This is a genomic window from Sphingomonas sp. Leaf4, assembly GCF_920939515.1.
GTDB lineage: Bacteria > Pseudomonadota > Alphaproteobacteria > Sphingomonadales > Sphingomonadaceae > Sphingomonas.
Map to the genome: position 1 here is coordinate 170,199 of NZ_CAKLBB010000001.1, position 115,343 is coordinate 285,541.

96 protein-coding genes, 1 tRNA gene, 2 pseudogenes and 1 other annotated feature (2 of these 100 cut by a window edge) are annotated in these 115,343 nt (G+C 69.2%); of the genes and pseudogenes, 56 read left to right on the plus strand and 43 right to left on the minus strand.

Features of this window, described 5'->3' with window-relative positions; translation table 11 throughout:
* The 5 genes in view from LRA89_RS00735 to LRA89_RS00755 are tightly spaced (at most 57 nt apart) and all read left to right on the plus strand, a layout consistent with a single transcriptional unit that may run on beyond the window.
* Positions 1-268, plus strand: the final stretch of a protein-coding gene (locus LRA89_RS00735; RefSeq protein ID WP_230635601.1) for an alpha/beta fold hydrolase. Its footprint begins 440 nt before the window's first position; 268 of the gene's 708 nt are visible here — the last part of the coding sequence; the start codon falls outside the window, past its left edge; the stop codon is at positions 266-268.
* Positions 265-1,026 (plus strand): tetratricopeptide repeat protein, encoded by a 762-nt coding sequence (locus LRA89_RS00740; RefSeq protein ID WP_443024915.1) that lies wholly within the window; start codon positions 265-267, stop codon positions 1,024-1,026. The genes LRA89_RS00735 and LRA89_RS00740 overlap by 4 nt, the downstream gene beginning before the upstream one ends.
* 57 nt (positions 1,027-1,083) lie before the next feature.
* On the plus strand, positions 1,084-1,503 hold the full coding sequence (locus tag LRA89_RS00745) for a VOC family protein (RefSeq protein WP_230635603.1): 420 nt from the start codon (positions 1,084-1,086) through the stop codon (positions 1,501-1,503).
* A complete protein-coding gene (gloB, locus tag LRA89_RS00750; RefSeq protein WP_443024916.1) occupies positions 1,503-2,222 on the plus strand; it encodes a hydroxyacylglutathione hydrolase in 720 nt (239 codons plus the stop codon). Before LRA89_RS00745 ends, gloB begins: the two co-directional genes overlap by 1 nt.
* A 25-nt stretch (positions 2,223-2,247) precedes the next feature.
* Positions 2,248-2,646, plus strand: a complete 399-nt coding sequence (locus tag LRA89_RS00755) for a hypothetical protein (protein WP_230635605.1) — start codon at positions 2,248-2,250, stop codon at positions 2,644-2,646.
* A 389-nt stretch (positions 2,647-3,035) separates the two neighbouring features.
* Here the strand turns inward: LRA89_RS00755 and hslU are convergent, their stop codons facing one another.
* The 11 genes from hslU to LRA89_RS00810 all read right to left on the minus strand — a co-directional run bounded on the left by hslU (position 3,036) and on the right by LRA89_RS00810 (position 16,249).
* Positions 3,036-4,334, minus strand: a complete 1,299-nt coding sequence (gene hslU / locus LRA89_RS00760) for an ATP-dependent protease ATPase subunit HslU (protein WP_230635607.1) — start codon at positions 4,332-4,334, stop codon at positions 3,036-3,038.
* 12 nt (positions 4,335-4,346) lie between these two features.
* Entirely contained in the window at positions 4,347-4,898 is a 552-nt protein-coding gene (hslV, locus tag LRA89_RS00765; protein WP_055757729.1) for an ATP-dependent protease subunit HslV, read from the minus strand.
* A gap of 67 nt (positions 4,899-4,965) precedes the next feature.
* Complete coding sequence (locus LRA89_RS00770) at positions 4,966-5,373, minus strand: holin family protein (protein ID WP_230635609.1); 408 nt, start codon at positions 5,371-5,373, stop codon at positions 4,966-4,968.
* A gap of 42 nt (positions 5,374-5,415) precedes the next feature.
* Entirely contained in the window at positions 5,416-5,955 is a 540-nt protein-coding gene (locus LRA89_RS00775; RefSeq protein ID WP_230635611.1) for a glycoside hydrolase family 108 protein, read from the minus strand.
* A 196-nt stretch (positions 5,956-6,151) separates the two neighbouring features.
* On the minus strand, positions 6,152-8,077 hold the full coding sequence (locus tag LRA89_RS00780; protein ID WP_230635613.1) for a CocE/NonD family hydrolase: 1,926 nt from the start codon (positions 8,075-8,077) through the stop codon (positions 6,152-6,154).
* 156 nt (positions 8,078-8,233) lie between these two features.
* The gene (gene ftsH / locus LRA89_RS00785) at positions 8,234-10,198 is read right to left on the minus strand and encodes an ATP-dependent zinc metalloprotease FtsH (protein WP_055757738.1); all 1,965 of its coding nucleotides are present in this window, start codon (positions 10,196-10,198) and stop codon (positions 8,234-8,236) included.
* Positions 10,199-10,267: 69 nt separating this feature from the next.
* A complete protein-coding gene (gene tilS, locus LRA89_RS00790; RefSeq protein ID WP_443024921.1) occupies positions 10,268-11,365 on the minus strand; it encodes a tRNA lysidine(34) synthetase TilS in 1,098 nt (365 codons plus the stop codon).
* Positions 11,358-12,368: a tetratricopeptide repeat protein gene (locus tag LRA89_RS00795; RefSeq protein WP_230635615.1), complete on the minus strand. Its 1,011-nt coding sequence runs from the start codon at positions 12,366-12,368 to the stop codon at positions 11,358-11,360. The genes tilS and LRA89_RS00795 overlap by 8 nt, the downstream gene beginning before the upstream one ends.
* A 59-nt stretch (positions 12,369-12,427) precedes the next feature.
* A complete protein-coding gene (locus LRA89_RS00800) occupies positions 12,428-13,255 on the minus strand; it encodes a helix-turn-helix domain-containing protein (protein WP_230635617.1) in 828 nt (275 codons plus the stop codon).
* Positions 13,256-13,358: 103 nt separating this feature from the next.
* Complete coding sequence (gene ptsP / locus LRA89_RS00805) at positions 13,359-15,635, minus strand: phosphoenolpyruvate--protein phosphotransferase (RefSeq protein WP_230635619.1); 2,277 nt, start codon at positions 15,633-15,635, stop codon at positions 13,359-13,361.
* Between the two features lie 53 nt (positions 15,636-15,688).
* Positions 15,689-16,249 carry a helix-turn-helix domain-containing protein gene (locus LRA89_RS00810; RefSeq protein ID WP_230635621.1) on the minus strand — a complete coding sequence of 187 codons (561 nt, stop codon included), beginning with the start codon at positions 16,247-16,249 and terminating at the stop codon, positions 15,689-15,691.
* 93 nt (positions 16,250-16,342) lie between these two features.
* Between LRA89_RS00810 and LRA89_RS00815 the strand changes: the two genes are divergently transcribed.
* Positions 16,343-16,798: a DUF6456 domain-containing protein gene (locus LRA89_RS00815; RefSeq protein WP_230635623.1), complete on the plus strand. Its 456-nt coding sequence runs from the start codon at positions 16,343-16,345 to the stop codon at positions 16,796-16,798.
* Here LRA89_RS00815 and LRA89_RS00820 read toward each other — a convergent pair.
* Positions 16,731-19,196, minus strand: a complete 2,466-nt coding sequence (locus LRA89_RS00820) for a DUF2339 domain-containing protein (RefSeq protein WP_230635625.1) — start codon at positions 19,194-19,196, stop codon at positions 16,731-16,733. The genes LRA89_RS00815 and LRA89_RS00820 overlap by 68 nt on opposite strands.
* A gap of 122 nt (positions 19,197-19,318) precedes the next feature.
* Here LRA89_RS00820 and dapF point away from each other — a divergent pair, with 122 nt between their 5' ends.
* Complete coding sequence (gene dapF / locus LRA89_RS00825; RefSeq protein ID WP_230635627.1) at positions 19,319-20,272, plus strand: diaminopimelate epimerase; 954 nt, start codon at positions 19,319-19,321, stop codon at positions 20,270-20,272.
* Between the two features lie 21 nt (positions 20,273-20,293).
* Here dapF and LRA89_RS00830 read toward each other — a convergent pair whose 3' ends face one another.
* A complete protein-coding gene (locus LRA89_RS00830; RefSeq protein WP_230635629.1) occupies positions 20,294-20,611 on the minus strand; it encodes an MbcA/ParS/Xre antitoxin family protein in 318 nt (105 codons plus the stop codon).
* Entirely contained in the window at positions 20,608-20,778 is a 171-nt protein-coding gene (locus LRA89_RS00835) for a hypothetical protein (RefSeq protein WP_164490766.1), read from the minus strand. Before LRA89_RS00835 ends, LRA89_RS00830 begins: the two co-directional genes overlap by 4 nt.
* Before the next feature lie 257 nt (positions 20,779-21,035).
* On the opposite strand from LRA89_RS00835, the gene LRA89_RS00840 reads away from it, so the two are divergent.
* The 5 genes from LRA89_RS00840 to LRA89_RS00860 all read left to right on the plus strand — a co-directional run bounded on the left by LRA89_RS00840 (position 21,036) and on the right by LRA89_RS00860 (position 24,800).
* Complete coding sequence (locus LRA89_RS00840) at positions 21,036-21,524, plus strand: hypothetical protein (protein ID WP_230635631.1); 489 nt, start codon at positions 21,036-21,038, stop codon at positions 21,522-21,524.
* Positions 21,521-22,828, plus strand: coding sequence for a DNA-packaging protein (locus LRA89_RS00845; protein WP_230635633.1), 1,308 nt, complete (start codon positions 21,521-21,523; stop codon positions 22,826-22,828). The genes LRA89_RS00840 and LRA89_RS00845 overlap by 4 nt, the downstream gene beginning before the upstream one ends.
* Before the next feature lie 262 nt (positions 22,829-23,090).
* Entirely contained in the window at positions 23,091-23,279 is a 189-nt protein-coding gene (locus LRA89_RS00850; RefSeq protein ID WP_156349068.1) for a hypothetical protein, read from the plus strand.
* Entirely contained in the window at positions 23,272-23,451 is a 180-nt protein-coding gene (locus LRA89_RS00855) for a hypothetical protein (protein ID WP_230635635.1), read from the plus strand. Before LRA89_RS00850 ends, LRA89_RS00855 begins: the two co-directional genes overlap by 8 nt.
* A 218-nt stretch (positions 23,452-23,669) precedes the next feature.
* The gene (locus tag LRA89_RS00860) at positions 23,670-24,800 is read left to right on the plus strand and encodes a phage portal protein (RefSeq protein WP_230635637.1); all 1,131 of its coding nucleotides are present in this window, start codon (positions 23,670-23,672) and stop codon (positions 24,798-24,800) included.
* A gap of 103 nt (positions 24,801-24,903) precedes the next feature.
* Here LRA89_RS00860 and LRA89_RS00865 read toward each other — a convergent pair whose 3' ends face one another.
* The gene (locus LRA89_RS00865) at positions 24,904-25,044 is read right to left on the minus strand and encodes a hypothetical protein (RefSeq protein ID WP_230635639.1); all 141 of its coding nucleotides are present in this window, start codon (positions 25,042-25,044) and stop codon (positions 24,904-24,906) included.
* A gap of 38 nt (positions 25,045-25,082) precedes the next feature.
* Here LRA89_RS00865 and LRA89_RS00870 point away from each other — a divergent pair, with 38 nt between their 5' ends.
* The 17 genes and pseudogenes from LRA89_RS00870 to LRA89_RS00945 all read left to right on the plus strand — a co-directional run bounded on the left by LRA89_RS00870 (position 25,083) and on the right by LRA89_RS00945 (position 37,081).
* Positions 25,083-25,391 (plus strand): DUF6127 family protein, encoded by a 309-nt coding sequence (locus LRA89_RS00870; RefSeq protein ID WP_056498651.1) that lies wholly within the window; start codon positions 25,083-25,085, stop codon positions 25,389-25,391.
* Positions 25,379-25,756 carry an HK97 family phage prohead protease gene (locus LRA89_RS00875; protein ID WP_230635641.1) on the plus strand — a complete coding sequence of 126 codons (378 nt, stop codon included), beginning with the start codon at positions 25,379-25,381 and terminating at the stop codon, positions 25,754-25,756. The genes LRA89_RS00870 and LRA89_RS00875 overlap by 13 nt, the downstream gene beginning before the upstream one ends.
* Positions 25,757-25,826: 70 nt before the next feature.
* Complete coding sequence (locus LRA89_RS00880) at positions 25,827-26,858, plus strand: phage major capsid protein (protein ID WP_230635643.1); 1,032 nt, start codon at positions 25,827-25,829, stop codon at positions 26,856-26,858.
* A gap of 129 nt (positions 26,859-26,987) precedes the next feature.
* Positions 26,988-27,479 (plus strand): hypothetical protein, encoded by a 492-nt coding sequence (locus LRA89_RS00885; protein WP_230635645.1) that lies wholly within the window; start codon positions 26,988-26,990, stop codon positions 27,477-27,479.
* Complete coding sequence (locus LRA89_RS00890; RefSeq protein ID WP_156349070.1) at positions 27,476-27,679, plus strand: hypothetical protein; 204 nt, start codon at positions 27,476-27,478, stop codon at positions 27,677-27,679. The genes LRA89_RS00885 and LRA89_RS00890 overlap by 4 nt, the downstream gene beginning before the upstream one ends.
* The gene (locus tag LRA89_RS00895; protein WP_230635647.1) at positions 27,676-28,059 is read left to right on the plus strand and encodes a DUF3168 domain-containing protein; all 384 of its coding nucleotides are present in this window, start codon (positions 27,676-27,678) and stop codon (positions 28,057-28,059) included. The genes LRA89_RS00890 and LRA89_RS00895 overlap by 4 nt, the downstream gene beginning before the upstream one ends.
* A 206-nt stretch (positions 28,060-28,265) precedes the next feature.
* Entirely contained in the window at positions 28,266-28,673 is a 408-nt protein-coding gene (locus LRA89_RS00900) for a phage tail tube protein (RefSeq protein ID WP_230635649.1), read from the plus strand.
* Positions 28,670-28,981, plus strand: a complete 312-nt coding sequence (locus LRA89_RS00905; protein WP_230635651.1) for a GTA-gp10 family protein — start codon at positions 28,670-28,672, stop codon at positions 28,979-28,981. The genes LRA89_RS00900 and LRA89_RS00905 overlap by 4 nt, the downstream gene beginning before the upstream one ends.
* Positions 28,978-29,169: a phage tail assembly chaperone gene (locus LRA89_RS00910; protein WP_230635653.1), complete on the plus strand. Its 192-nt coding sequence runs from the start codon at positions 28,978-28,980 to the stop codon at positions 29,167-29,169. Before LRA89_RS00905 ends, LRA89_RS00910 begins: the two co-directional genes overlap by 4 nt.
* Positions 29,162-29,710 (plus strand): tail tape measure protein, encoded by a 549-nt coding sequence (locus LRA89_RS00915; RefSeq protein WP_230635655.1) that lies wholly within the window; start codon positions 29,162-29,164, stop codon positions 29,708-29,710. The genes LRA89_RS00910 and LRA89_RS00915 overlap by 8 nt, the downstream gene beginning before the upstream one ends.
* A 1-nt stretch (position 29,711) precedes the next feature.
* A pseudogene (locus LRA89_RS00920) lies at positions 29,712-31,337 on the plus strand (non-contractile tail sheath protein); the annotation flags it as partial.
* Between the two features lie 6 nt (positions 31,338-31,343).
* Positions 31,344-31,988, plus strand: a pseudogene (locus LRA89_RS20590) (DUF2163 domain-containing protein); the annotation flags it as partial.
* Positions 31,985-32,365 (plus strand): peptidoglycan endopeptidase, encoded by a 381-nt coding sequence (locus tag LRA89_RS00925; protein WP_230635659.1) that lies wholly within the window; start codon positions 31,985-31,987, stop codon positions 32,363-32,365. The pseudogene LRA89_RS20590 and the gene LRA89_RS00925, both read left to right, overlap by 4 nt.
* The gene (locus LRA89_RS00930; protein ID WP_230635661.1) at positions 32,365-34,461 is read left to right on the plus strand and encodes a GTA baseplate fiber-binding domain-containing protein; all 2,097 of its coding nucleotides are present in this window, start codon (positions 32,365-32,367) and stop codon (positions 34,459-34,461) included. The genes LRA89_RS00925 and LRA89_RS00930 overlap by 1 nt, the downstream gene beginning before the upstream one ends.
* Positions 34,461-34,961, plus strand: coding sequence for a DUF2793 domain-containing protein (locus tag LRA89_RS00935; protein ID WP_230635663.1), 501 nt, complete (start codon positions 34,461-34,463; stop codon positions 34,959-34,961). The genes LRA89_RS00930 and LRA89_RS00935 overlap by 1 nt, the downstream gene beginning before the upstream one ends.
* 107 nt (positions 34,962-35,068) lie before the next feature.
* Positions 35,069-36,187: an OmpA family protein gene (locus LRA89_RS00940; protein ID WP_230635665.1), complete on the plus strand. Its 1,119-nt coding sequence runs from the start codon at positions 35,069-35,071 to the stop codon at positions 36,185-36,187.
* Between the two features lie 93 nt (positions 36,188-36,280).
* On the plus strand, positions 36,281-37,081 hold the full coding sequence (locus tag LRA89_RS00945) for an APH(3')-I family aminoglycoside O-phosphotransferase (RefSeq protein WP_230635667.1): 801 nt from the start codon (positions 36,281-36,283) through the stop codon (positions 37,079-37,081).
* Positions 37,082-37,200: 119 nt separating this feature from the next.
* On the opposite strand, the gene ygfZ is transcribed toward LRA89_RS00945, so the two are convergent.
* A complete protein-coding gene (gene ygfZ / locus LRA89_RS00950) occupies positions 37,201-37,935 on the minus strand; it encodes a CAF17-like 4Fe-4S cluster assembly/insertion protein YgfZ (protein WP_230635669.1) in 735 nt (244 codons plus the stop codon).
* 48 nt (positions 37,936-37,983) lie between these two features.
* On the opposite strand from ygfZ, the gene LRA89_RS00955 reads away from it, so the two are divergent.
* Positions 37,984-39,309, plus strand: a complete 1,326-nt coding sequence (locus LRA89_RS00955) for a dihydroorotase (RefSeq protein WP_055757800.1) — start codon at positions 37,984-37,986, stop codon at positions 39,307-39,309.
* Between the two features lie 119 nt (positions 39,310-39,428).
* Here the strand turns inward: LRA89_RS00955 and LRA89_RS00960 are convergent, their stop codons facing one another.
* Positions 39,429-40,142, minus strand: coding sequence for a DUF1134 domain-containing protein (locus LRA89_RS00960; protein ID WP_056498677.1), 714 nt, complete (start codon positions 40,140-40,142; stop codon positions 39,429-39,431).
* Between the two features lie 168 nt (positions 40,143-40,310).
* On the opposite strand from LRA89_RS00960, the gene LRA89_RS00965 reads away from it, so the two are divergent.
* A tRNA-Ser gene (locus LRA89_RS00965) sits at positions 40,311-40,403 on the plus strand.
* A gap of 205 nt (positions 40,404-40,608) precedes the next feature.
* Positions 40,609-43,611 (plus strand): PAS domain-containing protein, encoded by a 3,003-nt coding sequence (locus LRA89_RS00970; RefSeq protein WP_230635671.1) that lies wholly within the window; start codon positions 40,609-40,611, stop codon positions 43,609-43,611.
* Positions 43,612-43,722: 111 nt separating this feature from the next.
* Here the strand turns inward: LRA89_RS00970 and LRA89_RS00975 are convergent, their stop codons facing one another.
* From LRA89_RS00975 to LRA89_RS00985, 3 genes are all read right to left on the minus strand, one after another.
* The gene (locus LRA89_RS00975; protein WP_230635673.1) at positions 43,723-45,273 is read right to left on the minus strand and encodes an MFS transporter; all 1,551 of its coding nucleotides are present in this window, start codon (positions 45,271-45,273) and stop codon (positions 43,723-43,725) included.
* Between the two features lie 242 nt (positions 45,274-45,515).
* Positions 45,516-46,892, minus strand: a complete 1,377-nt coding sequence (locus LRA89_RS00980; protein WP_230635675.1) for a glycoside hydrolase family 28 protein — start codon at positions 46,890-46,892, stop codon at positions 45,516-45,518.
* A gap of 22 nt (positions 46,893-46,914) precedes the next feature.
* Entirely contained in the window at positions 46,915-47,784 is an 870-nt protein-coding gene (locus LRA89_RS00985) for a fumarylacetoacetate hydrolase family protein (protein WP_230635677.1), read from the minus strand.
* Between the two features lie 119 nt (positions 47,785-47,903).
* On the opposite strand from LRA89_RS00985, the gene LRA89_RS00990 reads away from it, so the two are divergent.
* The gene (locus LRA89_RS00990) at positions 47,904-50,534 is read left to right on the plus strand and encodes a glycoside hydrolase family 2 TIM barrel-domain containing protein (RefSeq protein ID WP_230635679.1); all 2,631 of its coding nucleotides are present in this window, start codon (positions 47,904-47,906) and stop codon (positions 50,532-50,534) included.
* 29 nt (positions 50,535-50,563) lie between these two features.
* On the opposite strand, the gene LRA89_RS00995 is transcribed toward LRA89_RS00990, so the two are convergent.
* The 5 genes from LRA89_RS00995 to LRA89_RS01015 are packed head-to-tail and all read right to left on the minus strand — an operon-like array spanning position 50,564 to position 54,291.
* On the minus strand, positions 50,564-50,920 hold the full coding sequence (locus tag LRA89_RS00995) for an L-rhamnose mutarotase (RefSeq protein WP_230635681.1): 357 nt from the start codon (positions 50,918-50,920) through the stop codon (positions 50,564-50,566).
* Complete coding sequence (locus tag LRA89_RS01000) at positions 50,917-51,645, minus strand: SDR family oxidoreductase (protein ID WP_230635683.1); 729 nt, start codon at positions 51,643-51,645, stop codon at positions 50,917-50,919. Before LRA89_RS01000 ends, LRA89_RS00995 begins: the two co-directional genes overlap by 4 nt.
* 16 nt (positions 51,646-51,661) lie before the next feature.
* The gene (locus tag LRA89_RS01005; RefSeq protein WP_230635685.1) at positions 51,662-52,669 is read right to left on the minus strand and encodes an aldo/keto reductase; all 1,008 of its coding nucleotides are present in this window, start codon (positions 52,667-52,669) and stop codon (positions 51,662-51,664) included.
* Between the two features lie 44 nt (positions 52,670-52,713).
* A complete protein-coding gene (locus tag LRA89_RS01010) occupies positions 52,714-53,541 on the minus strand; it encodes an amidohydrolase family protein (RefSeq protein WP_230635687.1) in 828 nt (275 codons plus the stop codon).
* Positions 53,542-53,550: 9 nt separating this feature from the next.
* On the minus strand, positions 53,551-54,291 hold the full coding sequence (locus tag LRA89_RS01015; RefSeq protein ID WP_055757829.1) for a FadR/GntR family transcriptional regulator: 741 nt from the start codon (positions 54,289-54,291) through the stop codon (positions 53,551-53,553).
* 150 nt (positions 54,292-54,441) lie between these two features.
* Here LRA89_RS01015 and LRA89_RS01020 point away from each other — a divergent pair, with 150 nt between their 5' ends.
* The 3 genes from LRA89_RS01020 to LRA89_RS01030 all read left to right on the plus strand — a co-directional run bounded on the left by LRA89_RS01020 (position 54,442) and on the right by LRA89_RS01030 (position 59,695).
* Complete coding sequence (locus LRA89_RS01020; protein ID WP_230635689.1) at positions 54,442-55,596, plus strand: mandelate racemase/muconate lactonizing enzyme family protein; 1,155 nt, start codon at positions 54,442-54,444, stop codon at positions 55,594-55,596.
* Positions 55,593-56,864, plus strand: coding sequence for an MFS transporter (locus LRA89_RS01025; protein WP_230635691.1), 1,272 nt, complete (start codon positions 55,593-55,595; stop codon positions 56,862-56,864). Before LRA89_RS01020 ends, LRA89_RS01025 begins: the two co-directional genes overlap by 4 nt.
* A gap of 80 nt (positions 56,865-56,944) precedes the next feature.
* Positions 56,945-59,695, plus strand: coding sequence for a TonB-dependent receptor (locus tag LRA89_RS01030; protein ID WP_230635693.1), 2,751 nt, complete (start codon positions 56,945-56,947; stop codon positions 59,693-59,695).
* Positions 59,696-59,739: 44 nt separating this feature from the next.
* Here the strand turns inward: LRA89_RS01030 and LRA89_RS01035 are convergent, their stop codons facing one another.
* Positions 59,740-61,371: a rhamnogalacturonidase gene (locus tag LRA89_RS01035; protein WP_230635695.1), complete on the minus strand. Its 1,632-nt coding sequence runs from the start codon at positions 61,369-61,371 to the stop codon at positions 59,740-59,742.
* 101 nt (positions 61,372-61,472) lie between these two features.
* Between LRA89_RS01035 and LRA89_RS01040 the strand changes: the two genes are divergently transcribed.
* Positions 61,473-63,491: a right-handed parallel beta-helix repeat-containing protein gene (locus LRA89_RS01040; RefSeq protein ID WP_230635697.1), complete on the plus strand. Its 2,019-nt coding sequence runs from the start codon at positions 61,473-61,475 to the stop codon at positions 63,489-63,491.
* Positions 63,492-63,566: 75 nt separating this feature from the next.
* Here the strand turns inward: LRA89_RS01040 and LRA89_RS01045 are convergent, their stop codons facing one another.
* The 8 genes from LRA89_RS01045 to LRA89_RS01080 form a co-directional block, all read right to left on the minus strand.
* Entirely contained in the window at positions 63,567-64,367 is an 801-nt protein-coding gene (locus LRA89_RS01045) for a kinase (protein ID WP_230635699.1), read from the minus strand.
* 161 nt (positions 64,368-64,528) lie between these two features.
* The gene (locus LRA89_RS01050; protein ID WP_230635701.1) at positions 64,529-65,299 is read right to left on the minus strand and encodes an enoyl-CoA hydratase/isomerase family protein; all 771 of its coding nucleotides are present in this window, start codon (positions 65,297-65,299) and stop codon (positions 64,529-64,531) included.
* Complete coding sequence (locus LRA89_RS01055; protein ID WP_230635703.1) at positions 65,296-66,390, minus strand: extracellular solute-binding protein; 1,095 nt, start codon at positions 66,388-66,390, stop codon at positions 65,296-65,298. The genes LRA89_RS01050 and LRA89_RS01055 overlap by 4 nt, the downstream gene beginning before the upstream one ends.
* A complete protein-coding gene (locus tag LRA89_RS01060; RefSeq protein WP_230635705.1) occupies positions 66,387-67,577 on the minus strand; it encodes a CaiB/BaiF CoA transferase family protein in 1,191 nt (396 codons plus the stop codon). Before LRA89_RS01060 ends, LRA89_RS01055 begins: the two co-directional genes overlap by 4 nt.
* Before the next feature lie 12 nt (positions 67,578-67,589).
* Positions 67,590-68,336 (minus strand): SDR family NAD(P)-dependent oxidoreductase, encoded by a 747-nt coding sequence (locus tag LRA89_RS01065; RefSeq protein ID WP_230635707.1) that lies wholly within the window; start codon positions 68,334-68,336, stop codon positions 67,590-67,592.
* Positions 68,333-69,514, minus strand: coding sequence for an aldose 1-epimerase family protein (locus LRA89_RS01070; RefSeq protein ID WP_230635709.1), 1,182 nt, complete (start codon positions 69,512-69,514; stop codon positions 68,333-68,335). Before LRA89_RS01070 ends, LRA89_RS01065 begins: the two co-directional genes overlap by 4 nt.
* Before the next feature lie 55 nt (positions 69,515-69,569).
* Positions 69,570-72,683, minus strand: coding sequence for an alpha-L-rhamnosidase (locus LRA89_RS01075; protein ID WP_230635711.1), 3,114 nt, complete (start codon positions 72,681-72,683; stop codon positions 69,570-69,572).
* Between the two features lie 28 nt (positions 72,684-72,711).
* Entirely contained in the window at positions 72,712-73,692 is a 981-nt protein-coding gene (locus tag LRA89_RS01080; protein WP_230635713.1) for a sugar phosphate isomerase/epimerase family protein, read from the minus strand.
* Positions 73,693-73,765: 73 nt separating this feature from the next.
* On the opposite strand from LRA89_RS01080, the gene LRA89_RS01085 reads away from it, so the two are divergent.
* The 3 genes from LRA89_RS01085 to LRA89_RS01095 are packed head-to-tail and all read left to right on the plus strand — an operon-like array spanning position 73,766 to position 77,051.
* Positions 73,766-74,629, plus strand: a complete 864-nt coding sequence (locus LRA89_RS01085) for a transketolase (RefSeq protein WP_230635715.1) — start codon at positions 73,766-73,768, stop codon at positions 74,627-74,629.
* A complete protein-coding gene (locus LRA89_RS01090; RefSeq protein WP_230635717.1) occupies positions 74,626-75,588 on the plus strand; it encodes a transketolase family protein in 963 nt (320 codons plus the stop codon). The genes LRA89_RS01085 and LRA89_RS01090 overlap by 4 nt, the downstream gene beginning before the upstream one ends.
* A complete protein-coding gene (locus LRA89_RS01095) occupies positions 75,585-77,051 on the plus strand; it encodes an FGGY family carbohydrate kinase (RefSeq protein ID WP_230635719.1) in 1,467 nt (488 codons plus the stop codon). Before LRA89_RS01090 ends, LRA89_RS01095 begins: the two co-directional genes overlap by 4 nt.
* Positions 77,052-77,094: 43 nt before the next feature.
* Here the strand turns inward: LRA89_RS01095 and LRA89_RS01100 are convergent, their stop codons facing one another.
* Entirely contained in the window at positions 77,095-78,399 is a 1,305-nt protein-coding gene (locus LRA89_RS01100) for an MFS transporter (protein ID WP_230635721.1), read from the minus strand.
* A 71-nt stretch (positions 78,400-78,470) separates the two neighbouring features.
* On the opposite strand from LRA89_RS01100, the gene LRA89_RS01105 reads away from it, so the two are divergent.
* The 5 genes from LRA89_RS01105 to LRA89_RS01125 all read left to right on the plus strand — a co-directional run bounded on the left by LRA89_RS01105 (position 78,471) and on the right by LRA89_RS01125 (position 86,271).
* Entirely contained in the window at positions 78,471-80,051 is a 1,581-nt protein-coding gene (locus LRA89_RS01105) for a DUF5060 domain-containing protein (RefSeq protein ID WP_230635723.1), read from the plus strand.
* A gap of 64 nt (positions 80,052-80,115) precedes the next feature.
* Positions 80,116-83,694, plus strand: a complete 3,579-nt coding sequence (locus LRA89_RS01110) for a hydantoinase B/oxoprolinase family protein (protein ID WP_230635725.1) — start codon at positions 80,116-80,118, stop codon at positions 83,692-83,694.
* Positions 83,694-84,347, plus strand: a complete 654-nt coding sequence (locus tag LRA89_RS01115; protein ID WP_230635727.1) for a DUF969 domain-containing protein — start codon at positions 83,694-83,696, stop codon at positions 84,345-84,347. The genes LRA89_RS01110 and LRA89_RS01115 overlap by 1 nt, the downstream gene beginning before the upstream one ends.
* A complete protein-coding gene (locus LRA89_RS01120; RefSeq protein WP_230635729.1) occupies positions 84,344-85,243 on the plus strand; it encodes a DUF979 domain-containing protein in 900 nt (299 codons plus the stop codon). Before LRA89_RS01115 ends, LRA89_RS01120 begins: the two co-directional genes overlap by 4 nt.
* Positions 85,240-86,271 (plus strand): DUF2891 domain-containing protein, encoded by a 1,032-nt coding sequence (locus LRA89_RS01125; protein ID WP_230635731.1) that lies wholly within the window; start codon positions 85,240-85,242, stop codon positions 86,269-86,271. Before LRA89_RS01120 ends, LRA89_RS01125 begins: the two co-directional genes overlap by 4 nt.
* A gap of 19 nt (positions 86,272-86,290) precedes the next feature.
* Here LRA89_RS01125 and LRA89_RS01130 read toward each other — a convergent pair whose 3' ends face one another.
* Positions 86,291-86,782: a group I truncated hemoglobin gene (locus LRA89_RS01130; RefSeq protein WP_230635733.1), complete on the minus strand. Its 492-nt coding sequence runs from the start codon at positions 86,780-86,782 to the stop codon at positions 86,291-86,293.
* Between the two features lie 124 nt (positions 86,783-86,906).
* Positions 86,907-87,740 carry a DUF3034 family protein gene (locus LRA89_RS01135; protein WP_230635735.1) on the minus strand — a complete coding sequence of 278 codons (834 nt, stop codon included), beginning with the start codon at positions 87,738-87,740 and terminating at the stop codon, positions 86,907-86,909.
* A gap of 146 nt (positions 87,741-87,886) precedes the next feature.
* Here LRA89_RS01135 and LRA89_RS01140 point away from each other — a divergent pair, with 146 nt between their 5' ends.
* From LRA89_RS01140 to LRA89_RS01170, 5 genes are all read left to right on the plus strand, one after another.
* Entirely contained in the window at positions 87,887-88,492 is a 606-nt protein-coding gene (locus LRA89_RS01140; RefSeq protein WP_056498727.1) for a cupredoxin domain-containing protein, read from the plus strand.
* Positions 88,493-88,497: 5 nt separating this feature from the next.
* Positions 88,498-90,807, plus strand: a complete 2,310-nt coding sequence (locus LRA89_RS20540) for a putative bifunctional diguanylate cyclase/phosphodiesterase (RefSeq protein ID WP_329958500.1) — start codon at positions 88,498-88,500, stop codon at positions 90,805-90,807.
* A 126-nt stretch (positions 90,808-90,933) separates the two neighbouring features.
* The gene (locus tag LRA89_RS01160) at positions 90,934-94,032 is read left to right on the plus strand and encodes a hybrid sensor histidine kinase/response regulator (RefSeq protein ID WP_230635737.1); all 3,099 of its coding nucleotides are present in this window, start codon (positions 90,934-90,936) and stop codon (positions 94,030-94,032) included.
* 79 nt (positions 94,033-94,111) lie between these two features.
* Positions 94,112-94,876, plus strand: a complete 765-nt coding sequence (locus LRA89_RS01165; protein ID WP_230635739.1) for an SDR family oxidoreductase — start codon at positions 94,112-94,114, stop codon at positions 94,874-94,876.
* Entirely contained in the window at positions 94,873-95,790 is a 918-nt protein-coding gene (locus tag LRA89_RS01170; RefSeq protein WP_230635741.1) for a glycosidase, read from the plus strand. Before LRA89_RS01165 ends, LRA89_RS01170 begins: the two co-directional genes overlap by 4 nt.
* 13 nt (positions 95,791-95,803) lie before the next feature.
* Here the strand turns inward: LRA89_RS01170 and LRA89_RS01175 are convergent, their stop codons facing one another.
* Positions 95,804-97,288, minus strand: a complete 1,485-nt coding sequence (locus tag LRA89_RS01175) for a SulP family inorganic anion transporter (protein WP_230635743.1) — start codon at positions 97,286-97,288, stop codon at positions 95,804-95,806.
* 64 nt (positions 97,289-97,352) lie between these two features.
* Positions 97,353-97,408, minus strand: a sequence feature (sul1 is cis-regulatory element that is thought to sense ions involved in sulfur or methionine metabolism; They are found in Alphaproteobacteria).
* 177 nt (positions 97,409-97,585) lie between these two features.
* Positions 97,586-100,627, minus strand: coding sequence for a sugar-binding domain-containing protein (locus tag LRA89_RS01180; RefSeq protein WP_230635745.1), 3,042 nt, complete (start codon positions 100,625-100,627; stop codon positions 97,586-97,588).
* 197 nt (positions 100,628-100,824) lie between these two features.
* Here LRA89_RS01180 and LRA89_RS01185 point away from each other — a divergent pair, with 197 nt between their 5' ends.
* From LRA89_RS01185 to LRA89_RS01205, 5 genes are read left to right on the plus strand one after another with little or no spacing between them, the layout of a single operon-like run.
* Positions 100,825-103,101, plus strand: a complete 2,277-nt coding sequence (locus tag LRA89_RS01185; protein ID WP_230635747.1) for a VIT domain-containing protein — start codon at positions 100,825-100,827, stop codon at positions 103,099-103,101.
* Entirely contained in the window at positions 103,062-103,853 is a 792-nt protein-coding gene (locus LRA89_RS01190) for an exosortase/archaeosortase family protein (RefSeq protein WP_230635749.1), read from the plus strand. The genes LRA89_RS01185 and LRA89_RS01190 overlap by 40 nt, the downstream gene beginning before the upstream one ends.
* Complete coding sequence (locus tag LRA89_RS01195) at positions 103,844-104,350, plus strand: hypothetical protein (protein ID WP_230635751.1); 507 nt, start codon at positions 103,844-103,846, stop codon at positions 104,348-104,350. The genes LRA89_RS01190 and LRA89_RS01195 overlap by 10 nt, the downstream gene beginning before the upstream one ends.
* 34 nt (positions 104,351-104,384) lie before the next feature.
* A complete protein-coding gene (locus LRA89_RS01200; RefSeq protein ID WP_230635753.1) occupies positions 104,385-105,086 on the plus strand; it encodes a response regulator transcription factor in 702 nt (233 codons plus the stop codon).
* On the plus strand, positions 105,077-106,630 hold the full coding sequence (locus tag LRA89_RS01205) for a sensor histidine kinase (protein WP_230635755.1): 1,554 nt from the start codon (positions 105,077-105,079) through the stop codon (positions 106,628-106,630). The genes LRA89_RS01200 and LRA89_RS01205 overlap by 10 nt, the downstream gene beginning before the upstream one ends.
* Here the strand turns inward: LRA89_RS01205 and LRA89_RS01210 are convergent.
* Complete coding sequence (locus LRA89_RS01210; protein ID WP_230635757.1) at positions 106,600-107,352, minus strand: Crp/Fnr family transcriptional regulator; 753 nt, start codon at positions 107,350-107,352, stop codon at positions 106,600-106,602. The genes LRA89_RS01205 and LRA89_RS01210 overlap by 31 nt on opposite strands.
* Positions 107,353-107,444: 92 nt before the next feature.
* On the minus strand, positions 107,445-108,617 hold the full coding sequence (locus LRA89_RS01215) for an acyltransferase family protein (protein ID WP_230635758.1): 1,173 nt from the start codon (positions 108,615-108,617) through the stop codon (positions 107,445-107,447).
* A 71-nt stretch (positions 108,618-108,688) separates the two neighbouring features.
* On the opposite strand from LRA89_RS01215, the gene LRA89_RS01220 reads away from it, so the two are divergent.
* On the plus strand, positions 108,689-111,223 hold the full coding sequence (locus tag LRA89_RS01220; RefSeq protein ID WP_230635760.1) for a family 20 glycosylhydrolase: 2,535 nt from the start codon (positions 108,689-108,691) through the stop codon (positions 111,221-111,223).
* 114 nt (positions 111,224-111,337) lie between these two features.
* Here LRA89_RS01220 and LRA89_RS01225 read toward each other — a convergent pair whose 3' ends face one another.
* Together LRA89_RS01225 and LRA89_RS01230 are read right to left on the minus strand one after the other, a co-directional pair.
* Positions 111,338-114,730, minus strand: coding sequence for a glycosyl hydrolase 2 galactose-binding domain-containing protein (locus tag LRA89_RS01225; RefSeq protein WP_230635762.1), 3,393 nt, complete (start codon positions 114,728-114,730; stop codon positions 111,338-111,340).
* Positions 114,727-115,343: the end of a sugar porter family MFS transporter gene (locus tag LRA89_RS01230; RefSeq protein WP_230635764.1), read on the minus strand. The gene runs 688 nt beyond the window's last position; only the last 617 of its 1,305 coding nucleotides appear in the window; its start codon lies beyond the right edge, outside the window — the gene reads right to left on this strand; the stop codon is at positions 114,727-114,729. The genes LRA89_RS01225 and LRA89_RS01230 overlap by 4 nt, the downstream gene beginning before the upstream one ends.

Sequence of the window (115,343 nt, forward strand, 5' to 3'; positions counted from 1 at the left end):
TGCCGATACGCCCACCGTCTTTACCCGCGCCTTCTGGTCGTCGGGCGAGGCCAATCGGGTGATGCATGGCGAACTGCCGATCGATGGCCCGGTACGACTGGTGCAGGGGCAGCGCGATGCCGATGTGCCATGGGAGCGGACGGTGCATCTCGCCAGCCGGCTGCGTTCAGCGAATGTGCAGACCTGGCTCGTCAAGGATGGCGACCACCGCCTGTCGCGCGAATCGGACATCGCGCTGATCCTGCGCGCCATCGAGGATGTGCTTTGACCCTGCTGCTTGCCGCCCTGATCGTCGCCCAGATCACCACCGCCGCCGGACCGCCGCGCCCGGCCGCGCCGACGCCCGAGGCGCGCTATGACGCCTGCGTCGATGCCGCGACCGGCAACCCGGAGGAGGGCGAGCGGATCGCCGGGCAATGGCGGCTGGTCGGCGGTGGCTTCCTTGCGCGCCAGTGTCTCGGCATGAGCTATGCCTCGCGGCAGCGCTGGAGCGCGGCGGCCGAAGCGTTCGAGCAGGCGGCGAAGGAGGCGGAGGTCGCCAAGGACCCGCGCGCCGCCAATTATTGGGCGCAGGCGGGCAATGCCCGGCTGGCCGACAATGATACGATGGCGGCGGGCCGCGCGCTCGACGCGGCGCTGGCGACCGGCACGTTGACCGGGCTGGCGCGCGGCGAGGCGCAGCTCGACCGGGCCAGGGTGCGGGTCGCGGCGGGGGATATGGCCGGGGCGCGGGCCGATCTCGACCGGGCGTTGAAGGACGCGCCGGCCGATCCGCTGGCGTGGCTGCTCTCGGCGACGCTGGCGCGGCGGACGAACGACCTGCCGCGCGCGCGGACCGACATCGCCGAGGCGGTGCGCCGGTCGGGCGACGATCCGTCGGTCCAGTTGGAGGCGGGCAATATTGCCGGCCTGTCGGGCGATACCAAGGCGGCACGCGCGGCGTTCGAGGCGGTGGCGCGGCTGGCGCCGGGCAGTCCGCAGGCGAAGGCGGCCGATGCCGCGCTGGATACGCTGCCATCGGCGTGAGTTGCGGGGGCGGTTGATCGTGCCGATATGCGGACGCGACCTGCAACGGAGCCGTCCATGACCCGTTATCTCCACACCATGATCCGCGTGACTGACCCGGACGCGACCATCGCCTTCTTCGACCTGCTGGGCTTGCAGGAAATACGCCGCACGACGAGCGAGAAGGGCCGCTTCACGCTGATCTTTCTCGCCGCGCCGGGGCAGGAGGGCGTCGCGGAGGTCGAGCTGACGCATAACTGGGACGCGGAGGACTATGCCGGCGGGCGCAACTTCGGGCATCTGGCGTTCCGCGTCGACGATATCTACGCCACCTGCCGGCGGCTGGCCGAGGCTGGCGTCACGATCAACCGCCCGCCGCGTGACGGGCACATGGCGTTCGTGAAGACGCCCGACGGCATCTCGATCGAGCTGTTGCAGGATGGGGCGCTGCCGCCCGCCGAGCCATGGGCGTCGATGCCGAACACGGGGACGTGGTGATGGAGATCGTCGCGGTCCCCGTCCTTTCCGACAATTACGCATGGCTGGTCCATGACGATGCGAGCGGTGCTACGGTGGCGATCGATCCGGGCGAGGCGCAGCCGCTGATCGATGCGGCGGCGGCGCGGGGGTGGACGATCACCGCGATCTGGAACACGCACTGGCACGCCGATCATGTCGGCGGCAATGCCGCGCTGAAGGCGGCGACGGGCGCGCGGATCACCGGGCCGGAGGCGGAGCGGGCGAAGATCGCCGACATGGACGACGGCGTCGGCGAAGGCGCGATGCTGTTCGTCGGGGATCATCAGGCGCAGGTGTGGGCGGTGCCCGGCCATACCGCGGGGCATGTCGCATTCCACTTCGCCGATGACGGCGTGATCTTCACCGGCGACACACTGTTCGCGATGGGATGCGGCCGGTTGTTCGAGGGGGCGGCGGCCGAGATGTTCTGCAACATGGCGCGCTATGCCGACCTGCCCGCCGACACGCGGGTGTATTGCGGCCACGAATATACGCTGTCGAACGCGCGCTATGCCGCGCAGGCCGAGCCGGATAATGCCGCGATCCTCGAGCGGCTGGCGGCGGTGCAGGCGATGCGCGAGCGGGGCGAGGCGACGGTGCCGACGACGATCGGCGCCGAACGGGCGACCAACCCGTTCCTGCGCGCGGAAACGGTCGGGGAACTGGCCCGGCACCGATCGGCCAAGGATGCGTTTTGATTCCAGCGGGTTCAGGAGAAGCGGCATGAAGCGATTGGCATGGACGGCGGCGGCGTTGATGCTGGGGGCGTGCGCGACCCCGCAGCAACAGGCGGAAACCCAGGCGCGCGGCGACCGGCTGCTCGCCAAGGCGCTGGCGGGGCGGACGCCCGGCGCGGCGCAGAACTGTATCCCGACCGGCTTCATCGACGGGCCGCAGGTGATCGGCGACTCGCTCGTCTATCGCCAGAGCGGCAAGCGGCTGTGGCGGACGCAGGTCCGCGACCGGTGCCCGTTCCTGCGCGACGACCAGATCGTCGTGTCGATCCTGTACGGTACGCAAGTGTGTCGCAACGACCGTTTCCGGCTGATCGACCGGGGATCGCAGATTCCGTCGGGCGACTGTACCTTCGGTATGTTCGTGCCCTACGACAAGGCGAGCTGAGCCGGATCGACAGTCAGCAAAACGCCTTCCTGATCTGCTCCCCTCCCTGACAAGGGAGGGGCCGGGGGGTGGGTTGGCCCGAGAGAAAACGTAAGCGCTCCACAACCAGCCTACCCACCCCCAACCCAGTTTCGGGTGAACAGTGCCCCGCACTGTTCAGGTCATGCTGGGAGCATGACCGACCCGAAACTCTTGTCAGGGAGGGGAGGTGCATGAGTCACCGTATGGCTGAATGTCGATCGGTCCCAAGGTCCGCTCCCCCTTCAACCAAACGTCACCCCAGCGAAGGCTGGGGTCTCAAGCGGCTCTTGTCGCGCACTGTCACCGGGAGATCCCAGCCTTCGCTGGGATGACGGTTCGTTCGAGGGTGGATCGGACCGTCGACAGCCTTACAACACGTAGCGGCTGAGGTCGGTGTTGCGCGCGATGCTCGCCAGTTGCTTGTCGACATAGGTGGCGTCGATCGTCACCGCGTCGCCCTTGCGGTCCTCGGCATCGAAGCTGATTTCCTCCAGCAGCTTTTCCATCACCGTCTGCAAGCGGCGCGCGCCGATATTCTCGATCTCGGCATTCACCTCCGCCGCGATGCGGGCGACGGCGGCGATGCCGTCGTCGGTAAAGGTCACGTCGACCGATTCGGTCGCCAGCAGCGCGCGATATTGCGCGGGCAGCGATGCCTTGGTGTCCGACAGGATCGCGATGAAATCGGCCTCGTTCAACCCCTTCAGCTCGACCCGGATCGGCAGCCGCCCCTGAAGTTCGGGCAGCAGGTCGCTGGGCTTGGCCACATGGAACGCGCCCGATGCGATGAAGAGGACATGGTCGGTCTTCATCGGGCCGTATTTGGTGGCGACGGTCGTCCCCTCGATCAGCGGCAGCAGGTCGCGCTGCACGCCTTCGCGGCTGATCGATCCGCCGCCGCGTCCGTCGCTGACCGCGATCTTGTCGATCTCGTCGAGGAACACGATGCCGTTCGCCTCGGCATCGGCCAGCGCGACGCGGCTGACCTCGTCCTGGTCGAGCCGCTTGTCGGCCTCTTCCTCGACCAGCTTGTCCCATGCGGCGCGCACGGTCAGCTTGCGGCGCTTCTGCTGGCCCTGGCCGAACGCCTTGCCCATCATCGCCGACAGGTCGATCATCTGCGGCGCAGCACCGGGCACCTCGAACGGCATCTGCGGTTGGGCGTCGAGTTCGATCTCGACCTCCTTGTCGTCCATATGCCCGTCGCGGAAGCGCTGGCGGAACGCCTCGCGGGTCGCCTCGCTCGCGCCCTTGCCGGTCAGCGCGTCGAGCAGGCGGGCCATCGCCGCTTCCTCGGCCTTGTCCTTCACCGCCACGCGGCGGCGTTCGCGCTCCAGCCGGATTGCTTCCTCGACCAGATCGCGCGCGATCTGTTCGACGTCGCGACCGACATAGCCGACCTCGGTGAACTTGGTCGCTTCCACCTTCACGAACGGCGCGTCGGCCAGCTTGGCGAGGCGACGGCTGATCTCGGTCTTGCCGCAGCCGGTGGGTCCGATCATCAGGATGTTCTTCGGGGACACCTCGTCGCGCAGGTCGGGCGAGAGCTGCTGGCGACGCCAGCGGTTGCGCAGCGCCACGGCGACCGCGCGCTTGGCATCATGCTGTCCGATGATGTGCGCGTCGAGCGCGGCGACGATCGCCTTGGGGGTAAGCTGGTCGTTCATGGGCTGTCCGGTTCAGTTGGCGCTGTCGAGCGCTTCGAGAGTCACGCGGTCGTTGGTGTAGACGCACAGTTCGGCGGCGATCGCGAGCGCCTTGCGCGCCACCTTCTCCGCATCGCCTTCATAGTCGGACAGCGCGCGGGCGGCGGCCAGGGCGAAGTTCCCGCCCGAGCCGATCGCGGCGATACCCGCTTCGGGTTCGAGCACGTCGCCGTTGCCCGTCACCACCAGCGTCACATCCTTGTCGGCGACGATCAGCATCGCTTCGAGGTTGCGCAGGAACTTGTCGGTCCGCCAGTCCTTGGCCAGTTCCACCGCGGCGCGCAGCAACTGGCCCTGATGGCGCTCCAGCTTGGCCTCCAGCCGTTCGAACAGGGTAAAGGCATCGGCGGTCGCCCCGGCGAAACCGGCGATAACCTTGCCGTCGCCCAGCGGGCGGACCTTCCTTGCATTGGGTTTCATGACCGTCTGTCCGGCCGAAACCTGCCCATCCCCCGCGATCACCACACGACCGCCGCGACGCACGGATACAATCGTGGTGCCGTGCCACACCGTCTCTTTGCTCATGAGGCGCGATATGGGGAGGGGGGGCGGCTTCGCCAAGTTCCCCCCTCCTGCGGAGGTCAGCGGGCGATCATTTCTCCACGCCCTTGGCTTTCCCCCATGCCCGCGCGGCGGTGTAGCCGAGATAGCCGGTGCCGAAGAGCGCGTAGAGTTCCTCCGGGATGCCGCGCAGATAGGCGGTCATGCCGCGCGCGACCGACTCCGCCAGATGCGGCTCGATCGCGGCGAGCAGACCCATCGGGATCGACCACAGCAGCAGCGCGTACATCACATAGAGGAAGCCCGGCCGCGCGCGGGCGGTCCAGCGGTCGGTCGACTGCGCCTCCGCCACGATCGCCTGAAGCTGGGCGCGGGTCGCATCCAGATCGCGCGTGGATTCGAGGCGAAGGAGTTCGAGCTTGGCGGCGTTGCGCGCCTGTGGGTCGGGGATCAGCTTGTCGAGCAGGCTGGCGATCGGCGCGATCAGGGTCGGCAGCATCATGGGCTCCTGTGAGTTCAAAGTTTACAAAGTTTACACTTGTCAGCCTATGCGCTGGGCCAGCCAGCCGTAGAGAAAGGATTCGTTGGCGGGCCGCGTTTCGGCGAGGCGGAGATAGCGTTCGCCCTGCAAGGCGTTGATCGCCTTGACCAGCACCGCTTCGGCCGCCGGGCCACGGCTGGCCAGCATCGCGTCGAGCGCGGCGAGCGTGCGCGTGCCGATCGTGCTGTCGAGCGTCACGTCCGCCCAGTCGCGCGCACCCCGGTTGAGCGCGTTCAGCGTGCGTTGCAGGAAGCCCGCCGCGACCGTCGGCCCCATGTTGACGCCGGTATCGAACAATTCGGCGGCGAGCAGCGGCGCACGTCTGGCCACCTGGTCGAAGCCGGGTGCGAGCCAGTAGCGGCGGCGGTAGAGCTGGACCGCCTGCGCGCGGGGGAAATGGCGCATGTCGCCGGCATAGCCTTCGGCGCGGGCGATGCGCTCGGTGATCCCATAGCGGGTCGCACCGCCGCGATCGGCGGGATGGTCGCTATAGCCACCCTCGCGGTCGATCACCTCGTCGATCAGTCGGTCGATGGTCATGGTCGTTCTCCTCGTTGAGTGGAGAACGTATCAGGAACGAATGGCTGTAGGACAGAAGGGTTTGGGGGGTCCCGAACGGTCGTCGCGCACGCTTCGTCCCCCCGGAACCAGTCCGGGGTGACGGCGGGGGCGGGGCGAGCGGTGCGGCCATCGCAACCCGACCCGCCCCCGACGGCTTCCGTTCAGGAAGCGAAGGTCAGTTGGTCGGCACCACCGGCAGCCACACCGCGCTCGGCGTCGCGCCGCCGCGTTCGATCGTCACCGTCGCCTTTTTGTACGCCGATTTCGGTGCGGTGAAGATGTTGGGGACATAGGTCTGCGGGTTGCGATCATAGAGCGGGAACAGCGACGACTGCACCTGCACCATGATGCGGTGCCCCGGCTGGAACACATGGTTCACCGTCGGCAGGCGGAAGCGGTAGCGCTGCGTCTTGTTCGCCGGGATCGCCGAGGGCTTGGCGACATCGTTGCGGTAGCGGCCACGGAAGATGTCGAGCGCGATCGGCAGTTGATAGCCGCCCTTGGCCGGTTCGCCCGGCACCACATCGGGGTACACGTCGATCACCTTCACCACGAAATCGCCGTCGGTGCCGGTGGTCTTCGCGAACAGATCGGCGATCGGCGCACCCGCGACCTTTACGGCCTGCGTCAACACCGGCGTCTGATAGGTCATCACGTCGGTGCGGCCGTCGACATGGCGCTGGTCGCTGACCAGCCATGCCTTCCACCGGCCATCGTCGAAGTTCACCGGCCGTGACAGGTGCGGGACGGGCTTGGCCGGATCGGAGACATAGCTGTCACCGCCCGCCGGTGCGGGGGCAAAGCCGAGATCGCCATCGGCACCCAGATAGATCGGCTTCATCGGCGCGGCGCAGCCCGTGTCACAGGCGAGCGGCCACTGCGCCAGTTCGTCCCAGTGATTCTCGCCGGTGTTGTAGATCAGCGCCTGCGGCGGGGTGAACGCCGGGCGGCCGTTGCGCAGATACTGGTCGAAGAACGGGAACAGATACTTCTCGCGCCATTGCAGCGCGGTGTCGCCGTTGAACTTCAGATCGCCCAGCGACGACCCGTCATAGTTCGCGCCGCTGTGCCGCCACGGTCCCATGACGAGGAAGTTGTTGCCACCCTTGCCCCTGGCCTTCAGCGCTTCCCATGCGGTGATCGCGCCGTACATGTCCTCCTGATCCCACAGCCCCTGTTCCCACATCGTCGGCACGTTCGACGGATTGGCGGCGAGCAGCTTGTCGAGCGCCTGTCCCTGCCAATAGGCGTCATAGGCCGGATGGGCGACGAAGCGCTGCCAGAAGGGCAGTTGCGCATAGCCCGACGCCTTTGCCCAGTCGTTGGCCGATCCGACGCGGCGGAACTGGTCGTAATCGTCATAGGTCGTCGACGGTGGCGATTCGCCCGGTCCCTTGTATCCCGTCTGGCTGCCGATCCAGCCGATGTTCGCCAGGCGGAACGCGCCGTAGTGGAACCAGTCGTCGCCCATCCAGCCATCGATCATCGGGCTTTCGGGCGCGGCGACCTTCAGGGCGGGATGCGGGTTCAGCAACGCCATGACGACGGTGAACCCCTCGTAGGACGACCCCAGCATGCCGACGCGGCCGTTGCTCTCGGGCAGGTTCGCCTTGTTCACCAGCCAGTCGATCGTGTCATAGGCGTCGGTGACGTGATCGGTCGTCGTCGGGTTGAGGGCCCCACGCACCGGACGGGTGACGACATATTCGCCCTCCGAGCCGTATTTGCCGCGAATGTCCTGGAACACGCGGATATAGCCGGCGCGGGTGAACACCTCGTCGCCCTGCGGCAGCGCGGCGACATAATCGGTGCTGTCGCTGCGCGCGACCCGGCCCGAGGCGTTGTAGGGCGTGCGGGTGAGAAGGATCGGCGCGTTCGCCGCGCCCTTCGGAATCATGATGACGGTGTGCAGCTTCACCCCGTCGCGCATCGGGATCATCACCTCGCGACGGACGTAATTGTACTTGTCGGTCGGCGGCGTGAATTTCGCCGGGATGTCGCCATTGGGCGGCCAGATGTCGGGGCCGGGCGCGGTCTGCGCGGTGAGTGCGGGCGCGGCCAGCGCGAGGGTGCAGGCGAGGAGGAGGGGGCGTAGACGCATCGGGACAGGCTCCACGGGTCGCCAGGTTCGGCGATGGGATGATGTTACATCGTCCGGCGGGGCGGGGTGGTTGTCAAGCGCCGGTCAAGCAATACGACAGCGGCGCCGTACCCCCGAGGAGTACGACGCCGCCGTTCGAGCCGAAGCAGTGAGGGCTTATGCCCCCTGAGGCGTCGGCGATCCGAAGGGGCCGCGCGGGCGGCGGGTCTTGGGGATCGACGTGCCGCCGGCCGACAGCGGGGTGGTGGGCGTGCCGATGTCGCGGTCGATGGTTTCGCCCGCGATCAGGCGCTTGATCTCGTCGCCCGAGAGGGTTTCGTATTCGAGCAGCGCGCCCGCCAGCAGGTGGAGCTGGTCGACATGGTCGGTCAGCAACTGGCGTGCGCGCGACAGGCCGCCTTCGACGATGCGCTTGATCTCGCTGTCGATCAGTTCGGCGGTCTTGTTCGACATGCGCGACGGGGCCGATGCCGAATAGCCGAGGAAGCTCTCCCCCTGCGGTTCGCCATATTCGACCGGGCCGACCGCGTCGGACATGCCCCAGCGCGTCACCATGTCGCGCGCGAGGCCGGTCGCCTGCTGGATGTCGCCCGAGGCGCCCGACGATACCTTGTCATAGCCGAAGATGATCTCCTCGGCGATGCGGCCGCCCATCGCGACCGACAGGTTCGCGTACATCTTGTCGCGGTGATAGCTGTACGAATCGCGTTCGGGCAGGCGCATCACCATGCCGAGCGCACGGCCGCGCGGGATGATCGTCGCCTTGTGGATCGGGTCCGACGCGGGTTCGTGCAGCGAGACGATGGCATGGCCGGCTTCGTGATAGGCGGTCATCCGCTTTTCATCGTCGGTCATCACCATCGAGCGCCGCTCGGCCCCCATCATGACCTTGTCCTTCGCCTCCTCGAACTCCTGGTTCGCGACGAGGCGCTTGCCCTTGCGCGCCGCCGTCAGCGCCGCTTCGTTGACGAGGTTGGCAAGGTCCGCGCCCGAGAAGCCGGGCGTACCGCGCGCGATGACGCGCGGGTCGACGTCGGGGGCCAGCGGCACCTTCTTCATATGGACCTGAAGGATCTTGATCCGGCCTTCGATGTCGGGGCGCGGCACCACGACCTGCCGGTCGAAGCGGCCCGGACGCAGCAGCGCGGGGTCGAGCACGTCGGGACGGTTGGTCGCCGCGACGATGATGATGCCCTCGTTCGCCTCGAACCCGTCCATCTCGACCAGCAACTGGTTCAGCGTCTGTTCGCGCTCGTCGTTGCCATTGCCCAGACCCGCGCCGCGATGACGGCCGACCGCGTCGATTTCGTCGATGAACACGATGCAGGGGGCCGACTTCTTGGCCTGTTCGAACATGTCGCGCACGCGGCTGGCACCGACGCCGACGAACATCTCGACGAAGTCCGAGCCGGAGATGGTGAAGAACGGCACACCGGCCTCGCCCGCGATTGCGCGGGCGAGCAGCGTCTTGCCGGTGCCGGGCGAACCCACCAGCAGTGCGCCCTTCGGAATCTTGCCGCCCAGCCGGGCGAACTTGGTCGGGTCCTTGAGGAAGTCGACGATTTCGGTCAGCTCGGCGCGTGCCTCGTCGATGCCGGCGACATCGTCGAACGTGACCTTGCCTTCCTTCTGGGTGAGCATGCGCGCGCGCGACTTGCCGAAGCCCATCGCGCCGCCGCCGCCGCCGCCCTTCTGCATCTGGCGCAGGACGAAGAAGGCGATGCCGAGGAACAGCAGGAACGGCAGCGACTGGTACAGCATGACGAGCCAGATGTTCGGACCCTCTTCGGGGCGCGCGTTCATCGTGACGTTCTTGGTCCGCAGCCGTTCGATCAGATTGGGATCGTTCAGCGCGTTGGTGCGGAACTTCTCGTCATTGGTGTAGATGCCGGTGATCGTGTTCGGCGCAATGTTGACCTCGCGCACCGAACCCTCGTCAACCTTGTCGAGGAAGGTCGAATAGGGAACGACCTGTCCCTGGGTCTGCGCCGATCGCCCGTCGAAGAGCGTCACGAACATGGCGAGCGAGACGAGGATGCCGACCCAGATCAGCAGGCTCTTCATCCACGGATTGCCGCCACCGCCACCGTCGGGGCCGTTCTGCTTGTCGTTATCGTTCATGCCGAAGTGATACCTCTCAGTGCCACCAAGATAGGCTGCCGCAAGTTAATGGCAATGGAACAAAGCCGATCAGACTGATCGTCGCGGCGGAGCGGGGCGGAAGTGCCAGTGCGGCCCCCGGACGGCCGCGAAAACGCCAGCCTGCGTCGCTGGTTTGTGCGCGGTCAGCGCATCGAGCAACGGCTCGATATTGGCCGAATCGGACCAGCGACCCTCGCAGGCGGCATGGGCGCGAACCGCGCCGATCGCGCGACGGGCGAGGCGGCGGCACAGTTCGCGCGGCAGGTCGGCGGGATCGAGGCGGACTTCGCCCGGATCGGCGGGCAAGCGGCGGGTGCGCCAGAGCCAGTCGACGGTCTGTCCGAGCGCGGCATCGACCTCGCGGCAATGCGCGGCGGCGGCGGCGAGGGCGGTCGGGTCGAGATGGCCTTGCGCCAGCAGCGCGCGGGCGGCGGTGCGGTCGTGGCGGGGATCGATGTTCGACGGATCGTCGACGAACGGCAGCGCGGCGGCGATGGTGCGCAGCTCGGCGCGGCGCCAGCCGAGCAGCGGACGCACGATGGGGAGGCGGATTGGACGATCGTACCCCCGCGCAGGCGGGGGGCCAGGGCGTATCGCGCTTACGTCCGGTCTGTCGGACTCTAGACCCCCGCCCGCGCGGGGGTACGGCCGGGGTGGAGCCATGGCTGCCCAGCGATCGGGCGCGAAGTCCCAGCGCGGGCGGATGCCGGCGAGGCCGGCGGGGCCGGAGCCACGCGCGGCGCGCATCAGGAAGGTTTCGGCCTGATCGTCGGCATGGTGCGCGGTGGCGAGCGCGCATGCCCCGGCGGTCAGCGCCCAGTCCCCGAGCAGCGCATAGCGGACGTGGCGTGCCTGTGCCTGGATGCTGGCCCCGGCGGGCGGGGTCGCGGGGGCGAGGGTGGCGTGTGCGATGCCCTGCGTCCGGCACCAGTCGGCGACCATCGCCGCCTCGTCCGCCGCCGCCGCGCGCAGCCGGTGGTCGACGGTCGCGGCGATGACGCTGGCCGGAAAGGCGGCCGCCGCGAGTCGGAGCAGCGCCATCGAATCGGGGCCACCCGATACGGCGATGGCCAGCGGCCGGTCAGGGACAGGCGCGGCGGCGAGCGCGATCAGATCGCGTGCGAACCGCCTGGCCGGATCAGGCAGCGCATTTGGCAGCCGCGCGACCCTTCACGACATCGGCCTTCATCTGCGGCGAGATTTTGTCGCCATAGACCTCGCCCAGCTCGCCATAGACGTCGCAGGCTTCCTTGGTCTTTTTCAGCTTGATGAGCGCGTCGGCCAGATAGAACAGGCTGTCGGGTGCGCGTTCGCCATCGGGCATCTTCTTGTAATTGTCGTAGAAGGCGATCGAGGCGAGCGAGGGTTTGCCGTCGTCGAGATACGACCGGCCGATCAGGTTCTGGGCATAGCTGGCGCGGCGGTGCTGCGGATATTTGTCGACCACCGGTTTCAGCGCGGCAATGGCTTCGGGATACAGCTTCGCGCTCCACAGGCGGAAGCCGTAGAGATAGCCGTCCTCCGCCGCGTCGCCCGAGGCGGGCTTTTCGATTGCCGCGATGCGGCCCGCGCGGGCGGGATCGGTGGTGGTCGCCGCCGGCGCGGGGGGCGGCGTGGTCGTCGGGCGCGGCGTGGCCGGGCGGGTGCCGCCGAGCGTCCCGCCGCCGTTGCCCGACCCGCGCACGACCGGCGGGCTGACGCTGGTATCGCCCGCTGCCGCGATCGCACCGGGGGTGGCCGGGGTCACGGTCGCGCCGTTGCTTTCCAGCGCGGTGAGCCGCTGGTCGGTCGTCCGGCGATAGGCGATGAACTGTTCTTCCAACTGGCGCTGCTTGTACTGCGCCTGTTCGATCTGGTTGGTGAGCGTCTGCTGCTGCGATTCGAGCGCGCTCAGCCGCGCCTCCAGCGTGGCGAGGGGGCCGCTGGTCGGGGTGCCGGGGATGTCGAGCGTTTGCGTCGGCGCGGTGATCTGCGGTTCGACCTGGTTGGGCGCGCCGCCGGGGAACACCTTGCGCTGCACCGCGCGCATCTCGCGCTCCAGCTTGTTGACGCGGCCGTCGAGCTGGGTCTGCTGCGCGACGGCGGGCACGCTCAGCACGAGCGCGAGGAACGGCAGGGCGGCAAGCGCGCGCATGGGAGCCGTGCGCATGGGAACAGGGCGTTGATGCTTCATTGCTTTATCCTGTGGCCTCCACCCTGTCGCCACGCTTAACCCGCCGGTGCCGGGGTCGGCGTGGCGGTGCCGCGTGCGCGCAGCGCATCGGCGCTGACTCCGACGGTGATCGCGCGTTCGGCGGTGCCGAGCGGCGCGATGTTCGACCCGTTGAGCGTGACCGTCAACAGATCGGGACGGCCGGTGCGGATCTGCGGGTTCTTCGCGGTCATCGGCACGTCGTAGCGCTCGCCCGGCTTGAGTTCGCGGTTGGTGATCGTGCCGCCATCGTCGAACACGCGAATCCACACCGACCCGGTCGCGGTGAGCGCCACCTGCCCACCGCTGCCCGCCGGCACGGCGGCGGGGGCCGCGCCACCGGCGGCGGGCGCGGCGCCCGGCGTCGGGGTGGGGGGCAGCATGCCGAGATCGGCGGCGACGGTCGCGGCGGGCGCGGTGACGGGATCGTCCTTGCGCAGCAGCGAGGTGCCGAAATAGACCCCGACGATCAGCAGCAGCACGATCGCCACCGCCGCGCCGATCGCGGTCGCCCCCATCGAGGGGCCGCGCCGCTCGCCGATCGGTTCGAGGTCCTGCAGGGGTTCGGGCCGCTGATAGCTGATCGCCAGTTCGGCCCGCAGCGCGCGCGCCACCTCCGTCTCGTCCACGCCGACCGCGCGGGCATAGGACCGGCCGAAGCCCATCGCATAGGTGATCGACGGCAATGCCTGGAACTTGCCGTCCTCGACCGCTTCGAGGTGGCGCAGCGGAATGCGGGTGCGCTGTGCGATGTCGGACAGGGTCAGCCCCTGCGCCTCCCGCGCCTGGCGCAGCATCATGCCCGCCGTTCGCGGCGTGCCGGTGGTGCCCTCGCCGTCCGTCATCGATACTCCTTCCACGGCGGACTGTCCGCCTTTCGACCTGTCACGCGGTTTCGGATAGGCGGCGGCGGGTGTCAACGCCGCAGCGCGGCAAACCGCCGTGCGATCAGTTCAATTCGACACCGTTCGCCCGCGCCCATTCCTCCAGCGGCTCCCGCAGCGAGCGCGAGGGGGTGGCCAGCAGCGATTCGACCTGCGCCATCGCCGCCGTACGATCGAGCGAGCGGATCATCGCCTTGACCGGGCCGACCGCCGCCGGGGTGATCGACAGCCGGTCGATACCGATCGCGATCAGCGCCATGGCTTCGAGCGGCCGTCCGCCCATCTCGCCACACACCGCCACCGGCTTGCCCGCCGCATGCGCCTCGCGCGTCACCCGGCGCAGGAAGCGCAGGATGGCGGGCGACAACCAGTCGTAGCGCACCGCGAGCCGGGGATCGGCGCGATCGGCGGCGAACAGGAACTGCGTCAGGTCGTTGGTGCCGATCGACAGGAAGTCGAGGTTCGGCCACAGGAAATCGAGCACGTCGGCCAGCGCCGGCACCTCCAGCATCGCGCCATAGCGGATGTCGGTCGGCGGCGTGCGGCCGCGTTCGCGCAGCCAGTCGCGCTGCGCCTCGAAGATGGTGCGGGCTTCCTCGAACTCCCAGGGTTCGGACACCATCGGGAACATGACGTTGAGCGTACGACCCGACGCCGCCTCGATCAATGCGCGCGCCTGCGCCTTCATCAATCCTTCGCGGGCGAGCGCGAGCCGCAGCGCGCGCCAGCCCATCGCCGGGTTCTCCTCGACATGGCCATCGGCGTGGTCGAGATAGGGCAGCGCCTTGTCGCCGCCGATGTCGACGGTGCGGAACACGACCGGGCGGTCGCCCGCGACCTCCAGCACGTCGCGGTAGAGCCGCTGCTGGCGTTCGCGCTGCGGCAGGGTGGCCGACACGAGGAACTGGAATTCGGTGCGGAACAGGCCGATGCCGTCCGCGCCGGTCAGGTCGAGCGCCGCCACGTCGTCGCGAAGCCCTGCGTTCACCATCATCGTGATGCGGTGGCCGTCCTTCGTGACCGGCGGTTCGCCCTTCATCGCGGCGAAGGCGGCGCGGCGCTTCTGCGTCAGCGCCAGCCGCGCCTCGAACGCTTCCTCCATCGCCGGGGTCGGGCGGATGACGAGCAAATCCTCGACCGAGTTGAGCAGCAGCCGGTCGCCCTCGGCGATCAGCCGCTTGATGTCGCGCACGCGCCCCAGCACCGGCACGCCCATCGCCCGCGCGACGATGACGACATGCGCGGTGAGCGACCCCTCCTCCAGCACGACGCCCTTCAGCCGGCGGCGGTCGTATTCGAGCAGTTCGGCGGGACCCAGGTTGCGCGCGAGCAGGATGGTGTCCTGCCGCAGGCCCATCTGCGCGGCGGTGCCCAGTTGTCCCGAGACGATGCGCAGCAACCGGTTGGACAGGTCCTCGAGGTCGTGCATCCGGTCGGCGAGCAGCGGGTCCTTGATCTCGCGCATCCGCATGCGGGTGCGTTGCTGGACGCGCTCGATCGCCGCCTCGGCGGTCAGGCCGCTGTCGATCGCCTCGTTGATGCGCCGCGCCCAGCCTTCGTCATAGGCGAACATCTTGTAGGTCGCGAGGACCTCGTCATGTTCGCCGCCGACGCCGAATTCGGCCTGGTTCGACATGCGTTCGATCTGGTCGCGCATCTTGTCGAACGCGGCATAGACGCGGTGGCGCTCGGCTTCGGTATCCTCGGCGACGGTGTGTTCGATGACGATGCGCGGCTGGTGGAACACCGCGACGCCCGATGCCATGCCCTCGACCAGCTTGAACCCGTCGACCCGCATCGCGCCGGTCGCCTGCGGGCGGGTGGGGGTGCCGCCGGTCGGGTCGATCAGGTCGGCGTTGGCGATCAGTTCGGACAGGACCATCGCGACGGTCTGCAGCGCTTCGATCTCGACATCGGCATAACGGCGCGGATCGGCATGCTGCACCGCCAGCACGCCGACGGCACGTTCGCGGCGGATGATCGGCACGCCGGCGAAGCTGTGATATTTGTCCTCGCCCGTCTCCGGCCGGTAGGCGAAGTCGGGGTGGGTCGCGGCTTCGGCCAGATTGAGCGTCTCGACATTGGCGACGATGGTGCCGACGAGGCCCTCGCCGGTCGCCAGTTTGGTGACGTGGACCGCTTCCTGCGCCAGCCCCACGGTGGCGAAGAGTTCGAGCAGCCCCTCGCGCAGCAGGTAGATCGAGCAGACCTCGCTATCGAGCGCTTCGGCGATGATGCGGACGACCGAGTTGAGTTTGGCCTGCGCCGGACTTCGCGACGCCATCACGTCGTGAAGGTTCGTCAGGATTTCGCGGGCGGAGGCGGCGGCCGAAACGGGCATGGCGCATGCGCTACCACGGCCGTGCCACAGCGTCACGACGCTTCACCCAAAAATCACAGCTTTCGCACCAGTTGCTCGGCGACCGCCAGCCATGGCGTGACGGCCAGAACATGGAGCGCGCCGGTGCCGATCGGCAGGACGGTCAGCCGGTCGGGGTCGAGGCCGAGCAGCCGGCCGAACAGGAAGCTGCCCGCCGGCATCGGCACCAGCACGTCGCGGCCCAGCGCCTGCGCGAAGGCCGGCGGGGCGAGGCGGCGGCACCATAGCGTATCGCCGCTGCGATAGTCGCCCATCGCCTGATCGACGACGACCGCCACCAGATCGCCGTCGGGGCGCGGCGGCACGACGCTGGCCTGCCTGCGCGGCGCGGTGACGCCGGCGGCGTCCATAATCGCGGCGACGACGATGTCGGCGCGGTCAGGCAGGCGGACGAGATCGGCCGCCTCCACCTCCAGCGCCAGCGCGATGCGGTTGAGCCAGCCGACCGAGACGGTGCGGGTGCCCGTCTCCAGCCGGCCGATCGTCTGCGCGGTGGTGGGCGGCACGCAGCGTGCGGCGACCTCTTCCAGCGTCAGCCGCCGCGCACGGCGGACCTCGCGGATCGCGGTTATCATGGCGGTGTCTCTCCAACCTATCTGGTTTGTAGCGCTGTCCTACAGCTTGCGCGTCGTGGCAAGGGTTCGCGGCAACGACGAAGGAGCGGGTCTATGCGGGAGTTGGTCGAGCGGCGGCTGGAGGCGGGACGGGTGACGGACATGCCGGGCGGGCGGCGGGTGCAGGTGAATTTGCGCGAATCGCCGCTCGATTGGCTGAAAGCGCGCGGGCTGGTCGATACGCGGCAATATGATGCGGGGGAGCGGCTGCGCGAGGCGTATGAGGCGGCGTCGCTCGGCCCCCGGGTGACGATGCGCTGGGACGGCGCGCCGCGTGGGGCCAAGGGGGTGCCGGCCGATCCGTCGGGCGGGCAGTTGGCGGCGAAGGCGCGGTTCGATGCGGCGATCGCGGCGGTCGGGCCGGGGCTGTCGGACATCTTGTGGCGGACGGTGTGCGCGGGCGAGGGGTTGCCGGCGGCGGAAAAGGCGCTGGGCTGGCCGATCAGATCGGGGCGGCTGGTGCTGACGCTGGCGCTGGACCGGCTGGCGGCGCATTATCGGCTGGGGTGAGGAAGCGGCGATAGCCCCAACCGATCGCGATCAGCGCGAGGCCCAATCCCAAGAACGAAACGATCCGCCAGATGCCGCCGAGTGCGGCGGCATCGATCAGAAAGACCTTGAGGGTGGTGAGGGTGAGCAATGTCAGGCCGAAGCGGCGCAGCTCGCGCCGGTCGCGCGCCACCCCCTGCCACAGCCACAGGATGGCGAGGGCGAGCATCGCCGCCGAATAGCCCCAATTCTCGCCTGACGTCACCGGGCCGGTCAGCAGCGTGCCATGCGTCGCCTGACGGATGGTGGCGAGGACCGCCAGCAGGGTGAGCGCGGCGGCGGCGAGGTGACGCTGCGGCAGGCCGGGGAGCCGCCATAGTATCAGCGCGACCAGACCGAGGTGGAGCGTGGCGGCGTTGAGCAGCGGAAGCGGGCCGACTTCCTGTTCGATCCAGGCCGGGTTGAGGCCGATCAGGTCGAACCAGACCAGCCGGGCGAGCGCCACCGCGACGAGTGCGCGCGCCAGCGCCGGGATGCGGTGCCACAGCAGCCAGCCGGCGACCAGCGCGAGGTCGGTGATCGCGGCGCGCTCGACGAAGCCGAGGCTGACGAAGCGGGGCAGGGTGGCGATGGCGAGCGGCTGTTTGAGCAGGACATAGCCGCCGAGGATCGCGATGGCCGTGGCGGCGGTGAGGATCGGCACGGCGACCGGACCGAATAGGCCGCGCCGCCAGCGGGCGAGGCCGAGCAGCGCGAGCGCGGGGAGCAGCGCTTGTGTCAGTGCGTCGGCGGCTGACGGCAGGGTGGTGTAGGGCAGCGCTTCGTACAGGATCGCCAGCGCGACGGTGTGGCCGATCGCGGTCAGCGTCGGCGCGATCAGCGCGAGCAGCGCCAGCGCGGGGAGCGCCGCCAGCCGGGCGAGCGCGCCACGATCCTGCGGCAGCGCCGCCGCCAGCAGCGCGAGTGCGGCGAGCGGCGCGAGCGTGGCGAAGGCGGGCGGCACGAGATTGGCGAGCGCGAGCGCGAGGCCGAGCGCGGCGGTGGCGATGCCGCCGACCAGCCCGAGGTCGCCGGTATCCCGCCGGTCGCGGTGCCGCTGCCCGAGCAGCGCGCCGGCCGCGCCGAGCAGGCCCCATGCGGCGGCCCAGCCGATCGGCGGCAGCAGGCCGGGGTCGACCAGTTGCGCGGCGAGCAGCGGACCGATGCCGCCGACCAGCGCGATCATCACCCATTGCGCCGAGCGGCGCGACAGCGCGCCCCCGCTCAGGGCGAACAGCAGGATCGCGACGGGCAGCGCGACCGGGGTGGTCGTACTGCCCGCCGCCAGCCCGGCGGCGACCAGTAGCGTGACGAGGATCGCGGCAGCCAGCCCGGCGGGGAGCAGCGCGCCGTCGCGGAAAGAGAGGAACAGCGCGGCGGCGGCGAGGACGAGGTAGAAGCCCCACGCCAGCGCCGAAAAATCGAGCGCAGGGGCGAGCGCCAGCAACTGGACCAGCGCGACCACTACCGGCGCGGCGCGCAGCAGGCGGTGGGTGACGCCGGTGCGCGGTGCCGCCAGCGCGCCGCCGATGCCCAGCGCGACGACGAACAGCCCCAGCGCGGCGAGATCGCTGGTCGGGAGCAGCGCGATCAGCAGCGCCGACCAGCCGAAGCCGGTGACGAGCGTGGTGACGGCGAGCCATGCCCAGCCGCGCACGCTGGCGAGGCCGAGCAGCGCGGCGACGAACAGGCCGAGATAGACGAGCAGCGGGCCAATCCCCGCCGCGTCATAGCCCGCGACCAGCGGCGCGGCGAACCCGCCGATCAGCGCCATGACGGCGGTCGGCGGGCCGTGGCGCAGGGCAAGGAACAGGCCGAGCGCGGTGACGCCGAGCATCACGACGAAGCCGGTCAGCGGACTGACGAGATGATAGAGCGCGGCGGCGAGATAGAGCGTGGCATAGGCCGAGGCGATGCCCGCGCCGGCCAGCACCTGCCCGACACGCGGATCGCCGCGGGTGGCGGGCAGGCGGCGGGCACCTTCCGCCCCGGCCAGCAGCAGCAGCGCGAAGCCGGCGGCGAACAGGGTACGGACGGTGGGGGTCAGCCAGCCCGCCTCGATCGACAGGCGGACGAGGAAGATGCCGGCGACGACCAGCGCGAGGCCGCCGATCCACACCGGCAACCGCGCGCCGACCAGCGTTTCGAGATCGATCGACGGACGGGGGCGTTTGGGACGCGGCGGCGGCGCGGGCCACTCGATGTGCGGTTCGGGGCGGGCGGCGGGGGCGGGGCGCGGCAGCGGCTCGGGCAGGACGACGGGCGCGGGGGCGAGGCCGAGCTTCGCTTCGAGCAGGGCGACGCGGCGCGATAGGCGTAGCAGCGCCACACCGAGAACGGCCACCAGCACGAGCAGCAGCAGGGACAGCAGTTCGCTCACAATCCGGCGATAGTGGCACAGCGCGGCGCGCCATGTCGCCCATATTTACGCTTTCGGCTCTTTCGCTGCGGCGGGGCAGGCGCGATATGGCGCGCAACCTCCTTGTTCGGGATTGCGGCCACATGCGTTTCTCCTTCGTCCACACCCATGGGTCGGGCAACGACTTCCCGCTGATCGATGCGCGCGGGATCGCGCTCGACGATACGCAATGGGCGCGGGTGGCGCGGGCGCTGGCCGACCGGTCGGGCGATGTCGGCGGGGATGGGCTTTTATTGCTAACCCATTCAGATAATTCGCATATTTTTGGTATGCGGATGTTCAATCCCGATGGGTCGGAGGCGGAGACGTGTCTGAACGGACTGCGCTGTACCGCGCGGCTGGGGTTTGCGTTGACGGGGACACGCGAGGGGCGGGTGCGGTTGAAGCAGAGCGATGCCGGGGCGCGGATCGTGGCCGACATTGCGCCGGGCGTCGCGACGATCGAGACGCGCGCCGGGCCGGTGTCGCTGAACCCAGGCGAGGTTGGGCTGGTGACGCAGCAGACCGCGCCGTTCGTCGACGCGCCGATTCCGGGGCTGCCGAGCGCGCGGAGCTTCACGGCGGTGGCGATGCCCAATCCGCACCTCGTCACCTTCGTCGAGGCGGTCGATGAGGACGAACTGGTCCGGCTGGGCGACTGGTGCGAGGCGGCGCCGGCGTTGATCCCGGCGCGGGCCAATGTCAGCTTCGTCGAGCTGCGCGAGGTGGGGCATGCGCCCGCGTTGTTCGTGCGGACCTATGAGCGCGGCGTCGGGCTGACCGACAGTTGCGGAAGCGCGATGGCGGCGTCGACCCATGCCGCCGCGCGGACCGGGCGGATCGGCTGGGGGGTCGATACGGCGGTTTTCAATGCCGGCGGCATGGTGCGCGCGCGCGCCGATGCCGACGGCATGGTGACGATCGCCGGCAATGCCACGGTGACATGGGAAGGGGCGATCGAGGTCGATCCCGACACCGGTATCGCCGGGCCGCTCACGATCACCCGCCAGCATGACGACGAAGTCGCGGCGTGGAGCGCGATGCTGGCGGGGCTGTAACGCGGCCCCGCCGGATAGTCGTTACGCGGCGACCCGTGCCTGCATTGCCGCTTCGACGGCGGCGAGGCCGTCGGGGCTGGCGATGGCGAGGTCGAGCGGGCGGCCGCCGAGCGTCTCGTCATGCGCGTTGAGGAAGGCCATCGCCGCGTCGCGGCCGCCGAAATGGTGGAAGGCGCTGGTCGCGACCTGACCCTGCCGTGTTGCCTGATCCGGGGTCAGGCGCACGGTGGTGTAGGCGCGGCGAAACTGTTTCGAGCGCGGCTTGGCCGTATCGACGGCGGGCTGCTCGGGGGCGGCCGATTCGGGAGCGGCCGATTCAGGCGTGGTCGACCCGGTCATGCGCTCACCATCCGTCCCGAGGCGCCGAGCAGCGCGCGCATCACCGATATGCGATGTTCGTAGCCGCGCACCATACCGCGATGCGAATGGGCGGCTTCGGGCGAGGCGGCACGGGTCGCGCGCATCTGCGCGACCTGGTGCGAATGTAGCAAATCATTGAGGTCCATCAGCGACGCTCCGGCAGCGTAAGCGGAAGCGCGTGCGTCTCCCGGCCGCTGGCGCCTACGGGACCGACTTGCCAGCGATGGACCGTATATGGGGTCGCCGGCCGCCGGATACCATGCCGCCAGCGAAACGAACCAGATGGGATAATCCTGCTTGACATCGCAACGCTGATATGGCACAAAACAGGAACATCGGGAATTGCGGGTCGGGGCCGGGCACGGGGGTGCTGCCGGCCCCGACGCGCGTCTGGGGGGCGGACATGGCGGACGAACGATTGACCGGGGCCAACCGGCGGCCGGTGCAGCGGCAGCGGGTGGGGCATGGCTGGACGCAGGTGCGGCGCGAGGCGTTTCTGGATCATGTCAGCGCCACCTGCAACGTGCGCGCGGCGTGCGAGGCGGTGGGGCTGTCGCAGGCGAGCCTCTATTCGCTGCGGCGGCGCGACCCGGCGTTCGCCGACCAGTGGCGCATGGCGCTGCTCGCCGGATACGACCGGCTGGAGGGGGAATTGCTCCACCGCGCGCTCAACCCGCTGGACGAGGTGGCGGTGGGCGATCCCGATCGGGTGATCGCCGGGCCGGTGACGTTCGATCAGGCGCTGGCCCTGCTCGACCGGCATCGCCGGATGTTGAAGAACGAGAATCTGGGGCAGCGCGACACGCAATATCGCGCGACGCAGGCCGAAACCGACGCGATGCTCAAGAAGCGGTTGCGCAGCCTGCGCCAGAAGTTCGAGGGGCGGACGTGAGCGGGGTCGACGCCGAACTCGCGCTGCTGTCGCGGATGGACGACGCCGCGCTCGACCGTTTCCTGCTCAGGCTGCATCCCAGCCAGCGGCGCGAGCTGGCGACGCGCTGGGGGTTGTATGCCCATCGCGGCCAGTCGCTGGCCGATACCGACTGGAGCGTGTGGCTGATCCAGGCGGGGCGCGGGTTCGGCAAGACGCGGGCGGGGGCGGAATGGGTCTGCACCCGCGCGGTCGAGGACGGGGCGTTGCGCATCGCGCTGGTCGGGGCGACGCGGCATGACGTGGAGAGCGTGATGGTGCGCGGCGAGGCGGGGCTGATGGCGGTCGGGCGGCATTACGGCAATGTCCGCTGGTGGCCGTCGCGCGGGGTCGTCGAGTTCGGATCGGGGGCGGAGGCGCAGGTCTTTTCCGCCGAGACGCCCGATGCGCTGCGCGGCCCGTCGCATCACATCGCGTGGTGCGACGAGCTGACCAAATGGCGCAAGCCCGAGGCGACGTGGGACAATCTGATGCTGGGCCTGAGACTCGGCGAGCGGCCGCAGACGCTGGTGACGACGACGCCGAGGGCGATCCCGCTGCTCAAGCGCATCCGGCGGATGAAGAAGGTGGTGGTCACGACCGGGCGGACGCACGACAACGCGCATCTGCCGGCGTTCTTCATGGAGCAGATCGAGGCGAGCTATGCCGGCACGCGGATGGGCCGGCAGGAGATGGACGGCGAACTGATCGACGAGGCCGAGGGCGCGTTGTGGAGCCGCGAGCTGCTCGACCGGCAGCGGGTGGCGGACGCGCCGCCGGTCGCGCGGGTGGTGGTGGGGGTCGATCCGCCCGCCGGGATCGGCCGCGATGCGTGCGGGATCGTCGCGGCGATGCTGGGCACCGACGGGCGCGCCTATGTGCTGGAGGACGCGAGCGTGGTGGGAGCCAGCCCCGAGGGCTGGGCGCGCGCGGTGGCGGCGTGTGCGGCACGGCACGGCGCCGACCGGGTGGTGGCGGAGTCCAACCAGGGCGGGGCGATGGTCGAAAGCGTGCTGCGCGCCGCCGACACGGTGCTGCCGGTGATGCTGGTCCATGCGTCGCGCGGCAAGGTGGCGCGGGCCGAGCCGGTGATGGCGCTGTACGAGCTGGGCAAGGCGTTCCACGTCGGCATGTTCCCCGCGCTGGAGGACGAGCTGTGCGGGCTGGTGCGCGGTGGCGGGTATGCGGGGCCGGGGCGTTCGCCCGACCGGGCCGACGCGCTGGTGTGGGCGCTGTGGGAGCTGATGCTGGCGGCGAAGGGGATGGCGAGCGTTAGGGTGTTGTGAGGGGGGAGCGTCACCGATTCTCCCGTCATTCCCGCGAAGGCGGGAATCCATTGACGCCGACGGTGCGGGTAAGCCGGAACGTTGGCGCATATGGGTCCCCGCCTGCGCCGGGACGACGAGGGGGTGGCGGGCGAAATTGGGTCCGTTTCGGTGGAACCGGGTAGCCGGCGGGTCGATGATCGGTGAAATGTCGTTGTGGACGGGATCGGCGGATATGCGGCCTGTCCCGCATCCTCATGACACACGGCCAAGGACATGGGGCATGAACCAGTATCGATCGCCACCTGTGGCAAAATCGCTGTTGAATGGGATGGCGCAGATCATCGCCGTGCCGGGAATGGGTCGGACGTGGCGTGCGATCGACGCCGGGAGTGCCTCCTCCGATTGGCGTGCGATCGGCGATGATCTGCGCCGGTCGATGCAACGGACAAGCATTCGTGCGGATGGTTGACGTTACGGACCGGGTGGCGGTGCGCATATCCCGCGACCAGCAGATCGAATTGATGCGGGGTGCCGAGGCCCGGCTCATGGCGCGCTTTGCCGCGTGGATGCAGGTTAAGGAAATCCGGCAGTTCGGATGTCGGCCAGCAACCGGACAGGGCGACCAGCCGCGACAGGAATAAACCCGGAGCTGGATAGTCCGCGATGGTCATGCTGGTGCGCTCGCGCGAGCCTGTGGCTCCCCGACCCCTCTATAAACCTGCGCTAGCCAGCAAAGCTGGCAAGCTTCGGTATCCCTCTCCCCTTGTCAGGGGAGAGGGCAGGGATGGTCCGACGATGGACTGGTTGGCTTCACGAGGCCCCGCCGATGCGGGGCCTTTTTCGTTTCGGGAGACAGGGCATGAAATGGTTCGGACGCAGGTCCGGGCGCGACGGGTCGCGTCCGGTGCTGGCGCGCGGGGGCGCGGGGGCGGTCGCGTGGCGTGAGGGGGCGGGGCCGGCGGCGGGGCAGTGGCCGCAGGATTATGCGGGGCAGCTTCGCGAGGGCTATATCGGCAATGCGGTCGCGCAGCGCGCGGTGCGGACGGTCGCCGAGGGGCTGGCCGCCGCACCGATCGGGGGGACGCCGGCGGCGGTGGCGCTGGTCGGCGCACGATCGGCGGGGCAGGAGTTTCTGGAGACGGCGGCGGCGCATCTGCTGCTGCACGGCAACGCCTATGTCCAGGTGATCGAGGACGGGGCGGGGGGTGTCGGCGAACTCTATGCGCTGCGGCCCGAGCGGGTGTCGGTGGAGGCGGATGGGAGCGGGTGGCCGGTCGCGTATCGCTACCGGGTGGGGGAGCGGGTGACGCGGATCGCGGCGGAGGATGGCGCGGGGCGGCCGGCGCTGATCCACATCCGCGCGTTCCATCCCGCCGACGATCATTATGGCCTCGGATGCCTGAGCGCGGCGGCGGGCGCGGTGGCGGTCCACAATGCGGCGGCGAGGTGGAACAAGGCGTTGCTCGACAATGCCGCGCGGCCCTCAGGGGCGTTGGTGCATGATCCGGGCGATGGCGGCGTGCTGTCGGCGGATCAATATGCCCGGCTGCGCGCCGAGATCGACGACAGTTTCGCCGGTGCGCCGAACGCCGGGCGGCCGATGCTGCTCGACGGCGGGCTGAAGTGGCAGGCGATGAGCCTGTCGCCCGCCGACATGGATTTCGTGGGGTTGAAGGCACAGGCGGCGCGCGAGATCGCGCTGGCGTTCGGCGTGCCGCCGATGCTGCTCGGGCTGCCGGGCGACAATGCCTATGCCAATTACCGCGAGGCGAACCGCGCGCTGTGGCGGCAGGCGATCGTGCCGATGGGCGAGCGCATTTTGGGCGCGGTGGCGCAGGGGCTTTCGCCGTGGCTGGGCGAGGTGAGCCTGGCGATCGATCTCAACCGGGTGCCGGTGCTGGCCGAGGAGCGCGAGCGGTTGTGGCGGCAGGTCGCGGCGGCGAATTTCCTGAGCGATGCCGAGAAGCGCGGGATGCTGGGGTTCGATTGAGCAGCCGGATGGCGGATGGGGTGTGAGGGAGCGGGCCGGCACCTCCCCTCCCTTATCAGGGAGGGGAGCAGGTTCAAGGCACTTCGTTGACTGTCGATCCGGCCTAGCGGCAGCGCAAAGTGCTGCGGTCGAGGGTCATTCCGCGTTCGGCGCAGCGGTCGGCCTTCAGGATCGGCAGCGCGAACACGAAGGCGAGGAGGGCTGCGGCGAAGGCGGCGGCGATGATGCGCAGGCGGGGTTTCACCGCGTCTGGCTAGGGCGAGGGCCACGGGGAGGCAAGCGATGGACGACGAGATGGTGCTGGCGCGGCTGATGGGACAGGCGGCGGAGGATGGCGCCGACCTGCTGACGCTGCGCGGGCTGGCGGAGGCGGCGGGTGAACTGGGGGCCACGCGGGCGATGGCGCGGATCGGGCTGTCCGATGCCGGCGCGGCGGGCGATGTGAAGGAACTGCGCGACCTGCTGGCGGCATGGCGCGATGCCAGGCGCTCGGCGGTGCGCGCGGCGTTCGGCTGGGTGGTGCGGATGGCGCTGGCGCTGGTGCTGGTGGGGATCGCGGTCGAGACGGACTGGCCGCGATGGGGGCGGTGAGGTTCGCCGGCTATGCGGCGGTCTTTCACCATGCCGACCGCGGCGGCGACGTGCTGCTGCCCGGCGCGCTGGTGGCGCGCGGGCGGGTGCCGCTGCTGTGGCAGCATCGTGGGCAGCCGGTCGGTGCGGTCGAATGGATCGGCGAGGATGCGCGCGGGGTGAGGATCGTCGCGCGCATCGCGGCGGACGAACCGGCGCGGCTGGTGAAGGCCGGGGCGATCACGGGGCTGTCGTTCGGCTATCGCGCGCTGCGGGTGCGGCAGGGGGTGCGGCGGGTGATCGCGCGGGCCGAGCTGGTCGAGATCAGCCTCGTTGCGCAGCCGATGCAGCCGCTGGCGCGCATCCATGCCGTCGAGGACGGGTGAGTTTCGGCCGGGCATCAATTTTCTGGACGGGCGTCGCGGTTGCGGCGCCCTTTTTCATGGGGACGGGCAGATGACGATCGAGGGAATGACGAGCGGGTTTTCGGGCGTGGCGGCACCGGGCAACCGGCCGCTGCTGAGCGGGGCGAACGTGAGCAGCGGTTTCGCCGCGTTCGTGCGGGCCGGGACGACGGTCGAGACGAAGGCGTTGTCGAGCGCCAGCGACGCGGCGGGGGGCCATGCGGTGCCCGAGGCGATCGACGAGCTGATCGAATCGACGCTGAAGTCGGCCAGCCCGATCCGTAGCATCGCGCAGGTGGTGCAGGTGGGAGGTGCGGGATACCGCAAGCTGGTGACGAACGGCGGCACGCCGTCGGGCTGGGCGGCCGAGACGGCGGCGCGGCCGGAGACGGCGACGCCGACCTTCAACGAGATCGTGCCGCCGATGGGCGAGCTGTACGCCAATCCGGCGGCGAGCCAGGCGATGCTCGACGATGCGGCGTTCGATGTCGAGGGCTGGCTGGCCGGCGAGATCGCGAGCGAGTTTGCCCGCGCCGAGGGGCAGGCGTTCGTCAGCGGCAATGGGGTCGCGCGGCCCAAGGGGTTCCTGAGCTATCCGACCAGCGCGGTGGGCGATGCGACGCGGGCGTTCGGGACGATGCAGTATCTGGCGAGCGGGGCCGCCGCCGATTTCGGGACCGAGCCCGAGAACCGGCTGATCGACCTCGTCCACCTGCTGCGGCGGCCGTACCGACAGGGGGCGTGCTGGGTGATGAACGCGCAGACGGCGGCGCGCATCCGCAAGTTCAAGACGGCGGACGGCGCGTTCCTGTGGGTGCCGGGGTTGATCGAGGGGCGGCCCGACACGCTGCTGGGCTATCCGGTCGTCGAGGCGGAGGACATGCCCGACATCGCAGCCGGCAACCTCGCGATCGCGTTCGGCAACTTCAAGGCGGGCTATCTGATCGCCGAGCGGGCCGAGACGCAGGTGCTGCGCGATCCGTATTCCAACAAGCCGTTCGTCCATTTCTACGCGACCCGGCGGGTCGGCGGCGCGGTCATCAATTCGGAGGCGATCAAGCTGATGAAGTTCGCGGTGTCGTGATGTGAGGGCGGTGCCGGCCCGCTCCCCCTCCCCGCCACCCACTTGAGTATCCTGAATGGGTGGCGGGGAGGGGGAGCGGGCCGGCACCGCCACCATCCGCGTGAGCGGATCGAACAACAGGAGACGGACATGACGGCACCTTTGCCGGCGGCGGTGGTCGCCGAGGTGCGCGAGGCGGCGCGCGGGTATCTGCGCATCGTGGCGCGCGACGAGGATGGGGTGATCGAGGGAGCGGCCGCCGCCGCGCTGGCGCTGGCCGAGGGGTTCACCGGACAGGCGCTGATCGCGCGCGAGCATGTCGCGGCGATGGCGGCGGCGGGCGAGTGGCGCGCGCTGCCGGTGCAGCCGGTGCGATCGATCACCGGCGGCGGCGCGGTGGCGGCGGTGGACATCGATGCGACCGGCACCGGATGGGTGCGGATGAGCGAGGCGGGCGAGGTGCGCTTCGTGGCGGGGTTGGCGGAGGACTGGGCGGGGTTGCCGGCGGCGGTGGCGCAGGGGGTGGTGTTGCTGGCCGCGCATCTGATCGAGGCGCGCGGGCGCGATCTGGCCCCGCCGGCGGCGGTGGGGGCGCTGTGGCGGCCGTGGCGGCGGATGCGGATCGGGAGCGCGCGGCGATGAGGGCGCTCGCCGAACGGGGGCGCGTAGCCGGTGCGGCGCGGGCGGCGGCGGTGCGCGAGCGGGTGGCGGCGCGCGCTGGAGCGGTGGCGGGGGTCGAAGTGGCGGTAGAGGGGGATGCGGTGGTGCTGTCGGGGCGGGGGCTGGCGCGGCGGTCGATCACCGATCCGGCGTTCGCGCAGGTGGCGGAGTGGGGGCGATGATCGCCGCCACGTTGATGCAGGCGATGCTGGTGGCGCGGGTGCGCGCGGCGATCCCCGAGGTGGCGGTGTTCGACGCGGCGCCGGTGCGCGGGCACCGGCCCTATGTGCTGATCGATACGCCGGCGCTGGGCGACTGGGGCACCAAGGATGCCGCCGGGCGCGAGGGGCGGGTGGTGGTGCAGGCATTCGATACCGGCGAGCGGCCCGAACGGCTGCGCGACCTGGCGGCGCGGGTGGAGGCGGCGGTGCTGAGCGCGCCGGCCGAGCTGGCGGGGTGGCGGGTGGCGTCGCTGGTGTTCCTGCGCGGCCGGATCGCGCGCGAGGGGGAGGGGCGCTGGGTGGCGGTTGCCGAGTTTCGGGTGCGGATGCTGGCGGTGTGACGGGGGGCGTTCGATCCGTCCATCCGAACACGTCGCCCCAGCGAAGGCTGGGGCCTCTCGCGGCTCTTGTCGCACGTCATCACCGGGAGATCCCAGCCTTCGCTGGGATGACGTTTGTGGCGGTGCGGGACGGTGGATCCCGGCCTTCGCCGGGATGACGAAGTGGGTGGGGCAGGCGGGGGCCTGCCGGTTTTCAGGAGAATGACATGGCGGTGGAGAAGGGAAGCGCGTTCCTGCTCAAAGTCGGGAACGGGGCGTTGCCGGTCGTCTATACGACGGTGGCGGGGATGCGGACGACGCAGTTGAGCATCAATGGCGAGGCGGTGGCGGTGACGTCCAAGGATTCGGGCGGGTGGCGCGACTTGCTGGCGGGCGCGGGGGTGCGGTCGGTCAGCGTGTCGGCGGCCGGGGTGTTCACCGGGGCTTCGGCCGAGGTGCGTATCCGGGGCAGCGCGCTTGTCGGGCGGATCGACGATTACCGCCTGACCTTCGAGGGTGGCGAGATGATGACCGGGCGGTTCCTCGTCACCCGGCTGGACTATGCCGGCGATTACAATGGCGAGCGCAGCTATACGCTGGCGCTCGAATCCTCGGGCGCGGTGGTGGCGGCATGAACATGGCCGCCAATCCGGTGCGCGGCGAGGCGTCGTTGCGCGTGTGCGGCGAGACGCTGGTGCTGCGGCCGAGCTTCGCCGCGCTGGTCGCCGCCGAGGCGGAGGTGGGGTCGCTGCTGGCGCTGGTCGAGCGGGCGGCGGCGGGGCGGATCGGCATCGCCGAGCTGGTCGCGCTGCTGTGGCATTGCCTGCGCGATCCGCCGCCGGTCGACCGCAATGCCTTTGCCGAGGGGGTGACGGCGGCGGGCATCGCGGCGGCGACCCCGGCGCTCAAAGTGCTGATCGGGCAGATACTGGGCGGGCGATGAGCTTCGCCGAGGGCGCGGCGCGGGCCGCCGGGCTGGCGGGGGTGGCGTTCGGCTGGTCGCCCGACGCCTTCTGGGCCGCGACTCCCGCCGAATTGGCGGCGCTGGTGCGGGCGGTGGCCGGCGATGCGCCGACGCCATGCGACCGCGATACCATCGCCAGGCTGAAGGAGCGTTTTCCCGATGGATGAGGAAATCGAACGGCTGATCGTGCGCGTGCGCGCTGATACCGCGGGCTTCGCCGCCGATGTGGCGGCGATGCAGGGCAATCTGGACGGACCGTTGTCGGCCGGGATCGACCGGGCGGGACGCGCGATCGAAACGACGTTGGCGCGGGCGATCCGTACCGGCAAGCTGGGGTTCGACGACCTGCGCGACGTGGCGCTGAAGGTGCTGGGCGAGATCGCCGCCGCCGCCGTGCTGGGGGCGGGGACGCCGGGCGGGGGTGCGGGCGGGCTGATCGGGCTGCTCGGCCAGTTGATCGGCGGTGCGCCGGGGCGGGCGACCGGCGGGCCGGTCAGTCCGCAGCGCCCCTATTGGGTCGGCGAGCGTGGCCCCGAACTGTTCGTGCCGACCAGCAGCGGGCAGGTGATGCCGGCGGCAGCGGGCGAGGGGCGCGCGGTGCGGGTGGCGATCACGATAAGCGGCACGCCGGGACAGGAGGCGCAGGCGCTGCGCCAGTCGGGGCGGCAGGTCGCGCGCGCGGTGCGCGCCGCGCTGATGGAGGCGTGAGATGGGCCATTGGCTGGCGAGCGAACGCAGCGGGCAGGAAGCGGGGGTGCTGACGCGGTTCGATGCGGCGTACTGGACGGTCGATTTTCCCCGGCCGATGATGGCGTCGGTGGTGACGACCGCGGCGGATGCGCTGCGGGTCGATTGCGTGTTCTATCGGCGGGATGATCTGGCCGGGCTGATCTGGGCGGCGGAGGACAAGCACGATCATCCGTTGCTGCGCTATGCGACCGATCGCGATTTTCGTGGGTGCCGCCTGTCGTTCCGGTGGCGGTCGGGCGGGGTGCGGGCGCTCGACGCCGTTCACGGCCCGGTGCTGACGATCGAGGGGCGCGATGCGGCCGGCGCGGCGCGGGCATGGTATGTGCGGTTGTGGAACTATGCGGTCGGCGACCCGGAGGATGCGGTGGTCGCCATCGACTTCGCGGACGTCGACGGCGGGTTCCTGCTGCCGGGCGAGGCCGATCCGGTCTGGGCGGGCGATGTCGACCGGATGTTCGTGTCGCTGGTGCCGCCGGGCTATGACGCGGGCGACGCGCCGCTGGCGGCACCGGCCGAAGGGTGGGTCGAGCTGTCGGCGATCCGCTGCGACGGGCCGGGGTCGGTGCTGACGGTCGGCGATGTGGTGGTGCCCGAACATGGGCTGGGCATCTGTAGCGGCTATGACGACAGCTATCACCTGACGCCGGCGCGGTTGCTGCACAATGCGCTGCGGCTGGGGTATCGCGGCGACATCGTCCATTATGTGGGCATGAGCCATTATTTCCGGCTCGAGCGCGCGGGCGGCGGGTTGTTCGTGTCGCTGGCCGGCGGGGTGCTGAACGCGGCGTGCGCGGCGTGGCATCGTGACTTTGCGATGCGGGCACGGGCGCTGGGGTACGGCGTCATCTGGTCGCTCAGCTACGAACTGTTCGACGCGCATTGCTGGGGCGACTGGAAGCAGCGCGCGAGCGACGGGTCGCCCGCGCTGACCGGGTGGGTGCCGCCGTCGACGCTGCTGTCGCCGGCGCATCCGGGGGCGATGGCGTATTTGCAGGCGGTGGCGCGGGCGTTCGTCGGTATCGCGGTGGTGGCGGGGTTGGTGCCGAAGTTTCAGGTGGGCGAGCCGTGGTGGTGGGTGACGCCCGGCCATCGCATTTGCCTGTACGATGCGGCGGCGAAGGTCGCGCTGGGCGGCGATCCGGTGGTGATCGACGATGTGCGCGGGGACCTGGATGCCGCCCGGCGCGAGCTGCTCGACCGGGCGGGGGCGCTGCTGGCGGCGTCGACCGCCGCGCTGGGGCAGGCGGCGCGCGCGGCGGGGGCGGTGCAGGTGCTGCTGCTCGCCTATCTGCCGACCATTCTCGATCCCGCCGCGCCACAGGTGAAGCGCGCGAACCTGCCGGTGGGGTGGGCGCGGCCGGCGTTCGATGTGCTGCAACTGGAGGATTACGACTGGGCGACGACCGGCAATGTCGGGGCGAGCGTGCGCGCGGTCGCGGCGGCGGAGACGCGGCTCGGCTATCCGGTGGGCGAACAGCAATATTTTGCCGGGTTCGTGCTGCGGGGCGAGGACCGGGGGCAATGGACGGCGATCGTGGCGGCGGCGCAGCGGGCAAGGACGCGCGGGGTGGCGGCGGTGTTCCTGCCGTCGGCGATCGTGCGCGACGATACGGCGGGCGCCCCGGCGCTGGAGGTGGGCGGGGCGCTGAGCCACCGGGCGGTGGCGGAGCGCGACTTGCTCGCCGGGCGCTATGACGGGGCGCGGATCAGCGTGTTCGCGTGGGACTGGAGCGCGGACGTGGCGACGCCGGTCGCCGGGGGGCGGATCGGCAGCGTGGCGACGGCGCGGGGCGGCTTCACCGCCGAATTGCTGGGGGTGGAGGTGGCGCTCGACCGGGCGGTGGTCGAGACGACGTCGCCGGGATGTCGCGCGACGCTGGGCGATGCGCGGTGCCGGGTACCGATGGCGGAGCGACGCAGGGTGGTGCGGGTGAGCGCGCAGGCGGGCAACCGGCTGGTGCTGGCGGGCGGCGGGGTGGGCTGTGCCGGCGGGCGGCTGCGCTGGATCGGCGGGGCGAACGGCGGGCTGGCCGAGCGGATCGTCGCCGGAGATGCGACCGGCGTGGTGCTGGCGCGGGTGCCGGCGTTCGAGGGGGCGGGCGCGCTGGTCGAGGTGGGCGAGGGGTGCGACGGGACGCTCGCGACCTGTCGCGACCGGTTCGGCAATGTCGCCAATTTCCGGGGGGAGCCGCATCTGCCCGGCATCGACCTGCTGACGCGTTATCCCGGCGCATGAGCGCGGTGGTGGCACGGGCGCGCGCGGCGATCGGCGCGCGGTTCCGGGTGCAGGGACGGTCGATCGAGGACGGGTTCGATTGTGTCGGGCTGGTCGGCTGGGCGACCGGGCGGGCGGTGCCGCAGGGTTATCCGGCGCGGTGCGGCGATGCCGGGCGGGCGGGGGATGCGCTGGCGGCGGCGGGGTTCGTCGCGGTCGGTGTGGCGCGCCCCGGCGACGTGCTGCTGCTGGCGAGCGCGCCGGGGCAGTTGCATCTGGCGATCGTGAGCGGGCCTGGGATCATCCATGCCGATGGCGTGGCGCGCCGCGTGGTCGAGCGACCGGGCGCGCCGCCGTGGCCGGTGGTCGGGGTGTGGCGAATGGAGGAGGCGGGCTGATGGCGAGTGTGGTGCTGACGACGCTGGGCGGGGCGGTCGGCGGGCCGGTCGGCCGGGCGCTGGGGGCGGTGGCCGGGCGGACGATCGACGACGCGCTGTTCGGTGGCAAGCGGCGCGAGGGGCCGCGGCTGACCGAACTCAGGGTGCAGACGTCGAGCTATGGCAGCGCGATCCCGAAGCTGTTCGGGACGATGCGGGTGGCGGGCACGGTGATCTGGGCGACCGACCTGCGCGAATCGGCGGCGACGACCGGCGGGCGGACGACGCAGTACAGCTATTCGGCGTCGTTCGCCGTCGCGTTGTCGGCGCGTTCGATCCGGGGGGTGGGGCGCATCTGGGCCGAGGGCAAGCTGCTGCGCGGGGCGGCGAGCGACTGGAAGAGCCGCACCGGGTTTCGCTGGTATCCGGGCGACGAGGCACAGATGCCCGATCCGCTGATCGCGAGCGTCGTGGGGGTGGACAGCGCGCCGGCCTATCGCGGCATCGCCTATGCGGTGTTCGAGGAGTTGGCGCTGGCCGATTTCGGCAATCGCATCCCTTCGCTGACGTTCGAGGTGATCGCCGATGCCGCGCCGGTGGCGGTCGGCACGATCGCGGGCGTGTTGAGCGACGGGGTGATCGGCGGGCAGGCGGGGCCGGTGCTGGGCGGGTTCGCCGCCGAGGGGGCGAGCGTCGGCGATGCGGTGGCGGCGCTGATCGATCCGATCGGCGGCTGGTATGCGGCCGGGGGCGGCGGGCTGGACCTGTGTTTCGGGGTGGGGCCGGCGCGGACGGTGTCGCCGGGGGCGGGTGCGCCCCGCCGGCGGCGGGCCCCGGTCGAGCCGCGCGATGTCGTGGTCGCCTATCACGACAGTGCGCGCGATTATCAGACCGGGGTGCAGCAGGTGCGAACGCCGGGCGCGCGGGCGACCGAGCGGATCGCCCTGCCCGCTGCGATGCAGGCCGGTGATGCGGCGGCGCTGGCGGGGATGGTCGCGGCGCGGCTGGCCAGCGGGGGCGAGGGGCGCACGCTGATGCTCGGCTGGGACGCGATCGACCTGCGGCCGGGCGAGCGGGTGACGATCGCCGGCGAGGACGGGCGGTGGCGCGTCCGCCGTGTCGCGATCGAGGCGGACGGCATAACCGCCGATCTGGTGCCGATCCCGTTCGCCGCGCCGGGGCCGGTGGCGGCGGACGGCGCGCCGGTGCTGGCCGCCGACGTGCTGCCGGGCGACACCCGGTTGCGGCTGATCGAGGTGCCGGGCGCGGGCGATACGCTGCAGGTGATGGCGGTCGCGGCGGGGACGGCACCCGGCTGGCGGCGGGCGACGTTGCTGGCCGGCGACGATGCGACCGGGTGGCGCGAGATCGGCATGACGGCGGCGGCGGGGACGATCGGCACGGTGCCGGGCGTGCTGGGACCGGGCACGGCGGCGATCGAGGACCGGACGAGCGAGATCGACATCGTGCTGCTCCATGATGCGATGACGCTGGCCGATGCCGATGCGGCGGCGCTGGACCAGGGGGCCAATGCCGCATTGATCGGTGACGAGATCGTCCAGTTCGGCCGGGCGCGGCGCATGGGTGCGGCACGCTGGCGATTGTCGCTGCTGTGGCGCGGGCGGCAGGGGAGCGACTGGGCGATGGGGAGCCATGGTCCGGGCGAGGGCTTCGTGCTGCTCGATCCGGCGACGCTGCGCGCGATCGACGATCCGCCGCCGAGGGTCGGGCGGGCGATCCGCGCGATGGCGAGCGGGATCGCCCCCGACGACGTGGCCAAGACGGCGATCATGCCCGACGGCCGCGCGCTGGTGCCGCCGGCACCGGTGCATGGCCGGATCGACCGGATGGGTAGCGCGCTGGTCGTCCGCTGGGTCCGGCGGGCACGGGGTCCGGCGGGGTGGCGCGACTCGATCGACCTGCCGCTGGGCGAGGAACGTGAAGCCTATCTTGTGACGATCGCGCACGCCGATGGCCGTGGCGAGACGATCGAGGTCGCTATGCCCGCCGTCACCCTGCCGGTGCCGGACGCGGCGGCGCAAATCGCGGTGCGCCAGATCGGTACGCATGGCGCGTCGCGACCGATGATCCTTCCCTTTCTGCCGGAGACACCATGATGACCGACCGGACCGCACGGCTTGCGCTGCCGCTGTTGCACAGTTCGCAGGCGCAAAAGGAAATGACGCATAACGAGGCGCTGACGTGCATCGACCTGCTGTTGCACGGCGGTATCGAGGGGGTCGGCGAAGACACGCCCCCGGCCACCGCGCAGCCCGGACAATGCTGGATCGTGGGCGATGCGCCGGTCGGCGCGTGGGCGGGGAGCGCGCGCCACATCGCGGGGATGACGGCGGGCGGCTGGCGCTTCGTTGCCCCACGCGAGGGCATGGCCTTGTGGTGGGCCGGTGGCGAAACGACCGTGGTGTTCCGCGGGGCGCAGTGGCGGATCGGCGAGCTTCATGCCCGGCGGCTGATGGTCGAGGGAACCGCCGTGGTGGGGGCGCAGCGGCCGGCGATTCCGGGGGCAAATGGCGGAAACGTGCGGGATGTCGAGGCCCGCGCCACCCTCGATACGGTACTGACGGCACTCCGCGATCACGGCCTGATTGGCCGGTGAAATCGTGTCGTTTGTGCAACACCGCGATTTTTGTGCGCTTGCGCGGCAACCAACGCTTCGGTACTTGGTTTGCGCTGTCCGTAGGACAACTGTGAAAGGGGACTAGAATGCGGAAGCTTGCCGTCACATTGGCGCTCGCGACCACTGCGCTCGCAACTCCCGCCCTCGCCCGCGACAACGCGTGGTATGTGGGTGTGGAAGGCGGCGCAATGATCGTCGAAGACATCGATTACGATCTTACTGCTCCGGCTGGTGGCGTTACCACCATCGACAGCGACTATGGCTATGACGTTGGCGGCCAGGTCGGTTACGACTTCGGTGCGCTCCGCGTCGAAGCCGAAGTCAGCTATCGCAGCGCGACCGTCGACGAGATCCGGACCACCGGTTCGGTCGCAACCGGCCCGACGACTGCGGTGCCTGCCGGCACCTACAGCGGCGGTGGCCGCACCTCGGCGCTGTCGTTCATGGCGAATGCCATGCTCGACTTCGGTGACGATGACGCGATCAGCGGCTTCGTCGGCGGTGGTGCCGGTGTCGCGCGCGTCAAGGCGCACGACTATCGCGTCTCGAACCGCTTCTCGGCGCTCGACGATTCGGACACGGTCTTCGCATGGCAGGCGATTGCGGGCATCCGCGCGCCGCTGAGCGAGAACGTCGACGTTTCGCTGAAGTATCGTTTCTTCAACGCCGAAGACGTTCGCATCGTGAACGTTCGTGGCGTCGGTTACGACGGTCGTTTCCGGTCGCACAGCCTGCTGGGTGGCCTGACCTTCAACTTCGGCGCGCCGACCCCGCCGCCGCCGCCGCCGCCGGTTGAGCCGACCCCGGTTCCGCCGCCGCCGCCCGTCGACGTTGCACCGACCCCGATCGTCACCTGCACGCCGGGACCGTACATCGTGTTCTTCGAATGGGATAAGTCGGACGTCACGCCGGAAGCGGCTGGCATTCTCGACAACGCCATCTCGAACTACCAGTCGTGCGGCAACGCGAACGTCATGCTTGCCGGCCACGCCGACAAGTCGGGTTCGGCTTCGTACAACGTCGGCCTTTCGCAGCGTCGTGCGGACTCGGTCCGTGCGTACATGGAAGGCCGTGGCGTCTCGGGCGGCGTGATCTCGACCGAAGCGTTCGGCGAAGGCCGTCCGCGTGTTGAAACCGCCGATGGCGTCCGCGAACTGCAGAACCGTCGCGTGGAAATCACCTACGGTCCGGGTTCGGGCATGTAATTCTACTTTCCTTCGGGAAAATAGCGTTCGCAACGAGGGAGGTCGGGCAACCGGCCTCCCTTTTCGTTTGTGTCGGATGTAGCGGAATGGCCGATGGATCGCGAAATCCCCTGCGCACCGGTGGACGTGCCGCCCGGTATCGCCGAAGCGGTGGCGGGATATGGCTGGGCGCGCGATCTGGTCGGGGAATCGGGCGGGGCGGTGTATCGGCTGCACGGTCGGCCGGGGGCGGCTGACCTGTTCCTGAAACACGGCACCGGACCGGTCGCCGACGACATTGCCGACGAGATGATCCGGCTGCGCTGGCTGGCCGGACGGATGCCGGTGCCGGGCGTGGTCCGCTTCGTCGCGGCGGACAATGCGGCGTGGCTGCTGACGACGGCGCTGGCGGGTGAAACGGCGTATCAGGCGTTGTCGCGCCGGCCGGGCGTGGCGCTGGTCGACGCGCTGGTGGCGTTCCTGCGGCGGCTGCATGCGATCCCGGTCGTGTCCTGCCCGTTCGCGAGCGACCATAAGCGGCGGATGGCGGCGGCGCGGGCGCGGATCGACGCGGGCCAGGTCGACGAGGAGGATTTCGACGACGAGCGGCTCGGCTGGTCGGCGGCGCAGGTGTGGACGGCGATGCGGGCGCTGTTGCCACTTACGCTCGATGCGGTGGTGACGCATGGCGATTTCTCGCTCGACAATCTGCTGGTGCAGGGCGGTGTGGTCGTCGGCTGCATCGACGTGGCGCGGGCCGGGGTGGCGGATCGCTATCAGGACCTTGCGATCCTGTCCAACTGCCTCGGCGAGTTCGGACCCGGTCTACAGGAGCAGATGTTCGCGGCCTATGGCATCGCCGAGCCGGACACCGACCGGCTGACGTTCCATCTATTGCTCGACGAACTGTTTTAGGGCCGATCGACCTTCCTTCGCGCGTCGCCACCCCGGAACGAGTCCGGGGTGACGAAAGGGGCGGCCGTTTCGACCGGAAATGACGAAGATTGGCCGGAAATGCGAAATGCCGATCGGCGCTAGGCCGGATCGCCGGCCAAGGCGACCGCCAGCCATGCCGGGCGGAGCGTATCGCCAAGATCGTCGACCCGGCGATGTTCGACTGCCAGCCCGAGGTCGGCGTGGAGCAGGCGGGTGCGCGGACCGGCGGTGTCGGCCGGCACCACCACCAGCCGGCGGTTGACCGTCGAGCGATAGTGCATCCGCGCGGTATTTTCCTGCCCGACATAGCAGCCCTTGGTGAAGCTGACCCCGTTCAGTTCGGCGGCGTTGCACTCCAGCCAGAGCGTCTGGCCATCGCCCAGCTCGGCGCGGCCCTCGGCGATGCCGAGGCGCAGGCGGTGTTCGCGCCAGCCGGTGGCCGCTTCGCCGGGCGGTGCCAGCCAGCGGCGGCCAAGCTCCGGCAGGCGGGGATCGGGCAGTCCTTGCGTTCCCTCCGCCGACCAGTGAACGCCGGTATCTTCCCGCGCGATCGTGACGGCGCGGCGCAGGCGATAGAGGGTGAGGCGTTTGACGATCGCGCCGATCGCATCGACCTCGCCATCGATCAGTACGTCGCTGCCGTCTGCCCACAGGATGAAATCGAACAGCGCCTTGCCCTGCGGCGTCAGCAATGCCGCCCATAACGGCCGGTCGGGCGCGAGCAGGGCGAGATCGTGCGTGACGAGCCCTTGCAGGAAATCGCGTGCGTCGGTGCCGCCGATGCGCAGCACGGCGCGATCGGCAAGCCAGGTTCCGGGGGTGGTCAGCGTCATGGGGACGAGGTAGGAGGCCCCACCCCCCAGCGACAAGAGGCGGCAGCGTTGGCGACCTTCGATACCAAGCTCACCGGTGGCACGGTCCACCTTCCCGGCGGCCCGGCGCGGGTCGACATCGGCATCACCGACGGACGGATCGCCGGCATCGGCGTGGCCGGCGACGCGGGCGAGACGATCGACTGCACCGGGCTCGACATCCTGCCCGGCGTGATCGACACGCAGGTGCATTTCCGTGAGCCGGGGCTGGTCCACAAGGAGGACTTGGCCACCGGATCGGTCGCGGCGGTGATGGGCGGCGTGACCGCGGTGTTCGAAATGCCGAACACCAAGCCGAACACCGACAATGCGGAAGCGATCAACGACAAGCTGGCCCGCGCGCAGGGCCGGATGTGGTGCGATCACGCCTTCTACGTCGGGGCGACCGCGCGCAACGCCGATCATCTGGCCGAACTGGAGCGCCTGCCCGGCACCGCCGGGGTCAAGATCTTCATGGGATCGTCGACCGGCGATCTGCTGGTGTCCGAGGATGCCGACTTGCTGCGCGTGCTGCGCCATGGCCGGCGGCGCGTGGCGATCCATGCCGAGGACGAGACGCGGATGATCGCGCGCGAGGGCGAGCGGGTGAGCGGCGATCCGTCGTCGCATCCGGTGTGGCGCGACGACGAAAGCGCGCTGATCGCGACGCGGCGTATCCTGCGGTTGGCGCGTGAGGCGGGGCGGCGGGTTCATGTCCTGCACGTCACCACCCCGGCCGAGCTGGAGCTGCTCGGCGCGAACAAGGACATCGCCTCGTGCGAGGTCACGCCGCAGCATCTGACGCTGGCCGGCGAGGAGGCCTATCCGCGGCTTGGTACCTATGCGCAGATGAACCCGCCGATCCGCTCGGGCGCGCATCGCGACGGGCTGTGGCACTGGCTGACCCAGGGCGTGCCCGACGTGATCGGATCGGACCATGCGCCGCATACCGTCGAGGAAAAGGCCAAGCGCTATCCGGCATCGCCCAGCGGCATGCCCGGCGTGCAGACGCTGCTGCCGCTGCTGCTCAACCATGTGGCGGAGGGGCGGCTGACGATGCCGCGGTTGATCGACCTGACCAGTGCCGGCGCGCAGCGTATCTTCGGGCTGGTGGGCAAGGGGCGGATCGCGTTCGGTTATGACGCCGATCTGACCGTCGTCGATCTGAAGTCGCGCTGGACGGTCGAGGAATCATGGCTGGCGTCGCGATCGGGCTGGTCGCCGTTCACCGGCGATACGCTGACCGGGCGGCCGGTGGGCACGATCGTGCGCGGGCGGACCGCGATGTGGGAAGCGCAACTGGTCGGCGAGGCGCAGGGGCAGCCGGTGCGGTTCGAGTCGACTGCGTTCGGGTGATGGCGTGCGGCGCTGGGTGGGGGACCTACCCAGCGCCGCGGGCGAAGCCCGCGTCGTCGACCGGGCTTTGCCCGCCGGCCGGGCTGGCGCGAGTCAGGCAGGGGCCTGCCGCGCTGCGCTTAGAACGGTAGCCACCGTTGTTTTTCGCTGAACCGCATATAGCCGACGTTCGCGCCCAGCCGCCAGCCGACGCCCAGCCGCACCGGGATCATCACGATGTCGCCGCGCCGCAGATAGCTGGCCGAAAAACCGCCGACGAAATAGGCGCGCCCCTCGGCGGCGGGGAAACGGCGATAGAGTTCCTGCGAGTCGTACAGGTTGTAGACCAGCACGAAGACCTTGGTCGCATCGCCGCCGACGTCGAAGCCGACCGACGGCCCGGTCCAGTAGACGGTGCGCTGCCCCTCTACCTTGTGGTTCATCACGCCCGACCCATAGCGCAGGCCGACGACGAACGCGCCCGCCGCCTCGCGCCCGGCGATATAGGCGTTGGGCTTGCCCTGATCCTTCAGGATATTCTCGATGATCCCGGCCAGCCCCTCGGCACCGCGCCCGAACACACCCTCGGCCGCGCCGATCAGGTCGTCGCGTTCGAACGTGTCGCCCGCAGCACTGGTCGCGGTGCTGCTCGGCGGAGTGGTGGCGGGCGGCTCGGCCTGCTGCACCGGCTCGGGCGTATAGGCGGGCGGCACGTCACGCGGTTGCGTCGGCGGGACGGGAGCGGGGGCGAGATCGCCGTCGATCGCATCGTTCGGGTCGACCGTGCGCACCTGCGCCTGCGCCGGTGCCGCCAGCACCATGAGCGGCAACAGCCACCCGATCACCCGTTGCATCTGTCCATTCTCCCCACGCGGAACCCGATGCCGCACGATAGGCCGCCTCGCCCTTGCCCCGCAATGAACGCGCGGCCGGCGGTGTGCGAATTACGAGCAACGTTGTGGTTGATCGCCGGGCATTCCCTCGTTATAGGCCCGCACTCCAAGGCTTGGCATAGCCCCTTGGGAGACGTGGGTGAGTGGCTGAAACCAGCGGTTTGCTAAACCGCCGTAGGGGGATTACTCCTACCGAGGGTTCGAATCCCTCCGTCTCCGCCAGTATTTCAGTGCAAGGCATTGAAACGAAATCAAGAATCCTGGCGAGAATATCGGCTCCGCTACCGGGCCGATTTCGGAAGATCCGTTTCGCTGGTCACAGAATCCGGTACTCGATCACCTGATTGAGCAGCATCCACCAGCCGGACCCTCACGGATACCCTCAGCGCGATACGACCGTGCCCGGCGTTCCTGCCGCCGGGATGTCGTGTCGACATGCCTGCTGGATTATAGTGGTATGTCCCTTGAAAGCGGGTATTTTGACGCCGCCGGTCCATGGTCGAGTGCCCGGGTCATCGAGGTACGAAATATCCCTACGGCAATATCAGACGATGCCGCCGCCGTGAGCCGGCTCGGGACGATCGACAAGATCCTGGAAGCTGCCTGCCGATTGACGGGGATGCGTTTCGCAGCGGTTGCGCGCGTTACCGCCGACCGATGGGTCGCCTGTGCGGTTCACGACGAGATCGCCTTCGGGCTGGAGCCGGGGGGTGAACTGGACGTCCGGTCCACGCTTTGTCACGAGGTCGGTGCGTGCGGACGCACCATAGCGATCGATCATGTGGCGAACGATCCGGTATATCGTGACCATCATACGCCGGAGCGATACGGTTTCCAGAGCTACATCTCGACGCCGATCCTGCGCCGCGGGGCGTTCTTCGGGACGTTGTGCGCGCTGGACCCGGCACCGGCCAGTCCACGCGATCCGGCCATCTGCGCGACGTTCGAGCTGTTCGCGGAACTGATCGGCCGCGATCTGGAAACCCAGGCATCGCTCGAACGTGGTGCCGGGCTGGTGGCTCTCGCCGATCGGTTTCGTGTCATCGACGATCCGGCCGAGATGCTGTTTGCGGCTGCCGAAGTCCTCGGTCGTATCCTCGATGTCGACCGATCTGGGTATGCCGACGTGGACGACGTCGCCGAGACCGCCATCGTCGAGCGCGACTGGACGGCACCGGGTGTCGTGAGCCTTGCCGGGGTCCATCGTTTTCGCCACTTCGGCAGCTTCATAGACGAGTTGAAGCGTGGCGAGCCGGTCGTCATCGCCGATGCCGACGTCGATACACGCACGGTCGAAACGGCGCGGGCATTGAACCAGGTCGGCGCGCGCGCGATGGTCAATCTTCCCGTCGTCGAGCATGGACGACTGGTCGCGATCCTGTTGCTGAATTGCGCGGTGCCACGCCAGTGGTTGCCCGAAGAGCTCGCCTTCATCCGTGACGTGGCGGACCGGACTCGATTTGCCGTCGCGCGACGGCGCGCCGAACGCGAACTGGCGCGTCTGACCGAATCCCTCGAAGCCCGGGTCGTCGAGCGGACCGCAGAGCGCGACCGGATGTGGGACACATCGCCCGATCTGATGCTCGTCATCGATTTCAACGGCGTTTTCCGGCGGGTAAACCCGGCCTGGACGGCGGTGCTGGGCTATCGCGAACAGGAACTGATCGGGCATCACGTCAACGAGTTCGTCGTGCCGGACGATCATGCCGACACGGTCGACGCCTATGAGATGGCCGCTGCGGGCGGGCGGCCCGTGGTGCTGAACCGATACCGGCATCGGGACGGAACGATCCGGTGGATTTCGTGGACCGCGGCACCGGCAGGGAAGATGACCTATGCCACGGGGCGCGACGTCACCGCCGAGCGCAAGCGTGCGGTCGAAGTGCGGCGCTATCGCGAGATCGTCGAGGCGACCGCTGCGCCGATCTGCGCGTTCGACGTGGACTATCGGCTGATCGCCTTCAACAAGGCGCACAATGATGAGTTTCGGCGCGTCAACGGCTTCGACACGAAGATCGGCGACGTGTTTCCCGACCTGTTCGCGGCGGACCAATGTGACGTCATGCGTGACCTGATGACCCGCGCCTTGTCGGGGGAGAGCTTCACGGTCGTCGAGGCCTTTGGCCGACCGGAGCTTGGATTGCCGTGCTGGGAAATAAGCTACACGCCGCTTCGTGACGAAAGCGGACGGGTCGTCGGCGCATTTCACCAGGCCACCGATATTTCGGAAAGGCTGTTGGCGGAGGCCGAACTCGATCGTGCGCAGGAGGCGCTGCCACAGAGCCAGAAACTCGAAAGCATGGGCCAGCTTACCGGGGGCGTGGCGCACGACATCAACAATCTGCTCACGCCGATCATGGGGAGCCTCGACCTGCTGCACCGACGCGGCGTCGGCACCGAGCGCGAGCAGCGGATGATCGACGGTGCCCTGCAGTCGGCCGAGCGCGCCCGGTTGCTGGTGCAGCGTCTGCTGGCTTTCGCCCGGCGTCAGCCGCTGCAGGCGGTGGCGGTCGATGTCGCGGCACTGGTGATCGGCATGGCGCACCTGATCGAAGCCACGTCCGGGCCGCGCGTACGGGTCGTGCTGGACCTCGCTTCCGACCTGCCATCTGCCAGGGCCGATCCCAACCAGCTCGAACTGGCCATTCTCAATCTCGCCGTCAACGCCCGCGATGCCATGGCCGGGGGCGGGACATTGACGATCGCCGCACGGTCCGAGCCGATCGGGCCGGCGTCCCGTCCGATACTCGGGGCCGGCGACTATGTCCGCCTGACCGTCAGCGATACCGGGTCCGGGATGGACGACGCCACGCTTGCGCGCGCGATCGAGCCGTTCTTCAGTACCAAGGGTATCGGCAAGGGCACCGGGCTTGGCCTGTCGATGGTCCACGGCCTCGCCGCACAGCTCGGCGGCGGCCTCGTCATCGCAAGCGAGCCGAATATCGGGACGGTGATAGACTTGTGGCTGCCGGTGACTGCCGAGACGGTGCCGGCCTTGGCCCCGGCACTGGTACGGGAATCGAAACACGCCGCAGGGATCGCCCTGCTGGTGGACGACGAGGAACTGGTGCGGCTCAGCACCGCCGACATGCTCACCGATCTCGGATACGCGGTGCTGGAAGCGGCATCGGCGGAAGCGGCGCTGGAACTGGTCGAGAGCGGCATCGCCTTCGACGTCCTCGTCACCGATCATCTGATGCCGGGAATGAGCGGAGCCGAGCTTGCCCGCAAGGTGGCGGAGCGGCGGCCGGACACCGCCGTGCTCGTCATATCGGGCTATGCGGAACTCGAAGGGATCGCAGCGGACTTGCCGAGGCTGAGCAAGCCGTATCAGCGTGACGGCCTTGCTGCGGCGCTGTCGTCGTCGAGAGAGTGTCGCCGGCACGGGCAGGCGTCGCTTGCGGTGGCGGAAAACACCTTGGACGGATGACCGGAACCGGATCACGGGACGGACGCCGTATCGGCATCGCCAACCTGCCGGCAACGTCACCCGAAGGCGCGGTGTATTGAACGACCGTGCCGCTGCACGATGGCAATCGCCTCATTCGAGATCGCGGAGATCGCGACCACGGGTTTCGCGGCCGAACCACGCCACCAGCACGAGCGACAGCGCGGTCGGCACCATGACCAGCAGCGACGACGTGCCCATCGACAGGGTGATGCCGCTGATCGTCAGTGCCTGTGCGAACAGGCCGCCCGCCTTGGTACACGCCGCCACCCAGCCCGTCGCCCGGCCGCGCACCCGCAGCGGGAAGCTCTCGGCGGCATAGGGCAGGACGATGGCGATGATGCCGTTGGAGCCGACGATGAGCAATGCGACCGGCAGCACCGGACTGCCGCTGCCCGCCAGTTCGAGGCGCAGCACCAGCAGCAGCCCCGCCAGCGTCAGCGCGATCATCGTCGCCAGTGCCCATTTCGTGCTCCACCGGCTATAGAGCAACGCCGCGATGAAGACGGTGGGAAACGCGATCAGCGCGCTTTCGGCGAGCAGGCGGCTCGACACGCCGACCGAATAGCCTTTGGCGACCAGATCGGCGGGCAGCCACAGCAGCAACCCGAAGTTGATGAGCCCCCATGACAGCGCACAGATGCTGAGCGCGGCAAGCTTGCCGTACAGCTTCGCACCGCGCAGCGCCTGCGACCCGCCGGCACGCGCGACCGTCGGCACCGGGACCTTATGCGCGGTCGCGCCGAAGCGCCGCATCACCGCCTCTGCTTCGGCAATACGGCCGCGCGCCAGCAGGAACTTCGCGGATTCCGGGATCAGCGCGCCGAGCAGGACCAGCGTCAGCCCGGTCGGCAGGTTGGCCAGCCACAGGATGCGCCAGCCGAAGATCGGTTGCAGGATCGCCGACATGCCGCTGGCGGCGAAATAGCCGCCCACCGCGCCAAGCCCGCCGACCAGCACGAGGCTCCAGCCACGGTGGCGGCTCGGCATCATCTCGGCGAGCAGCGCATAGGTGACGGGCAACATGCCGCCGGCCGCCGCGCCCATCATGAAGCACATCGCGATATTCCATGCGAGGCTCGGCATCGCACCGCAGATCGAGGTCCCGACGAACATCACCGCCGACAGCAGGATCGACGCCTTGCGGCCATAGATGTCGGCGATCCAGCCCCATAGCACCGATCCGGTAACGGTGCCGGCCAGTGCGAAGAACGGCACCAGCGACACCGTCCTTTTCGGCACGCCATATTCGGAGATCATGCCGGGCACGGTGAAGCCGAGCGAGGCGGGCTTCATCACGTCGATTACCAGTGCGATGACCAGCACCGCCATCAATCCCCAATGCGCGGGTCCAAGCGGCGCATCTTCCGGGGCGGCAACCACGATTCCGGCGGCCGCGGCCCGCTGCGCACCGACGTTGCGCGGCATCAGGCCATAGGCCGCCACCAAGGTTCCCACGACGATGAGCACCATGCCGCCCAGCATCAGATTGTCCATCGGCATGCCGGCCAGACGATACTGCATCGAACGCGCCATCGCGAACATCGGCAGATGCGCGACGACACCGGCGGTGACCGCGATGCAGCCGGCAACGAACGCCCAGATCGCCTGCCGATCCGACAGCGTGCTTTTGATCGATCCCATGTTCATCCCCCCGGCCGCCGCTGCGATAGCCCGCATGACCGGCAAGGTGAAGGGCGGTGTCGTCGTACGACGCCGGCATGCGCCATCCACCCAATGGCAACCCGGCGTTCTGACCGTTGCCGCAGCGCGGGAAGCAGGCTTGTTCAGGAGATCACGTTACCATGACCGGTACTGCCGTGGCCCTATTGTCGATCCCACCGTGCTCGCGGCCTTTGCGGCCGGGCAGTACTGGTCCCGCCCGGTCAGCCCTTGACCTCCCGCACGATCCGGCCCGGTTCGCCGTTCACCCGCACATTCTCCATGCGAACGTTCCGCGTATCGCGTGCGACCAGCGCGGATCGATCGGGGTCGGTCAGCCGGACGTCGATGTCGCGTAACAGGACGTTGCTGATCGCGGTCGTCGGATTGCCCGAGATCGTGCCGAAGCCGCGCGTGGTGCCGCGGACGTCCTCGATCACGATGTCGCGGATGATCGCACCCGGTTGCCGGGGCGCGACCTTCGTCCCATGGGTCAGGCGGGCGTTGACGATCAGGCCGATCGCGGGATCGTTGACGCTGAAATTGGGAATGTCGGTGCCATGGAACACCTCGCCGTTGTGCCAGCGGCTGATGGGGGTCGGTGCCTCGGCCAGTCGCACGCCTTTCACCCGCAGTTTCTCATATACCTGCCCCGGCGTGTCGGGGCGGACCTTGAAGCGGATCGTCGGCATGTCGCCGACATTGGTGATTCGTTCGACGCGCACGTCGCGCACCACCGTCGCGTTGCTGCCATAGGTGACGCAGCCCAGACCATGTTCGAAGACGCAGTCGTGAATATGGATGCGTTCGACCGGTGGCGCTTCGGCATGGGCGGCGGCACCGGCCCCCTGCGTTCCTTTCAGCGCGATGCAATCATCGTCGACCGAGAAGCGGCAGCGGCGAACGATCACGTCCTGACAGCTATCGATGTCGACGCCGTCGCTGCTCGGCGCGCGGATCACATGCGGCACCTCGAACCCGCAATCCTCGACCACCGCCCGGCGGCAGCGATAGAGGTGGAGGTTCCAGAAGGCGGGATCGCGAAAGGTCACGCCGCTGACCAGCACGTCGTCGCAATCCTCGATCGAGCAGAGCTGGGGCAAGTGATATTGCACCTTGGCCTGGCCGACATATTCGTCGGGCATGGTAAAGAAGCTCCGCCAGAACGGGTCGCCCTGTCCGTCGAGCATGCCGGGGCCGAGGATGCGCAGGCCGTGGTTGCCCGTCGCATTGACCAGCGCCATGCGCAGCGGTTCGGGCCAGGCTTCGGCGAAGCGACGCAGTACCAGCGGATAATCGGCCAGCGACGCCGACCCTTTCAGCACCGCGCCGCGCCGCAGTTCCATGCCCACGCCGGGGCGCAGGAGGATCGATCCGCTGACGAACACGCCCGCCGGTATCGCGATCATGCCGCCGCCGCCCTGCGCGCAGGCATCGATCGCGCGCTGGATCGCGGCGGTGTTCAGCGTCCGGCCATCGCCGACCGCGCCGTGATCGCGAATGTCGACCGTCCGCCGCCGCTGCCCCAGTGCGCCGCGCGGCAAGGCGACGAGCGGTACGGCACCCGCCAAGGTTCGCAACAGGCTACGGCGTGCGGGCATGGCGGCGTCTCCAGGCGGACTGTCAGGGAAGGCGAGGGGCAGGGGCCTGCCACGCGACGAAATCTTGTCGCTGCTCGCCCAGCCGTTCGATGCCGAGCGTCACGACGTCGCCGGGTTTCAGATACCAGGGGTCGGGCTTCTGGCCGAGGCCGACGCCGGGGGGCGTGCCGGTGGTGATGATGTCGCCGGGTTCCAGCGTCATGAACTGCGACAGATAGGCGATGATCTGCGCCACGGTGAAGATCATCGTCGCGCTCGATCCGTTCTGCATCGGCCGGTCGTTGACCGACAGCCACATCGACAGGCCTTGCGGATCGCCCGCCTCGTCAGGCGTCACCAGCCATGGGCCGACCGGGCCGAACGTCGGAAAGCCCTTGCCCTTGTCCCACGTCGGGCCGCGCTCGACCTGCCAATGGCGTTCGGACACGTCGTTGACGACGCAATATCCCGCGACATGGGCCAGCGCGTCGGCCTCGGACACATGACTGGCATGGCTGCCGATCACGACGCCCAGTTCGACTTCCCAGTCGGTCTTCTGCGAATCCTTGGGGATGACGACCGGGTCGTTCGGCCCCTGGATGCAGTTCACCCATTTGCTGAACACGACGGGTTCGTCGGGGATCGGCAGGTTCGATTCGGCGGCATGATCGGCATAGTTCAGCCCGATCGCCACGAACTTGCGCGTGCCCGCGACGGGTGGCCCGTAGCGCAGATCGCCCGTCGCCAGTGGCAGCGTGGCCGGATCGATCGCGGCAAGCCGTGCCAGCGAGGCGGGGGACAGCACCTCGCCGGCAAGGTCGGCGACCACGCCCGACAGGTCGCGGATATGGCCGTCGGCATCGACGATACCGGGTTTTTCGGCATTCGGGCTGCCATAGCGACACAGCTTCACGTGGACGTTCCCCTTTTTCGCGATCCGGCAATCATCGGCCGTTTACTTGCCAACTCCATGGCTTTAGGTCAGTAAGTCATAATACGTCATACGTCAAATGGCGTGCGAGGCGGGAGAAGATGATGCCGGGGCGGTGGTTGATGGTCGCGATGCTGCTGCTGATGGCGGGGCTGCCCGCTGCGGCGTTCGCGCGGACCGAGACGTCGCTGAGTGAGGGTTGGCGCTTTCACCTCGGCGACGTGCCGGGCGATGCGACCGCGCGCGATCACGACGATGCGGGCTGGGAGCGGGTGGCGGTGCCGCATACGTGGAACCGCGTCGGCAGCTATGCGCTCACCCGCCGCGCCGATGCGAACACGACGCGCGGCATCGGCTGGTATCGCCTGCGCTTCACGCCCCCGGCCGGAAGCGCGGGCAAGCGCGTCTATCTCCAGTTCGATGCCGCCAGTATCATCGCCGATGTCTGGCTCAACGGCCGCAAGCTGGGGCGGCACGAAGGCGCGTTCAGCCGTTTCCGCGTCGATGCGACCGATGCGCTGCGCCCGGGCGAGAACGTGCTTGCCGTCAAGGTCGACAATTCCAAGCCGGAGCAGGGCAGCACGACCGAGTTCATCGTGCCCATCTCGGGCGATTTCTTTATGTATGGCGGGCTGTATCGTCCGGTGTCGCTGATCGTAACCGATCCGGTGCATGTCGATCTGCTCGATCATGGCGGGCCGGGCGTCTATGGCAGCGTCGTGACGCTCGACGATGGCGCGGCGCGGGTGGCGGTGCGCACGCGCCTGCGCAACGACGGCCGGTCGGGCGCGGTGACGTTGCGGACTAGCATCGTCGATGCCGCCGGGCGAACGGTAGCCCGCGACGACCGACGGCTGCGGCTGGCGCGCGGCGCGGATAGCGAGCAGCGCGTGACGCTGACCGTCGCAAACCCGCGCCGCTGGAACGGCATCGCCGACCCCTATCTCTATCGCATGGTCGTCGAACTCGCCGGGCGGGGCGTGGTCGACCGGGTCGAACAGCCGCTGGGGCTGCGCACCGTCGCGGTCGATCCGAACCGGGGGTTCCTGCTGAACGGCACGCCGCTGCGGCTGCGCGGCGTCAACCGGCATCAGGACCGGCAGGAGAAGGGCTGGGCATTGAACGCCGCCGACCATGCGCAGGACATGGCGCTGATCGAGGAACTGGGCGCCAATTCGGTGCGGCTGGCGCATTACAACCATGCCACGCCGTTCTACGAACTGGCGGATCGCAACGGCATGGTGTTGTGGGCCGAACTGGGGCTGGTGAACCTCGCCTCGATCCCCGGCGTGGCCGACACGCCCCCGGCGATGAAGGCCAGCGCTGAGGCGCAGATGGTCGAGCTGATCCGGCAGAACTATAATCACCCTTCGGTCGGGGTCTGGTCGATCGGCAACGAAATCACCAACTGGGCATCGAAGGGCCTGACCCCGTCGAATGCGCGGCCGTTGATGCGTGCGTTGGACGCGGTGGCCAAGCGTGAGGACCCGTCGCGGCCGACCACCATCGCCGCCTGTTGCGAGGTGTTGCCCGGCGAAGCCGACGACGGTCGCGATCGCACCGCCGGCACCGCCGATACGGTCGCCTATAATCTCTATTACGGCTGGTATGGGTCGGGCCGGGTGGCGGATGCCGCGCGGCTGGGCGAGGTGATGCGCGGCTATCACCGCGAGAACCCGACGCTGCCGGTCGGTGTCGGCGAATATGGCGCGGGCGGCGCGATCACCCAGCACACCGACAATGTCGATGGCGGCAGGATCGAGAGCATCTACCGCCCGCAGGCCGAGGAAGTGCAGGCGGTCGTCCACGAACTGTCGTGGAAAGGACTGAAACCGCTCGACTTCCTGTGGGGCACCTGGGTCTGGCAGATGTTCGACGCCACCAGCGATCTGCGCGAGGAAGGCGACAGCACCGACATCAATACCAAGGGGCTGGTGACGTTCGACCGGGCGGTGAGGAAGGACGCCTACTGGTTCTACAAGGCGGCATGGAGCAAGGCCCCGGTGCTGTATCTGGCGGGGCGGCGCTATGTCGATCGCGCCTATCCGGTGGTCGAGATCCGCGCCTATTCCAACGCCGCGCGCGCCGATCTCACCGTCAACGGCCGCTCGATCGGCAGCGCGACGTGCGGTGACAGCGTGTGCCGGTGGCCGGACGTGCGGCTGTCGCTAGGCGAGAATGCGGTGGTCGCGACGGCGGGGGGACAGCGCGACGCCATGACGCTGCGCTACGGCGGCCCCGCGCGCGCGATCCATGTCCGTACCGGTACGCTGGAGGGGGTGACGCTGGCCGATGGCACCCGCTACGGATCGGACGATTTCTTCGCTGGCGGGCTGGGCCACACGCTCAACCCCTATCAGCGCGAACTCTATGCCGCCGATCAGACCCGCAAGGCACCCAAGGTCGTCGTCGGCGCGGCCGAGCCTCGGCTGTACGCCAGTTGGCGCGCGGGCAAGGCGTTCCGCTACGCGCTGCCGCTGCCCGACGGACGCTACCGCGTGACGCTGCACCTGTTCGATCCGGTCGAGACGGCACCGGGCAGGCGCGTGTTCACGGTCAAGGCCGGCGGTGGTGCGATCGAGCGGATCGACGTGGCGGCCCGCGCCGGGGGCGGGCTGCGGGCGACGACGGTGGTGCTGCCGGCCATATCGGTCGGCGGACGATTGTCGCTGGAGTTCACCGGGGTGGTGGGTGAGGCGATCGTCTCGGCGATCGACGTCGTCGCGCAGTAGGACCGGGGGGGCGCCGCCCCCCTTGTCCGTCAGTTCGCCGGGTGATCGCCCAGCGCGAAGATACGGTCCATCGGAAACCACGTACCATTAGGGCCGGCCGCCGGGATCGGCTGCTGGAAGCGCAGCATCTTTGCGACCCAGGCGACGACCGCCGGATCGGCGGCATCGGCGGCGGCCTTTGCCGCCGGATCGTAGCGTTCCTCCGCCTCGATCACCATGAACAGCCGGTTGCCCGCGCGCCAGATCTGCATGTCGGCGATGCCGGCGGCACGGATCGACCGCGTCACCGCCGGGTCGGTATTGCCGACCCGGTGCCAATGTTCATATTCGGCGATCAGCGCGGCATCGTCGACAAGGTCGAGCGCGAGGCAGATGCGCGTCGTCATGCGTTGGTCCAGCCGCCGTCGATCACCTGCGCGGTGCCGGTGGTGTAGGACGATGCGTCGCTGGCGAGATACAGCGCCAGTTCGGCGATCTCGCGCGCGGCGCCGATGCGGCCCATCGGTTGCCGCGCGACGAACTCGGCGCGCGCCTTGTCGGCGTCGCCGGTGGCGGCCAGCCGCTCGTCGAGCGACGGCGACTGCACCGTGCCGGGGCAGATCGCGTTGCAGCGGATGCCCTGTCCGACGAAATCCTGCGCGACCGATTTGGTGAGGCCGATCACCGCCGCCTTCGACGCGCCGTAGACGAAGCGGTTGGGCACCGCGATGATCGATCCCGCCACCGACGCCATGTTGACGATCGATCCGCTCCCTTGCGCGATCATCGCCGGCAGGAAGGCGCGGATCATGCGATAGGCCGAGCGGACGTTCAGATCGAACGAGACGTCGAAATCCGCCTCGTCGGTCGTCAGGATCGTGCCGGCATGGACGAACCCCGCGCAGTTGAACAGGATGTCGACCGCGCCCACCCGTTCGCCGAACGCGGCGATCGCCGCCGCGTCGCGCAGGTCGAGTGTCATCGTCTCGCACCCCGTCAGCGTGGCGAGCGCGTCGGCGTTGATGTCGGCGGCGATCACCCGCGCGCCTTCGGCGGCGAACAGTTCGGCGGCGGCGCGGCCGATGCCCTGGGCGGCGGCGGTGATGACGGCGGTCTTGCCTGCAAGGCGCATCGGATGGGGTCTTTCGTTACAGAGGAACGGGGGTGTCGGCCCGGATCAGGCCATGGTCCTTCAGGTCGCGCCACAGCGCGGGCGGGATCGCGATGTCGATCAGCGCGGCGGCCTGCGTCACCTGCTGCGGGCTGGCCATGCCGGGGATGACCGACACGACCTGAGCGTGCGCCAGCGGCAGTTGCAGCGCGGCGGCGGCCAGCGGCACGCCATGCGCCACGCACAGATCCTCGATCGCGCCGACACGCGCGATGATCTCAGGTGGGGCGGGCTGGTAATCGTAATGGACCTCGCCGCCGTGGCGCACGCCCTTGGCGAGAATGCCGGAATTATACGGACCGCCCAGCACCACCTTTACGTCGCGCGCCTCGCACAATGGCAGGAAGGTTTCGAGCGCGTCCTGTTCGAGCAGCGTGTAGCGCCCGGCGAGCAGCACCACGTCGATCTCGCCGACCGCCAGCACCTCCTCGCACACCCGCGTTTCGTTGACGCCCAGCCCGATCGCGCCCACCGCGCCACCGTCGCGCAGTTCGCGCAGCGCGCGGTATCCGCCCTCCATGAACTCGGCGAAGCGGCGGGGGTGATCGCTGCCATGCGCCATCGCACCCAGATCATGGACATAGAGGATGTCGATCCGGTCGCGCCGCAGCCGTATCCGGCTGTCATCATAGGATCGCATCACCGCGTCATAGCTGTAGTCGAACACGCTTTCGAACGGTTCGGGCGTCACGAACGCCTGACGCGCCACCGACAGGTCGGTGCCCGGCGCCACCGGATCGAGCCGCCGTCCGACCTTGGTCGAGACGATCGCCCGTGCTTGCGGATCGAGGTCGGCCAACGCATCGCCGACGCGCTTCTCGCTCAGGCCGAAGCCGTAATGCGGTGCGGTGTCGATGTAGCGCAGCCCGGCATCCCATGCGGTGCGCAGCGTCGCGGCGGCGTCGCCATCGGCGACCGCGCGATACAGATTGCCGATCGACGCCGCGCCGAACCCCAAAGGCCCCATCGTACCGAAATCGACCATGATGCGCTCCAACCGACGTTCCGTCCGCTAAAGAACATCATACGTCATACGTCAATGGCGTAAAACTCGCGTGCGGCTCCCTCGAACAGTCTTGCGAGCCGGTCGGGCGTGGTCGGGCCGATCAGGTCGATCGTCGCGGCGATCCAGTCGGCATAGCGGTCGCCGGCATGGCGCAGCACCGGCCAGTCGCTGCCCCACATCAGCCGGTCGCCGAAACACGCCACCAGATGTGACACATAGGGGCGAAGCGCGGCGTGAGGCTGTCCCGCCGCCTGTTCGGTGCGCAGACCCGACAGCTTGCACCACAGGTTCGGCAACGTCGAAAGCGCGGCGATGTCGGCGCGCCACGGGTCGAGTTCGCCCCGTGCCGCATATGGCTTCGCGCCATGGTCGATGACGATCGACAGCGCGGGCCAGCGCGTTGCGAACCGGTGAAGAATGGGCAGATGCCGTGGCTCGACCAGCGCGTCGAAGCGCAGGCCGTGCGCGATCATCGCCTCGATCGCGGGTGCGAGGTCGGCGCGCAACATCCATTCGGGGTCGGCGATCCCCTGCAACATCGGTCGCAACCCGCGCAGCCGGGGATCGCGGGCAAGGGTGGCGATCCGCTCCGGCGCATCCGCCGCCGACAGGTCGACCCAGCCGACGATGCCCCGGATCGAGCGATCGTCGAGGCTCAGCATCCAGTCGGTATCGCGATCGTCGGGCTGCGACTGCACCAGCACGCAGCCGGTCAGGGTCAGTCCCGTTGCCTCCGCATGCAGATCGGGGGGCAGGAAATCGCGGTGCAGCGCCGGCCAGTCGGCGTCAGGCCAACTCTGCCCCGGACCGCCGATCCGCCAGAAATGGACATGCGAGTCGAAGATGCGCATTACGACCTCTTAGCGGCGCGGCTTGCGCGCGGCACGGCGGCGGGCCCACGACGTTTCGATATGATCGCGCATCGCCCGCGATGCCCCCTCGGCATCGCCGCGCACGATCGCGTCATAGATCGCCTCATGCGCGGCATGGGTTTCGCGGACATGCTCGACGTTGAGCTTGCCGCTATAGCCATGGTTGCGCAGCGCCTCGGCCTGCACGCCGTCGATCACCGCCTTGCTCAGCTTGTCGCCCGAAATCCGCATCACGATGTCGTGGAACGCCACATCCTCATGCACATAGGCGGCGGGGTGCGGGATCAGCCGTTCCAGCTTGGCCATCTGTCCGGTCAGTTCCTCGATCGCCTCGGGCGTGCGGCGGGCGGCGGCCTTGGCGGCCATCGCTCCTTCGAGCAGCGAGCGGATCTCCGACAGATTGTCGAGATAGGCCAGCCCGTCCTCCCGCTGGAACAACGCGCCGAGAATCATCGGGTCGAGCATGCCCCACGCGCCGGAATCGCGGACGATCGTGCCGCGACCCTGTTGCGATACCACCAGCCCCTTTTCGGTCAGCGCCATCGTCGCTTCGCGGATCACCGTGCGGCTGACGCCGTACATCTCGCCCAGCATCCCCTCGGGCGGCAGCGCGGTGCCGGCCGGATAGGTTTCGGTCACGATCGCCTTCACCAGATCCTCGACCACCGCTTCGGCAAGACGGGGGCGACGGCGGATACGCAGCGATTCCGCAGGCAGGATGTCGGTCATGGGTGTCGCGTCTCGTTGCACAATGGAGTGGACAGGATGGCACAGGTGGCCCGGCCGGCACGGCTTCGTCAACGCCTTGCCAAGCTCAAAGATAATACGTAATATGTTTGTCTGCCACAGGTCGGTCTGTCGGCTTGGGGGAGGGCGTGGATGAAAGTAACTGGCTATCGCAGCCTTGTCACTTCGCATGATTGGGGACGCCCGGTCGGCGATGTGAACGGCGTGGTCGCATCCGGCGTCACCGACGTGCCGATCCTGATCCTCGAAACCGATGGCGGGCTGGAGGGGGTGGGGCTGGGCCAGCATGCCGACATCGCCCGCGTGTTCGGCGCGGTGGAGGGGCAGGACCCGCGCGCCGCGCCCGCGCTGTACGACAGCATGCTTTCGCACGTGTTCAAGAGCGGCCATGCCGGGCTGACCTATGGCGCGGTCGCCGCGATCGACATGGCGTTGTGGGACCTGAAGGCGAAGATGGCGGACGAGCCGCTGTGGCGCACGCTGGGTGCCGCCGACCGGTTCGTGCGCGGCTATGCCTCGGGGCTGTGCTATGGGCTGGACGACGACGGGTTCGCCGCGCTGTACGCGCGCTTCGCCGAACGCGGGTTCAGCGCCGCCAAGATCAAGGGCGGCCGCGACCTCGCGCGCGATATTCGCCGGTTGAAGCACGTCCGCACGATCATGGCCGGCAACAGCGTCGCGCCCGCGCTGATGCTCGATGTCAACGAAAGCTGGAACTGCAAGCAGGCGGTCCGCCATCTGGCCGAGATCGAGGCGGCCGGCATCGACCTGACGTGGATCGAGGAACCGGTCCGCCGCTGGGACACGCACGGGCTGGCCGCGGTGTCGCGCGCGGCGCGCTGCGCGGTGGCGACCGGCGAGAATCTGACCGGGCTGGAACAGTTCGCGCCGCTGCTCGATGCGCGCGCGGTCGATGTGGTGCAGGCGGGCAGCGTGTGGGGGATCACCCATTTCCAGCGCGTCGCCATCGCCGCGCATGTCCGCGACCTGCCGGTGTCGCCGGTCGGCTATGACGGCAACCCCATCGCGCATGCGGCGGCGGCGGTGCCGAACATGATCGGGATCGAGGTGCAGGACCTGCAATGGCCCGCCGGCCTCGACATCGATCAGGACATCGCCGACGGCGGCATCGTGCTGGGCGACCGGCCCGGCCTCGGCATCGTCGTCGACGAGGCACGGATCGCGCGCGACCGGGCGGATGGGAGCTGGAGCGCCAACGGTGGCCCGCACCGCCGCCCGCGCGAGGCCGGACTGCGGCTGGTTCCCGATACGGAGATGGTTCGTTGACCTTGCCGGTCGCGCCGTCGGCCCCGCCGCCACCTGCCTATGTCACCGGCGGTGCGCGACGCCGGTTACAGCTTTCGCTGATGGTCAATTTCTTCCTGTTGATGGCGCTGTACAGCGGCGTCCTCGGCGTGCTGCTGCCCAACCAGATCGCGGAATTGGACGCGGGGAACAAGGCGAACAACCTCGCGCTGCTGTTCGCCGTCACCTCGATCTTCTCGACGCTGGCCACGCCGATCGCGGGCGCGCTGTCCGACCGGACGCGCAGCCGCTGGGGCCGGCGCGCGCCGTGGATCGCGATCGGATCGCTGTTCGGATCGCTGGCGCTGTTCGGCGTGTCGCTGATGACCAGCTTCTGGTCGCTGATCGTGCTGTGGGTGATGGCTGCCGTCGCCTATAATGCGATGCAGCCGGCGATGACGACGCTGATCGCCGACCGCTTCGCTCCCGAAGGGCGCGGCAACGTGTCGGGCATCGTCGGCGCAGGGATGACCGCGGGACTGACCGCCGGCACGGTCGTCGCGGGCTATCTCGCGGGGCAGGCGGTGCTGGCCTACGGCCTGTTCGCCGCCGCCGTGGCGGTATCCGGGCTGGCGTTCGTCCTGCTCAATCGCGAACCGTCGAGCGCGCGCGCGCCGCATCGCCCGATCCGCTGGGGCGAGTTCGTGCGCGGCTTCTGGATCAGCCCCGCCAAACACCCCGACTTTGCCTGGGCCTTCCTCAGCCGGTTCACGATCTACATGGGGTATCAGGGGGTCGCGGCCTATCTGCTCTATATCCTGCGCGACTATATCCGGCTGGGCGATGGTGAATCGAACATCGCCATCGCCAACATGGCGATCGTCACGCTGGTCTGTCTGGTCGCGTCGTCGCTGCTGTCGGGGTGGCTGTCGGACCGGATGCAGCGGCGCAAGCCGTTCGTGATCCTCGGCAGTCTCATCATGGGCTGCGCGATGGTCGCCCCGCTGGCCCTGCCGTCGATGACCGGCATGTGGATCTACGCCGCCGTCATCGGGGTCGGCTACGGCATGTTCATGTCGATCGACATCGCGCTGATGACACAGGTGCTGCCGCAAAGCGCGCTGGGCGACGAGGGGCGCGACCTCGGCGTGCTGACCACCGCCGTCAACATTCCGCAGATCATCAGCCCGGTGATGGCCGCCACGCTGCTCGGGCTGACCGGCGGCGATTACCGCACCATCTTCATCGCCGCGATCCTGTTCGTGTTCGGATCGGCATTGTGCGTCCTCCCCATCAAGTCGGTCCGCTAAAGGTAATACGTATTATCATCATTTGACACTGATGCTATTTCGTGGTCAAAGCGGGCAAAGAAAAAAGGGAGAGGGTTATCATGGCGTTATCGGCCCGTCGTTTGCGTACCTGCCTGTTGGCGGCTCCTGCGCTCAGCGCGCTCGTTCTGGGCGGCACCGCCGCTGCGCAGACCGTCGATCCGGTGCCCGTCACCAGCCCCGCCGGTGATGGCGAAACCAGCCAGCCCGAGGACATCGTCGTCACCGGCATCCGCGCCGCCGAACGTGCCGCGATCGACATCAAGCGCAATTCGGTGGGCGTGGTCGATTCGATCGTCGCCGAAGACTTGGGCAAGCTGCCCGACAACAATGTCGCCGAATCGCTCCAGCGCGTCAGCGGCGTCACGATCGAGCGCAATCGCGGCGAAGGGCGGTTCGTCACCGTCCGCGGCTTTGGGCCGAAGTTCAACGCCGTCACCGTCAACGGCCGCACACTCGCCACCGACAACAACGGCCGCGAATTCTCGTTCGACGTGCTGCCGTCCGAGATCATCTCGGGCGCCGACGTCTACAAATCGCCGCAGGCCAACATCAACGGCGCCTCGATCGGCGCGACGGTCGACGTCCGCACGCTGCGCCCGCTGGACGGCAAGCGCGGCTTCAAGTTCGCCGGATCGGCCGGCGGCATGTATTCGGAACTGGCCGACACCTATAATCCCGAAGTGTCGGCGGTCGGCAGTTGGAAGAACGATGCCGGCACCTTTGGCGTGGCGCTGGCGGGCGTCTATTCCAAGCAGGAAAACCGGATCGACGAATTCACGATCGGCGCGGGCCATGTCCGCCGCTCCAGCACCGATTCCTATTATAATCTGGCGGGGGTGCGCGGTGGCCGGATCGGCGCGGGAGTCGCACCTTTCTCGCGGGTGTCGATGCCCTCGAACCTATCGCCATTCTTTTTCGAACGCGAGCTGACCCGCTGGGGCGTCAACGCATCGGTGCAGATGCGGCCGAGCGACAAGTTCACGGTCACGATCGACGGCCTGTATTCCAAGGCACGGTTCGTCGAGCAGCAGACCGGCCTCGCCTATGACTTCGCCGGTGGCATCCTTGCCGAACAGGTGGTCGAAGGCGGCGAGGCGGTGTTCCAGCGCTATACCGGCGGCTTCGTCGACCAGATCATCCAGTATGACGACCGCGACGTGACCACCGACCAGTTCGGCATCAACGTCGACTGGAAGCCGACCGACGCCCTGCGCGTCCGGCTCGACGGGTCGCTGTCCGACGCGCGCCGCCGGGGCAAGGAGAACAATCTGTTCACCACCATCCGGCGCAAGAACGTCAACCTGTCGTTCGACCGGCGCGGCGGCAGCCCGATCTATCAATATGCGTTCAGCAGCCCGACCTATGCCAATGCCGCGACCAATCCGCAGGGGATCACCGCGCATTATTACATCTGGGGCGGCGGGTCCGACATCGACGACGAGATCGAGGAATATCGCGCCGACGTCGACTGGAAGCCGGGTAACGGGCCGTTCACGCTGTCGGTCGGCGCATTGGCGCAGAGCCGGATCAAGACGATCACCGCCGACGAAACCTCGTTCGCCGAACAATGCGCCTATTGCGACTCCAACCGCGTGCTGCCGCAATCGCTGTTCCAGCCGACGAACCGCGATTTCTTCAAGGGCGAGGGCGGCGACATCATCCGCGACTGGCTGATCTACAACCCGCGCGAGCTGGTGCAGACGATCGACCGGTTCGCCGCCGAGGATGGCCGCACGTTCAACCCGGCGGTCTTCTCCCCCGCCGCGTCGTCGGTGGTCGATGAGAAGGTGCGCATTGGCTATGTCATGGGGGCGCTCGACACGCGGATCGGCGACATGCCGCTCGCGATCAACGTCGGGCTGCGCTACGAGAATACCGATTATACCTCGACCGGCGCGTCGCGCACCGTGTTGAGCGCGCGGCCCAATGGCGCGGGACAGAACATCATCACCGTGTCGCCGGTCGTCCCGGTCGGCTTCCGCGGGAAATACGACGACTGGCTGCCGTCGATCAACGCCCGCCTGTCGCTGACCGAACGGCTGCTGCTGCGCTTCGCGGCGTCTAAGGTCATCACCCGCCCGACGCTGTCCGACCTGTCGCCGCGCCAGACGATCCAGACGAACCCGGGCAACGAGACGATCCGGCGCGGCAATCCCGACCTGCAACCGTTCCGCGCCAAGCAGGCCGAACTGGGCGCGGAATGGTATTTCGCCCCCAATTCGCTGCTGAACGCCGCCGTGTTCTACAAGGACATCGAATCGTTCGTGACGCTGGTGACGACGGCGCAGGTGGTCGACCAGGTATCGTTTCAGGTGACGGTGCCGGGCAATGGCAACGGCGCCAAGGTCAAGGGGTTCGAGGTCGGCTATCGCCAGTCGTTCGACAACTGGCTGCCGGCACCGTTCGACGGACTGGGCGTGCAGACGAGCTTCAACTATACCGAGTCCGACGCGAACTATACCAACACCGTCGCCAACGTGTCGTTCGGGCTGGAGGGGCTGTCCAAATATTCGTACAGCCTCGTTGGCTTCTACGAGAAATACGGCATTTCCGCGCGGGCGGCGTACACCTATCGCGACAATTTCCTTCAGGTCGCCTCGGGCCGCAACGGCGAGCCGGAGTATTTCGATGCCTATGGCCAACTCGACCTCAGCCTGTCCTATGACGTCGGATCGCACTTCACGGTGTTCGCCGATGCGATCAACCTGAACAGCGCCAAGGAATTCATCTATTCGGTGAGCGAGAACCGCACGAAGGAATATCGCCAGACCGGCCGCCGCGTTTCGGCGGGTGTGCGGGTGCGCTTCTGATCCGTATCCCCGTCCCGGCCGGTGCCGGGACGGGGATGGGTTGCTCAGGATCGATCGTCGAACGTCATGCTGTCGCCCAGCGCGACGTTCCGGCTGTCGAGGGCGTTGACCACGGCATCGCGCCGCATCGGCGAAGCGATGCCGTCGATATTCGCCCCTGCCACCTGACGCAGCGCGATCACCGGGCGCTGGTCGGGCAGGTCGGTGCGCAGCGTGATCTCGCGGATCGTCAGCCGCCGGGCATGGCGGGCATAGAGGCCGGCGGCGGGCAGGGTGCCGAGATAGCTGACCTCAAGGCTGGTTTCGCGACGATAGGGCGGGATTCGCCGGGCGTCCTCGGCGCTGCCGCCGCCGCGGGTGGCGATGTCCAGCCCGCTAAACGTCACGTCCTCGACCGGGGCGTCGGCGATCCCCTCGACGCCGCAGGCGAAGCGCGGGTCCGCCCCCGCGATGGCAATATCCTCGAACCGGATGCGGCGGACGCGGCCGATCGGGGTGCCGCGCGGGCCCCGCATCCGCGCCGCGTGATGGACGAACAGCGGGTGGTTGACCGGATCGCGCAGGACGATGCCCGATACCGTCACATCCTCCAGCGTCCCGCCATCGACGATGCCCATCAATATTCCCCGGCTGTTGGTGCAGATACAGTCGCTGATCCGCACGCCGTGAAAGCCGCCATTGCTCTCGGTCCCCAGCTTGATCCGCCCCAGCACGCCGAGGCCATCGGGCGATCGATAGTCGGAGCGGCGATAGCTGCCGTCGAGCAGCGACCCCATCGCATGGCCGCTGGTCTTGCAGCCCGAGATCAGAATATCCTCGCACGGCACCGCCCGGCCCAGCGCGTAACTGCTCTTGAGGACGATCGCGTCGTCCTTGGGTGCATTCACCGTGCAGTTCAGGATGCGCACGTCGCGGCAGGCATCGATGTCGATGCCGTCGCGGTCGGTATCGATCACCAGCCCGGTGATCTGCATATTGGTGCAGCCGTGCGCGATGACCGCGAAATGCCCGCCCTGAAGGATGGTGAACCCGTCGAGGCGGACGCCGTGGCAGCGCATCAGGCCGATCGCCTTGTTCGCGCGGCCGACCGCATGGCGTTCCGCCGGGTCGCGTAGTGCCAGGTCGCGCGGCGACACGCCGAGGGCGGCGGCCGAGCGGAACCCGGCGCGGCCGTGCCAGCGGTCGCCGGGGCCTTCCCGGTCCAGTCCCGGTCCGTGGATCATGCCGGGGCCGAGGATCGCGACGTTGCGCAGCCCGTCGCCCCGGATCAGGCTGTTGTGGACATGGGTGATGCCGAAATCCTGAAACTGTTCCTCCAGATAATTTTCGGGCGGGTCGTAGTGCGCGCCATGGACGGCGGGATCGGCGGCGACGATCGTCGCGCCCGCCGACAGGACCAGCGCGATATTGTCGCGCAGCCGCAGCGTGAAGCACAGATAGCGTCCGGCGGGCACCACGACGGTCCCGCCGCCGCGCCGCGCGGCGGCGGCGATCGCGCGGTTGATCGCCGGGCTGTCGATCGTGGTGCCGTTGCCGCGCGCGCCATGGCGGCGGACGTCCTCGACCACGCCGGCGGCGACCGCCTGCGCCTGATCGGCAAGACCGGCGGCCAGCAGCGTCGCACAGGCGGCGGACAGGACGAACCGGCGGTCGACAGTGGCGGGGGATGGGATCACTGAAACTTCTCCGCGTAAAACACAGTCTTGCAACCTGTCTAAACATAAGACATCATATGTATAGAGGTGGGAAGCAACGCTGCCTTTCAGGAGCAGGAACGATGAACGCTGGTGCCCCCCGACCGCGCCGCCGTACGGCGGCATGCGTCACGCTGGCGCTCACGGGCCTGCTGGCGGGCGGCAGCGCGCTGGCGCAGGCGGTGATCCATGTCGCGCCCGACGGCAACGACCGCGCGAGCGGCAGCGCGACCCGCCCGGTGCGGTCGCTCGACCGCGCGCAGGCGCTGGTCCGCGCCGCCAGCGCCGGTGGCGACGTGACGGTCGTGCTCGCCGACGGGACCTATCTGCTTGACCAGCCGCTGCGCTTCACCGCCGCCGATGGCGGGCGGGCGGGGCACCGGGTCGAATGGCGTGCGGCGGACGGCGCGCGGCCGGTGCTGTCGGGCGGCATGGCGGTGCGCGGGTTTCGCCTGCACGATGCCGAGCGCCGCATCTGGGTCGCCGATGTGCCCAAGGGGCTGGATGCGCGCCAGCTATGGGTCGACGATCAGCTCGCCGAGCGGCCGTGGATCGAGATCAAGGCGCGCGACGTGGCGTTCTCGGCGACCGGATTCGACATCGTCAGCCCCGATCTGGCCTATGTCGCCGCCGTGAAGCGGCCCGATCGGATGGAAGTGGAGGCGACCGGCTTCTTCACCGACCGCTATTCGCCGGTGCAGTCGATCGCCGGGCGTCGCGTGACGATGCAACAGCCGGCGTGGGACAATAATAGCTGGGGCTATGACACGATCACCCAGCCGATCTTTCCGGCGGATTCGCGCCTGTTCCTCGTCAACGCGCTGGAATTCATCGGCAAGGCCAACGACTGGCATGCCAAGCCCTATCAATGGTTTCTCGATCCGCAGGCGGGCAAGCTGTACCTGCGGATCGCGCAGGACGATGACATCGCCCGGTTGAAGGTCGTGCTGCCCCGGCTCGAAGCGCTGGTGTCGATCGCCGGTACGCCCGCCGCGCCGGTCGAACGGCTGGGGTTCAGGGGCCTGCGCTTTTCGTACACGAGCTGGATGGGGCCGTCGCGCGCCACCGGCTATGCCAATCAGCAGAGCGGGGCGTTCCTGTCCGACCTGTCGCCGATCCGGCCGAAGGATGCGTGGCAAAGCTGCGGCTGGGGCTGCGTCGAATTCGAATCGATGCGGCAGAAATGGCACCAGATGCCCGCCGCCGTACAGGTCGCCGCCGCGCGCGACGTGAGTTTCGAGGGCAATCGCTTCACCCAGATCGGCCAGGTCGCGCTGGGCATCGGCAACGATGCCACCGCGAACCTGAGCGGCACCGGCCTCGCCACCGCGCGTATCCGGGTGGCGCGCAACCATTTCGCGGTCGTGTCGGGCAGCGCGATCATGGCCGGCGGGGTGCGCGTCGACGCGCATCATCCCGGCGACCCCGCGCTCATCAACCGCGATCTGGTGATCGAGGACAATGTCGTCGCCTCGGTCAGCCAGGATTACAAGGATAATGCCGCGATCCTGACGACCTATGTCAGCGGCGCGCGCATCGCCCACAACGACGTCAGCGACGCGCCGTACGACGGCATCGCGGTCGGCTGGGGCTGGGGCTATAACGACGTCGGTGGCAACCCGAACTACGACGAGAACCAGAAGGGCTATGTTCACAACGTCCGCTATGCGACGCCGACGACGCTGCGCGACACGCTGGTCGAGAACAACCGCATCCATGGTGTGAAGACATGGTTCATGGATGGCGGCGCGATCTACAATCTGTCGGCCAACCCGAACGCGATCGTGCGCGGCAACCACATCTTCGACATCGCCGGCAAGATCGCGATCTATCTCGACGAAGGCAGCAAGCATTTCGCCGTGACCGGCAACGTCGTCGAGACGCGCGGCAAATGGTTGAACATCAACACCGCCGGCAAGATGTTCCGGCGGCGCATCTCGACCGACAATCTCGCGACCGGCAACTGGCATACTTCCAGCACGACCGGCGGCCGCTGGCTGAGCGAGATCGGCAATGTCGCGCGCGACAACATCCTCGTGCCCGACAGCGACTGGCCGGCCGAAGCGCAGGCGGTGATCGCCCGTGCCGGGGTGCGGCGCTGATAATTCCGACGTAACCGGCTCCCCCCGGTTTCCCCTCGGCCGCCGCGTGCCTCACCGGCCCGGCGGCCGTTTTTTTTACCCCGACAATCCACGTTGTCGGTCGAGCGGCAGGACGAGGTCGGCCCGCGCCGGCATCTCGTGCAGGATCCAGCGCGTGAGCCGTTCGTAATGCGCAACGAACCGCGCGACGCCCGCGCGGTCCGTCAGCCCATCCGTGGGGCGGCCTTGCGCGATCAGCCGGCGGCGCAGTGTTTCCTCCTGTTCGGCGCGCCAGTCCGCCACGATCTCGAACCCCGGCGCGGCGAGCAGCACCAGCCGGTCGATCCGCGCGAACAACGCGGCATAGTCGTGCGCCAGTGCCGCATCGACCGCGTGGCGCCAGCAACCCTGCGGGTCCTCGTCGCGCTCCAGCGTGTTGACCGGTTCGGCCAGCGCAGCCGACCCTTGCGGTCGCGCGCCGACGCACCACCCCTCGAAGATCAGCAGGTCGAGCTTCGCCGGTGCTATCGGCCAGCATTCCGCCGGTTCGGGTTCGTCGCGCGCCTTGTCGAACCGGGGCAGGGGTACGCTGTGTCCGGCGCGGATCGCGTCGATCACCGCGATGCCGTGCGCGACGTCATGCGTCAGCGGCACCCCGCGCGTGCGCAGCAGCGGATGGATGGTGCGGGCGAGCGCGGCGCGCGCCTCGCCGCCCAGATACAGGTCGTCCAGCGACAGGATGGCGACGCGCCAGCCGTCCGCCGCCAGCCGCCCGGCCAGCGCGGCGGCCAGCGTCGACTTGCCCGATCCCTGCGCGCCGCACAGGCCGAGGACCAGCGGCTCGCGCGCGCGCCAGTCGCGAACCCTGGCTTCCAGCCGTTCGAGTGATCCGGTCATCGCGTGGAGCCTATTTGAAAATTCGCGGTAGAGCGAATTTCGAGGCGTTGCCGGCCCGCTCCCCCGCCCATCCACCCACAGCGTATCCTGATTGGGTGGACGGGCGGGAGAGCGGGCCGGCAACGCAAAATGCGTTCCGACACATTTTCAAACCAGCCCTCTCAGCGTCGCCGGAACTCGGGGGCGCGCCGTTCGGCGAAGGCGGCGCGGCCTTCGCGTGCGTCGTCGGTCGCGAAACAGATCGCCTGGAGGTCGCGTTCATATTCGATCGCCTTGTCCCACGGCATGGAGAAGGCGGCGCGCAGGTTCAGCTTGGCGGTTTCGGCGGCGATCGGCGCGCGTGATGCGATGACGCCCGCGATCTCACAGGCGCGTGCCATCAGACGGTCGGGGGCGACGACCTCGCTCACCAGCCCCCATGCCAGCGCGCGATCGGCATCGATCATGTCGCCGGTCAGCAGCAGCATCGCCGCGTTCGACGGCCCGGCGGCATAGGCGAGCCCCGCCGCCATGCCGCCCCCGCCGATCCAGCCTAGCTTGATCTCGGGCGCGGCGAAGCGGGCGTTGGTCGATGCGATGCGGATGTCGCACGCCATCGCGGTTTCCAGCCCGCCGCCAAGCGCATAGCCGTTGACCGCCGCGATCGCCGGCTTGCGACAGGCGCGCAGCGCGTCGCAATAATCGGCGCGGTTGCGGAAATCCCATGGTGTCGCATAGCCATCCAGCGTGGTGATGTCCGATCCCGCGCTGAACGCCTTTTCGCCCGCCCCCGTCACCACCACCGCACGCACCGCGTCGGACCGGTTGCACTCGCCGACCGCCGCGACCAGCGCGTCGGCCATCGCCGGGGTCATCGCGTTCAGCTTGTGCGGCCGGTCGATCACGATCGTCGCGATACGATCGGCGATGGTGAAGCGCAGCTCGTCGGTCATGTTTCCGCTCCGGGCAGATGGTATCGGGAATAGGCTGCATCGACCGTGTCGAGGACCGCGTCGGCCGTCTGATCGCGCAGTAACCCGTCGCGGATCGCCGCCGATGCCGCCGTTTGGAACGCGATGGCATGATCGTGGCGCGGACGGATCAGCGCCGCCTCGATCGTCGCGCGGGTCGCGCCATAGAATCCGCGCGCGGCGGCATCGACCGCCGGATCGTTCCATGCCGACCGGAGCGACGGCTGCCCGTCATGCGCCGGAATGAAGCCGCGTTGCGCATCGTCGGACAGCAACCAGCGCAGATGGTCGAGCAGCTCGGGCGTGATCTGCGCACGGCGCGACACGGCGATGCCGGTGCCGCCCAGCGTCGATCCGATGCGCTTGGCCGTCGGCGCGTCGGCATAGCGGAGCTGCCCGGCGGCGGCATAGTTCACATAGCCGTAGATCAGCGGACACAGCGCCGGACCGTCGCCCGCCACCATCGCTTCGAGCAGCGCGATCGGGTTCATCGCCGCCGCCGCGCGAGTCGTATCGCCGGTCAGCCGCGCCATCAGCGCCCATGCCTCGCGGGCGAGCGCGCGGTCGACGAACCGGTCGCCCGGCCGCGCCGGCACATCGGCCAGCGCGCCGCAGATCGACTGGAACGTCAGCGCGGCATGCGGTCCGGCCAGCGACAGCGCCACCGGGACCCGTTCGGCCAGCGCGACCACCGCCGGCCAGGTCGCCGGCACCGGTTCGGCCAGATCGCGGCGGATCGCCATCACCTGCGTCGCGGCATCGAGCGGCAGCGCCCAGTGCCGCCCGGCATAGCGATAGCTGGCCAGCGACGGCCCGATCGCCGCCCGCCCCCATGCCGCCAGTTCGTCGGCGGCGAACAGCGATTCCAGCGGGATCAGGCACTCCGCCGCCACCGCCTCGCCGACATGCGGATGGTCGAGCACCACCAGATCATACGCTGCGCATTGCTCGGCGATCGAGCGCGACTCGAACCCCTCCAGCGGGTGCTTGTGCCATGCGATCAGTGTGCCGCCCGCCGCCGCCAGCGCGTTGTAGCCGCGCGGATGATCCCACGTCAGGCCGCGAAAGCTCATGCGTGCTGCCGCACGACGCCGGATTCGATCAGCCGGTCGATCGCCGCGCCATCCAGCCCCAGCTCGCCCAGCACCTCGCGGCTGTGCTCGCCCACCAGCGGCGCGCCGCGTGCGATCGTGGAGGGGGTTTTCGAAAAGCGGATCGGGAAGCCCGGCGTCTTGACCCGCCCTTCGGTCGGGTGGTCATATTCGACGAAGGTGCCGTTGTGGCGGATCTGCGGATCGTCGACCAGATCGGCATAGCCATAGACCGGCCCCGCCCAAATATCGACCGCGCGGAACCGTTCGAGCCACTCAGCACTGGTCGCCGACGGCAGTGCCGCCTTCACCCGCGCGAAGATCGCGTCGCGGTGCGTCCAGCTATCGCGTTCGTCGTCGAGGTCGGCGAAGAACGGATCGCCGAGCAACGCGCCCAGTTTTTTGAGCGGGGCCATCGCCAGCGTGACATAGCCGTCGCTGGTCGCGAACACGCCGTACGGTGCGCGGATATAGCTGTGGGCATGCGCTTCGGCCGAGCGGGTCTGCGGCTTGTTGCCGATGGTGAAGACCGACAGTTCCTGCATCTGGATGGTGGTGATCGCGTCGAGCATGTTGATCTGCACCAACTGTCCCTCGCCGGTGCGCTCGCGGTGGAACAGCGCGGCCAGCGCGCCCTCGAACGCCGAATAGGCGGTGACCGCGTCGACCAGATATTGCCCGGCGGGGGTCGGCGGCTCGCCCTCCGCCCCGGCCGACAGCATTGCGCCCGACATGCCCTGCAACAACAGGTCCTGCCCCGGATAGCTGCGATACGGCCCGTCCTCGCCATAGCCCGACATCGAGACATAGATCAGGCGCGGGTTGATCGCCGACAGTGTGGCGTAATCCACCCCCAGCCGTTCGGCGACGCCGGGGCGATAGTTCTGGAGGAACACGTCGGCGGTCTTGACCATTTCGAGCAGCAGCGCCTTGCCCTCCGCCGCCTTCAGGTCGACCGCGAACGAGCGCTTGTTGCGGTTGAGCGACAGGAACGACACGTTGATGAGGTTGCCGGTCGCCCCGCCGGCCGAGGCATGGCGCTGCCATTCGCCCGAGGTCGGTTCGACCTTCACCACATCGGCACCCAGATCGCCCAGCCGCTGCGCCGCGAACGGCCCGGCCATCGCGATCGAACAGTCGAGCACGCGGATGCCCTTCAGGATAGTCATAGGATCGGTCCTTCAGGCCATGACCCAGCCGCCGTTGACGTGCAGCGTCTGGCCGGTGATGAAACTCGCCTCGTCGGCGGCGAAAAAGGCGATGGCCGCGGCGATGTCGGCGGCGGTCCCGCGCCGCTTGATCGCCTGCGCGTCGAGCACCATGCGGTTGTACCCGTCCGGGTCGGGGTGGATCGCCTCGGCATCGGTTGGAAAGGCGCCGGGCGCGATCGCGTTGACGGTGACGCCGTACGGGCCGAACTCGCGCGCCCATGCCCGCGTCAGCCCGATCAGCGCGCCCTTCGACGCGACATAGGGCGACAGGTTCGCCCAACCACCCGAAATGGTGATGCTGGCGATGTTGACGATCCGCCCGAAGCCACGCGCGCGCATGCCCGGCAGCGCGGCCTGTACCGCGACGATCCCGGCATCGACGTTCACCCGCTGGACGAACTGATGCTCCTCGATCGAATAATCCTCGAACGGTTTCGACGGATAGATGGCGGCATTGTTGACCACCACGTCGATCCCGCCCAATTCGGCGATCAGCCGGTCCAGCTCGGCGCGGAAGCCGGTGAGATCGGACAGGTCGACGGTCGATACCACCAGCCGCCTGGTATCGACGGCGCTTGCCGCATCGCGCAGTCTGGCGACCTTCGCCGGGTCGTTATCGATCGCGATCACGGTCGCCCCGCGCCGCATCAGCAGCAGCGTGGTGTCGAGCCCCAGTCCGCCGGCCGCGCCGGTATAGAGGATGGTGCGCCCGATCATGCCGACCGGCCCCCGATCGGCGGGAAGATGCCGCTGGGCTGTGGGTATTCCTCCTGCGGCTGGCGGGCGACCGCTTCGATGCGGGCGACGGCACCCGCCACCGCCGCAGCATCGGGCAGCAGCCGCAGCACGGTGTCGTACCGCCGCTCTTGCCCGTGCTCCAGTTCGATCAACTCGCCGCGATCGCGGGCGAAATCCTTGCCCATGACGTGGTTGGTCGATGGTTCGATGCCCAGCGCGTAATGGCCGGCGTGGAAGTTCTGCCACTGGTACATCGCCGGGAACTGGGCCTTCAGCGTCTCCACCTCGAAGCCGAAGCCGATCGCTTCGTTGACCAGCGCGACGTTGACCCGGCCGTGCGGATCGGCGGCCATGTCGTGCTGCCACACCTGTTCGTGGAAATTGGCGATCGGGGCGGGGGCGGTGCGATAGCCCACCCCTTGCGCGTCATACTGGTCGGCGTGCGCTGCCCAGATGACGTCGCGGATCGGCGCGACATAGCGCGCGCCCTGCGCCAGCACCGGATGGCCGACGTTGATGTGATAGCAATACATGTGCGGCGTGCGATAGAAACCGTGGTTGACCACGCGGTCGTGCAGCCGGATCTCGTCCCCGCCGACGTCGGCCTCGATCCGGCGGATCAGGTGCAGGTCCTCGCCGAACACCGTCGATTGCTGCACCACGCCTTCGGCCCACAACACGCAGTCGTCGCCGTCCCAGTGCTCGCCGTAACCGGTCAGTCGCGCCGGAATCGTGCCGATGCGGCCGTGGAGCGACGACGATACTTTGGTGCGGGGGCCGTAATGATAATGGCCGGCCGGATCGTCGTGCATGAACAACGTGTGGTCGAGGCCGCAGGTGATGTTCAGCCCCGACATCGACCGGAACCAGCCAAGCCCGCCCTCGCCTTCATAATCGTGCAGGCCGGGGTGGCGGAAGCCGGAGGGCGAATGCCACCCCACCGCGCGTCCGGCGTGTTCGCACTCAGCAATGTCCATCGCCCGGTCGACCAGCACGGTGAAGCGCAGCCCGGTGCCGGTACGGAATTCGAGCTGGCGGATACCGCGCTCCACCCCGTCGCCCAGCGTCGACAGCCGCACGCCGGCAAACTGCGACAATGCCCCGGTCCGGGTCGCCAGCGTCCGCCGCGACATCGTCTCGCCGAACAGCGTGACCACCCTGCCTCTCCTATATCATAAGACGTATGATGTTTAACCGGTGTATCCGCTGTCGTCAATCGTCGATCGCGAAGGTCCAGTCGCCCGATCCGATGCCGAACCGCACCACACCATCGGTTTCGCGCAGGTCATGGATGGCGGGATGGTCGCGCAGCGCGCGGCCGCCCTCGCGCCACATGCGGCGCATCGGCAGTTCGACCTCGGCGGTGGCATTGGCCGGAACGGAGAGCGCCAGCGCGGTGAGCCCGTCGGCGTCGCCCTGCGTTCGCGTCGCGATTCGCCCGACACAGGAATCATAGCGCGCCTCGACCCGGCCGACCCGTGGCAGCCACAGCGGCCGCACCGCGATCCGGCGGAACCCCGGCGCGGCGGGCGCGATCCCGGCGAGCCGGCGATAGAAGAAGCCGACCACCGCGCCGAAGGCATAATGATTGTAGCTGTTCATCGCGATGTCGCCGGTATCGCCGTTCCACCGCTCCCACACGCTGGTCGCACCCTGCGCCGCCATATAGCCCCAGCCCGGATAGCCGGTCTGGAGCAACAGCGCCTCGACCTCAGCCAGAAGCCCCGCGTCGGCCAGCACGTCGAGCAGATAGGGCGTGCCGAGAAACCCGGTCGACAGGGTCATGCCCCGTGCGCGAATATCGTCGGCCAGCACGCGCGCGGCGGCGGCGCGCCGCTCCTGCGGCACCAGCCCCATGTGCAGCGCCAGCACCTGCCCGGTCTGGCTACCGTTGCCGACCCTGCCGCCCTGGCCGCCATATTCGGCGGCGAACGCAGCGCCCACCCGCCGGCGCAGCGCGCGATACTCCGCCGCCTCGGCGTGCCGCCCGGTCGCGTCGGCCATCGCCGCCATCAGATCGGCGGTCCATGCCCAATAGGCGGTGGCGCACAGCCCGCGTGGCGTCGTCTCGTCGTCGGGCTTCACCGCGTCGACCGACAGCCAGTCGCCGAGATCGAGCCCGCGATCGTGACGCCACACGCCATCGGGGTTGGCGGCGGCGACATGCGCCATCCACCGCGTCATCGCCGTCCAATTCTCGTCGATCACTGCCGTGTCGCCGTAGCGCTGCCACAGTTGATACGGCAGGATCACCCCCGCCTCGCTCCACCCGGCCGTGACGACCTGCGGGTAGGACTGTGGCTGCGGCACGACGATGGGATAGCCGCCGTCGGCGCGCTGGGCGGCGCGCACGTCGATCAGGAACCGGCGCAGGAAGGGGGCGACCTCCATGTTGAAGGCGGCGGCGTCGAGAAACACCTGAATATCGCCCATCCACCCCATGCGTTCGTCGCGCTGCGGACAGTCGGTCGGCACGGCGAAGAAGTTCGACCGCTGGCTCCACAGCGCGTTTTGCCAGATCGTCTGCAACAGTGGCGCATCGGCGAAGCGCATCGCGCCGGTGATGCGGCAATCGCTGTGGACGACGATGCCGACGACATCCTCCACAGCCGGCACGCCCGGATAGCCCTCGACCTCGACATAGCGGAAGCCGTGATAGGTGAACGAGGGTTCGAAGTGTTCGCGCGCGCCGGTGCTCGCCAGGATGAACCGGTCGGTCGCGCGGGCGAGGCGCAGATTGGCCATGTCGACCGTGCCGTCGCCGCCGAGCAGTTCGGCGAACCGCGCGGTGATCGTCGTACCTGCCGCGCCTTGAACGGCGATCCGTACCCAGCCCGAGAAATTCTGCCCGAAATCGAACACGAACCGGCCCGGCACCGGCTCGGCGACGCGCACCGCGCGTCGTTCCTCCACCGCGCGCAGCGGCGGCGAGACGAGCGGCAGCAGCGCGGCGTCCGGCGCGGTGCCGATGGCGGCGGTGGCCCAGCCCGAATCGTCGAACCCGGCGCGGTCCCATCCCGCGATCGTCCGGCGCGCGTCGACCGTCTCGCCGTCGTAGATTTCCGACCGCACGATCGGCGACGGGGCGATGCGCCAGCCGGGACCGGTCGCGATCCGCTGCGTGGTGCCATCGGCGTAATCGATGTGCAGTTCGGCGCGTACCCGGCGCGGGGCGGGACCGAACGCATAGCGTTCGATCCGCCAGCCGAACGGGCTGGCATACCATCCGTCGCCGACCGTCAGTCCGATGGCGTTGTCGCCGGCCACGATCAGCGCGGTAACGTCGACGCTCTCGTAGAAGACATGGGCATCGGCGACGCTCATTTCGGGCGAGAGGACCGCGTCCGACACCCGTTGCCCGTTGATCGTCGCGATATGGCTGCCGAGCGCGGTCGCATAGAGGCGCGCGGCGACGATCCCGCCGCGCGCGGTGAAATCGTGGCGCAGCAGCATCGCCGGTTCGGCCGGGCGCGGATCGTTGCGGGCGTTCGATCCGCTCGGCACCGCGCGGGGCCAGTCGCCCGCGTCGAACGCCGCGTCCCGCCACCCCGCCGGCGGATCGGGCAGCACCCGCCACGCCGGGCCGCTGACGACCCGCTCGACGCGGCCGTCGGCGCGGTGCAGGCGGATCAGGCTGGCGAACGCACCGCCATCAACGGGGAAGAAGCCGGTGACATCGGCGTCGACCGCGACGCAGACGCTGGCCCGGCCGGGACGCAGCGTGGCCACGACGGGAGCGAGCGATCCCCAGAACGGCAGCGGACTGTCATAGCCCCATGGCTGGTCGAGCGCTACGGCCACGCCGTCGACCCACACGCCGCGCAGATGATCCTTGCCCGCCACCAGTATCTCGGCATGCACTACGTCGGGCGGGACGGTGAGGTCGAGGCGGAAGCCGTGCGGACGCGGGTCGAGCGCGGTGTCGCTCCACACCCACGCCAGCCCAGCCGCGCGGTCGGCGGCGGCGATTTCATCCTCCGCCTCGATCCAGTCGGCGCGCCATGTTTCGAACAGCCCCGCCTCGAACCATGCCGGCTGGGAGCATGCCGTGCGCCCGTCGACGGTGGCGATCTCGACCGTCCACCACACTCGTTGCCGGGGGCGAAGCGGCGGGCCGGCATAGGCGATGGCGAAACTGGCGTCGGACGCGACGTCGCCGCTGTCCCACACGACGGCCCCGTCCGCTTCGGCGCGGATGCGGTAGCGCGCCTGGACGATGGCGTGGCCGCCGCCCTCGATCCGCCACGACAGTCGTGGGGCGACGACGTGCAGGCCGATCGGATCGACGATGCCTTCGGCACGAAGGTCGACGACGCTCAAGCTCATGCGGCGGCTCCGGTCGGGAGGATCGTCATCAGTAGGAGCTGAACAATGCCTGCCGCGCCAGATTGAGCGCGGCCACCGCGTCCTGCCGGTCCTGCGCCGCCTGCATCGCCGCGAAGTCCAGCTTGTCGAGCGCGCGCTCCACCGTCTTCAGGAAACCGATCGCCGAATTGGCGGCGGCGACGCTGTCCTCGCGGAACGGGAACTGGTCGAGCTGCCAGACGCCCTCCCACCCGTTCTTGCGCAGCGTGTAGAAGAATTCGAACAGTTCGATCGGGTGGATCGACCCGGCGATCAGATCGTCGTCCCACCCGCGCAGATTGTCGTTCACGTCCATCCCGAACAGCCGGCCATGGTCGATCGCCAGTTGCGCCGCGTCGGCCGGGCTCTCACCGCCGTACAGCGAATGGCCGAAATCGAGCAGGATGCCGACATTGGGCAGGCCCATCCGCTCGATCCCGAGCAGGGTGCGCGCGACGCTGTCGTAGCTCATGTGGACGCGCGGCTCGCGCGGCTTGTATTCGATGACGAATTTCAGGTCGGGGTTTTGTCCGGCTAGCTCGGCTACCCCCTCGACGCTCATCCGCCACAATGCGCGGTGGTCGACCTGGAACGGATAGTCCCATCCGTCCTGCCCCGGCCACAGCTTCACATAGTCCGCGCCGAAATGGCGGACGACACGGGCGGCCTCGTTGCACATCTCGTTGGCGAGGCGGCGGATGCCCGGATCGGGATTGGTGAAGGCACCGCGCGCGAACTGCCGCGTGTAGATTTCGGGGGTGATGCCGATCACCGACAGTCCGTTGCGCGCCAGCGCCGCGTCGACCTGCGACAGCGACAGGCCGGGATCGGCGAAGGGATAGTTGATGTCGACCACCGACAGATCGTCGACCTGCCCGGCCAGATCGATCATGTCGATCAGCGAGCGCGTCTCGCCATAGCCATCGGTGGCGTAGCGATCGACGTAGGTGGCGAAATGCCAGATGCCGGCGCCATAGCGTTGCTTGCCCATCGATCGATCCTCTCGCGAATTTTCGCCGCGCGACGCGATTGCGTCCCGCCGATAATCACATATAAGACGTCATATGAATAATATGTCCGCCGCAGGCAATGAGGATTTCGCCGCGCGCGCCGATCGGGTGCGCGCCAGGGCCAACTGGATGCGTCGGCGGCTGCTGGCGATGATCGTCGGGGCGGGGCAGGGGCATCCCGGCGGCGACCTGTCGGCGACCGACATTCTCGCCGCGCTGTATTTCGACATATTGCGGATCGACCCCGCCCGGCCCGACGCCCCGGATCGCGACCGGTTCGTGATGAGCAAGGGGCATTGCACCGGCGCGCTCTATTCGGCGCTCGCGGCGCGCGGCTTCTTTCCGGAAAGCGAACTCGACACCTATCTCCAGCCGGAATCGCGGCTGAACGGGCATCCCAACCGGGTGTATCTGCCCGGCGTCGAAACCAACACCGGGCCGCTCGGCCACGGGTTTCCGGTCGCGGTGGGCATCGCCATCGCCGGCCAGATCGATCGCGCCGACTACCGCGTCTTCGCGCTCACCGGCGATGGCGAACTACAGGAAGGCAGCATGTGGGAAGCGGCGATGCTGGCCGGCCACCGGGGGCTGGGCAAGCTGACCGTGGTGGTCGATCGCAACCGCCTGCAACAAGGCGCGCGGACCGAGGATACCAACGCGCTCGAACCGCTGGCCGACAAATGGCGCGCGTTCGGCTGGGAGGTCGTCGGTGTCGACGGCCATGACGCGGGCGCGCTGCTGGCGGCGTTCGACGCGGCGGCGCGCCCACGCGACCGGCCGCGATGCATCATCGCCGATACCGCCAAGGGGCATGGCGTCAGTTTCATGCGCGATCAGGCCGGCTGGCATCACGGCGTGCCGAATGCGGCACAATATGCCCAGGCGATCCGCGAGCTGGAAGCGGAGATGGCGTCGTGAGCGCCGCCGCGTCCAGCCCCCAGGGCATGTTCGACTGCCGCGACGCCTATGTCGCCGCGCTGGAGGACATGGCGACCACCGACGATCGTATCGTCGCGGTCGTCAACGACTCGGTCGGATCGTCGAAGCTCGGCAAATTCCGCGACCGTTTCCCCGACCGGCTCGTCAACGTCGGCATCGCCGAACAGAATATGGTCAGCGTCGGCGCGGGGCTGGCCAATGGCGGCAAGGTGCCGTTCGTCAGCGGGGCGGGATGTTTCCTGACCGCGCGGGCGATGGAGCAGATCAAGGTCGACTGCGGCTACAGCCAAGCCAACGTCAAGCTGTGCGGCATCTCCAGCGGTGTCGCCTATGGCGAACTGGGGGCGACGCATCACAGTATCGAGGATGTCGCGTGGCTGCGCGCGATCGACAAGCTGACGGTGATCGTCCCCGCCGATCCGTGGCAGACCGATGCCGCGATCCGCGCCGCCGCCGCGCACGACGGCCCGGTCTATGTCCGCATCAGCCGGATGCCGGTGCCCGCGCTTGAGCGCGACGATACGCCCTTCGCGATCGGCCGTGCCGAGACGCTGCGCGACGGGGGCGACGTGGCGATCGTCGCCAGCGGGACGCTGGTCCACCGCGCGCTCGCCGCCGCCGCGACGCTGGCGGGCGAGGGGATCGCGGCGCGCGTCGTCAACATGGCCACCGTGTCGCCGATCGATGCCGCCGCGCTGGCCGCAGCGGCGGCGACCGGCGCGATCGTGACCGCCGAGGAAGGGCTGGCGCACGGCGGGCTGGGCGGGGCGGTCGCCGAATGGTGCGCGCGCCATGCGCCGGTGCCGATGCGGATGCTGGGCTTTCCCGGATTTCTGCCTACGGGATCGGCCGACTGGCTGATGGAACGCTTCGGCCTGACCGCCACCGGGATCGCGGCGGCGGTGCGCGACGTGCTCGGGCAGCGGGCGGCGCGATGAGCCGCCCGGTCATCCTCGCGATCGATCAGGGGACGACCAATACCAAGGCGCTGCTGGTCGCCACCGACGGCACGGTGGTTCGGTCGCGGTCGCGGGCGATGCGTGTTGCCTATCCCCGTCCCGGCTGGGCCGAACAATCGGCGTCGGACATCTGGGAAGCGGTCGCCGCGCTGATCGGTGAGCTGGTCGCCTCCGCCCCCGATGTGCGGGTCGCGGCGGTCGCCATCGCCAACCAGCGCGAAACGGTGGTGATCTGGGACGCGGCCACCGGACAGGCGCTTACCCCGGCGGTGTTGTGGCAATGCCAGCGATCGGCCGGGCGGCTGGCCGCGCTGCGCGCGCAGGGCCACGAACCGCTGGTGCTGGCGCGCACCGGGCTCAGCCTCGACCCGTTGTTCCCCGCCGCCAAGATCGCCGGGCTGCTCGACGCCATGCCCGGCGCACGCGACCGCGCGGCGCGCGGCGAACTGCGCTGCGGGACGATCGATAGCTGGCTGTTGTGGAATCTGACCGATGGCGCGGTCCATGCGACCGACCACAGCAATGCGTCGCGCACCCAGTTGTTCGATCTCGACCGGCTGTGCTGGGACGACGACCTCGCCGCGATCTTCGACGTGCCGCTCGCCATGCTGCCGCAGGTGCTGTCGTCGGATGCCGCGTTCGGCACCGTCGCGCCGGGCATCACCGCGCTGCCGCCGGGAACCCCGATCCATGCGATGATCGGCGACAGCCATGCCGCGTTGTTCGCGCATGGCATCGAAACGCCGGGCGGCGGGGTGAAGGCCACGATCGGCACCGGCAGCTCGCTGATGACGCCGACCGACGGCCGGGTGCGCTCGGCGCACGGCCTGTCCGGCACGATCGCGTGGAGCCGGGGCGGCGTCGTCCGCCATGCGCTCGAAGGCAATATCTCGGTGTCGGGACAGGCGGCGGCGTTCGCTACGACATTGCTCGGGCTGGCGGATGAAGCCGCACTGACGGTATTGGCGATGACCGTGCCCGATGCCGGCGGGGTGACGTTCGTCCCCGCGCTCGCCGGGCTGGGCGCGCCGCACTGGCGGCCGCAGGCGCGCGGGCTGATCGCGGGCATGACGCTGGCGACCCGCCCGGCGCATGTCGCCCGCGCGACGCTCGACGCGATCGCCTTGCAGATCGCCGACGTGCTGGCGGCGATGGAGGCCGATCTCGGCCGGCCGTGCGCGACCGTGTCGGTCGATGGCGGCGCGGCGAAGAACCCGTTGCTGGCGCAGATCCTCGCCGACCTGACCGGCCGCTCGATCGTCCGCCCGCATGCCGCCGAGGCCAGCGCGCTGGGTGCGGCGCGGATGGCGGCCGGGGCGATGGGACTGGACGGCACCGACCTGCGGCTGGTGCCCGAACAGGTGTTCGCACCCGCGATCGACGCGGCGGCACGGGCGGCGATGCGGGCCGGCTGGGCCGGCGCGATCGAACGCGCCGGGTGATCTTGGTGCCGGACCGGGCATCCGCCCTGTCCGGCAGGCCGCCCTACGCCGTCCGCCCCTCGATCGGGGCGACATCCATGTCCGCTTCGAGTTCGTCGAGTGACTTGCCCTCGTTGCGCGGTGCGCCGAGGTAGCCGATCAGCCCGCTCAGGACGAGGAACCCGGTCAGGATCCATGCCAGCGTCTGGAACCCGGTCGCGGTCAGCAGCGGCACGAAGAAGCTGAAGATGCCCAGCACGATCCGCACGATCCCGAACATCAGCCCCTGCGCCGTCGATCGCAGCAGCGTGGGGAACATTTCCGCGCTCCACAACTGGAAGAAGGATTGCGCGCCGAACCCCTGACCGATGCTCATCAGCATGACATGCACCAGCGCCATCGACAGCGTCAGCGGAAAGATCGCCAGCAGCGACATGCCGATCACCTGGACGATGGCCGATACCAGAAACAGCGTGCGCTGGTTCACCCGGTCGGCCAGCCGCATGAAGATCAGCCAGATCGACAACATGCCGAGCAGGAAGCTGAATGACTGCACCGCCACCGCCATCGCCTGGCTCTGGTTGCCGACGGTGCGCAGGATATAGGGAAAGAAGAAGCCGTTGGTGCCCGCCCACAGGTTCCACATGCCGTACATGCCGGTCAGGAACGCCATCGGCGCGATCCATTGCATTTTCATCAGATCGCGTAAGCGGGCGGGCTGCGCCGCCGCGCCGGCGCTCGGTGCCTTGTCCGCCTGCGCATCCAGCCAGCGTTGCGATTCCTTCATCCGCGATCGCAGAAAGGTCAGCGCGACCGCGAGGATGGCGAGATGCGCGAACACGATCCGCGCGCCGAGCAGGCCGAGCGGTTCGAGCGCGAGGAACATCAGCAGGACGACGACCGGCCCCAGATACCATAGCACCTGTGCCACGCCGCTGTGCTTACCGCGCGCGCCCTTGGGCGCGGTTTCGGCGATCAGCGACCACGACGCCGGAATGTCCGCGCCCACTGCCAGCCCGACCAGAAAAAAGCCGATCAGCACCATCCACGCATTCATCGCGAAGATCAGCCACAACATGCCGAAGGCGTAGAACAGCATGTCATATTGGTAGATCGTCTTGCGCCCGAACAGGTCGCACAGTCGCCCGCCGACGAACGCGCCGATCCCGGCGGAAATGGCATTCGGCCCGAACGCGCCGATCAGCCCGACGAAACCGGGACTGAGGTCATAGGCCTGCATCCACAGCGCGAGCGCGGCCGACCCGGCGACGATCGATCCGGCATCGATATAATTGGCCAGCCCGGCGAGAATCGTATTTTTCCAGTCGTTTCGGTCCGAACCGATCCCCTCCGCGATTGCGCCTTCCATTCCCGCTCCCTCCGGTTCTATAATCATATGACGACATATGATATTATGGGTTGCGGTGCAATTGGAGAGCGATGGTGACGGTTTCGCGAAGGACCATATTGGGCGGCGGCGCGGCAGCGGCCGCCGCCGCGCTGACCCCCGCCGCAGCGGCGAGCGCCACCGCGCGGGTCGAACGCTGGGGCCTGCATGAGATCGTGCTGGCCGGCCCGGCGGGCGGCAATCCGTTCGACGACGTGACGCTGGCGGCGATCTTCACGCTGGGCACGACGCGCATTGTCGTGCCCGGCTTCTACGACGGCGACGGCACCTACCGCATCCGTTTCAGCCCGCCGTCGCTCGGGCGATGGACATGGACGACGGCGAGCAACGTCGCCGCGCTCGACGGGCGAAGCGGCGCGGTGGACAGCGTGCCACCATCGCCCGGCAACCATGGCCCGGTGCGGATGACGCGCGACGGCTATCATTTCGTCCATGCCGACGGCACGCCCTACCGCCCGGTGGGGACGACCGCCTATTCATGGGCGCTGCAATCCGACGCGCAATGCGCGCGCACGCTGGCGACGCTGAAGGCCGGACCGTTCAACAAGATCCGCATGTGCGTATTCCCGAACGTCGCATCGGTCGCGACCGACCCGTTCGTGCGCACCGGCGGGGGGCCGCGCGACTGGGACCCGACACGCTTCGATCCCGCCTATTTCCGCCGGTTCGAGGATCGCCTCCGCCGGCTGGGCGAGCTGGGGATCGAGGCCGACGTCATCCTGTTCCACCCCTATGACAAGCGGCGCGGCTATTCGGCGATGCGGCGGTCGGACGACGAACGCTATGTCCGCTATGTCGCGGCGCGGTTCGGGGCGTTTCGCCACGTCTGGTGGGCGATGGCCAACGAATATGACATCGTCGAGGACAAGACGGTCGCCGACTGGGATCATCTGTTCGCGGTGCTGGTCGCCGCCGATCCGCACGACCGGCTGCGCTCGATCCATCAACTCAACGTCTATTACGATCACCGCAAGCCGTGGATCACCCATGCCAGCATCCAGCACGGCGCGGCGGTGCTCGACGACGGGCGGGTCCATCCGCACCGCAATTTCGCGCAGAAGGCGGTGATCTTCGACGAGGTGATCTACGAGGGCAATTCCGACAAGCGCTGGGCGCGGCTGACCGGCGAGCAACTGGTCGAGCGGTTCTGGTGGGGCACGCTCGGCGGCGCCTATGTCGGCCATGGCGAGGTGTTCACCGACACCGGCAATCCCGACCAGTCGTGGCTGGGGCAGGGGGGCAGCCTGCGCGGGACGAGTCCGCCCCGGCTGGCGTTTCTGAACCGCATCCTCGCCAGCGTACCGTCGCCGGGGATCGATCCGATCCAGCAATTCTGGGACTATCATCTCGGCGGGCGGGACTTCACCTGGTATCTCAAATATTTCGGCAGCAGCCGCCCGACCCGCTGGGACGTCGCGCTGCCCACCCGCGCGGCCGATCCGCACCCCGACTACCGCATCGACATCCTCGACACCTGGAACATGACGATCACCCCGGTCGAGGGCGTGTTCCGCATGGTCCAGCGCGACGAATACGACGTCCACGACCCCGCCCGGCCGAGTATCGCCCTGCCCGGCAAACCTTATATCGCGCTGCGGATAACGAAGGTGTGACGGTCGCGGGGTAGTCCGCCAAAGCTCGATCGACAACCCTGTTCGCAGGTGCAATACATCGGCCATGCCAGCCCCTGAGGACCATCGGTCGCCGCTTCGCCGTATCGCCATCGATCGCGGGGGGACGTTCACCGATGTCGTCGCCGAATATGCCGACGGGCGGATCGCCGTCGCCAAGCTGCTGTCGGTCGATCCCGGCCGCTACGACGATGCGGCGGTCGAGGCAGTGCGGCGGCTGTCGGGCACGCCCGAAGGTCCGTTGCCGGCGATCGACGTGCGGATCGGCACCACCGTCGCCACCAACGCGCTGCTCGAACGGCGCGGCGAACCGACGGTGCTGGTCATCACCCGCGGTTTCGGCGACGCGCTGGCGATCGGCTATCAGGACCGGCCCGATATTTTCGCGCGCGCGATCGTCCGGCCAGCGCCACTGGCCGCGCGGGTGGTCGAGGTCGACGAACGGGTCGATGTCGACGGCGGAATCGTCCGCGCGCTCGATCCGGCGGCGGCCGAGGTCGCGTTGGCCCAAGCGTATGCCGATGGACTGCGCAGCGTCGCGATCGTCCTGATGCACGGCTGGCGACATCCGGCGCATGAGGCGGCGCTGGTCGATCTGGCGCGGCGCATCGGTTTCCCCTGGATTTCGGCCAGCCACCGCGCCGCGCCGCTCATCCGGCTGGTCGCGCGCGGCGATACCACCGTCGCCGACGCTTATCTGTCGCCGGTGCTGCGTCGCTATGTCGACGGACTGACGGCGGCATTCGGCGGCGCGCCGCTGTTCATGCAGTCGTCGGGCGGGCTGGTGGCGGCGGGCGGGGTCAGCGGCAAGGACGCGCTGCTCTCCGGCCCCGCTGGCGGGATCGTCGGTATGGCGGCGGCGGCGACCAACGCCGGGGCGGCGCGGGTGATCGGCTTCGACATGGGCGGCACCTCGACCGACGTGTCGCTGTGGGCGGGCAGCTTCGAGCGGCGGCAGGAGGCGGTGATCGGCGGCGTCCGCGTGTCGGCACCGATGCTGCGGATCGATACGGTTGCGGCGGGCGGCGGTTCGATCTGCCGGTTCGATGGCGGGCGCTTCGTCGTCGGCCCAGAATCGGCCGGGGCCGATCCGGGGCCCGCCTGCTACCGGCGCGGCGGGCCGCTGACCGTCACCGACTGCAACCTCGTGCTCGGCCGGATCGTGCCCGCGCATTTCCCGGCGGTGTTCGGCCCGGCACGCGACCAGCCGCTCGACCGTGACGCCGTGCTCGCCCGGCTCGACGCGCTGCTCGACGAGGTCGAGTTGGCGACCGGCACGCGGCCGACCCGTGATGCCGCCGCCGAAGGGCTGGTCGCGATCGCGGTCGCCAACATGGCCGGTGCGATCAAGGCGGTGTCGGTCGCGCGCGGCCATGATCCGGCGACCTATGCGCTGATGAGCTTCGGCGGGGCGGGCGGGCAGCACGCCTGCCTCGTCGCCGATGCGCTGGGCATGACCGAAGTGCTGGTCCATCCGCTGGCCGGCGTCCTGTCGGCATGGGGCATCGCGCTGGCCGACCGGCGGAGCGTGCGCCAGCGCAGCGTAGGGCTGCCGCTTGCTGGAGACTGGCGCGCGTTGCTCGACGATCTCGTCGTCGCCGCCCGCGCCGACCTTGGCGACGGGGCGCGGGTCGAGGCGAGCGCGACCTTGCGCTATGCTCGCACCGATCAGGGGATCGACGTGGGGCTGGCCGACGACACGGTGATGGCGGCGGCGTTCGTGGGCGCGCACCGCGACCGCTTCGGCTTCGACGGCGACGACATGCTGATCGTCGAGCGGCTCCAGGTCGAGGCGGTGCTGCCCACCACGCCGCTCGCCGCCGCGACGGTGACGGCGACCGGACAGGCACCCGAGACGGTCGAGGTAGCGATGGCCGGCGCGCGCCATGCCACCCCGCTGCACCGGCGCGAGGCGCTCGGAGCCGGACAATGCGTCGACGGCCCGGCGCTGATCGTCGATCCCACCTCGACGCTCGCGGTTCAGCAGGACTGGCGCGCGGTGGTGCTGGACGACGGCACGCTGCGGCTGAACCGCGCCGCGCCCCGCGCGCAGGCCAGCGGCGATGCCGGCGTCGATCCGGTCCGCCTCGCCATCTTCGCCGGGCTGTTCATGGGGCTGGCCGAGGAGATGGGCTCGGCGCTCCAGCGCAGCGCCGCATCGGTCAACATCCGCGAACGGCTCGATTTCTCCTGCGCGATCTTCGACGCGCACGGCCATCTCGTCGCCAACGCGCCGCATATTCCGGTGCATCTGGGCAGCATGGGCGATTGCGTCCGCCACCTGATCGCCGCGCGCAATGCCGACGGGCGCGGCATGCGGCCGGGCGATGCCTATGCGGTGAACGATCCCTATCGCGGCGGCACGCACCTGCCGGACATCACGCTCGTCCAGCCGGTGTTCGCTGGCGACGATGACACGCCCGCCTTCTTCGTCGCGGCGCGCGGCCACCATGCCGATGTCGGCGGGACCAGCCCCGGATCGATGCCCGCCGACAGCCGCTCTATCGCCGAGGAAGGCGTGGTGTTCGACGACGTGCTGGTCGTCGCCGACGGGCGGCTGCGCGAGGCCGAATTGCGCGCGCTGTTCGCAAGCGGCCCTTGGCCGGCGCGCAACATCGACCAGAACATGGCCGATCTGGCAGCGCAGCTCGCCGCCTGCGCGCGCGGCGCGGCGGGCCTCGCCCGGCTGGTCGCCGAACAGGGGCTGACGGTCGTCGCCGCCTATATGGAGCATGTCCAGACGCACGCCGAAACGCTGGCGCGCCGGTTGATCCGCACGCTGGCCGACGGCCAATTCGCCTATGCGACCGACGACGGCGCGGTGGTGCGGGTGGCGGTACGGGTCGATGCGGCGGCAGGCGCGCTCACCGTCGACTTCACCGGCAGCAGCGCGCAGCGGCCGGGCAACACCAACGCCCCGCTGGCGGTGACTCGCGCGGCGGTGCTGTATGTCCTGCGCACCCTCGTCGGCGAGGATGCGCCGCTCAACGACGGGTTCCTGCGGCCGGTGACGCTGATCGTTCCGCAAGGATCGATGCTCAACCCGCGCTTCCCGGCGGCGGTCGTCGCCGGGAACGTCGAAACCAGCCAGGTCGTCACCGACGCGCTGATGGGCGCGCTGGGCGCAATGGCCGCCAGTCAGGGGACGATGAACAACTTCACCTTCGGCGATGCCGATCGCCAATATTACGAGACGATCGCCGGGGGTGCCGGCGCCGGCCCCGGGTTCGTCGGCGCGAGCGCGGTGCAGACGCACATGACCAACAGCCGCCTGACCGATCCCGAAGTGCTGGAGACGCGCTTCCCGGTCCTGATCGAACAATTCGCGATCCGCCACGGATCGGGCGGCGACGGCGCTTGGGCCGGCGGCAACGGCACGACGCGGCGGGTGCGGTTCCGCGCGGCGATGCGCGCCAACATCCTGTCGAACCATCGCAGCATCGCGCCGTTCGGCATGGCCGGCGGCGGTGACGGCGCGGTCGGCGCCAATAGCATCGAACGCGCCGATGGCCGTGTCGAGCGCCTCGGCGCGGTCGCCTCGGCCGACATGGGCGTGGGCGACGTGTTCGTGATCGAGACGCCGGGCGGCGGCGGCTACGGCACTCGTCCAGTGGAGGATCGCTGATGCTGGTCCTGTCGGGCGTCGCGGTCATCGCGCTCGGTTTCCTGCTGCGCTTTAACCCGCTGCTGGTCATCGTCGTCGCCGCCGCCGTCACCGGCCTTGCCGCCGGGCTCGATCCGCTAGCGGTCCTCGCCCGCTTCGGCCATGCGTTCAACGAAACGCGCTACGTCACCGCGATCTACATGGTGCTGCCGGTGATCGGCCTGCTCGAACGCGCCGGGCTTCAGGCGCGCGCCCGCTCGCTGGTACTCGGTCTGAAGGGGCTGACCGTCGGGCGGCTGCTCGCCGGCTACCTGCTGTTCCGGCAATTGTCGGCCGCGCTCGGCCTCACCGCCATCGCCGGCCATGCGCAGACCGTCCGCCCGCTGGTCGCACCGATGGCCGAAGCGGCGGCCGAGGGGCAGGGCACCGCCGACCCCGAACACGTCCGCGCGCTGGCGGCCGCGACCGACAATATCGGGCTGTTCTTCGGTGAGGACATCTTCATCGCGATCGGATCGATCCTGCTGATGAAGGGCGTGCTCGAAGGCTATGGCATCGCCATTGAGCCGTTTCACCTGTCGGTCTGGGCGATCCCGACCGCCATCGCCGCCTTCCTCATCCATGGTCTGCGGCTCTGGCTGCTCGACCGGCGGCTGGCGGGGGCGAAGCGATGATCGGCCTCGGCTTCGTCTATCTCGTCGCCGGCAGTTTCTTCGCCGGCTGCGCGATCCTCGGGATTATCGACCGGCGCTTCGCCAATGCGCTGTTCCACGCGCTGCTTGGCCTCTCGTTCTTCGCGGGCGACCGGATCGGCGACATCGGCAACGGCGTCCTCGTCCTCGCCCTCGTCGCGACCGCCGCGTCGGGGCGGATGCGGCGCGGCGAAAGCGTCGAACCGGCGACCCCCAAAGGCCCGCTGCTCGCGCTGGCGCTGGTCATTCCGGCGGCGGCACTGGGCGGCACGGTGTTGTTCAAACAGGTGCCGGCGCTGGTCGATCCGAAACAGGCGACGCTGGTCGCGCTGGCGGCGGGGGTTCTCGTCGCGCTCGCTTTATGCTGGCTGGCGCTGCGCGCGACGCCGCTCGCCGGGCTGCGCTCGGGCCGCCGCCTGCTCGACGAGATCGGCTGGGCGGCGGTGATGCCGCAATTGCTCGCCAGCCTCGGCGCGGTGTTCGCGCTCGCCGGGGTCGGCGACGTGGTCGGTGGGCTGATCGGCGGGGCGATCCCGGCGGGCAGCATCTTCGGCGCGGTCGTCGCTTACGGCCTCGGCATGGCGTTGTTCACCATCGTGATGGGCAATGCCTTCGCCGCCTTTCCGGTGATGGCGGCGGCGGTCGGGATACCGCTGCTGGTCCGCCACTATGGCGGCGATCCCGCGCCGGTCGCCGCGATCGGGATGCTCGCCGGCTTCTGCGGCACGTTGCTGACGCCGATGGCGGCGAACTTCAACATCGTGCCCGCAGCGCTGCTCGACCTGCGCGACCGCTACGGCGTGATCCGTGCGCAGGCCGCCACCGCGCTGCCGCTGCTGCTTTTCAACATCGCGCTGCTGTGGTGGGTGCTGATATGACGACGCTGACTCCCGACCTCGCCGGCCGTTTCGCCCGGATCACGCTCGGCCACATTGGCCAGCAATATCCCTACAAGCTCGACCAGGTGCTGACCGGGCCGCAGGACGTGCGCCCGCCGGCCGACCTTCACCCGATCTTCCACGGCAGCTTCGACTGGCATAGCTGCGTCCATGGCTGGTGGCAGTTGCTGACGATCCGCCGCCTGTTCCCCGACCTGCCCGAAGCCGCTGCCATCGCCACCCGCGCCGACATGATGCTGATCCCGGAGCGGGTAGCGGGCGAGCGCGCCCGTCTCGACCAGCCGTTCGCCGCCGGGTTCGAACGCCCCTATGGCTGGGCGTGGCTGCTGGCGCTCCATGCCGAGGCGTGCCGCCACGACGCGCCATGGGGCGCGGCGCTGGCCCCGCTGGCGCAAGCGTTCGCCGCGCGGTTCCGGGACTTCCTGCCGAAGCTCACCTATCCGATCCGCACCGGCACCCATTTCAACACCGCCTTCGCGCTGGTGCTGGCGCGCGACTGGGCGATGACCCGCGACGCCGCCTTAGTCGCGCTGATCGACGAGCGGGCGCAGGCGTGGTTCCTGCGCGACCGGGGGTGTCAGGCATGGGAGCCATCGGGCGACGATTTCCTGTCGTCGGCACTGACCGAGGCGCTGCTGATGCGCCACGTCCTGCCCGCCCCGGCGTTCGCGACATGGTTCGCCGCCTTCCTGCCCGACCTCGATCGCGGCGAGCCGGCGACGCTGTTCCACCCCGTCACCGTGTCCGACCGCAGCGACGGCAAGATCGCCCATCTCGACGGGCTGAACCTCAGCCGCGCATGGTGCTGGCGCACGATCGCAGCGGGACACCCGCTGCAGGACCGACTGAACGCGGTCGCCGACCGGCACCTCGCCGCCAGCCTGCCGCATCTCGACGACGATTACATGGGCAGCCACTGGCTCGCCACCTTCGCGCTGCTCGCCACCGCCGGTCTGGGTCCCGCCGTGCCGGCACATGCGATCGGGGCGTCGATCCCGGCCGGATGAGTCCCGGCGGCGGGGCGCGTTACCGCTCGACGATGTCGTGCCGCATCGGCGCGAGCTTGGCGAGGAACCGGTTCTGCGCGGCGAAGGCCACGCCCTCGGCACCCATCGCCGCCTGAAGGTTCTCGACCAGCCGGTTCATGTCGCCCTGCTGCACGCCCATGGTCTTGTGCGCGCTCAGCATGTCGCGCCCGGTGTAGCTGCATCCGGCGTTCAGGATGTAGCAGAAATGCTCGAACAGCGTCCGCTTCAGCCGGACCTGATCGTGGTTGGCGAAGACCTCGCCGATGTGCCGGTCGGCGAAGTTCGTCGCGACGAAGCGGTTGACGATCCGGCGGATGCCCGGCTGTCCGTGGAACGCGCGCGCCATGCCCTCGCCGGCAAAGGGCGTCGCGCCGGCGTTCGCGGCGTCCACCTTGTACGGCTCGACCGGCTCCTCGCCGGGCATCGCATGGGCGGGCGGATGGTCCTGCGCCACCGGCGACAGGGTGAGGAGGAGGGCGGCAAGGATCATGATGACGAGGTCCGGTAGGAGTGGGAGGGACTGGATCGACATTCGAGCGAATGTTCGGTTTCTCCCCTCCCTTCTCAGGGAGGGGAGCAATAATGTTGGCGCTCCGACCGAATGTCGATCCGGTCTAGAAACTGCCCTGAAGCTGGAACAGGACGCCGCGCTGCTTCTCGAACGTCGCGACCGATCCCAGATCGGCATAGGCGATCGTCGCGGTCAGGTGGCGGTTGATGCCATAGGCGGCGAAGGCATCGGCCCAGTCGTCCTCGCGCGCGATCGCCAGGTTGCTGGGCTTGCTGCGATATTCCGCGCCGACGACCAGCCGACGCGACAATTGATAGGCGAGCGACCCCTCGACCTGCACCCGGTAGCTGTCGCCAAGCGCGCCGCCATGGCCGAGCAGCCCGTTCTGGTTCGCCCTGGTCGCGCGCACCGTCGCATTGGCGAGCACCGACCAGTTCAGGAACAGCTTGGTCGCGCTGGCATAATAATCCACGCCATCGGCCTCGCGCGCGCCGACCGCGCGGACGACGGCCGCATCGAGGCTTTTCTTATACTGTGCGCCGACCGCGACGGCGGGCATCCATGGCGATCCATAGACGGCATCGCCCGCCACGCGGACCTTCAGGCCATAGATGTCCTGATCGAACTTGAAATCATTGCCGAGGCCGAGCGCACCGCCGACCTTGTTCGTGTCGAGAATCTGCCGTGCGAACGACAGCTCGATCCGGTCCCACGCGCCGATCGCCCCCGACAGGACGGTGACGTCGTAATCGGGCAGTGCGGCGATGGTGACGCCCGCCTGCCCGCCGATCGTGTCTTTCGTCGCATTGCCGGCGATGACCGCCCATGGCGTCAACCCGCCGCCCGCCGATCCCTCGATCGTGCTGATTCCGTTGGTCAGCAACAGCTTGCCGGGTTCGCCGACGGTCTGCGCCTGTGCCGGCAGGGCGACCGTCATTACGCAAATTGCGCAAAGTTCATTCCGGGAGATGCTCTTCATTCCCCAAGGATAGAAGCGCGCCGGTAAATATCCGGCTAACCGGCGTGCGGGCGAAGCAGCGTGGTCTTAACCGGAGGTTGATGGATTCCACGCATATTGGGTCCATGAAACTCGCTGCTACCGCCGCCATGGCTGCCTTCCTCGTGCCGCTTCCCGCCGTTGCCGGAACCGTCGCGGTCCGTGTCGTCGATGCCGCTGGGCAGCCGGTGCCCGATGCGGTCGTCACCATCCATCCGGCGGCGGGCGTTCCGGCCGGGCCGATCCGGTTTCCCTGGCCCAGCACGATGGTCCAGCGCGGCATCGCCTTCAATCCCGGCACGCTCATCGTGCCGGTCGGCGCGACCGTCACCTTTCCCAACCAGGACAAGGTGCGCCATCACGTCTACAGCTTCTCGCGCGCGGCGAAGTTCGAACTGAAGCTGTTCGGACGGGATCAGAGCCGCAGCTACCTGTTCACCACGCCGGGCACGGTCGCGCTCGGCTGCAACATTCACGATGCGATGTCGGGCTTCATCCGCGTGGTCGACACCCCGTTCGCGGGCAAGACGGCAGCGGCGGGCGATACGTCGATCGCGGGCGTCACCGGCGGGCGGGCGACGCTGACGATATGGCACCCCCGGCTCAAGGCGAAGCTGGGCGAGGTCAGCTTTCCGCTCGACGTTCCGGCCAGCGGCGATACTGCCAAACGCATCACCATCGCGCTCCGGTAACGACCGTGCCGCGCCCGTCCCTGCCGCGCGTCATTGCGCTCGTCCGCGGGTCGCTCTCGGCCAAGCTGGCGGTCTTCTATGGCGCGCTGTTCGCGCTGGCGGTCGTGTTGATCCTGATCGGGGTGAAGGCGGGGATCGGCAATACCGCCGAGGGTATGATCCGCAACGAAATGGTCGCCAGCGCCAAGGTGTTCGACCGGGTGACGGCAATGCGTTACGCCCAGCTTGGCGATGCGGGCACCGTGCTGGCGGGCGACTTCGGCTTTCGCAGCGCGGCGGCGACGGGCGACGCGCCGACGATCGTCTCGGCGCTCGATTCGCTGCGCAGCCGCCTGCGGCTCGACCAGGCATTCTTCGTCGGCGCGGACGGAGCGGTCGTCGGCTATCGCGGACGCATGTCGCCGCGCGACGCCGACGATCTGTTCGCCGCGCTCGACGGCGGGCGGACGCGCGGCGTGCTGCGCATCGGCGACGCCCGGTTCAACGCTGCCGCCGCGGCGGTCAAGGCACCGGTCACGATCGGCTGGGTCGTGTTCGGCAACGCGCTCGACGGGCGGGAGATGGCCCGGCTGGCGCGGCTGTCCTCGATCGACCTTGCGCCGCATATTGTCCCCGCCGCGACGCTCGACCCCGCGCAGCGCGGCGGCGCGGTGGTAGAACGCGACATCGACGGCAAGCGGATGCTGGTGCAGGCATCGCCGATCGCCTCGTTCGTCGACGGCGAGCCGCAGGTGCTGCTGCTGCGATACAGCATCACCGACGCGCTGGCGGCATATCGGCCGCTGCTGTGGCTGCTGATCGGTTGCGGCGCGGTCGGCGTCGTCATCGCCGGCATCGGCAGCGTCGTGCTGGCGCGGCGGATCACCCGGCCGATCATCGCGCTCGATGATGCCGCGCGGCGGGTGGCGCGTGGCGATTATACCCAGGTCGCCGTCACCACGCGGGACGAACTCGGCACGCTCGCCGCCAGCTTCAACCGCATGGTCGACGACATTGGCGAGCGCGAGCGCCAGATCACCCATATGGCGCTGCACGACCATCTGACCGGCCTGGCGAACCGCGTCCTGCTGCGCGACCATCTGACCATGGTGATCGCCCGTCCGCCGTCGCAGCGGCGACAGGCGCTGTTCTGCCTCGATCTCGACCAGTTCAAGGTCGTCAACGACACGCTCGGCCATCCGACCGGCGACGCCTTGCTGTGCGAGATCGCCGGCCGGCTCAGCCGGTTCGCGCCCGACGGCTTCGTCGCGCGGCTGGGCGGCGACGAATTCGCGATCGTGCTCGACGATGCGCAGCGCTCGCTCGACCGGGTAGCGCATGAACTGACGCGGGTGGTGGCCGAACCGTGCATCGTCAACGGCCACCGCATCGTGCCGGGCACCAGCATCGGCATCGCGATCCTCGGCGTCGACGGCGAGGATGCGGTGACGCTGGCGAAGAACGCCGATCTCGCGCTCTACCGCGCCAAGCACGACGGGCGCGGCGGCTATCGCTTCTTCGAGGCGACGATGGATGCCGAGGCACGCAAGCGCCGGCAGATGGAGCTAGACCTCCACGACGCCATCGCAGAGGGGCAGTTGTCGCTGATGTTCCAGCCGCTGTTCAACCTGTCCGAAACCCGCGTCTGCGCGTTCGAGGCGCTGTTGCGCTGGAACCATCCGGTGCGTGGGCAAGTGTCTCCGGTCGACTTCATCCCGCTGGCCGAGGATACTGGGCTGATCGTGCCGATCGGCGAATGGGTGATCCGCGAGGCGTGTCGCGCGGCGCGGCGCTGGCCCGACGACGTGCGGGTCGCGGTGAACGTATCGCCGGTCCAGTTCCGCAATCCGGGCCTCGCCGCCGTCATCCTCCAGGCGCTGTCCGAAAGCGGCCTCGCCCCGCAGCGGCTGGAACTGGAGATCACCGAGAGCCTGTTCATCGACAATCCCAAATCGACGCTGGCCTCGCTGCACAGCCTGCGCGCGCTGGGCGTGCGCGTCGCGCTCGACGATTTCGGCACCGGCTATTCCTCGCTCAGCTATCTGCGCGCCTTTCCATTCGACAAGATCAAGATCGACCGCAGCTTCATCCTCGACCTGCTCGACGGTGACGGCGACAGCGCCACCGCGATCATCAAGTCGATCACGACGCTGGCCGAGGCGCTGGGCATGGAGACGACCGCCGAGGGCGTCGAGAACGCCGGCCAGCTCGACATCCTGCGCGAACAGGGCTGTACCCATATCCAGGGCTATTATTTCAGCCGGCCGGTGCCCGAAAGCGAGATCCGGCGGATGCTGGGCATGGAGGACGAGGGCGCACGGCGGCTCGCGGGATGATCGCTCGTCCGAAACCATGGCCGGTGGCCAAAGGCGACGATCGGCGAGGTGCTGCGCCCGGTCGCTCCGGCGTGGCGAATCGGGTCGCTTGTTGACATGGAATATGCAGCGATCGAAATAGCGGTCATGACCGGACGCCTGACCTCCAACGTTTCGCTGACGCCCGAACTGAAACAGTTCATCGTCGAGCGCATGGCGACCGGCGACTATGCCAACACCAGCGAGGTGGTCCGCGCCGGCCTGTGTGCGCTGCGCGACGCGGCGGGGGCGGCGGCACGTCCGCTGACGCCGGGCTGGCCGGCGGCGGGCGGCGAGTGCGGCGCGCTGATCCGCCGTCGCGACTGGAGCCAGTCGCCACTCGGCACGCCCGATGGCTGGTCGCACGAAATGCGCGCGACGATCGCCAACATCGTCAATTCGCCGGTCGCCAAGGTATTGATGTGGGGCAGCGACCATATCCTTTTCTACAACGACGCCTATCGCGCGATCATCGGCGATCGCCATCCGCTGGCGCTGGGCACCCCGGTCGCCGAGGCGCTGCCCGAAGTCTGGGACTGGAACCGTCCGATCCTCGCCGCCGGGCTGCGCGGCGAAGTCCAGTCGTTCCACGACCAGCCGATCGTGCTGGAGCGCGGCGACGGGCCGGAGACGCTGTTCCTCGACCTCTATTACACCCCGGTGCATGACGCGAACGGCGTGGCCGGCGGGGTGCTGTGTACGATCGTCGACCATAGCGAGCGCGTGGCGATCGAGGCGCGGCTGGCGGCGAGCGAGGCCGAACTGCGCGGCATCGCCGATGCGATGCCGATGCTGGTCGCCTATGTCGGTGCCGACCATCGCTATCGCTTCGCCAATGCCCGCTATCAGGAATGGTTCGGCACGTCGCCCGAAGCGATCGTCGGCCGCCACATCCGCGACGTGATCGGCGAGGCGGCATATGTCGACCGGCGCGCGGACATCGACGCGGCGCTGGGCGGCCAGGCGATCGTCGCCGAAACCACGCTGCACCACCGCGAGACGGGGCCGCGCCGGGCGGAAATCCGTTACGTTCCCGCGACCGGCGCCGATGGGGCGACGAGCGGCGTCTATATCCTCGGCATCGACATCACCGACCGCGCCGGGCGCGAAGCCGAAGTTCGCGCGAGCGACCGCCGGTTCCGTACCGCGATGGAGGCGGTTCACGGCGTGTTGTGGACCAACAGCGCCGACGGGCGGATGCTCGGCGAACAGCCCGGCTGGGGCGCGCTGACCGGTCAGTCGTTCGACGAGTATCAGGGGTTCGGCTGGTCGGCGGCGGTGCATCCCGACGATGCGGCGGCGACCGTCGTCGCGTGGAACGCGGCGGTGGCGAGCCGCGGCATGTTCGTCCACGAACATCGCGTGCGGCGCCACGACGGCGAATGGCGCACCTGCGCGATCCGGGGGCTGCCGATTCTCGACGACGATGGCCGCATCGTCGAATGGGTCGGCGTTCACACCGACATCTCGCACCAGCGCGCGGCCGAAGCGGCGCTGCGCGATCAGGCCGAAAGCCTGGCGCGGCAGGTGCGGCACCGCGAACGTGCCGAGGAGCAACTGCGCAGCCTCAACGAAACCCTCGAAACCCGCGTGATCGCCGAGATCGCCGAGCGGCGTCAGGCCGAGGCGAAGCTGGCGCAGTCGCAGAAGATGGAAACGGTCGGCAAGCTGACCGGCGGCGTCGCGCATGATTTCAACAATCTGTTGCAGGTGATCGGCGGCAACCTGCAACTGCTCGGGCGCGACGTGGCGGGCAACGAACGCGCCGAGCGCCGCGTCGCCAATGCGATGGCCGGCGTCTCGCGCGGGGCGAAGCTCGCCAGCCAGTTGCTCGCGTTCGGGCGCAGGCAGGCGCTGGAACCCAAGGTCGTCAACGTCACCCGCTTCGTACAGGGGATGGACGACATGCTGCGCCGCGCGATCGGTGAGGGCGTAGAGATCGAGACGGTGTTCGCCGGTGGCCTGTGGAACACCTTCATCGATCCCGGCCAGATCGAGAATGCGCTGCTGAACCTCGCGATCAACGCGCGCGACGCGATGGAGGGGCAGGGCCGGCTGACGATCGAACTGTCGAACGCGCACCTCGACGATGCCTATGCCCGCACGCACGAGGAAGTGGTGCCGGGGCAATATGTCATGCTGGCCGTCACCGACACCGGCAGCGGGATGTCCCCGGACATCGTCGCCAAAGTGTTCGAACCGTTCTTCTCGACCAAGGCGGAAGGCAAGGGGTCGGGCCTCGGGCTGTCGATGGTGTACGGCTTCGTCAAGCAATCGGGCGGGCACATCAAAATCTATTCCGAAGTCGGCCACGGCACGACGATCAAGCTCTACCTGCCGCGCGCGATGGAGTCCGAGGATGTCGAGGTCGCGGTCGATACCGGGCCGGTGCGTGGCGGGACCGAGACGGTGCTGGTGGTCGAGGACGACGAGGAGGTCCGCGCGACCGTCGTCGCGCTGTTGGGCGACCTTGGCTACCGCGTGCTGAAGGCCGCCGATGCGACCAGCGGCCTGGCGGTGATCGAAAGCGGGGTGCCGATCGACCTGCTGTTCACCGACGTGGTGATGCCCGGACCGCTGAAAAGCCCGGAAATGGCGCGCAAGGCGCGCGAGCGGCTGCCCAATATCGCGGTGCTGTTCACCAGCGGCTATACCGAGAATTCGATCGTCCATGGCGGGCGGCTCGACAAGGGCGTCGAGCTGCTGTCGAAGCCGTACACGCGCGAGGCGCTGGCGCGCAAATTCCGCCATGTGCTGGCCAACCAGCAGCAGCGTGGCGTCGCGACCCGCACCGCGCCCGAACCCAACCCGCCGGTCGCGGTGACGACTCCGCCGAGCCTGCGCCAGACCGCGCTGCTGGTCGAGGACGACGATCTGATCCGCACGAACACCGCCGACATGCTGAAGGACGCAGGGTTCGTGGTGCTGGAAGCGGCGAGCGCCGAGGAAGCGCTGATGGCGCTTCAGACCGCGCCGGTCGACGTGCTCATCACCGACGTCAACCTGCCCGGCGCATCGGGCCGTGAGCTGGCGACACGCGCGCGCAGCGTCCGCCCCGACGCGCTGGTGGTGTTCGCCACCGGCGATCCGGGCGCGGTGCAGCGCGAACCGAACGCGGTGGTGCTCGCCAAACCCTATGACGCCAAGGCGCTGATCGCGGCGGTGCGCGGCGGGGTGCGGCGGACGAAGGATCAGCCGGTCAGATAATCGCCGGACCGGCGACCCGGCGTGAAGCCAATCGCCCCGCCGGTCGTTGCACCCCCCGAACGACTGCGGGAGGTGGCATGTGACGGGCCGGACGATCATCGTGACGGGTGCCGAATCGGGCATCGGTGCTGCCTGCGCCGCAGCCTTTGGGGCGACCGGCGCACGGGTGGCGGTGCTCTATTACGCCGATGCCACCGCCGCCGGGCACAGCGCCGACGCGGTGCGGACGGCGGGTGGCGAGGCGATCACCGTGCAGGCGCATGTCGACGATGAAGCGTCGGTCGATGCCGCCTTCGCCACGGTCGAGCGGCAATGGGGGCCGGCCGATGTGCTGGTCAATTCCGCCGGGCTGAACATGACCGGGGTCAATGTCCGCGACATGACGCTCGCGCAGTGGCGGCGGTTGCTCGACACCGACCTGACCGGCGCGTTCCTCACCTCGCGCCGGTTCCTGACCGGGCGGGGCGAGGCGGGCGACGCGGTGATCCTGCACATCTCGTCGATCCATGCCTATGCGGTGCGCGCCGGCGGGGCCGATTATTGCGCGGCGAAGGGCGGGCTGACCAACCTGATCGAGACGCTGGCGATCGAGGAAGCGCCGCGCCGCATCCGCGTGAACGCGATCGAGCCGGGCATGATCCTGACGCCGATGAACGCACGGGCGCAGGCCGATGAGACCTACCGCCGGACGCTGGAGAACAACATTCCGCTGGGCCGAGCCGGTGCGCCCGATGAGGTGGCCGATCTCGCCGTCTTCCTCGCCTCCGACAAGGCGCGCTATATCACCGGCGCGCGGATCGTGATCGACGGCGGATTGTCGCTGATGCAGGCGATCGGCGCATGACCGCCGCCGTCGACGCCAACCTGCTGCTCGACTTCAATGTCCGGGCGATCGAGCAGGTACAACTCGACAGCCCGCCCGAACTGGCGGCGCGCGACCTGATGAGTCCCTATGTCTGGCGCGAGCGCGACGGTCGCTATGGCATCATGGTCCGCGCCGTCGTGCCGCCGGGCGCGCCGCTGACCGATACCGGGGTGATCTGGGCGGGATGGAGCGACGACGGGGTGCGCTTCACCATGGGCGATACGCCCTCGATCGTGCCCGGCCCCGACGATCACGACGCGGGCGGCGTCGAGGACCCGACGGTCGTCCGCCGCGACGACGGCTATGTTGTCTATTATTCGGGCGTCCTCGCCGATCACGCGCATGGCGAACTGTCCTATGCGACCGGTCCGTCGCTCGACCGGCTGGTCAAGAGCGGCGTCGCGCTCGCCTCGTCCAAGTCGGAAGGCAATACCAAGGAAGCGACGATCGATCGTACGCCCGACGGGCGCTGGCGGCTGTTCTACGAATATGCCGCTGACGAGGCATCGCGGGTGGGCATGGCAGTTGGTGCCGATGTCGCGGGACCTTGGGAAGAACAGCCGACCCCGTTCCTGCCGCGCGCGGACAGTTGGGACGACTGGCATCTGTCGACCGGGCCGCTGCTGACCGACGACCCGGCGTGTCCGGTGATGTTCTACAATGGTGCCACGCGCGACGCGCGCTGGCGGATCGGCTGGGTCGCGTTCGACGCCGATTATAGCCGCGTCGTCGCCCGCGGGCTCCAGCCGCTCGTCACCCCGCCGCCGGTCGACGATCGCAGCGCGACCGACATCGCCTTTGCGGCGTCGGTCGTGGTCGCGGACGGGGTGATCTGGCTCTATTATTCGCTGGAGGACCGCCGGCTGGCGCGGGCGTTGATCCGGCGGAGTTGAAGGGAAGTGCTGCTCAATGCGGCACCACCCCCAGCTCCACCCCGGTCTTGTCGTGCAGCGCGAACCGGTCGACCAGTGCGGCGCTGGCGCGATTGTAGCCGATGACGTCCACCACGGCGCCATCGCGCCGCAACCGGGCAACGATCTTGTCGAGCGCGCCGACGCCCGAAATGTCCCAGAAATGCGCACCCGACACGTCGATCGTCACCGGCGTAGTACCCTCCGGCCGGAATGCCCGGGTGAAGCGATCGACCGAGGCGAAGAAAATCTCGCCGGTGACGCGGTAGGTCACGCCGTCGTCCATGCTGCGTTCCACCGCGAACATCCGCTGCACCTTGCCGGCAAAGAAGATGCCCGAGAGCAGCACGCCCGCCAGCACGCCCAGCGACAGGTCGCGCGTCGCGACGACGACGACGACCGTCGTCAGCATGACGATCGACGAGGTCGCCGGATGCCGCCGCAGGTTGGCGATCGAGTTCCAGCTAAACGTGCCGATCGACACCATCACCATCACCGCGACCAGCGCGGGCATCGGCATCCGCCCGACGAACGGCCCGAGCAACGTCAGCAATATCAGCAGGAATCCGCCCGCGACAAAGGTCGACAGCCGGCTGCGCCCGCCCGACGTCACGTTGATGACCGACTGGCCGATCATCGCGCAGCCGCCCATCCCGCCGAACAGCGCGGCGACGATATTCGCACCGCCTTGTCCGGCGCATTCGCGCCGTTTGTCGCTGTCGCTATCGGTCATGTCGTCGACGATCTGCGCGGTCAGCAGCGATTCGAGCAGCCCGACGGCGGCCATGGTCAGCGAATAGGGCAGGATGATCCGCAGCGTCTCGAACGTCAGCGGCACTTGCGGGAGCGCGAAGCTGGGCAGCCCGTCGGGCAGCCGGCCCATGTCGCCGACGGTGTTGACCGGCAGCGCAAGGCCGATGCTGATCGCGCTCAGCACGAGGATCGCGACCAGCGGCGATGGCACCGCCTTTGTCACGCGCGGGAACAGGTAGATGATCGAAAGGCCCCCGGCGACCAGCGCATAGCTGTGCCACGTCACCCCGGTCAGTTGCGGGAGCTGCGCGAGGAAGATCAGGATCGCCAGCGCGTTGACGAAGCCGGTGATGACCGACCGCGACACAAACTGCATGACAAGGTCGAGCCGCAGGAGCCCGGCGGCGATCTGGATCAGCCCCATCAGGATCGTGGCGGCAAAGAGATAGGTGACGCCGTGATCGCGCACCAGCGGGCCGATAAGGACCGCGACGGCGGCGGTCGCCGCCGAGATCATGCCGGGCCGCCCGCCAATCAGCGAAATGACGATGGCGATCGCGACCGAGGCATACAGCCCGACCGCCGGATCGACCCCGGCGATGATCGAGAAACCGATCGCCTCGGGGATCAGCGCCAGCGCGACGACGATGCCGGCCAGCACGTCACGGCGGGCGGCGGCGCCGTCGGTGAACCACTGACGGCGATAGGTTCTGGAAATAAGCGGCATGTGAAATCCACAACAAGGCACATGGCGCCCATGGGTGGAGCGCGCAGGATCGGTTGGATGTGCATGTTGTCCGGCGGATCGGCGGCCGGAATAGCCACCCGGAATTTCACCGGGTCCTTGCGAATGACCGCGCTGTAGCCGACCCGCCGATCCCGACGCAAGCCTTGGGGGTTGATCCATCCGAACAGAATCGTCGCCCCAGCGAAGGCTGGGATCTCGTCGCACTGATGCGGGACAGGAGCCGCGAGAGGCCCCAGCCTTCGCTGGGGCGACGTTTCCGTTCAGATGGATCAAACCTTACCGTGCCGCCACCGGCCCGTGGAAATCGGCCTCGACGATCGCGAGGCGGAAGCCGGGGGGCACCGCGTCGGCGCCGGTATCGCCCGCCTGCCGCGCGGTGGCCAGCTCGACGATCTTGCCGAAGGCGTCGCGGTCCTGCACCGGTCCGGTCTGGGTGATGCGCAGCACCCGCCCGCGCGCCGGCGCGAAGGCGACGGCGGCATAGCCGAGCTGGCGTTCGGTCTCGCCGCGCCATACCTCGCGCCCGTCGAGCGTGATGGCGAGCGGATAGGCGCGCGACCGCCAGCCGACCAGCTTCAGTTCGATCTCGCTCAAGCTCACCTCGCGGCCGAAGTCATATTCGATCCACGCGCTGTCGGCCCGCCCGTCGCTGATCCAGCGCGACAGTTCGTTGTCGTCGAACGTCCGGGCGGCATCGGCGGGGTTCGATCCGGCGACGACCCGCACCGGCACGACGGTCGACCGGGTGACGCGATAGGATTCGCCCGCCGGGGTCGGCCCGCGCGTCAGCAGGCCGGGTTGCGCCGCCGCGGCGAAACTGCGCGACAGGCCGCCCGGCGTCGCGGCGGCGGCGACCGTCGGGATGGCGATCGTCGCGGGTTTCAGCCCCGGCGCGCTGGCGGTCAGCCGCACCGTGCCCCGGCGGTCCCCGGCACGCAGCAGCACGCGGTTGACCCCGGCCTCGACCGGCAAGGTGCGCGACAGGATGTAATTGTCCTCGCCGCGCGCGGTGCCGGCGGTGGGCGTGGTGCCGGGAATGGCGTCGCCCTGTACCGCCTGTGTCGCACGCGGCTTGCCCGAGCTGTCACCCTGCGCGATGCCGCCGCGCCATTCGGCCGGGCCATCGAGCGCGAAGGCGACCTTGTCGTTGGCGGTCGGCACGCGGCGGCCCTTGGCATCGACCACCTCGACATCGACCAGCGCGAGATCGGCACCGTCCATCACGAAACCGCGCGGGCCGGTTTTCGGCGTCAGCCGCAGCGCGACCGGCGCGCCGACCGTCTCGACGACATGTTCCGAGCGGCGGCCGTCGGCCCTGGTCGCGACCGCGCGCAACGTCCCCGGAGCCCACGCGACGGCGGGCCACTGGAACAGGAACCCGCTGGAGCGCTTGCCTTGCCCCAGCGAGCGGCCGTTCAGGAACAGCTCGACCGCCGCGCCGTTCGACACCACGCTGACCGGCTTGGTCGTGCCCGCCGCGTAGTTCCAGTGGCCGATGACATGCGTCGCCGGCGTCTCGGGATCGACCCAGCCGTTCCACATCACCCGGTGCGCATAATATCCCTGCTTGGGCAGGCGCATCGCATCGACCTCGCCCGAGCGGCGATAGTTGTTGTCGCCGCGATAATGGGTGTTGCTGTCGGACCAGATGATGTTGACCCCGCCCGAACTCACCCGCCGCCCGGTGCCGGGGCGGATGCGGTAGTAATCATACCAGCGGCGGACATCCTCGATCGCGTGGCTGTCCTGGTTGCGGTTATAGTCGGGCGCATCCTTGTGGAATGGCGCGGTGAAATCGTCCTGATACAGCCGCGCGCCCTCGTCGCGGCTGTATTCCATCGCCCACATCGGGTGTTTCGCGCTCTTGTTCAGGTACAGCATCTCGCCGCCATATTCGGCGGTGGTGCTGTCGAGCATCTCGCGCGATCCGATCGCGCGGCCGCCTTGCGGGTCATACCGGTCGCGGATCGCCTTCATCTCGGCCATATGCGCCTCGCTGATACTCTCGTTGCCGCTTTCGTAGAACAGGATCGACGGGTTGTTGCGATTGTAGATGATCGCGTCGCGCATCAATTCCTTGCGCTGGTCCCAGCGGCGGCCCTCGACGTCATGCTCGGCGTCGCCCGCCGGCATCGCCTGTGGCAGCCCGACGCGGTCGGCGCTTTCTATATCCTGTTTCGACGGGGTGATGTGCATCCAGCGGACGAGGTTGCCGCCGCTCTCGACCATCAGCGCGTTGGAGAAGTCGCTGATCCACGGCGGGATCGACACGCCGACCGCCGGCCATTCGTTCGACGTGCGCTGGGCATAGCCATGCACCTGCATCACCCGCCCGTTCAACCGGACCATCCCGTCGCCGAACTGCGTCGAGCGGAACCCGGTGAGCGTGTCGACCGCGTCGATCACCTTGCCGCCTTCGGTCAGGCTGGTGGTGACGCGGTAGCGATAGCCATAGCCCCAGCTCCAGAAATGGAGCCCGCTCAGCCGCTTGTCGGCGGTGAGCGTCCGCGTCTCGCCCGGGGCCAGCGTCGCGCCGCCGCCATCGAACCGCGCGACCACCCGCCCGGTGGCGTCGCGCACCTCGACCCGGTAGCCGATCGTGCGGGCGCGCGTCGCTTCGTTGCGGACCTGCGTCTCGGCATGGATCGTCGCGGTACGCGCGGCGATGTCGAAGGCATCGGCCCAGACATATTGCCCGGTGGTGCCCAGCGCCGAGAACAGCGGTAGCGTCTGATAGGTCGCAGGGGTCAGGTGCAGCCGGACGTTCTTCGTGATCCCGCCGTAATTCACGTTGAAGTTGCGATCGTTCCACTGGAAGCCGCTGCGCGTCGCGCGCTCCTTGTAGCGCCAGTCGCTGTCGACACGCACCGCGATGACGTTCTCGCCGGGCTTGAGCGCGGCGGTGATGTCCGCGCCGAATGCCATCGCGCCATGCTCGGACAGCACTACCGCCCGTCCGTTGACCCAGACCTCGGCCGCCTGCCGCACGCCTTCGAACTCGAGGAACGCCTTGCCCGCCTGCGCGCCGCTGGGCAGCGTGATCCGCTTGCGATACCAGTTGATGCCGGTCGACAGGTCCTTGATGTCGCGGGCAAAGGCTTCGCGTTCGTTGAACGCATGCGGCAGCGTGGCACGGCCCCAGGCGCGATCGTCGAAATCGGGGGCCTGCGCCTCGGCCGGATCGCCGGTGATCGTCCGCCAGCCGGGATTGAGATTATAGGTCGCACGGCCCGACGCGACCACGCTGGAGGCGTCATGCGCTGATGCCGGGGACGCCAGTGCAAGGACGGCGACCGATGCTGCAAACCATGAGCGCATCCTTAACTCCCACATTATGGTATTTGTGACCATTATGTGCAGATTGTCAGACCGAAGCAAGCCGTATTGAGAAATTGGTCAGGCCGGACCCCGTCTGCATCGAAACTGCACCGGATTTTCGTCGGCGCTGCGAGCGGCGGTCATCGGCACTCGATCGCACCGGCCCACACCGGCTCCACTTCAGGGAGCCGATCGCCATGTCCTATCGCCAACCGAATCTGCCCGGCACGTTCGCGCTGATCGCCGCCACGGTCTTTCCGACGGTCGTCATCGTCATCGAATGGATCACGGGCCTGTGCGCGGGGGCGTTCTTCGATCCGCTGCCGACACCCGGCCATGTCGCGATGGTCGCGACGGTGCCGATCGTCAACGTGCTGCTGTGGCGGGCGATGCGTTCCGATGCGCCAGCGCCGTCATGGCTGATCGTCGCCGGCACCGCCGCCAGCGTGATCGCGGCGAGCTATGCGCTGATCTTCCTGCCGCTGCTGCCCTTCGCGCTGGTCGGGATCGTGTTCATGGGCGTCGGGCTGTTGCCGTTCGCGCCGGTCGTCGCGCTGATCCATGCCGCGCGCTGGACGCTACGGCTGGCCGGCGGGCGGCGGGCATGGCGACCGATGACGGGCGGCGCGCTGCTAGGTTTCGCCGCGCTGGTGCTGGCCGACCTGCCGGCGACGATGACGCAGGTGGCGCTCGATCGTTATGAACGCGGCGGAGCGGAGCGGGCGGACGCGATCACGCTGATGCGGCGGATGGGCGACAGCGACCTGTTGCTGCGACAGGCCTATGGCGACTCCACCCGTCCGGCGAGTATCGTCGGCGGACTGATCTTCCGCCCGCAGACCGGGCTGTTCGGGAACGCGTTCACCAGCACCGGCGATGCGCGCGAACTCTATTACCGCGTGACCGGACAGGCGTTCAACGCTGTCCCCCGGCCAGCGCGGCGCGACAACCGGTTCGCATGGGACGCGGATCGCGGCGGGGAGGATGTCGGCGGGCGGGTGCCCGGCCTGTCGCTTGGCCAGTCGCGGATCGACGGATCGGTCAACGAGCGCGACAGCCTCGCCTATCTCGAATGGACGATCGATCTCGTCAACAAGGGCGCGCGGCAGCAGGAGGCGCGCTTTACGCTGGCGCTGCCCGAGGGTGCGTTCGTCTCGCGCGCGACGCTGTGGGTGAACGGCGAGCCGCGCGAGGCGAGCATCGCCGGGCGCGGCGCGGTAAGGGCGGCCTATCAAAGAGTCGTCAGTGTCTCGCGCGATCCGTTGCTGGTGACGACCGACGGCGCGCAGCGGCTGCTGGTACAGGCGTTTCCGGTGCCGCCGAACGCGACGATGAAGCTGCGGATCGGCGTCACCGCGCCGTTCGCCATCGCCGCCGACGGCGCACGCACGCTGGCGCTGCCGCGCATCGTCGAGCGCAATTTCGACACCGACGCCGCGCTGGTCCATGCGCTGTGGGTCGAGGGCGGCCGGCCGGTCCGCGCGAACCTCGGCGATGGCGCGTTGACGAGCGGGGGTCATCGCCTGACGCTGCCGCCGATCGCTGGCCCGCGCCGCACGACCGCGACCGTCGCGGCGGCCGGCAAGGCCGGGCCGATCGCGGTCGAACAGCGGATCGAGCGCGGTGCGATGGGGCAGGGGCCGCTGATGCTGGTCGTCGACGGATCGGCGGACATGGCCGCCACGCTCCCCGTGCTCGGCAAGGCACTGGACGCGATCACCCCCGGCCGGATCGTCGGCATGGTGACGGCGGCCGACACGCCCGCGACCGTCGCCCCCGCGCCATGGTCGCCGGCGCAGGCGGCCCGCGTCCGCGATGCGCTCGCCGCGATCCGTCCGATCGGTGGACAGGATGATCGCCCGGCGCTGGCGCAGGCGTTGCGGGCGATGCCGCGCGGCGATGCGACGATCCTGTGGCTGCACGGCGCGCAGCCGGTCCGCTTCACCGCGACCGAACCCGCGCTGGAGCAGGCGCTCGACCGGCTGCCCGCGCTGCCGCGCCTGGTGCGCTATCAGGCGGTGGCCGGCCGCGCGCTGGTGGTGCCCGGCGAACGCTGGTTCGACACCGCCCGGCTGCCGACACCCGGCGGCGATCCGGTCGCCGATCTGCACGCGCTGCTCGCCAGCGGTCCCGGCTGGCAGGTCGAGCGCGCGGCGGTGTCGCCCGGTGCCGCGACCGGCTCGGCGCACCTCGTTCGCCTGTGGGCCGCCGACCGGCTCGCGGGCGAGGGCGAAGCGCCGGCGAAGTCGCGCGAAACCGCGATCCGGCTCGCCCACCGGCTGAACATCGTCACCCCGGTCAGCGGCGCCGTCGTCCTCGAAACCGACAAGGAGTATAAGGACGGCGACCTGCCGGTGCCCGATTCCGACGCGGTGCCGACCGTGCCCGAGCCCGGAACCTGGGCGCTGCTGATCCTGACCGCGCTCGCCGCGCTATGGCTGTGGCGGCGGCAGCGGCGGGCGGTGGCGGCATGATCCCGGCGCGGATCGCGGCGGCGATCGTCGCCGGGGCGGGATGGCACGCGCTGGTCCAGCTTGCCGGGCGCGCCGACGGGGCCGGGCTGGCGACGACGCTGGCGCTGCTTGCGGTGCTGGGTTGGGCCTTGCTGCGCGCCGGTCACGGCGTTTCGTCCACCGGACTGACGGTCGCGCTGCTGGCGCTCGGCGGCGCGGCGGTCAGCGGGATCACGCTGCTGGAGATCATCGTGCTGGTCGCCGCATTCGGCTGGTGCGCACTCGGGGCATGGCGCTGGCCGCCGATGCTGCTCGCGCTGCTCGGCGTGCCGATGCTGCCGACGCTCGACGTGCTGGTCGCCGGGCCGCTGCGCCGCATATCGGCGGTGCTGACCACGTGGCTGCTGCGCGGCAACGGCATCGACGTGTCGCTGGAGGGCGTCGCGCTCCAGTGGCAGGGGAAGCAACTCCTGTTCGACGGGCCGTGCAGCGGGGTGCGGATGCTGTGGGCGCTGCTGGTGCTGGCGTGTGCGGCGGGGGTGATCCAGCGGATCCCCCCGGTGCGCTTCGCCCTGCTGCTCGCCGCCACCGTCATCGTCGCGGTCGTCGGCAACGCCCTGCGCGCGGCGAGCCTGTTCTACCTCGAAGCCGGCTTCGTCACCGCCATCGGCGGGCCGGTGGCGCATGAAGCGATCGGCCTAGCCGCCTTTGCGATCGTCGCCGGCGGCGCGGTGGCGCTGCTGGCGCGGGGGAGGGTGGTCGCATGGCGCTGATCCCCCGGCTGGCGGTGATCGCCGCCGCAGCCTTCGCCGCCACCGCGCCGCTGCTCCCCGCCCGGCCAGTCGACCGGCCGCCGCTGGCCCCATGGCCGGCGGTGTATGAGGGCAGGCAGCTCCACCCCCTGCCCGCCGGGCCGGGCGACGCGCTGCTCGCCCGCGACTTTCCCGGCCATGTCGCGCGGTTCAGTGACGGCCGCCGCCAGATCGTGCTGCGGCAGGTCGCCCGCGCGACGCGGCTGCTCCACCCGCCGCGCGATTGTTTCGCGGCGCTGGGCTATGCGATCGATCCGCTGCCGATGCGCAGCGTGCCCGGCGGCCATGCCTCCTGCTTCCGCGCCACGCGCGACGGGCGGGGTCTGACCGTCTGCGACCATATCCGCGCCCGCGACGGCACCGTCCATGCCGACGTGCCCGGCTGGTACTGGCCCGCGCTGACCGGACAAAGCCCCGGCCCATGGCTGGCGGTGATGACCGTCGAGCAGGGCGGTTGACGTGACCCCGACGAAAGCGCCAGCAATGTATGCGATGACCCACCACGTCCTTGTCGTCGACGACGATCCGCATATCCGCGACCTGCTGTCCTTCGCGCTCGGCAAGGCCGGGATGCGCGTCAGCGAGGCGGAGGATGGCGAGGCGGCGTTCGCGGCGGTCGAGCGCGCCGTCCCCGACCTGATGATCCTCGACATCAACATGCCCCGGCTCGACGGCCTGGACCTGTGCCGCCGGTTGCGCGGATCGGGCGGCGCGCTGGCACATCTCCCGATCCTGTTCCTGTCGTCGCGCGACGATGCCGTCGACCGGATCGTCGGCATCGAGATCGGCGGCGACGATTATGTCGTGAAGCCCTTCTCCCCGCGCGAGGTGGTGGCGCGCGTCGGCGCGATCCTGAAGCGCGGCGTGCCCGCCCCGCCGCCGCTGCCCGCCAGCGTGCTGCGCCAGGGCCGGTTGCGGCTCGACGGCGATGCGTGGGAAGCGCGGGTCGACGACACGCCCGTCGCCACCACCGCGACCGAGTTCCAGTTGCTCGCCCTGCTCGTCAGCCTGCCGTCCAAGGTGTTCAGCCGCGACGCGATCATCGACCGGCTGCACGGGCCCGGCTTCGCGATGACCGACCGCACGATCGACAGCCATATCCGCAATTTGCGCGCGAAGTTCGCCCGCGCCGGGCTGGACGATCTGGTCGAGACGCGCGCGGGCGTCGGCTATCGCATCGGAAAATGCGGCTGATTGCGGGCGTCAAGCGGGTCGCCAAGCGCTATTGGCCGGCGCTGTCGATCCGCGCGATCCTGCTCGCGACCTTCGTGTTCGTGGCGGCCTTGCCCGGCGTCGCCGCGCTCGGCCTGCGTGTGTATGAAAACACGCTGGTCCAGCAGACCGAGGCTGAGCTGATCGCGCAGGGCGCGGTGCTGGCGTCGGTCTATCGCGCGGCATGGGACGATCGGGTGCCGCCGCCCCGCGCGCCCGCGCCCGAACCGCCGCGCATCGACCTCAGGACCGATCCGGTGCTGCCCGCGCTGCCCCGCGCCGCGCCCGGCGGCCCGGCCGAGCCCCGCGCGGCGGCGATCGGGGCGAGCCTTGCCCCAGTGCTGCGCGATGCGGCGGCGGTGACGCTGTCGGGGATGCGGCTGCTCGATGCCAACGGTGTCGTGGTGGCGGGCGGGCGCGACGTGGGCCAAAGCTATGCCGCGCTGGACGAGGTGCGCCGTGCGCGGCGCGGCCGGGTGACGACGACGCTGCGGCTGCGCTGGAACGAGGGCTCGTCCTCGCCGCTCGAATGGGTCAGCCGCGCGGTGGCGATCCGGGTGCATCACGTCCGCCCGGTGATGGTGGACGGGCGGGTGGTCGGCATGGTGATGCTGTCACGCTCGCCGCGCGGGTTGTTCGTCGGTCTGTATCAGGATCGCGGCAAGATCCTCGTCGGGATCGTCGCGATCTTCTGCACGCTGCTGCTGCTCGCCGGCCTGTTGTCGCGCGGCATCGCCCGCCCGATCCGCGACCTGACCCGCGCGACCGAACGGGTGGCGAACGGCGAGACGCAGATCCCCGAAGCCCCCGCCACCGCCGCGATCGAGATTCGCGAACTCTATGCCCATTTCGCGACGATGGCAGCGCGGATCGACACCCGCGCGCGCTACCTGCGCGATTTTGCGGCGGCGATGAGCCACGAATTCAAGACGCCGCTGACCGGCATCCGCGGCGCGCTGGAACTGCTCGGCGAACATGAGATGACCCCGGCCGAACGCGACCGGTTCCTCGCCAATGCCGGTGCCGATACGCAGCGGCTCGACCGGCTGGTCGGGCGGCTGCTCGAACTGGCGCGCGCCGACATGGCGAGCGGGCGGGGCGGGACGTGCGATATACGCGCGATCGTGGCGGGGCTGGAGGATGGGCATCTGCCGATCGCCGTCACCGCCGGTGCCACCGTGCCGATCGATGGCGAGACGCTGGCGGCGGTGCTGCGCATCCTGCTCGACAACAGCCGGCAGGCGGGCGCGACCGCCGCGACGCTCACCGCGAACGAGGCGGTGCTGCGCTACGGCGACGACGGCCCCGGCATTCCGCCGGGCGACCGCGACCGCATCTTCGAACCCTTCTTCACCAGCCGCCGGGCAAGCGGCGGCACCGGCCTCGGCCTGCCGATCGCGCGGTCGTTGCTGTCGGCGGCGGGCGCGTCGATCGTGCTGGTTCCATCGGCCACCGGCGCGGCGTTCGAGATCGCACTGTCCGTCGATGGTGGCGCTCAGCCGGCGGGGCGGACCAGCCGGTCATAGGTGTGTTCGGCCGGGCCATAGGTGTCCGACGCCATCGCCAGCAACCGGTCGCGGTCGCGCACGATCACCCGCCCGCGCACCGCGCGGATCGCAAGCTGTTCCTCCAGCCGGTGGAGCGCGTCGGTGATGCTGCTGCGCCGTACCCCCAGCATCAGGCGGAATTCGTCGTGGGTCATGCGGATGTCGTCGTCGCGCACCCGGTCGTGGTACAGTAATATCCACCGCGCCAGCCGCCGTTCGACCGGATGGGCGAGCGACGACACCACCGTCCGGCTCATCTGCACGAAGAACACCTGCACGAAGCGCAGCAACGCATCGCGCAACGTATCGCTCTGCCCCACCGCGTCGCGCAGATGCCCCGCGCCGATCGACAGTGCGGTGGCGGGTTCGGCCCGCAGCACGATCTGGTGGCACGACCGTTCCTCGCCCAGCAGCAACGGCCAGCCGACGAAGCCCTCGGCCCCGACCAGCCCGATGGCATATTGCCCGTCGCCGCCCAGCGTATCCAGCACGGCGGCGATCCCCGCTTCGGGGAAATACACCCGCTCGATCGGCTTGCCCGCTTCGATCAGCGTGTCGCCCATGGCGAACGATCCGCGTTCCAGATGCGGCGCGAGCAGCGCCTGATCGCCGGAAGACAGCGAGCGCAGCAGCATGTTGGCACTATCGATCCGGCGCGTGGTCACGGCCTGCGGGCGAACGATCGTAAGGTCCGTTCCCATGAATCCACCCGTCTCCCGTTGGTCGTTTCCCACCGGAATATGTCCGGTCCCGTACGAAACGGCCGTCACGCCGATGGGTTGCCTGGGCGTGGTCACACCTTGACGAACCACCCCTGCCGCCGCAGCCACGCCATCGTCGCCCAGAGCAGCGCCATGTAGAGCAGCACCGGCACCAGCGCGGCGACCATCGGCGGCACAAGCCCGAGCGCCACGCCGTACGGCGCGAGCAACAGGTCCCAATTGAGCAGCCCCCCCGTCACCATATGCAGCACATAGGCGGCGATCGCGTTCGACCCGAAGGCAAGCGCGATGCGCCACGGCCAGCGCTCCGCCGCTCCGGCGCGGTGATCGAGCAGCGCGTGGAGCAGCGCCAGCGCGATCGTCGTCAGCCCGCAGGTGACGAGCACGAAACTGCTCGACCAGATGTCCTTGATGATCGGGAAGGCGGCGCTCCATGCCAGCCCCGCCGCCGCCATCCCCGCACCCGCCACCAGCAACGGCAAGGTAGCGCGCGTGCCCCGGCGCGCCAGCAGCCACTCGCCGATCGCGACCCCGATCAGGCCATGGGCGACCGCCGGCAGCGTGCCGAGCAGCCCTTCGGGATCATAGCCCTCCGGCCCTTGCACATAATTATGCCCGCCCGCGCCCAGCAGCACCCGGTCGACCGAGGCCACGAAATTATGGCCGCGCAGCAGTATGTCGTTCGGCAGCCCGTCGAGCGCGGGCAGCAACGCGATGGGCCAATAGAGCAGCAGGATGGCGACGAGGATCGCCAGCCGCACGCGCGGCTTGCACGTCCAGAACAGCAGCGCGCACGCGCCATACACCAGCGCGATCCGTTGCAGCACGCCCCACAGCCGCCACGCGCCGGAATCGAAATCCATCAACCAGTAGAAGTTCGACAGCAACATGCCGATCACGAACAGCCGCACCGTCCGCCCGCCGATCCGCCGCGCGGTGCCGCGATCGAGCCCGCTTCCGCCGGGCACGCGCGCCGCCATCGGGATCGCGACGCCGACCATCATCAGGAACGCGGGAAACACCGCGTCGGCGATCGTCAGCCCGTCCCACGACGCATGGAGCAGCAGCGGAAAGACGCTGGCCTTCGCGCCATAGAACATGCCCGCCGTGGCGTTGACGAGGATCATCCCCATCACGGTCAGCCCGCGCAGCACGTCGAGCGAGACGAGCCGGGGGGCGCGGGCGGCGGGAGCGGGATCGATGGCCATGGCGGCCATGGTACAGCCGGCACGGACAAACGCCATCGGCCATGCGATTGACCATGGCGTCCTCCCCTGACAGACCCTGCGCTCGACTTTTCTGGCAAAGGAACGACATGCGGCGACTGCTCCTCGCACTGGCACTCGGCACGGCGCTGCCCGCTTCGGCGCAGACCCCCGCGCAAGCCGCGCTCGACCGGCTGGCGGGCACGATGGGCTATCGCTTCGCGATCCTCGACAATCGCCTCACCCCCTGTCCGGCCGGGGTCGCCGCCTGTTTTCGCTCGGAAATCACGCTGACGATCCCCGCCGACCTGCCCCCGGCGGTCGCCGCCCCCGAACTGCGCTTCGGTTTCGTCAGCCGGGTCGTCGGCATCGACAGCGGGGATTTCGACTGGCGGCTGGTCAATGGCGACCTGAACGCGCTGACGCTGAAACCCGGTCGCCGGCTGGAGGCGGGCAAGACCTATCGCATCGGCATCATCGGTCTTGGCCGTTATCTGTCGCGCGCGCACGGCATGCCCAACGCGCATCTGGTCGTGGCCGGCGCGGCCCCGCGCGTCATCGCCGCGACACGGACGCGGATCGATCCCGACACCGGCCTCGAAACGCTGCCCTTCGTCGCGCCGATGACCGACGAGGCGAAGCTGGCGCCGGTATCGGCTGAGGATCGCACCCGCTGGCTCACCCCGCCGCGCGCTTATGCCCGCTATGCCGAACGTGGCGCTGCGACCGCGCCCGACGTGGTCGTGCTGCCCAAGCCGGTCAGCGCGGTGCGGGGCACGGGGGCGATCACCGACCTGACCGGCGGCATCCGCGTGACCGCCAGCGGCATCGCCATGGCCGATCTGCGCGCCGCGCTCGACGCGCTGCCTTATGCCAAGGGGCGGGGGGTGCCGCTCGCCATCACTCGCAAGGCCGGGCTGAAACCCGAGGGCTATCGCCTGACCATCGGCGACGGCCGGATCGCGATCGACGCGGCCGATGCCGCCGGCGCGCGCCACGCGCTGCGCTCGCTGGCGCAACAGGCGGCGCAGGAACGCGGTCGGCTACGCCCGCTCGTCCTCGAGGACGCCCCGCGCTACGCCTTTCGCGGGCTGCACATCGATCTCGCCCGCAACTTCCACAGCCGTGCCGAGGTGGAAAAGCTGATCGAGCAGATGGCGGCCTACAAGCTCAACAAGCTGCACCTGCATCTGGGCGACGACGAAGGCTGGCGGATGCAGATCCGCGCATTGCCCGAACTGACCGACGTCGGTGCCTATCGCTGTTTCGACACGTCCGAGACGACCTGCCTGCAACCGCAACTGGGGGCCGATCCTGACCGCCGCGCCGCGACCAACGGCTATCTAAGCCAGGCCGACTATCTGACGATCCTCGCCGCCGCGAAGGCGCGCGGGATCGAGGTGATTCCGTCGTTCGACATGCCCGGCCATTCGCGAGCGGCGATCCGGGCGATGGAAGTGCGCCATCGCCGGTTGCAGGCGGCGGGCGACCGCGCCGGGGCCGAACGCTACCGGCTGGTCGAACCGGGCGATACCACCGCCTATCGCAGCATCCAGAACTATGACGACAACACGCTGAACGTGTGTATCGAAGGCACCTACCGCTTCCTCGACACCGTCCTCGACGAGATGGCGGCGCTGCACACGAAGGCGGGAATGCCGCTCAAAACCTATCACATCGGCGCGGACGAGACGGCCGGGGCATGGTCGCGGTCGCCCGCGTGCAAGGCGATGATGGCGGTGCGCAAGCTCGAACCCAAGCAACTCGGCGCCTATTTCATCGAGCGCGTGTCGGCCGGCCTCGCCAGACGCGGGATCAGCGCGGCGGGCTGGAGCGACGGCATGGGCCATACCGATCCGGCGGCGATGCCGGCGCGGGTCCAGTCGAACATCTGGAGCGGCGTCCACACCGGTGCCATCGCCGAGGCGCACGGACAGGCCAATCGCGGCTGGGACATCGTCCTGTCGGTCCCCGATCTCGCCTATTTCGACATGCCCTATGCTCCCGACCCCGACGAGGGCGGCTATGACTGGGCGTCGCGCGGGGTCGATCCGTTGCAGGTGTTCGGCTTCATGCCCGGCAACCTCCCGGCCAACGGCGCGCTGATCCCCGACAATCTCGCCCGGCCGACCCCGGTCGCCGACACGATCCCGCTGGTGCAGGGCCGCGCCATCGCCGGGCTGCAGGCGCAATTGTGGAGCGAGACGCTGCGCACCGACGCGCAGGTCGATTACATGCTGTTCCCGCGCCTGCTGTCGCTCGCCGAACGCGCATGGAGCGCGACGCCATGGGAACCGGCCTATGTGCCGGGCGCGACCTATGCGCTGGGCGACGCACGGGTAGACCGGGGCGTGTTGCTGAGCGAATGGCGCGGCTTCGCCGGCCGGGTCGGCGTGGCGCTGGGCCAGCTCGACCGGACGGGCGTCGCCTATCGTCTCGCCCCGCCGGGCGCGCGGATCACCGCCGGCCGGCTGGAAGCGCTGAGCGAGTTCCCCGGCACGACGATCGAATATCGTGCCGGTGCCGGCGCGTGGCAGCGCTACACCGGCCCGGTCGCGGTATCGGAGCCGGTCGAACTGCGCACCCGCAGCAGCGACGGCCGCCGCCCCGGCCGCAGCGTCACCGTGCGGCCGGGGGACGAGTAGCGCCCGTGACCAGGAAACGTCACCCCAGCGAAGGCTGGGGTCTCAAGCGACTCCTGTCTCGTACTATCACCGGGAGATCCCAGCCTTCGCTGGGGTGACGCCCGCCTTTGGACCCTACCCCCCGACCTTTGCCTCCGCGACGTTCCACCCGCGCAGCGTCACGCCCGGCACGGTGGCGACACTGGCGGGATAGCGGATGGTGATCGTCTTGCGCTCGCCGGGCAGCAGCGCGACGTAATTGTCGCTGTAGAAGGCGGGCAGGATGCGCTTGCCCGAAGCGCCGACCAGCGTCAGCTTGGCGTTGAGCGCGGGCACGCCGCCGGTGTTGGCGAGCGTCACCGTCACCGCGCGGTCGCTGCCGTCGACCACCGGCGCGGTCATCGTCGATGCGATCGTCGCCGGGGCAAGGCCGTTGAGCGCCTGATAGGAGGCGGTATCGCGCGCGCGCCAGTAGAAATTCTCCGACACCAGCCGCCCCGACGCATCGGTCAGCTTCAGGCTGACGAGCACCATCGGCCGCGTGGCGAACAGCGCATCGAGCGGAACCGCCGCCAGCGGTGTCGCCCGGTTGGCCAGCGCATCGACCTTGTCCGACCGGGTGAACAACTCGGCATTGTCGAGCCCCACCACTCGCACGCTAGCGGTCAGCCCACGCCGGTCGGCCTGCGTCGTGTTCAGCACCACCAGTTCGTTGCCCGGCAGGTTCAACTGGACGTGGATCGGCTCGGCCGCCTTCTTCGCCCCGTAATAGGCGGCGTGGGTGTCATAATCCCACGAATAGATCTGCCACGCATTCGACGGCCATGCCGGATGCGTCATCCACAACAGCCGCCCACTGTTCTTGGTCCACAGATGGCCGAGAAACCCTTCGTACATCGCCTTGTGCGTTTCGAGGTTCATCATCTGCGCCTTGCGCTCGAAATCGGCGAAATCCTTCCCCGGCCCGAACATCGTCGACAGCGTCTGCATGAACGTTTTCGTGTCGCCGTTCCCGGCGAAATGCCAGTCGTGATAGGCCAGCACGTCGCCCAGCGGCCAGCGATCGGCGGCGGGCACATAGGAAGCGATCGATTCGGCGGTCGACAGCGACGGCGTCCCCGTCTCGACCGAGAAGCCGGTGGCGAGGTCGGTGAAATAGCCGACCGGCGGGCGATAGTTGTACGGCCCCGACCCCTGCAAATTCACGACGTTCGACGATCCGGTGAACCAGCGCGTGCCGTCGAGCTGGAACACGGCATCGTCCAGCCCCTGATTGAGCGCAGGGGTCGGCACGCCCTCGTTCCGCCCGAACCACAGGATGATCGATGGATGGTTGCGATAGCGCGCGATCGTGTCGCGCGCATTGGCGAGGAACAGCGAGGAATCATCGGGTTCGATCTGGAAATTCTGGGTCGATTGCCAGAAATCGTTGAGGATCATCATGCCGTTCTCGTCGGCGAGATCGTAGAATTCCTCCTCGGTATTGGTGCCCATCCAGTTGCGGATGACGTTCATGTTCGCCTCGCGCTGGAGGCGGAAGAAGGGGGCGAGCCAGTCGTAGCTTACCCGCTTCATCGCATCGTCCATCCCCCAGTTGCCGCCGCGCGCGGCGATTTTCACGCCGTTCACCCGGATGGTCAGATGCGGTTCGGGCAGCGTCTCGGTGATCGGCGTCACCGCGCGCGAGGTTTCACCCGCCGGGGTGAGCGATTCCGCCCAGCCGGTCGGCGACTGCTTGATCGCCTCATGCCGCACGTCGATCAGCTTTTGGCCGGCAAGCCCGCCGTCGGTGGTCTGCACGTTGACGCGGCGCAGTTTGCCGGCGGCATCGAACAACGAGAGGTCGTAGCTGACCTCCCGAATGCCGAAGCGGCCCGTCTTGCTATCCGACACGCCGCCCGCATCGTTCACCTGATAGGTCGCTCGATAGAGATTGGGCGCGCCATAGCCGTTCGGCCACCACAGTTTCGGATTGGCGACGCGCAGCGCGGGGAAGTCGGCGGGGGTGAAGCGCACCTCGCTCCTGCCCACAGGCGCGGTCACGGTCCGCTCGACCGCAACCCCCTCGAACGCGACCTTCACCGTCACCTGGCCCGAGGGGCCGGCATTGTCGATCGGCACCGTTACATAGACGTCGGCATTGTCGGTGCGCGGCAGCGGCAGGTCGGTCACGACCTGCGGGTCGAGAATGCGGACGCTTCCGTGCGCCACCAGCTCGACCGGTCGCCAGAGGCCAGTGTTGCGGTCGCGGATGCCGGGAATCCAGTCCCACCCCTCGGTCGCGACGAAGGTCGGGCCGTCGATCGCCAGTTGCCCGCCATTCTCGCCGACGCCGCCCTTGACCGACTGTTCGTGCGGGATGCCCGGATGCGGCGGCGGCGATACCTTCACCGCGATCACATTCTCGCCCGCCACCGGCACCAGATCATATTGGCCACGGATGAACGCACCGCGCGTTTGGCCGAGCTTCACGCCATTGGCCCAGATGTCGGCGGCATAGTTGATACCGCCGAACACGATCGTCAGCTTCCTGCCCGCCGCTTCCGCCGGCACGGTGAAGCGGGTGCGATACCAATAGTCCTGCCGCGCGAGGCTTTCGGGGATCCTGAGGTTGTTCAGCCCATAATAGGGATCGGGATAGACCCCGCGATCGACCAGCGTCTGAAGCACCGTCCCCGGCACCGTCGCCGCGCGCCACGTGCCGCCCGGGTTGCCCGGCCGCGACAGCGCCGCGCCGTCGCCGGCGACCTCGGGCGCGGCGGCGAGTTGCCAGCCGTTCAACTGCCAGCGCCCCGGCGCGGTCGGCTGGACCGTGAGCGCGGTCGGCACCGGTTTGGCGACCGGCGCGGTATAGGCGTCACCCTTGGTCTGCGGCAGCGTCCACGGGTCCTGCTGCTGGGTCAGGCCGATGTTCGCCTGTTTCTGGAACGGCCATTGCACGCCCACCTGCCACAGTTGCACGTTGGCGAAGTCGGGGCGGGGCAGGGCGGCGATCTCGGCGGCGGGCAGCGCGCGGCCGTGCAGCGTCGCACCGACCAGCGTACCCCCGAAATGCGGCTTGCCCGGCACCGCGCGCGCGATGTGGATCACCGGAGTCGTCGCGGCGGACGCCAGCGCCCCGGCGGCGACCCGGCGACCATCGACATACAGCGTGGCGCGGCTTCCGTCCGACACGGCGGCGACCTGCGTCCAGCGTCCGGCACTCACCTGCGGCCCGGTCAGCGTAGCGCTTCCGTCGCGCAGCACCAGCCGCCCGTCGACCAGCGCCAGCGTGCGCGTATCGCCCAGCGCGATCAGCGGCACCTCGCCCGACTGGCGTTCGTCGGCGCGGACCCATGTCGTCATGCTGTACGGCGCACCGGCGGCGGCAACGGCCTCGCCGCCCTCGACCGGGCGTTCGATGCCGATCCCGCCGTCGAGGAAGCTGGCGTTGTACGGCCCGCCGTTCACCGGCACCTGCGCTATCGCCGCGCCGCCCCATGCGACGCCCGCCAGCAACAGCGCGGCCCGTTTGCGCACGATCGTCATGCCGAAATCCTCTTGTTGGTCAATTCGGCGCTGATCGCTTCCAGATCGCGCCCGCGTGTTTCGGGGAACAGCCGCCACACCATCACCGCCTGCACCACCATCGCCGCCGCAAAGGTCCAGAAAGGCAGTGGCCGGCTCCATTCGGCGATCAGCGGAAAGGCGAACGACAGCACGGCATTGGCGACCCAGTGGGTGGCGCTGCCGATCGCCTGTCCGCGCGCGCGCACGTCGGTCGGGAAAATCTCGCTCAGATACACCCAGATCACCGCACCCTGCGACATGGCGAAGGCGGCGATGAACAGGATCAGCAACGGCAGCAACAGGCTGGCCGGGGCCGCCCCGGCATAGACCAGCGCGACGCCCGCCAGCGCCACCGCCGTCACCAGCCCGCCGCCGATCAGCAGCGGCTTGCGCCCGACCCGGTCGATGATGGTCATGCCGATGATCGTCGCGACCAGATTGGCGACGCCGATCGCGATCGCCTGCACATCGCCCGACACGCCGGTAAAGCCGGCGGCGGCAAAGATGTCGTTCAGATAATAGAGGATCGCATTGATCCCCGAGAGCTGGTTGAACAGACCGATGGCGATGGCGAGCAATATCGGCATCCGGT

Bases quoted from the DNA above. Each gene is read 5' to 3' on its own strand.
- LRA89_RS00935 (WP_230635663.1), top strand. From the start codon at position 34,461: ATGACCGACCGGACCGCACGGCTTGCGCTGCCGCTGTTGCACAGTTCG.
- LRA89_RS00980 (WP_230635675.1), bottom strand. From the start codon at position 46,892: ATGCCCGCACGCCGTAGCCTGTTGCGAACCTTGGCGGGTGCCGTACCG.
- ygfZ (WP_230635669.1), bottom strand. From the start codon at position 37,935: ATGACGCTGACCACCCCCGGAACCTGGCTTGCCGATCGCGCCGTGCTG.
- LRA89_RS01010 (WP_230635687.1), bottom strand. From the start codon at position 53,541: ATGCGCATCTTCGACTCGCATGTCCATTTCTGGCGGATCGGCGGTCCG.
- LRA89_RS00875 (WP_230635641.1), top strand. From the start codon at position 25,379: ATGGGGGCGGTGAGGTTCGCCGGCTATGCGGCGGTCTTTCACCATGCC.
- LRA89_RS00850 (WP_156349068.1), top strand. From the start codon at position 23,091: ATGAACCAGTATCGATCGCCACCTGTGGCAAAATCGCTGTTGAATGGG.
- LRA89_RS01105 (WP_230635723.1), top strand. From the start codon at position 78,471: ATGGTGACGGTTTCGCGAAGGACCATATTGGGCGGCGGCGCGGCAGCG.
- LRA89_RS00940 (WP_230635665.1), top strand. From the start codon at position 35,069: ATGCGGAAGCTTGCCGTCACATTGGCGCTCGCGACCACTGCGCTCGCA.
- LRA89_RS00960 (WP_056498677.1), bottom strand. From the start codon at position 40,142: ATGCAACGGGTGATCGGGTGGCTGTTGCCGCTCATGGTGCTGGCGGCA.
- LRA89_RS01020 (WP_230635689.1), top strand. From the start codon at position 54,442: ATGAAAGTAACTGGCTATCGCAGCCTTGTCACTTCGCATGATTGGGGA.
- LRA89_RS00800 (WP_230635617.1), bottom strand. From the start codon at position 13,255: ATGACGGACGGCGAGGGCACCACCGGCACGCCGCGAACGGCGGGCATG.
- LRA89_RS01065 (WP_230635707.1), bottom strand. From the start codon at position 68,336: ATGATCGGGCGCACCATCCTCTATACCGGCGCGGCCGGCGGACTGGGG.
- LRA89_RS01200 (WP_230635753.1), top strand. From the start codon at position 104,385: ATGACCCACCACGTCCTTGTCGTCGACGACGATCCGCATATCCGCGAC.
- LRA89_RS01160 (WP_230635737.1), top strand. From the start codon at position 90,934: ATGACCGGACGCCTGACCTCCAACGTTTCGCTGACGCCCGAACTGAAA.
- LRA89_RS01170 (WP_230635741.1), top strand. From the start codon at position 94,873: ATGACCGCCGCCGTCGACGCCAACCTGCTGCTCGACTTCAATGTCCGG.
- LRA89_RS01095 (WP_230635719.1), top strand. From the start codon at position 75,585: ATGAGCCGCCCGGTCATCCTCGCGATCGATCAGGGGACGACCAATACC.
- LRA89_RS00860 (WP_230635637.1), top strand. From the start codon at position 23,670: ATGAAATGGTTCGGACGCAGGTCCGGGCGCGACGGGTCGCGTCCGGTG.
- LRA89_RS00810 (WP_230635621.1), bottom strand. From the start codon at position 16,249: ATGATAACCGCGATCCGCGAGGTCCGCCGTGCGCGGCGGCTGACGCTG.
- LRA89_RS01005 (WP_230635685.1), bottom strand. From the start codon at position 52,669: ATGGTCGATTTCGGTACGATGGGGCCTTTGGGGTTCGGCGCGGCGTCG.
- ptsP (WP_230635619.1), bottom strand. From the start codon at position 15,635: ATGCCCGTTTCGGCCGCCGCCTCCGCCCGCGAAATCCTGACGAACCTT.
- LRA89_RS00795 (WP_230635615.1), bottom strand. From the start codon at position 12,368: ATGCGCACGGCTCCCATGCGCGCGCTTGCCGCCCTGCCGTTCCTCGCG.
- LRA89_RS00775 (WP_230635611.1), bottom strand. From the start codon at position 5,955: ATGACCATCGACCGACTGATCGACGAGGTGATCGACCGCGAGGGTGGC.
- LRA89_RS00905 (WP_230635651.1), top strand. From the start codon at position 28,670: ATGAACATGGCCGCCAATCCGGTGCGCGGCGAGGCGTCGTTGCGCGTG.
- LRA89_RS01220 (WP_230635760.1), top strand. From the start codon at position 108,689: ATGCGGCGACTGCTCCTCGCACTGGCACTCGGCACGGCGCTGCCCGCT.
- LRA89_RS00780 (WP_230635613.1), bottom strand. From the start codon at position 8,077: ATGCGTCTACGCCCCCTCCTCCTCGCCTGCACCCTCGCGCTGGCCGCG.
- LRA89_RS00910 (WP_230635653.1), top strand. From the start codon at position 28,978: ATGAGCTTCGCCGAGGGCGCGGCGCGGGCCGCCGGGCTGGCGGGGGTG.
- LRA89_RS01015 (WP_055757829.1), bottom strand. From the start codon at position 54,291: ATGACCGACATCCTGCCTGCGGAATCGCTGCGTATCCGCCGTCGCCCC.
- LRA89_RS00885 (WP_230635645.1), top strand. From the start codon at position 26,988: ATGACGGCACCTTTGCCGGCGGCGGTGGTCGCCGAGGTGCGCGAGGCG.
- LRA89_RS00855 (WP_230635635.1), top strand. From the start codon at position 23,272: ATGGTTGACGTTACGGACCGGGTGGCGGTGCGCATATCCCGCGACCAG.
- LRA89_RS00745 (WP_230635603.1), top strand. From the start codon at position 1,084: ATGACCCGTTATCTCCACACCATGATCCGCGTGACTGACCCGGACGCG.
- LRA89_RS00870 (WP_056498651.1), top strand. From the start codon at position 25,083: ATGGACGACGAGATGGTGCTGGCGCGGCTGATGGGACAGGCGGCGGAG.
- LRA89_RS00770 (WP_230635609.1), bottom strand. From the start codon at position 5,373: ATGCTGCCGACCCTGATCGCGCCGATCGCCAGCCTGCTCGACAAGCTG.
- LRA89_RS01050 (WP_230635701.1), bottom strand. From the start codon at position 65,299: ATGACCGACGAGCTGCGCTTCACCATCGCCGATCGTATCGCGACGATC.
- LRA89_RS01180 (WP_230635745.1), bottom strand. From the start codon at position 100,627: ATGCGCTCATGGTTTGCAGCATCGGTCGCCGTCCTTGCACTGGCGTCC.
- LRA89_RS00830 (WP_230635629.1), bottom strand. From the start codon at position 20,611: ATGACCGGGTCGACCACGCCTGAATCGGCCGCTCCCGAATCGGCCGCC.
- LRA89_RS01185 (WP_230635747.1), top strand. From the start codon at position 100,825: ATGTCCTATCGCCAACCGAATCTGCCCGGCACGTTCGCGCTGATCGCC.
- LRA89_RS01135 (WP_230635735.1), bottom strand. From the start codon at position 87,740: ATGACGGTCGCCCTGCCGGCACAGGCGCAGACCGTCGGCGAACCCGGC.
- LRA89_RS01215 (WP_230635758.1), bottom strand. From the start codon at position 108,617: ATGGCGTTTGTCCGTGCCGGCTGTACCATGGCCGCCATGGCCATCGAT.
- LRA89_RS00990 (WP_230635679.1), top strand. From the start codon at position 47,904: ATGATGCCGGGGCGGTGGTTGATGGTCGCGATGCTGCTGCTGATGGCG.
- LRA89_RS00975 (WP_230635673.1), bottom strand. From the start codon at position 45,273: ATGGGATCGATCAAAAGCACGCTGTCGGATCGGCAGGCGATCTGGGCG.
- LRA89_RS00995 (WP_230635681.1), bottom strand. From the start codon at position 50,920: ATGACGACGCGCATCTGCCTCGCGCTCGACCTTGTCGACGATGCCGCG.
- LRA89_RS01225 (WP_230635762.1), bottom strand. From the start codon at position 114,730: ATGACGATCGTGCGCAAACGGGCCGCGCTGTTGCTGGCGGGCGTCGCA.
- LRA89_RS01175 (WP_230635743.1), bottom strand. From the start codon at position 97,288: ATGCCGCTTATTTCCAGAACCTATCGCCGTCAGTGGTTCACCGACGGC.
- LRA89_RS00840 (WP_230635631.1), top strand. From the start codon at position 21,036: ATGGCGGACGAACGATTGACCGGGGCCAACCGGCGGCCGGTGCAGCGG.
- LRA89_RS01195 (WP_230635751.1), top strand. From the start codon at position 103,844: ATGGCGCTGATCCCCCGGCTGGCGGTGATCGCCGCCGCAGCCTTCGCC.
- LRA89_RS01055 (WP_230635703.1), bottom strand. From the start codon at position 66,390: ATGAGCTTTCGCGGCCTGACGTGGGATCATCCGCGCGGCTACAACGCG.
- LRA89_RS00890 (WP_156349070.1), top strand. From the start codon at position 27,476: ATGAGGGCGCTCGCCGAACGGGGGCGCGTAGCCGGTGCGGCGCGGGCG.
- LRA89_RS00815 (WP_230635623.1), top strand. From the start codon at position 16,343: ATGCGGGAGTTGGTCGAGCGGCGGCTGGAGGCGGGACGGGTGACGGAC.
- LRA89_RS01205 (WP_230635755.1), top strand. From the start codon at position 105,077: ATGCGGCTGATTGCGGGCGTCAAGCGGGTCGCCAAGCGCTATTGGCCG.
- hslU (WP_230635607.1), bottom strand. From the start codon at position 4,334: ATGAACGACCAGCTTACCCCCAAGGCGATCGTCGCCGCGCTCGACGCG.
- LRA89_RS01100 (WP_230635721.1), bottom strand. From the start codon at position 78,399: ATGGAAGGCGCAATCGCGGAGGGGATCGGTTCGGACCGAAACGACTGG.
- LRA89_RS00900 (WP_230635649.1), top strand. From the start codon at position 28,266: ATGGCGGTGGAGAAGGGAAGCGCGTTCCTGCTCAAAGTCGGGAACGGG.
- ftsH (WP_055757738.1), bottom strand. From the start codon at position 10,198: ATGAACGATAACGACAAGCAGAACGGCCCCGACGGTGGCGGTGGCGGC.
- LRA89_RS01080 (WP_230635713.1), bottom strand. From the start codon at position 73,692: ATGGGCAAGCAACGCTATGGCGCCGGCATCTGGCATTTCGCCACCTAC.
- LRA89_RS01040 (WP_230635697.1), top strand. From the start codon at position 61,473: ATGAACGCTGGTGCCCCCCGACCGCGCCGCCGTACGGCGGCATGCGTC.
- LRA89_RS01125 (WP_230635731.1), top strand. From the start codon at position 85,240: ATGACGACGCTGACTCCCGACCTCGCCGGCCGTTTCGCCCGGATCACG.
- LRA89_RS01045 (WP_230635699.1), bottom strand. From the start codon at position 64,367: ATGACCGGATCACTCGAACGGCTGGAAGCCAGGGTTCGCGACTGGCGC.
- LRA89_RS01140 (WP_056498727.1), top strand. From the start codon at position 87,887: ATGAAACTCGCTGCTACCGCCGCCATGGCTGCCTTCCTCGTGCCGCTT.
- LRA89_RS01000 (WP_230635683.1), bottom strand. From the start codon at position 51,645: ATGCGCCTTGCAGGCAAGACCGCCGTCATCACCGCCGCCGCCCAGGGC.
- LRA89_RS00930 (WP_230635661.1), top strand. From the start codon at position 32,365: ATGGCGAGTGTGGTGCTGACGACGCTGGGCGGGGCGGTCGGCGGGCCG.
- LRA89_RS00925 (WP_230635659.1), top strand. From the start codon at position 31,985: ATGAGCGCGGTGGTGGCACGGGCGCGCGCGGCGATCGGCGCGCGGTTC.
- LRA89_RS00895 (WP_230635647.1), top strand. From the start codon at position 27,676: ATGATCGCCGCCACGTTGATGCAGGCGATGCTGGTGGCGCGGGTGCGC.
- LRA89_RS01190 (WP_230635749.1), top strand. From the start codon at position 103,062: ATGGCTGTGGCGGCGGCAGCGGCGGGCGGTGGCGGCATGATCCCGGCG.
- LRA89_RS01210 (WP_230635757.1), bottom strand. From the start codon at position 107,352: ATGGGAACGGACCTTACGATCGTTCGCCCGCAGGCCGTGACCACGCGC.
- gloB (WP_443024916.1), top strand. From the start codon at position 1,503: ATGGAGATCGTCGCGGTCCCCGTCCTTTCCGACAATTACGCATGGCTG.
- LRA89_RS01060 (WP_230635705.1), bottom strand. From the start codon at position 67,577: ATGACTATCCTGAAGGGCATCCGCGTGCTCGACTGTTCGATCGCGATG.
- LRA89_RS01115 (WP_230635727.1), top strand. From the start codon at position 83,694: ATGCTGGTCCTGTCGGGCGTCGCGGTCATCGCGCTCGGTTTCCTGCTG.
- LRA89_RS01130 (WP_230635733.1), bottom strand. From the start codon at position 86,782: ATGATCCTTGCCGCCCTCCTCCTCACCCTGTCGCCGGTGGCGCAGGAC.
- LRA89_RS00945 (WP_230635667.1), top strand. From the start codon at position 36,281: ATGGATCGCGAAATCCCCTGCGCACCGGTGGACGTGCCGCCCGGTATC.
- LRA89_RS01110 (WP_230635725.1), top strand. From the start codon at position 80,116: ATGCCAGCCCCTGAGGACCATCGGTCGCCGCTTCGCCGTATCGCCATC.
- hslV (WP_055757729.1), bottom strand. From the start codon at position 4,898: ATGAGCAAAGAGACGGTGTGGCACGGCACCACGATTGTATCCGTGCGT.
- LRA89_RS01075 (WP_230635711.1), bottom strand. From the start codon at position 72,683: ATGAGCTTGAGCGTCGTCGACCTTCGTGCCGAAGGCATCGTCGATCCG.
- LRA89_RS00915 (WP_230635655.1), top strand. From the start codon at position 29,162: ATGGATGAGGAAATCGAACGGCTGATCGTGCGCGTGCGCGCTGATACC.
- LRA89_RS00835 (WP_164490766.1), bottom strand. From the start codon at position 20,778: ATGGACCTCAATGATTTGCTACATTCGCACCAGGTCGCGCAGATGCGC.
- dapF (WP_230635627.1), top strand. From the start codon at position 19,319: ATGCGTTTCTCCTTCGTCCACACCCATGGGTCGGGCAACGACTTCCCG.
- LRA89_RS00755 (WP_230635605.1), top strand. From the start codon at position 2,248: ATGAAGCGATTGGCATGGACGGCGGCGGCGTTGATGCTGGGGGCGTGC.
- LRA89_RS00880 (WP_230635643.1), top strand. From the start codon at position 25,827: ATGACGATCGAGGGAATGACGAGCGGGTTTTCGGGCGTGGCGGCACCG.
- LRA89_RS01120 (WP_230635729.1), top strand. From the start codon at position 84,344: ATGATCGGCCTCGGCTTCGTCTATCTCGTCGCCGGCAGTTTCTTCGCC.
- LRA89_RS01030 (WP_230635693.1), top strand. From the start codon at position 56,945: ATGGCGTTATCGGCCCGTCGTTTGCGTACCTGCCTGTTGGCGGCTCCT.
- LRA89_RS01085 (WP_230635715.1), top strand. From the start codon at position 73,766: ATGAATAATATGTCCGCCGCAGGCAATGAGGATTTCGCCGCGCGCGCC.